Origin of the sequence: Mycolicibacterium litorale (assembly GCF_010731695.1) — a bacterium.
GTDB classification, from domain to species: Bacteria; Actinomycetota; Actinomycetes; order Mycobacteriales; family Mycobacteriaceae; genus Mycobacterium; species Mycobacterium litorale.
The window spans coordinates 1-115,343 of record NZ_AP022586.1; the positions used below are offsets into that span (position 1 = coordinate 1).

Sequence of the window (115,343 nt, forward strand, 5' to 3'; positions counted from 1 at the left end):
CAGACCGTTCATGCCTCATCCACCTGGTATCTCGGAAACACGCCGACGGGCTTGGGCAACGCGGTGCCCGGAGCGAGCCGCGTCGAAACGGCGGCGAAGGTGCGCTGATCGGCGGGCTGGCCGAGCAGGTCGAGCAATGTGGCGGTCGAATCCGGCATCACCGGCTGGGTGAGCAGCGCGGCGATGCGCACGGTCTCGAGCGTCGTAGAGGACGGTACGGAACCGCACCTCGTCGGCCGGCGCATCCGACTTGCGCAACACCCACGGCTCCTGGGCGGTGAAGTACCGGTTGGCCGCGCCGAGCACCGACCAGATCGCCTCGAGCGCCAGGTGCATGGCCTGCTCGTCGAAGTGGCCGCGGACCCGCTCGAGCAGCGCGTCGGCGGCCTCGAGCAGCCCGCGGTCCTCGGCGGTGAAGTCGCCCGGTTCCGGCACGGCGCCCCCGAGGTTCTTGGCGACCATCGACAGCGAGCGCTGCGCCAGGTTGCCCAGTTCGTTGGCCAGGTCGGCGTTGATGCGGCCGATGATGGCGTCCTCGCTGTAGCTGCCGTCCTGGCCGAACGGCACCTCGCGCAGGAAGAAGTAGCGCACCTGATCCAGGCCGAACGTGTCGACGAGGTTGACCGGATCCACGACGTTGCCGATCGACTTGCTCATCTTCTCGCCGCGGTTGAGCAGCCAGCCGTGCGCGAAGATCCGCCGCGGCAGCTCGATGCCCGCCGACATCAGGAAGGCCGGCCAGTAGACGGTGTGGAACCGGATGATGTCCTTGCCGATCATGTGCAGATCGGCCGGCCAGAACCGCTGGAACGCCTCCGAGGAGGTGTCGGGGAAGCCGACGCCGGTGAGGTAGTTGGTCAGCGCGTCGACCCACACGTACATGACGTGGTCGGGGTGGCCACCGGACACCCCAGTCGAACGTGGTGCGGGAGATCGACAGATCGCGCAGCCCGCCGGAGACGAAGCTGACGACCTCGTTGCGGCGCACGTCGGGGGCGATGAACTCGGGTGTGCCTCGTAGTGCGCGAGCAGGCGGTCGGTGTAGGCCGACAGCTTGAAGAAATAGGTCTGCTCCTCGGTCCACGTCACCGGCGCGCCGGTCTCGGTGGCGATGCGCACCCCGTCCTCACGCAGCGCGGTCTCGTTCTCGGTGAAGAACCGTTCGTCGCGCACCGAGTACCAGCCGGAGTAGGCGTCCAAATAGATGTCGCCGGATTCGTTCATCCGCTGCCAGATGGCCTTGATGCTTCGTAGTGGTCGGCATCGGAGGTCCGGATGAACCGGTCGAACGAGATGCCGAGCTTCTCCTGCAGCCGCTGGAACACATCGGAGTTGCGGGTGGCGAGTTCGGCGGCGGAGATGCCCAGTGCCGCTGCCGTCTCGGCCATCTTCTGACCGTGGACGTCGGTGCCGGTGAGGTAGCGCACGTCGAAGCCGTCGAGCCGTTTGAACCGGGCGATGGCGTCGGTGGCGATGTACTCGTAGGCGTGGCCGACGTGCGGATCGCCGTTGGGGTAGGCGATCGCGGTGGTGATGTAGAACGGCGTGCTCATCGGCACTCACCTTATGGTGTGGTGCGTGAGTCGCTCGAACCGTCCGGCCCCGCCGGCTCCTGAGCCGTTGGCGCCGCTGATCGATGCGCACACCCACCTCGACGCCTGGGGTGCGCGACGCCGACGACGTACGGGCGGCGCTGGACCGGGCGGGCGCGGTCGGGGTGCGCGCGGTCGTGACGATCGCCGACGATCTGGCGGCCGCGCGCTGGGCCACGCAGGCCGCCGAGTGGGACGACCGGGTGTATGCGGCGGTCGCGCTGCACCCCACCCGCGCCGACGCGCTGACCGACGACGCCCGCGCCGAACTCGAGCGCCTGGCCGCCCATCCGCGGGTGGTGGCCGTCGGCGAGACCGGGATGGACCTGTACTGGCCCGGCAAGCTCGACGGCTGCGCCGAACCCGACGCGCAGCGCGAGGCGTTCGCGTGGCACATCGACCTGGCCAAGCGGACCGGCAAGCCGCTGATGATCCACAATCGCGACGCCGACGCGGCCGTTCTCGACGTCCTGGCCGCCGAGGGCGCTCCGGACACCGTGATCTTCCACTGCTTCTCGTCGGATGCACAGATGGCGCGCACGTGCATCGAGGCGGGTTGGCTGCTGAGCCTGGCCGGAACGGTCAGCTTCAAGAACGCCCACGCCCTGCGGGAGGCGGCGCGGTTGATCCCGGGCGAACTGCTGCTGGTGGAGACGGACGCACCATTCCTCACCCCGCACCCGTACCGGGAGCGCCCAACGAGCCGTATTGCCTGCCGTACACGGTGCGCGCGCTGGCCGAGGTCCGTGGCCGCCCCGCCGAGGAGCTGGCGCAGCAAACCGCCGACAACGCCATCCGCGCATACTGGCTGTGTAAGAGTTGATCTCAGTAAAGGTATTCGTTACCGTCTTGTGATCGTAAGCGGACTTAGCCGCCCTTTTTGAAACGTTTGTACCAATAATCAGGGACTCGACAACTCTTGACTGCTCTGAACAGACTGCACGAGGCGCGCTCGCCCATGCTGCGCATCGTGGTGGCCGCACTGCTGGTCGCGGTCGCCTTCGCGGGCGGATATGCCGTCACCGCCCAGAAGACCGTCACCCTCTCGGTGGACGGTACGGAGACGACGGTCTCGACGATGAAGTCGCGCGTCATCGACGTCGTCGAGGAGAACGGCTTCGAGGTGGGGGAGCGCGACGATCTCTTCCCGGCCGGCGACACCGACGTGCGGTCCACCGACACGATCGTGCTTCGGCGCAGCCGTCCGCTGGACATCTCGCTCGACGGTCAGCACACCCGGCAGGTGTGGACGACGGCGTCGACCGTCGACGAGGCGCTCGCGCAGCTGCAGATGACCGACACGGCCCCGGCCGCGGCATCGCGCGGCAGCCGCGTGCCGCTGGGCGGTATGTCGCTTCCGTCGTCACCCCAAGACCGTTCAGCTCGACGACGGCGGGGTCGTCCGGACGGTGCGTCTGGCGGCGCCGAACGTGGCCGCGCTGCTCGAGGCCGCGGGCGCTCCGCTGCAACAGCGGGACCGTGTCGTGCCCGCCGCGTCGTCGCCGGTCGTCGATGGGATGCAGATCCAGGTAACACGCGTGCGCATCGAGAAGTTCACCGAGCGCGTGCCGCTGCAGCCGGCCGACACGCGCATCGAAGACGTCAACATGAACATGAGCCGCCAGATCGTCGAAGACGCGGGAACACCCGGCGTTCAGGACGTAACCTTTGCTGTTTCAAAGGTAAACGGCGTGGAAACCGGCAGGCTGCCAGTAGCTAATGTCATCGTTTCACCTGCAAGGAACGCCGTCCTGAGGGTCGGTGCGAAGCCCGGCACGGAGGTGCCACCGGTGCGCGCCGGAGCGGCCTGGGATGCGCTGGCGCAGTGTGAAGCCGGAGGTAATTGGGCCATCAATACCGGTAATGGTTACTTCGGTGGGGTTCAGTTTGATCAAAACACCTGGGAGCGCAACGGTGGTCTGAGGTATGCTCCGAGGGCAGATCTGGCAACAAGAGAAGAACAGATCGCGATTGCTGAGGTCACGCGGGCGAGGCAAGGCTGGGGAGCCTGGCCCACGTGCAGTGGAAGAGTGGGGGCGTCGTGACGATTCGACTACTCGGGCGGACCGAGATCCGGCGCCTGGCGAAGGACATCGACTTTCGCCCGCGCAAGTCATTCGGGCAAAACTTTGTCCACGATGCCAACACCGTGCGCAGGATCGTCTCCGCCTCCGGTGTGCACCGGCACGACCACGTCCTGAAGTGGGACCGGGCCTCGGCTCGCTGACGCTGGCGCTGCTCGACCGCGGTGCGCACGTGACGGCGGTGGAGATCGATCCGCTCCTGGCGCAACAGCTTCCGACCACGATCGCCGATCACTCGCACAGTGAGATCAACCGTCTGACCGTCCTCAACCAGGACATCCTGACGCTGATGCCGTCGGATCTGGAGGCTCAGCCCACCGCGCTGGTCGCCAACCTGCCGTACAACGTCGCGGTACCCGCACTGCTCCACCTGCTCGCGGAGTTCCCGACGATCCGTTCGGTCATGGTGATGGTCCAGGCCGAGGTGGCCGAGCGGCTCGCCGCCGACCCGGGCGGCAAGGACTACGGCGTGCCGAGCGCCAAGGTGCGGTTCTACGGCAACGTCCGCCGCTACGGCATGGTGTCGCCGACGGTCTTCTGGCCCATCCCGCGGGTGTACTCCGGGCTGGTCCGCATCGACCGGTACGAGACGTCGCCGTGGCCGACGGACGCGGAGTTCCGCGCGCAGGTCTTCGATCTGATCGACATCGCCTTCGCGCAGCGCCGCAAGACGTCGCGCAACGCGTTCGCCGAATGGGCCGGGTCCGGCAACGAGTCCGCCCGCCGACTGCTGGCTGCCAGCATCGACCCGTCGCGGCGCGGTGAGACGCTCGCCATCGCCGATTTCGTCCGGTTGCTGCAGCGTTCCGGCGAAGCCGAGAGCAGGTCCGCGTCAATAGCTGACCGGCCCGGACGTGCCATGGGTTTGCGCTGCCGACGTGCGGCGATAGTGTCGAGCGGTGCGTAACGGCAACACCGCCTCCGAGTGGGTTCCCACCGGCTCGGTCACCGTGCGGGTGCCCGGGAAGGTGAACCTCTTCCTCGGGGTCGGTGATCTGCGTGACGACGGCTATCACGACCTGACGACGGTCTTTCATGCCGTCTCGCTGCTCGACGAGGTCACCGTCTCGACCGCCGACACGCTGTCGGTTGAGCTGGCCGGCGAGGGCATGGAGTCGCTGCCCACCGACCGGCGCAACATCGCCTGGCGGGCGGCCGAGCTGATGGCCGACCACGTCGGCAGGGCGCCCGACGTGGCGATCTCCATCGAGAAGTCGATCCCTGTGGCCGGCGGGATGGCAGGCGGCAGCGCCGACGCCGCCGCCGTGCTGGTCGCGATGAACCATCTGTGGGAGCTCAGGGTGCCCCGGCGTGATCTGCACGCGATGGCCGCCGAGTTGGGCAGTGACGTGCCGTTCGCGCTGCACGGCGGCACGGCGCTGGGCACCGGCCGCGGTGAGGAGCTCGCGACGGTGCTCGCCCGAAGCACGTTCCACTGGGTGCTGGCGTTCGCGCGCAAGGGCCTGTCGACGCCGAAGGTGTTCGGAGAACTCGACCGGCTGCGCGCCACCGCCGACGGCAAGCGGGCCGCACCCGGCCGGCTGGGTGACCGGAGCCGATCCTGGCCGCGCTGGCGTCCGGCGACGCCGCCACACTCGCGCCGCTGCTCGGTAACGATCTGCAGGCGGCCGCGCTGAGTCTGTATCCGGAACTGCGCCGCACGCTGCGGGCGGGCCTGGACGCCGGCGCCCTCGCGGCGATCGTGTCCGGGTCCGGTCCGACGTGCGCCTTCCTGTGCGCCTCGTCGCCCGCCGCGATCGACGTCGGCGCCACGCTCGCCGGTGCCGGGGTGTGCCGGACCGTGCGGGTGGCCAGCGGGCCGGTGCAGGGCGCCCGGGTGGTGCCCGCGCCGTCCTCGTCGGTGTGACGGGGTCTTTGCGGTCTTTTTGCGTCGGAAAGGTGTGACGCACGCCTCAATCCGCGCCATGGTTTGGCAGTTACTTAAGGGTCTCTTAAGATGGTCGGCGGTGAAAGCTAGCGGTCGAGCGCCGGACGCGTGTCCTTTCCCGCCGGCGTCGCCGGCGGGTGCCGATGTGGACGCCCCATCACCGTTTCGATACCCAACTGCTCCTCAATCGTGTACGCGTGCCTACTCGGCAACGCTCGTAGACAGGCGGAGCATGAGAAGCCGGGCAGTGGCGCCGGTCCCCAGGAGGATGTCGTGAGCAGGTTCACCGAGAAGATGTACCGCAACGCGCGCACCGTGAGCACCGGCATGGTGACCGGCGAGCCGCACGAGCCCGTCCGCCACACGTGGGGTGAGGTGCACGAGCGTGCCCGCCGGATCGCCGGTGGGCTCGCAGCGGCCGGTATCGGCCTGGGTGACGCGGTGGGCGTGCTCGAGGGCCTGCCGGTCGAGATCGCCCCGACCGCGCAGGGCGTCTGGATGCGCGGCGCGAGCCTGACGATGCTGCACCAGCCCACTCCGCGCACCGACCTCGCCATGTGGGCCGAGGACACGCTGACGGTGATCGGGATGATCGAGGCCAAGGCCGTGATCGTGTCCGAACCCTTCACCGTCGCGATCCCGGTGCTGGAGGAGAAGGGTCTGCTGGTGCTGACCGTGGCCGATCTGCTGGCCGCGGAGCCGATCGACCCGGTCGAGGTCGGCGAGGACGATCTGGCGCTGATGCAGCTGACCTCCGGGTCGACCGGTTCGCCCAAGGCCGTGCAGATCACCCACCGCAACATCCACTCGAACGCCGAGGCGATGTTCATCGGCGCCGAGTACGACGTCACCAAAGACGTCATGGTCAGCTGGCTGCCGTGCTTCCACGACATGGGCATGGTCGGCTTCCTCACCATCCCGATGTACTTCGGCGCGGAGCTGGTCAAGGTCACGCCGATGGACTTCCTGCGCGACACCCTGCTGTGGGCGCGGCTCATCGACAAGTACAAGGGCACGATGACGGCCGCGCCGAACTTCGCCTACGCGCTGCTGGCCAAGCGGCTGCGCAGGCAGGCCACGCCCGGCGAGTTCGACCTGTCGACGCTGCGCTTCGCGCTGTCGGGTGCCGAGCCGGTCGAGCCCGCCGACGTCGAGGACCTGATCGACGCCGGCGCGCCGTTCGGCCTGAAGCCCGAGGCCATCCTGCCCGCCTACGGCATGGCCGAGACCACGCTGGCGGTGTCGTTCTCCAAGTGCGGTGCGGGTCTGGTGGTCGACGAGGTCGACGCCGATCTGCTGGCCGCGCTGCGCCGCGCCGTGCCCGCCACGAAGGGCAACACCAAGCGGCTGGCCACGCTGGGCCCGCTGCTCGAGGGTCTCGAGGCCCGCATCATCGACGAGCAGGGCAACGTGATGCCCGCCCGCGGCGTCGGCGTCATCGAGCTGCGGGGCGAGCCGCTGACCCCCGGCTACATCACGATGGGCGGATTCGTCCCGGCCCAGGACGAGCACGGCTGGTACGACACCGGTGACCTCGGCTACCTGACCGAAGAGGGCCACGTGGTGGTGTGCGGCCGCGTCAAGGACGTGATCATCATGGCCGGGCGCAACATCTACCCGACCGACATCGAGCGGGCCGCGGGGCGCGTCGAAGGGGTGCGGCCCGGCTGCGCGGTCGCGGTGCGCCTGGACGCCGGGCACTCGCGGGAGACCTTCGCCGTCGCCGTCGAGTCGAACGCCTGGCAGGACCCGAACGAGGTGCACCGCATCGAGCGGCAGGTCGCCCACGAGGTGGTCGCCGAGGTCGACGTGCGGCCCCGCAACGTCGTGGTGCTCGGTCCGGGCACCATCCCGAAGACGCCGTCGGGCAAGTTGCGCCGCGCCAACTCGGTCTCGTTGGTCACCTAGTTCCGCGAGTGCGTGTCTGCTTCGTGACACGCCACTGAACACCGACCGTGCGCGCACGCTCGCGCGACCGCCGGCGTGCGTAATGCGTTGGCCCGATGTCGGTCGCCACGGCTACCGTCGTGAACATGACACCGGCCATCGAAGCGATCGACCTGGTGAAGCGGTTCGGCGAGCAGACAGCGGTGGACGGGGTGAGCTTCACCGTGCCTGCGGGTACGGTCCTCGGCCTGCTCGGCCCCAACGGTGCGGGCAAGACCACCACCGTGCGGATGATGACCACGCTGACCGAACCGACCAGCGGCACCGCCCGCGTCGCGGGCTTCGACGTCCGCCGCGAACCCGACCAGGTGCGTCGCAACATGGGGCTCACCGGGCAGGTCGCCACCGTCGATGAACTGCTCACCGGCCGCGAGAACATTCGGATGATCGGCGGGCTCTACGGCATCCGCCGCAAGGAACTCGAGCGGTTGGGTACCGAACTGCTGGAGCGGTTCTCGCTCGCCGAGGCCGGCGACCGGGTGGTCAAGTCCTACAGCGGCGGCATGCGGCGGCGCCTGGACCTCGCGGTGAGCCTGCTGGCGGCGCCTCCGGTGCTGTTCCTCGACGAACCGACCACGGGTCTCGACCCGCGCAGCCGCACCGAGCTGTGGGACGTGCTGCGCGACCTCGTCGCCGGGGGCACGACGCTGCTGCTCACCACGCAGTATCTCGAGGAGGCCGATCAGCTGGCCGACAACATCGTGGTGATCGACAAGGGCCGCATCATCGCGCAGGGTTCACCGCTGGAGCTCAAACGTCAGGCCGGTAACGCCAGCCTGGTGGTGACGGTGGCCGACGAGAGCGACCTCGCGGCCGCACAGGCACTGCTGGCGAAGACCGGTGCGGAGGTGTTCGTCGACACGGGCGCCCGCCGGCTCACTGCCTCCGCCGACGGGCTGGCCGACATGGTTCGCGTGGCCGGCTGGCTGCGCGACAGCGACATCGAGGTCGACGACATCGGGTTGTCGCGCCCCTCCCTCGACGATGTGTTCCTGACGCTGACCGGCCACCGCACCGAGGACGAGGAGGTCGGCGCATGACCGCCGTCGAAGCCAGGACGCAGGACCAGTCCCGGCGCCCGGCCACACACCGGACCAACCTCGCGCAGCAGTCGTGGATCATGGTGAAACGCAACATGATCCACACCAAGCGCATGCCGGAGATGCTGAGCGACGTGACCGCTCAGCCGATCATGTTCGTACTGCTGTTCGCCTTCGTGTTCGGCGCGTCGATCACCAACACCGGCGGGGCGTCCTATCGGGAGTTCCTGCTACCCGGCATCCAGGCGCAGACCATCGTGTTCTCCGCGTTCGTGGTGGCGTCCGGCATCACCGCCGACGTCGAGAAGGGCATCATCGACCGGTTCCGATCGCTGCCGATCTCGCGGTCCTCGGTGCTCATCGGGCGCAGCATCGCCAGCGTGATCCACTCCTCGCTGGGTGTGGTCGTGATGGCGCTGACCGGCCTGGCGATCGGGTGGCGGATCCGCGGCAGCGTGGGCGAGGCGGTGCTGGCCTTCGCGCTGCTGCTGCTGTTCGGGTTCGGGATGATCTGGTTCGGCATCCTGATCGGCTCGCTGATGCGCACGGTCGAGGCGGTCAACGGCGTCATGTTCACTGCGCTGTTCCCGATGACGTTCCTGGCCAACACGTTCGTGCCGACCGAACCGATGCCGCACTGGCTGCGGGTGATCGCCGAGTGGAACCCGGTGTCCTCGCTGGCGCAGGCGATGCGGGAACTGTGGGGCAACGGCGGCCCGGCCGCCCCGGACGCCCAGCTGCCGCTGCATCACCCGGTGCTCGCGACCGTGCTGTGGTCGCTGGCGTTGACGGCGGTCTTCGCGCCGTTCGCACTGCGCGCGTACGCCAAGCGCACCGGGGGCTGATCCGCGCGCACAGCTGAGTATGTATGGCTATACTCAGCGCTATGGCTGCACCCAAGATCCCCGCACGCCTCGCCGACCACCCGACGGTGCGCGCGGCGCTGGCCCGGGAGACGCGCAGACCCGGCGTCATCGACGCCGGCTGGTTGCGTGAGCTCTGCCTACAGGCCGGGGCCGACGACGTGGCGTTCGCCGCCGTCGACAATCCTGACCTCGCCTCCGAACGCGAGCACGTCGAGGCAGCGTTACCGGGCGCGCGGAGCTTCATCTCGCTGGTGGTGCGGATGAACCGCGACAACGTCCGCTCGACCGCGCGCAGCGTCGCGAACCAGGAGTTCCACCGCAGCGGCGAGATCATCAACGAGGCCGCGCACCGCATCACCCGCGCGCTGCAGGACGCCGGTCACCGCGCGCTCAACCCGTCGGCGACGTTCCCGATGGAGATGGACCGGTACCCGGGCCGCATCTGGGTGGTGGCCCACAAACCCGTCGCGGTGGCCGCGGGCCTGGGCGTGATGGGGATCCATCGCAATGTCATCCACCCGAAGTTCGGCAACTTCATCCTGCTGGCGACCGTGATGGTCGACGCCGAGATCAGCGAATACGGTGCGCCACTGGATTATTCGCCGTGCCTGGAGTGCAAGCTGTGTGTCGCGGCGTGCCCGGTCGGAGCGATCGGCAAGGACGGTGAGTTCGACTTCGTCGCCTGCTCGGTGCACAACTACCGCGAGTTCATGGGCGGGTTCACCGACTGGGCGCAGACGATCGCCGACAGCGCCGACGCCGGCGACTTCCGCTCCCGCGTCAGCGATTCGGAGAACGCGTCGATGTGGCAGAGCCTGTCGTTCAAGGCGAACTACAAAGCCGCCTATTGCCTCGCGGTGTGTCCGGCCGGCGAAGACGTCATCGAGCCGTATCTGGAGGACCGCAAGGGCTTCATGGATCTGGTGCTCAAACCGTTGCAGGAGAAGAAGGAAGCGCTCTACGTGCTACCGAACTCGGCGGCGAAGGCCTACGCCGAGCGGCGCTTCCCGCACAAACCGGTCAAGGTCGTCGACAGCGGGATCCGCGGCCGCACCGGCTAGCCGTCCCAGACGACGAATCCGTCGTCGCGCAGCCGCGCACCCGGCGCCACCGGATGCGGTGTCACCCTGCCGTCGTGCATGAGGTGGCTGACGTCGGCGCGAAACCGCAGCACCGCGACGTCGGCGACCAGGCGGCGGTGGCACCGCCACCACACGCTCACTGCACATGACGAGCACTGTGCGCGAGGCGCTTTCGCCGAGCACCTCGCCGAGTGCGGCGTCGAACTCCTCGGTTCTGGTGTGGGCGGCGTAGGCGGCGAACTGCTCGACCTGCCACCACGGGTCCTCACGTGGCGCGTCGGGCGGCAGCCGTCGCCGCCCACCGAGGCGCTCCTCCCAGCGGTAGGCGATGCCGCCGGCAGGTAACCACGACGACATGGCGTCGCGCGACATGTCGGGATGGGCGCGGCTGCCGGGGAAGCGCCGGATGTCGACGAGCGACGTCACGCCCGCACCTCGCAGCAGCGCGGCCAACTCGTCACCCGAGAGCCGGCCGTGCCCCGCGGTCAGCAGCGTCACCGTCAGGCCCAGGCGTGCACGATGTTCTGCGCGGGTTCCAGGCCCTGGGCGATCAGCATCTCGGTCGCGTCGGCGGCCTGTTCGCAGATCGTGGGCACCTCGGGCCGTTCGGTGGCGTTGAACGTCTCGAGCACGTACGTCGCCGGATCCTTGCGCCCCGGCGGGCGGCCGACTCCCACGCGTACCCGCTGGAAGTCCTTGGTGCCCAATGCCGCCGCGACGGACTTCAGCCCGTTGTGGCCGGCGACGCCGCCGCCGGCCTTCAACCGGATGCGGCCGAAGTCGATGTCGAGTTCGTCGTGGACGACGATAACGTCGGCGGGCGCCACGGAGTAGAACTTCGCGAGCGGACCGACGTTGCGGCCCGACTCGTTCATGTACGTCCGCGGTTTGGCCACCACGACGGACCTGCCCGCCAGGCGACCGGTCACGATCTCGGCACCCGATTTCCGGTGCACCTTGAATCCTGAACCGATCCGCCCGGCCAGCAGGTCGGCGACCATGAAGCCGAGGTTGTGGCGGGTCTTGGCGTAGTTGGGCCCGGGGTTGCCCAGGCCCACCACCAGCAACGGCTCGGCCATGTCGTGTTACTCGGCCGATTCCTCGGCGGCCGGCTCGGCCTCGGCTTCGGCGACCTCGGCGGCCTGCTCCTCGAGCGACGCGCCGCCACCCTCGGACTCGAGCTCTTCCTCGGTCGGCGCCGCGACGACGTTGACCACGAGCAGCTCGGGATCGGAGATCAGCGTGACGCCGGCGGGCAGCTCGATCTGGCCGGCGGTGATCTGCGTGCCCGCATCAACGCCCTCGACCGAGATGGTGAGCGATTCGGGGATCGACATCGCGTCGGATTCGATCTCGACGGTGTTGGCCTCCTGCGTCACCAGCGCGCCCGGCGTGGCGTCACCCTCGACGAGGACGTTGACCTCGACGGTGACCTTCTCGCCGCGGCGCACGACGATGAGGTCGACGTGCTGGATGTTGCGGCGGATCGGGTGGATCTCGAGCTGCTTGGGCAGCGCGAGCGCCTCGGTGCCCTCGATGTCGAGCGTGAGAACCGCGTTGGTGCCGAAGTTGCGCAGGACGGCCGCCAGCTCTCGGGCGGGGAGCTCGAGGTGCTGCGGGTCGGTGCCGTGGCCGTAGAGGACGGCGGGCACCTTGCCCTCACGACGGGCGCGGCGGGAGGCGCCCTGCCGGTCTCGGTGCGGACTCGGACGCTCAGGTTGTTCGGGGTGTGGGCCTTGGTCTTGGCCATGGTGTTGCTCCTATGCCGGTGATGGACACGGCAGGGGTGAGCAACAGCCAGAAGAAGCGTGTTCCCGTCGATAACGGTGGCCGGGCCACCCTCGCCGTGATGCGGCGTCGAGGTTACCGCACGCGGGCGGTCCCGCGGAAATCGCTAGAGCGGGAACTTCGTGTCGGTGAGCTGCTCGGACAGTTCCCACAGCGCCGTCGCGGTCTCGCTGTCCCTGGCGCGACGGGTGCGCCACACCGGGCCGGTCGGGCCGCGCATCGCGAACTTCGGGCCGACGAAGGTGTCGCCCGGCAGATCCTGCGCCACCGCGTACAGCGTCTGGCGGGCCCCGAAGTCGGCGTCGGTGGCGAAGTACTGCCCGCCGACGGCCATCACCGCGTCGCCGAGCCGCCGGCCCGACTGGCCCTGCAGGTTGGTGTGCGAATACCCCGGGTGCGCGGCCACGGCCCGCAGCGGCGACCCTGCGCGGGTCATCCGCTTCTGCAGTTCGCTGGTGAACAGCAGGTTGGCCAGCTTCGACTGCCCGTAGGCCAGCCACGCCGAGTAGGGCCGGGCCTTCCAGTTCAGGTCGTCGAGGCTGACGCGCCCGAAGACGTGCATGAACGACGACACCGTCACCACGCGGTCGGTGATCTTGGGCAGCAGCAGGTTGGTCAGCGCGAAGTGGCCGAGGTGGTTAGTGCCGATCTGGCTCTCGAACCCGTCGACGGTCCGCGCGTAGGGCACCGCCATGATCCCGGCGTTGTTGACCAGCACGTCGACCTTGTCGGTGGCCGCGGCGAACTCCCGCACCGACGCGAGGTCCTGCAGATCGAGCTTGCGCACGGTGACGTTGCCGGTCATGCCCGCCGCCGCCTCGTCGCCCTTGGCGGTGTTGCGGACCGCGAGGACGACGTCGGCGCCGACGCGGGCCAGCTCACGGGCGGTGACGAGGCCGAGTCCGCTGTTGGCGCCGGTGACGATCACCCAGCGGCCGGCGAAGGAGGGGAGGTCGGCGGCGGTCCAGTCACTCATGGCTGCCACTCTAGGCAGCTACTTCTTCGGCGCGACGGTGAACCCCGCGAGGATGGCCTCGATGTCCTTGCCGTACTTCTGCGCCTCGTCGGCGAAACTGGTCACCGTCAGCTGGACGAGGTAGCGCTGGTTGGCCGGCGGTGCGCCGGTCGCGATGACGATGCGGTTGTAGGTCTGCATCCGCTGGCCGTTGAGGTCGTAGGTGCCCTCGACCATGGCCGACGGCATGCCGCGCCAGTTGTCCTGGGAGGCGTTGAGTTCCTTGAAGTTCTCCGAGAGCCGGGCGTCGTCGTCGCCGTGTTTGATCGCCTCGGCGGGGTCGAACTGGCCGGTCAGCTCGAACACCATCAGCATCGCGATCGGGTAGGTGTCGCCCTTGGCGATGACGCGGGTGCCGGGTTCGAACTGGGTGCCGGGGTAGGGCTGCCAGCCCGGCGGGGTGGGGATCGTGACGGTGAGGTCGGGCAGTTTCTCCGGTGCGACGGTGCGGCCGCTGACGCCCGCGCCCTCGAGGTACTGCGCGATCGGCACCGGGTCTCGGTGGGGCCTCCGAGGACGGCGGCGCGCTGCTCGACGTGCTCCAGACCGATTGATAGTCAGGGGTTTCCGCGCCGCACCCACTCGTGGCGAGGACCAGCAGCGCGACAGCCGCCGCGACGCGGCGACCCGTCACAGGATCTCGCGCACCGTGTCGATCGGCCGGGCCAGCCGGGTGCCCTTGTCCGTCACCACGAACGGTCGCTCGATGAGGATGGGGTGCTCGGCGAGCGCGTCGAGCAGTTCGTCGTCGGTCGCGTCGGCGAGATTCAGCTCGGCGTAAAGGGATTCGCGTTTGCGGACCGCGGCGCGTACTTCGATGCCGGCCGCCTCGATCATCGCGGCGATCTCGGCGCGCGACGGCGGCGTCTTGAGATACTGCACGATTTCGGGTTCGACACCGTTGTCGCGCAACAGATCCAGCGTCTTGCGCGACGTCGAGCAGCGCGGGTTGTGGTAGATCGTCGCGCTTGTGGTGTCTGGCGCCACTTACGCCGACCCGTCGAAAAGGCTTGTCACCGAGCCGTTGTCAAACACCGCGCGGATGGTGTTGGCCAGCAGCGGGGCGATCGACAGCACGGTCAGCTGCGGGAACCGCTTGTCCTCGCCGATCGGCAGCGTGTTGGTGACGATCACCTCGCGGGCGCCGGACTCGGCGAGCCGCTCGCGCGCGGGGTCCGACAGCACGCCGTGCGTCGCGGCGATGATCACGTCACCGGCGCCGTCCTGCTTGAGCAGCTTGACCGCACCGGCGATGGTGCCGCCGGTGTCGATCATGTCGTCGGTCAGCACGCAGGTCTTGCCCTTGACGTCACCGACGACGCGATTGGACACCACCTGGTTGGGCACCAGCGGGTCGCGGGTCTTGTGGATGAAGGCCAGCGGGACGCCGCCCAGTGAGTCGGCCCACTTCTCGGCCACGCGCACCCGGCCGGAGTCGGGGGAGACGACCACCATGTCGTGGTCGGAGTAGTTCTCGGCGATGTAGCCGGTGAGCAGCTTCTGGGCGCGCATGTGGTCGACCGGGCCGTCGAAGAAGCCCTGGATCTGATCGGTGTGCAGGTCGACGGTCAAGATGCGGTTGGCGCCCGCGGTCTTGAGCAGATCGGCAACCAGGCGGGCGGAGATGGGTTCGCGGCCGCGGTGCTTCTTGTCCTGCCGGGCGTACGGGTAGAACGGCAAGATCGCGGTGATGCGCTTGGCGCTGCCGCGCTTGAGCGCGTCGATCATCAGCAGCTGTTCCATCAGCCAGGTGTTCAGCGGCGCCGGATGGGACTGCAGGACGAAGGCGTCGCACCCGCGTACGGATTCGTCGAATCGCACGAAGATCTCACCGTTGGCGAAGTCGCGCGCGGTCTGCGCGGTCACCGGGGTGTCGAGCTCCTTGGCGACTTGCTCCGCCAATTCCGGGTGCGCGCGGCCCGAGAAGAGCATCAGATTTTTGCGGTTATCGGTCCACTCGGTGCCCACTGTGCGCCTCGCCGGTCGGGGATCGTGTCGGCCTCATCGTACGTAGCGTTTCTGTGTGACCGTGCCCGGGTTGCCGGATCGCAAACGGAAGTGGTCGCTGTCACTGCCCCTGGGCGTCGTCGAGCTGACCCGGCGCCGTCGCCGCCGCTTCGCCCAGGGCGCGGCTCGCCGCGCGCGCCGCCGCCGAGCCGGGCCGTTTGCGGGCCACCCAGCCCTCGATGTTGCGCTGCGGGCCGGCCGAGACGGCCAGCGCACCCGGCGGCACGTCGTCGCGCACCACGGTCCCGGCGCCGGTGTAGGCGCCGTCCCCGACGGTCACGGGCGCGACGAACATGGTGTCCGAGCCGGTGCGCACGTGCGATCCGATCGTGGTGCGGCTCTTGTTCTCGCCGTCGTAGTTCACGAACACGCTCGATGCGCCGATATTGCTGTGCTCGCCGATGTCGGCGTCGCCGACGTAGGTCAGGTGCGGCACCTTGGTGCCCGCGCCGAGGGTGGCGTTCTTCGTCTCGACGAACGCGCCGAGCTTGCCGTCGGCGCCCAGGGCGGTGCCCGGACGCAGGTAGGTGAACGGGCCGACGGTGGCGCCGTCGCCGATGACCGACTCCGAGCCGTGCGTGCGCACCACCGAGGCGCCGTCGCCGACGGTGACGTCGGCGAGTGTGGTGTCCGGTCCGACGTCGCAACGGCCGCCGATGACGGTGCGGCCGAGCAGCTGGGTGCCGGGGCGCAGCACGGTGTCGCGGCCGATGGTGACGTCGACGTCGATCCACGTCGACCCTGGGTCGATCACGGTGACACCGGCGCGCTGGTGGGCGGTGACGATGCGCCGGTTGAGTTCGGCGCCGAGCGCGGCTAGCTGGACGCGGTCGTTGACGCCGGCGACCAGGGCGCTGTCGTCGACGTGCCTGGCCCGAACGCTCAGACCGTCCTGCCGGAAGATCGCGATGACGTCGGTCAGGTACAGCTCGTGCTGGGCGTTGTCGGACCGCAGCCGGCGCAGCGCGGACCGCAGCGCGGTGATGTCGAAGGCGTAAACACCGGCGTTGACCTCGCGGATCGCCAGCTGGCTCGGGCTCGCGTCGGCCTGTTCGACGATGCGGGTGACCTCGTTGTCCTGGGTGCGCAGGATGCGCCCGTAACCGGTCGGATCGGCCACGGTGGTGGTCAGCACGGTGGCCGCGGCCGAGCCGTGGGTGGTCAGCAGGTCGGCCATGGTGTCGGCGTCGAGCAGCGGCACGTCGCCCGCGGTCACCACCACGACACCGGAGAAGTCCTCGGGCAGCGCGGCGAGCCCGCATTCTGCGGCGTGGCCGGTGCCCAGCTGCTGGTCCTGGATCGCGATGTCGACGGGGCGGCCGAGTTCGGCGGCCAGCGCGTCGACGGCGGGGGCGATGCGCTCACGGTCGTGGCCGAGCACCACCACGAGGTGCTGCGGGGCGACCTTCGCCACGGTGTGCAGCGCGTGCGCCAGCATGCTGCGGCCGCCGAGGGTGTGCAGCACCTTCGGGATGTCCGAACGCATCCGCGTCCCGGCGCCTGCGGCCAGTACGAGGACCGCGGTGTCGGTGGGTGTGGTCATATTGCTCCGTCGCCAGGACTCGAACCTGAACTATCTGAACCAAAATCAGAGGTGCTGCCGATTACACCACGACGGATCGATTACCTCGTGACTGTAGTCGAAGCCGATACGCTCCAAGAATGGCAGCGCCCGACAAGGAAGTGCGTCCACCTCGCGCCAGAATGACCGGCAGCGAGCGGCGCCAGCAGCTCGTCGAGATCGCCAAGTCGTTGTTCGCCCAGCGCGGCTACGAGGGCACCTCGATCGAGGAGATCGCGCAGCGCGCCAACGTCTCCAAACCGGTGGTCTACGAGCACTTCGGCGGCAAGGAAGGCCTGTACGCGGTCGTCGTGGACCGGGAGATGTCGGCGTTGCTCGACGGCATCACCTCGTCGCTGACCAACAACCGCTCACGGGTGCGGGTGGAGCGGGTCGCGCTCGCGCTGCTGACCTATGTCGAGGAGCGCACCGACGGCTTCCGGATCCTCATCCGCGATTCGCCGGCGGCGATCACCTCGGGCACCTATTCAACGTTGCTCAACGATGCGGTCAATCAGGTCAGCTCGATCCTGGCCGGGGACTTCTCCCGCCGGGGGCTCGACCCGGAGCTGGCGCCGCTCTACGCGCAGGCGCTGGTCGGTTCGGTGTCGATGACCGCGCAGTGGTGGCTCGACACCCGTGTGCCCAAGAAAGAGGTCGTCGCCGCGCACCTGGTGAATCTGATGTGGAACGGGCTGACCCACCTCGAGGCCGACCCCCGCCTGCAGGACGAGGAGTAGCGCGCCGGCGCCTAGGATGGGGTCATCATGACCGTAGCGGGGCTTCACCATGTCCAAACCCCGATTGCGGGGCTCGTCGCACTGGCACTGCGCGATCCGTGCCTGGCCGACCTCGCCCGCCGCGCCGCCGAAAAACCGGCCGAGCTGGCGATGGTCGGACCCGCCAGCGCCCGGCTTCTCGTCACCGCCGCGCTCGCCCAGGCCGGCCCGCTTCTCGTGGTCGCCGCCACCGGCCGGGAGGCCGACGATCTGACCACGGAGCTGCGCGGCGTGTTCGGCGACGCCGCGGCGCTGTTCCCGTCTTGGGAGACGCTTCCGCACGAACGGCTCTCGCCCGGCGTCGACACCGTCGGCGCGCGCATGATGCTGCTGCGGCGGCTGGCCCATCCCGACGACGCCCGTCTCGGCCCGCCGCTGCGGGTGGTGGTCACCACCGCCCGCTCGCTGGTCCAGCCGATGGCGCAACGGCCGTCCGACGTGAAGAACACTGAGCCGGTGACGCTGACCGTGGGGACCGACGCCGAGTTCGAAGGGGTCATCAAGCGCCTGGTCGATCTGGCGTACACGCGCTGCGACATGGTGTCCAAGCGCGGTGAGTTCGCGGTCCGCGGCGGCATCCTCGACGTCTTCCCGCCGACCGCCGAGCATCCGGTGCGCATCGAGTTCTGGGGCGACGAGGTCTCCGAGATGCGGATGTTCGCCGTCGCCGATCAGCGCTCGATCCCGGAGATCGAGGTGGACACCGTGATCGCGGTGCCCTGCCGCGAGCTGCTGATGACCGAGGACGTGAGACGTCGCGCTGCTGTGCTTTCTGCAGAGCACCCGACGCACGAGAACACCGTGCCGGGCAGCGTGCCGGACATGCTGGCGAAGCTTGCCGAAGGCATCCCGGTCGACGGCATGGAGGCGCTGCTGCCGCTGCTTAAGTCATCCGGTGGCCCGGACGACCTGGCGATGCTGGCCGACCACCTGCCCGCCGGGGCGCCGATCCTGGTGTGCGATCCGGAGAAGGTGCGCACCCGCGCCGCCGATCTGATCAAGACGGGCCGGGAGTTCCTCGAGGCGTCGTGGTCGACCGCGGCGGTCGGCGGCGATGCGCCGATCGATCTCGAGGCGCTGGGCGCCTCGGGCTTCCTCGGGTTCGAGGAGGTGCGCACCGGCGCGCGGGCGGGTGGCCACCCGTGGTGGACGCTGAGCCAGCTGTCCACCGAGTCGGCGATCGAACTCGACATCCGGTCGGCGCCATCGGCGCGCGGCCAGCAGTCGTCGGTCGAGGAGATCTTCGCGATGCTGCGCGCCCACGTGGCGACCGGCGGGTACGCCGCCGTCGTGACACCCGGCGCGGGCACCGCGCAGCGCGTCGTCGAGCAGCTCGGCGACAACGACACTCCCGCAACGATGCTCGAGCCGGGCGAGGAGCCGCGGGCCGGTGTCGTCGGGGTGCTCAAGGGTCCGCTGCACGACGGTGTGGTGTTGCCGGGCGCCTCGCTGGTGATCGTCACCGAGGCCGATCTGACCGGAAGCCGCGTCGCCGCCACCGAGGGCAAGCGGCTGGCGGCCAAGCGTCGCAACGTCGTTGATCCGCTGGCGCTGACCGCGGGCGATCTGGTGGTGCACGACCAGCACGGCATCGGCCGGTTCGTGGAGATGACCGAACGCGTCGTCGGCGGGGCGCGCCGCGAGTACCTGGTGCTGGAATACGCCTCGTCGAAGCGGGGCGGCGGCAGCGACCGGCTGTACGTGCCGATGGACTCTCTCGACCAGTTGTCCCGGTACGTCGGCGGTGAGGCGCCGTCGCTGTCGAAGCTCGGCGGCAGCGACTGGGCGAACACGAAGACCAAGGCACGCCGGGCGGTCCGCGAGATCGCCAGTGAGCTGGTGGCGCTGTACGCCAAGCGCCAAGCGGCGCCGGGGCACGCGTTCAGCCCGGACACCCCGTGGCAGAACGAGATGGAGGACGCGTTCGGGTTCACCGAGACCGTCGACCAGCTCACGGCCATCCAAGAGGTCAAGGCCGACATGGAGAAGCCGGTCCCGATGGACCGGGTGATCTGCGGTGACGTCGGGTACGGCAAGACCGAGATCGCGGTGCGCGCGGCGTTCAAGGCGGTGCAGGACGGTAAGCAGGTCGCGGTGCTGGTGCCGACGACGCTGCTGGCCGATCAGCACCTGCAGACGTTCACCGCCCGGATGGCCGGCTTCCCGGTCACCGTGAAGGGCCTGTCGCGGTTCACCGATCCGGCCGAATCGCGGGCGACCATCGAAGGGATGAAGGACGGTTCGGTCGACATCGTGATCGGCACGCACCGCCTGCTGCAGACCGGGGTGGTGTGGAAGGACCTCGGGCTGATCATCGTCGACGAGGAGCAGCGCTTCGGCGTCGAGCACAAAGAGCACATCAAGTCGATGCGCACCCACGTCGACGTGCTCACGATGAGCGCGACCCCCATTCCCCGCACGCTGGAGATGAGCCTGGCCGGCATCCGCGAGATGTCGACGATCCTGACGCCTCCCGAGGAGCGCTATCCGGTGCTGACCTACGTCGGCCCGCAGGACGACAAGCAGATCGCCGCCGCGCTGCGCCGCGAACTGCTGCGCGACGGGCAGGCGTTCTACATCCACAACCGGGTCCGCACGATCGACCAGGCCGCCGCGCGGATCGCCGCGCTGGTGCCGGAGGCGCGGGTCGTCGTCGCGCACGGCCAGATGCCCGAGGAGATGCTCGAGAAGACGGTCGAGGGCTTCTGGAACCGTGAGTACGACATCCTCGTCTGCACCACGATCGTCGAGACGGGGCTGGACATCTCGAACGCCAACACGCTGATCGTGGAGCGCGCCGACACGTTCGGCCTGTCGCAGCTGCACCAGCTGCGTGGCCGGGTCGGGCGGTCGCGGGAGCGGGGTTACGCGTACTTCCTGTATCCGCCGGAGGTGCCGTTGACCGAGACGGCGTACGACCGGCTGGCGACGATCGCCCAGAACAACGAACTCGGTGCGGGTATGGCGGTCGCGATGAAGGACCTCGAAATCCGCGGTGCAGGAAACGTGCTCGGCGCCGAGCAGTCCGGCCACGTGGCGGGGGTGGGGTTCGATCTCTACGTACGGCTGGTCGGCGAGGCCGTCGAGGCCTACCGCGCGGCGGCCGACGGGAAAACCGTTGCCACGCCCGAGGAAACGAAGGACGTGCGGATCGACCTGCCGGTCGACGCGAACCTGCCCCCGGACTACATCGGCAGCGACCGGTTGCGTCTGGAGGCATACCGCCGGCTGGCGTCCGCGCCGGACGACGCGGGGGTGGACGCGGTCATCGACGAGCTCGTCGACCGGTACGGGCCGCTGCCCGAACCGGCCGAGCGCCTGGTGGCGGTGGCCCGGCTGCGGCTGCTGTGCCGTCAGTACGGCATCACCGACGTCAGCTCCGTGTCGGCGTCGACGGTGAAGCTCTCGCCGATGGAGCTGCCCGACTCCGCGCAGTTGCGGCTCAAGCGGATGTACCCGGGCGGCAGTTACCGGGCGACGACCGGCACCGTGTCGGTGCCGATCCCGCGGGCCGCCGACAGCGTGGGCTCACCGCGGATCCGCGACGCCGAGCTGGTCGCGATGGTGGCCGGTCTGGTGCTGGCGCTCAACGGAAAACCACAGGCGGAGATCGACATGACGAAGTACGGGGGAGCACGGTCATGACGGTCGTCCTGGTCGATCCCCGCCGCCCGTCGCTGGTGCCCGTCGAGGCGATCGGCATGCTCACCGGTGACGTGCAGTACACCGAGGAGATGCCGATCAAGGTGCCGTGGTCGCTGCCGGCGGCCCGGCCCGCCTATGACGGGGAGGACGCGCCGGTGCTGCTGTCCTCGGATCCGGACCACCCCGCGGTGCGGGCGCGTCTGGCCGCCGGTGACCGGCTGATCTCGGCACCCCAGCCGCAGCCCGGCGAACGCCTGGTCGACGCGGTGGCGATGATGGACAAGCTGCGGACGTCGGGGCCGTGGGAGAGCGAGCAGACCCACGATTCGCTGCGCCGGTACCTGCTGGAGGAGACCTACGAACTGTTCGACGCGGTGCGTGGCGGCAACGCCGACGAGCTGCGCGAGGAGCTCGGAGATGTGTTGCTGCAGGTGCTGTTCCACGCCCGCATCGCCGAGGATGCCTCGCAGCACGCGTTCACCATCGACGACGTCGCCGATTCACTGATCCGGAAGCTGGGCAACCGGGTGCCGGCTGTGCTCGCCGGGCAGACGATCTCACTCGACGAGCAGTTGGCGCAGTGGGAGGAACGCAAGCTGCTGGAGAAGTCCCGCGACTCCTCGATGGACGACGTGCCGACCGGTCAGCCGGCACTGGCGCTGGCGCAGAAGGTGCTGGCGCGGGTCACCACGGCGGGGCTGCCTGCCGATCTGATCCCCGCGGCACTGACGACGGTCACCGTGTCGGCGGAGTTCGACGCCGAAAACTCCTTGCGCACCGCGGTTCTGGAGTTCATGGACACGGTGCGCGGTGTCGAGCAGGCGGTCGCGGCGGCGCGGCGCGGCGGAGACGTTCCCGAGGAACTCGACAGCGAACCGCTCACCCAGATCACCGAAGAGGAGTGGCGGGCGCACTGGCCGTCGGAGGTCTCGGACGAGGCCGAGGCCGAAATCCCGGCCGAGAGCGCCGAAGAACCGGCCTCCGAAGAACCAGCCGAGGACCCGAGGTAGCTGTACACCTGGGGCTCAGCCGACCAGGGTGTCCCCGAGGAAGCGATCCGCACCGGTCACACCGGGCAGCATGAAGAAGAAGCCGCCGCCCACCGGCAGGATGTACTCCTCGAGCGGTTCGCCCTTGAGTCGTCGCTGCACGGCGAGGAAGCCCTTCTCGAGGCTGCGCTGGTATGACACGAAGGCCAGCCCCTGGTCGAGCCGACCCGCGCCGTCGAACCCCCGCGAGTACGAAAAGCCGCGCCGCAGAATGAGATTCTGTTCGGACTCGGCGGTGCGGGGGTTGGCCAGCCGGATGTGCGCGTTGAGCTTGATGCGCTTGCCGTCCGGGTCTTCGGCGTAGTTGGGATCGTCGAACTCGTCCGTCATCCCGATCGGCGCGCCGCTGACCTTGCGCCGCCCGAAGATCGCCTCCTGCTCGGCGAGCTGTGTGCGGTCCCAGAATTCGACGAACATCCGGATGATGCGCACCGCCTGATACGAGCCGCCGACGGCCCATTCCGGCTCGCCGTCGCCGGGCCCCACCCACACGTGGCCATCCATCAGCGCGTCGTCGTCGACGTTCAGGTTCGACGTTCCGTCCTTGAACCCCAGCAGGTTTCGCGGGGTCGCCGCCTCGGAGACCGGACCGGCTCCGATACCGCGGGCGTACCCGTCCACCATCCACCGCAGCACCAGGTGGCTGCGGGTGCGGCGCATCAGCTGCCGCAGCGCGAACTGCATGGTGTCGATGTGATCGGCCTCCAGGATGATCGACAGGTCACCGTGCGACAGCTTGGGATCGAGCCGGTCATTGGCCAGGAACGGCATCGTCTCCAGTTCGCGGGGCTTGCGGTCGGCCAGCCCGAACCGGTCGTCGAACAGCGAGGCGCCCACGCCGACGACGATCGACAGGTTGTCCGGCGGCGGCTTCTCACCGAGGATCCCGGAGTCGACCGGCGGATAGGCGGGATCGCGCACCTCGGGCGGTCTGCCCGCCATCAGACCGCGGATCTCGTCGGTCAGCTCGGCCAGCGTCGCCGCGAGTCCGGCCCGGTCCTTCGACAGGACGTTGAAGGAGGCAATCAAGCCCTGCTCCGGAATGGGCACCGCGAAGATCCCGGTCTGATGCGCGCCCTCGAACGGCACGAACCGCGACGCGGCCACCGGTGTCGGCGAGGAATCCGAACAACCGGACAACGTGGCGCCGACGCCGACCGCCGCACCGGCGCCCAAGGCGCCGGTGACGAACGATCGGCGCGAGACACCTGTCCGCCGCGAACCTCGGGTCACGTCAGCTTCAGCACTCCCGACACCTGGGACAGGTTCTCCGACAGGCCGGCCAGCTGCGCCTTCATCTTGTCGATCGTCGCGGGATCGACGGTCACCTCGGGGCAGCGCGGCGACGGGTACGGGTCGTTCTCGGTGCAGAACAGGACGAAGCCGTCACCGCGGCGCAGTGGCGCGAGGCTGGCGAAGATCTCGGAGAACCCGGCCTCGATCTCACCCAGCAGCGCGGGATCGGCCTTCACCAGCGCCGGCGACAGGCGGTTGACCGCGGCCTGCGACCCCTCCAGGTTGGCCTGGAAGTCCCACAGGTCGGTCTTGGAGTAGCGGTCCTCCTCGCCGGTGATCTTGCCTTCGGAGACCTCTTCGATGAGCTCAGCGGCACCGGTCGACACGTCGACGGGCTTCACCTCGACGGACTGCATCTGCTTCTGCAGCGTTGCGATGTCGGCGTCGAGCTGGTCGGCGAACTGCGCGCCGCCCTCGGTGGTGTTCTGCGAGAACAACAGGTACTCGAGGCGGTGCCACCCGGTGAACGCCGGGTCGTCGACGCCGGCGAAGTCGTCGACGCGGGCGTCGACCTTGCCGTCGATCTCCTCGACGAGACCGGCCAGCGGCTCGATGCGCTCCCACGGCAACCGCGACGGTGCGTACGCCTCCTGGGCGGCCTGCAGGTTGTTGGCGCGCACCGCGTCGGTCAGGGTCTTGACGGCTCCGACGAGCTCATTGGTCTGCTCGACGGCATACGCCTTGTAATCGGCGGCGGCCTTCTCGGCTTCGGGGCTGGGCGTCGCGGCGGCCTCGGCGGAGGTCGTGGTCGCGGAGGTTTCGGCCTCGCCGCCACTGCCGCTGTCGCTCGAACATCCGGCCAGCACCAAAGCCAGTGCAACGACCGGTATCTGCCAGGCGATTTGCCGTCCCATCGGACCTCCTTGATCGGAGCCGAACTCTACCCTGCACTGTCCCCGCGAGGGTAGGCATACCTAAAGAATCGGGCTCGCAGCTCCGGCGTCGCGGGCGCACTCCTGGCGGATCTATACCCTGGAGGCCCGGCTCGTCGTGGGGAAGCGAGGCGTCGCAGCACCGTCGCCACAGCCTGTGAATGGGCCGGTTACGTACCGTCGCATGGGAGTATGAAAGCGACGACAGTCGGTTGAGGGAGTGCGTTGTCTGACGAGGGGAGCGTGTCGACCCGGACGTCGGCCCCGGAAAACGCATCCGGCACCGCCGGCCGGAGCGACGCGATTTCGGGCCGGATGAAAGGTCGCTTCATGATGGCGGCCGCCGTCATCGTCGCCACGCTCCTGGTACTGGCCTCGAGTTGCTCCTGGCAGCTGGGCACCCCCATTCCCGAGGGCGTGCCGCCGCCGTCCGGCGATCCCGTCCCCGCCGTCGACACCTACGCCAAGGGCCGTCCCGCGGATGCGCTGCACGAATGGGCCGCAGAGCGGGCGCCGCGGCTCGGTATCCCGGTGACCGCGCTGGAGGCGTACGCCTATGCCGCCCGCGTCGCCGAGGTGGAGAACCCGGACTGCCACCTGTCCTGGACGACGATGGCCGGGATCGGCATGGTGGAGAGCCACCACGGCAACTACCGGGGCGCGATGGTCGCCGCCAACGGCGAGGTCACCCCGCCGATCCGCGGTATGCGGCTGGACGGTTCGAGCGGAAACCTCGAGATCCGCGACACCGACGCCGGGGCGCTCGACGGTGACGACGAACTGGACCGCGCGATGGGGCCCATGCAGTTCATCCCGGAGACGTGGCGGCTGTACGGCGTGGACGCCAACGGTGACGGCAAGGCCCATCCGGACAACATCGACGACGCGGCGCTGTCGGCGGCCGGATACCTCTGCTACACCGGCAAGGATCTGTCCACACCGCGTGGCTGGATGAACGCGCTGCGTGCCTACAACTACTCCGAGCAGTACGCCCGCACCGTGCGTGACTGGGCGACCGCGTACGCCGAGGGCCGCCGCCTGTAACTCCTGGTGGCGCCCCGGGCAGCCGCAGCATCTAGGCTGATGGGCGCACTACGAGACCATCCGAGACAACCAGCGAGCACCCTCAAGGAGACGCCAGTGCCCATCATCGAGCAGGTCGGAGCCCGCGAGATCCTCGACTCCCGCGGCAACCCGACGGTCGAGGTCGAGTTGGCGCTGACCGACGGCACGTTCGCCCGGGCCGCGGTGCCCTCGGGCGCGTCGACCGGTGAGCACGAGGCCGTCGAACTGCGCGACGGTGGTTCCCGCTACGGCGGCAAGGGCGTCGACAAGGCCGTGCAGGCCGTGCTCGATGAGATCGCGCCCGCGGTGATCGGGATGAGCGCCGACGATCAGCGGCTGATCGACCAGGCCCTGCTCGACCTCGACGGCACCCCGGACAAGTCGCGGCTGGGTGCCAACGCGATCCTCGGGGTGTCGCTGGCAGTGTCGAAGGCCGCGGCCGAGTCGGCCGGTCTGCCGCTGTTCCGCTACCTCGGCGGCCCGAACGCCCACATCCTGCCGGTGCCGATGATGAACATCCTCAACGGCGGCGCGCACGCGGACACCGGCGTCGACGTCCAGGAGTTCATGGTCGCCCCGATCGGTGCGCCGTCGTTCAAGGAGGCGCTGCGCTGGGGCGCCGAGGTGTACCACTCGCTCAAGTCGGTGCTCAAGAAGCAGGGCCTGGCCACCGGCCTGGGTGACGAGGGCGGCTTCGCACCGGACGTGGCGGGCACCAAGGCCGCGCTGGACCTGATCTCGACGGCCATCGAGGGCGCCGGATTCTCGCTCGGCACCGATGTGACGCTGGCGCTCGACGTCGCGGCCACCGAGTTCTACACCGACGGCACGGGCTACAGCTTCGAGAAGGAGACCCGCACCGCTGAGCAGATGGCCGAGTTCTACGCCGGCCTGCTCGACGCCTATCCGCTGGTGTCGATCGAGGATCCGCTGTCCGAGGACGACTGGGACGGCTGGGTGGCGCTGACGACGCGAATCGGCGACCGGGTGCAGCTCGTCGGCGACGATCTGTTCGTCACCAACCCCGAGCGGCTCGAAGAGGGCATCGAACGCGGCGCCGCGAATGCGCTGCTGGTCAAGGTCAATCAGATCGGCACGCTCACCGAGACGCTCGACGCCGTCGCGCTGGCCCACAGCAGCGGGTACCGCACGATGATGAGCCACCGCAGCGGTGAGACCGAGGACACCACGATCGCCGACCTCGCCGTCGCCGTCGGCAGCGGCCAGATCAAGACCGGGGCGCCCGCCCGCAGCGAGCGCGTCGCGAAGTACAACCAGCTGCTGCGCATCGAGGAGACCCTCGGCGACGCCGCCCGGTATGCCGGTGACCTGGCCTTTCCGCGGTTTGCCCTGGAGACCAAATAGCTCGTGCCCGAATCGAAGCGGCCCGATCCGAAGCGTCGGTCCCCGGCCTCCCGGCCGGGTAAACCCGGCGGCGCGAATCGGGGCCGCCCGAAGGGTACGTCCACACCTCGGCGCGAGCCCCGCGCCATCGAGGCCCGGCCGGCGTCGGAACAGCAGGAGACCGAATCGGTCGGCCACGCGATCGTGCGCCGGGCCGAACGGCTGGCCGAGGAGCAGTCCGAGCAGCGGTTCGGGTCGGCGGCGCGGCGCGCGGCGATTTTGGCCGCGGTGGTGTGCGTGCTGACGTTGACGATCGCCGGGCCGGTGCGGACGTACTTCTCGCAGCGCACCGAGATGAAGCAGCTCAAAGCCACCGAGGAGCAGTTGCGTGAGCAGATCGCCGAACTCGAGCAGCAGAAGGTGAAGCTGGCCGACCCCGTGTTCATCGCCGCGCAGGCACGTGAGCGGCTCGGTTTCGTGATGCCCGGGGACATCCCGTTCCAGGTGCAGCTGCCCCCGGGTGCGGTGGCGCCCGGTGCCGGCCCGACACCTCAGGAGCAGATCACCCCGTCCGGGCAGCCCTGGTACACCTCGCTGTGGCACACCATCGCCGACGAACCGCACGGGGCCACGCCCGCCGTCCCGCCGGAGGCGCCACCGGGGTCGCCGCCGCCGCCCGCTCCGCCCCCGCCGCCCGGTGGTTGAGCGCAGCGATCTGGACGCCGTCGCGCGGCAGTTGGGCCGCGAGCCGCGTGGTGTCCTGGAGATCGCCTACCGCTGCCCCAACGGTGAGCCCGGCGTCGTCAAGACCGCGCCGCGGCTGCCCGACGGCACCCCGTTTCCGACGCTGTACTACCTCACGCATCCGGCGCTGACCGCGGCGGCGAGCCGGCTGGAATCCGAGGGTCTGATGCGGGACATGACCCAAAGACTCTCGCAGGACAGCGAATTGGCTGATGCCTACCGGCGGGCGCACGAGTCGTATCTGGCCGAGCGCGATGCGATCGAACCGCTGGGGACCACGTTCACCGGCGGCGGGATGCCGGATCGGGTGAAGTGTCTGCACGTGCTGATCGCCCATGCGCTGGCGAAGGGGCCGGGCGTGAATCCGTTCGGTGACGAGGCGTTGGCGATCCTGGCTGCCGAACCGGGTATGCGGGGGATTCTGGACGAGGCGAAGTGGAGCGCGAATTGACGGCCGGCGCGGAGCGAAGTGGAGCGCGAATTGACTAGGGTGGCAGCGGTCGACTGCGGGACCAACTCGATCCGGTTGTTGATCGCCGACGAGGCCGACGGCAGGCTGACCGATGTGCACCGCGAGATGCGCATCGTGCGGCTGGGCCAGGGTGTCGACGCCACCGGTGAGTTCGCGCCGGATGCGCTGGCGCGCACCAGGGCCGCGCTCACCGATTACGCGGAGTTGATGCGCGTCCACGAGGTGGCGAAGGTGCGGATGGTGGCGACGTCGGCCGCCCGCGACGTCGCCAACCGCGACGCGTTCTTCCAGATGACCGCCGAGGTGCTGGGCGGTGTGGTCGAGGGGGCGGTTGCCGAGGTCATCAGCGGCACCGAGGAGGCCTCGTTGTCGTTCCGCGGGGCGGTCGGCGACCTCGATCCGGCGGACGGGCCGTTCGTGGTGGTCGATCTGGGCGGCGGGTCGACGGAAGTCGTGGTGGGGTCGGGCCGCCCCGAAGACGGCGTCGATGCGAGTTTCTCGGCCGACATCGGCTGCGTGCGGTTGACCGAGCGGTGCCTGCATTCGGATCCGCCGACCGCCGACGAGGTCGCCGCGGCGCGGGAGGTCATCCGCGGCGCGCTCGACGAGGCGCTGCGCCACGTCCCGGTGCAGGGTGTGCGCACCTGGGTCGGTGTGGCGGGCACGATGACGACGCTGGCGGCACTGGCGCACCGGATGACGACGTACGACTCCGACGCGATCCACCTGTCGCGCACTGGCTTTCGCGCATTGCTGGACGTGTGTGAGGAGCTCATCGCGATGACGCGCCAGCAGCGGGCGGTGCTGGGGCCGATGCACGAGGGCCGCGTCGACGTCATCGGTGGCGGCGCGATCATCGTCGAGGAGTTGGCGCGCGAACTGCGGGACCGGGCCGGCATCGACGAACTGGTGGTCAGCGAGCACGACATCCTCGACGGGATCGCCCTGTCGATCGCCTAGATCGCGACGATCGGCAGCGCGGCTCCCGCCGTCGCCGAGAGGCGTTGCCGGGCAAGGGCGGGCCATGCCTGCACCGCACAGAACGGTGCGCACTGGTCCTGATCGCTGCGGGTGCCCACGTGCACGCAGCACTGCACGAGTCGTTCCTCGATCATCGTCGACATGTCCATGAACGGTTTGACGGTGATGCGGACGACGCGTTCGCCGAGCAGTCGGCGGACCTTGCGCCGGCGTCCCGGCAGCGCGGACGAGGCCAGCGTCAGCAGCGTGGACATGCCGAGATCGCATGTCTGGCAGATGATCTGCCAGATGTCGCCGATCTGCGGATGTGACAGCGAGGACTGTTCGGACAGCAGGCCGAGCAGCGATTCCTGCACGGCCACCCGCAGCTGCCTGGGGATCTCGGAGTCGGCGATGCGGTTGGACACCAGGCCGAGTTTCTCCTTGAGGTTCTCGTGCCCGATGAGCGCGACCAGGGAGCGCCACTGATCGCTGTCGTCGCGGATGAGATAGCCGACCGAGCAGCAGTGCGGATGCGAACACGGCAGCGCGGTCAGGTCGCGCCACGTGACCGCACCGCCGGTCTGCGGCCCGAGCCGGTCGAGCACCCCGGTGTGGGTGAGCCGGTGCAGCGGGTCGATGTCACCGGATCTGCCGGACCCGAACTGCGGCTGGATGGTCAGGCCGCCGACGTACGGGGTGTCCAGCGCGAGCCGGACCATCTGGCCGATCTCGTCGTCGTTGACGCCCAGCGCCGTGGTCATGACGAGGGTGGTGAAGATCTCTCGTTCCGACAGGCGTTGCAGCGCCGCGGCTTTGATGCGGCGCAGATCGCCGCCGCGGTGGTGCCGCTGCGCCGCCTCGGACAGGCCGTCGTACTGCAGGTAGACCTCGACTCGCTCCCGGTGGGCGGTCAGCAGGTCAAGCAGCGCGTCGTCGGTGGCGATGCGGACGCCGTTGGTGTTGACCAGGATCCGGGTGATCGGCCGGTCGCGCAGCCCTGCCAGCAGGTCGGTCAGCCGGGGATGCAGGGTCGGCTCGCCGCCGCTGAGCATGACCACGTCGAGGCGGCCGTTCTCACGGCGCAGGCGCTGGTCGACGTTGGCGAGGATGTCCGTGACGGGCACCACGTTGCGCAGTTCGGGTGAGGAGTCGGTGAAGCAGGTGGGGCAGCGCAGGTTGCAGGTGTCGGAGATGTCCTGCAGCAGGATGCAGGTGTGCTGGGTCTGCATCTCGGGCAGGCCGCGCAGGTACGCCTGGGGGACCGGATCGAAGTTGCCCGCGACGTCGGGAATGTGGGTCTTCGTCGGGGCCGTCCATTCCTCGAGGTAGGACAGGATCTCGGGAACCTCGTCGTAGAGCGTGCGCACCAGACCGTGGGTGCGGCAGCCGCGTTCCAGCCAGATGTGGCCGTCGCGTTCGACGAGGCGGCCGCTGAGCCGTTCGACCTCGGCCAGCGGCCGCTCGGGTGCCTCGTCGTGGCAGCGGGGGCAGTAGGCGGTGACATAGCGGTGCAGCCGGTCACCGCGCAGGCCCATCCCGGCCGTCATAGGTTGTACAGCGCTGGGTTGATGCCGGTGCAGAAGCCGACGGTGACCAGTGACGTCAGGGCCCAGCCGACCATCAGGCCGAGGCCGATGCCCTTGGCCTGCGGGTTGCGCACCGCGAGCAGGGCGGCGCCGCCGCCGAAGGCGATGAGCGCCAACATGACCGCGGCCGCCCCGAGGATGACGTTCGCCGAATCCGTGGAGTTGCCGGCGATGATGAAGGCCAGGAACCCGAGCAGCGAGTTGAGCGCGATGTAGACGGGTGCGCCGACGAACACCATGCCGATCGAGATCTTCTTCGGGGGCTGCGGCGGTGGATAGCCGTAGCCGCCGTGGTACGGCGGACCTGGCGGAGTGGTCATGCGCGCGCTTCCTGCTGGTGGGCTGCCGAGCGATAGTAACCACGTCGGTGGCCGTACCACAGTCGAATACCGATGAGGAGCAGTGACGGCAGCAGGAACCATTGCGGCCGAGTGAGATCGAGCCACACGGTTTCGTTCGCCCGGGTGAACTCGACGAGGAAGCGGAAGGCGGCGTAGGCGGCGATGTAGAGCACGAAGAGCTCGCCGGGGCGGTGGATCCGGTCGCGCAACCACAGCAGGACCGCGAAAGCGGCGAGCTGGAAAGCGATTTCGTAGAGGAACGAGGGGTGCATGGCCTGTCCGCTGAGGCAGCCGGCACAGTCCGGTGTGGTGGCCGGCGCGTGGACACCCCAGGGCAGCGAGGTCGGGCGGCCGGGTGCTTCGGTCAGGTGGCAGCCGATGCGGCCGACCGCGATGCCCAGCGCGACGGCGGGCGCGAACAGGTCGCCGGTTTTACCGCGGTAGCCGCCGATCCGTTTGGCGACAAGGACTCCGAGATACGCGCCGAGGAGGCCGCCGAGGATGCTGCGGGAACCGAACTCCCACGCTTCGGCGATGCTGGGGTTCGCGGTCGGGTCGAGGTGGCGCGCCCAGCCGGAGAGCCGCATGCCGATGGCCCCGCCGACGAGGGCGCCGGCCGCGGCGACGACCGACTGCTCGTTGACCGCACCCCGGCGACGGGCCTCGGCGACGAAGACGACGAGTGCCGCGAGGACCCCGAGGCCGACGAACACGCCGTGCACCGGCACCGCGACGGGGCCGAGGTGCCACTCGGGGGTCATCGGCGGAATGTAGCCGCCGGCTCACTCGGTGTGCAATGCCCTAGACGCCACTAGGACGCCACTAGGACGCCACTAGGACGCCAAGGACAGACCCGCGGCGAGCGCGAAGCCCAGCACCGCTGCCAGGCCCGCCAATTCGCGGGCCTTCTCGGTGGCCTCCGGGATCATCGAGCCGACGAGCATGACCAGCAGCGCCCCGGCGGCGAATCCGTCGATGCCGCCCTGCAACGGTGCGCCGGCGATCTCCTGCAGTTGGAACCCGCCCACGGTGGCGGCCGCGCAGAGCAGGGCGATGGCGGTCCAGCCCAGCAGGATGCCCCGGGTCCGGTGTCCTGCGCCGCGCAGATCGCTGGCCGAGCCGATGGCCTCGGGAAGGTTGGAGACGAAGATCGCGGTGAGCAGTGCGGGGCTGACGGCGCCGCCCCCGGCGATGCCGATGCCGAGCACGGCTTGTTCGGGAATGCCGTCGAGGAGGGCGCCCAGCAGCAGGGGAAACCCCGTCGCCTGTTTCTTGGCGCTGCCGAGCCGGTCGACCAGGCGGTCGGCGACGTAGAAGGTCACCGCGCCGACGGCCAGGCCCAGCGACACCGAGAGGGCGCCGCCGACGCGAAAGCCCTCCTCGGCGAGTTCGAACGAGATGCTGGCGACCAGCGCTCCGGCGCCGAAGCCCAGCACCAGCCCGATGAGGCGGCGGTTCCATCTGCGTGCGACGCCCGCCAGGGCGCCGATGATCAGTGAGGAGGCGGCGACCAGCCCCCACAGGAGCGCGCTGCTCACCGGCTATGCGCCGGATTTGGCGCGTGACCTCGCGCGGGCCCGTGATCGAGGTTTGGTCGGATCGTGTTGAGCCGCAAGGGTCAACGCGAGAATGACCATCACGGCGCCGAGCGCGAAGTGCAGCCAGTTGTCGGCACGGTTGAGCGGGAAGAGGTCGGCGATGCCGCTGTGCCCCGACGCGGCCCGGTAGATCCACATGCCGAGGAGGATGACACCACCGGCCAGCAGATAGGCGCGCGATGCGGCGTAGGTGCGCGCGCAGAACATGCCTGCCGCACCGAGGACGAGGTGCAGGGTGTTGTGCAGGCCCGAGACGGCGAACACGCCGAACAGGAGTGCGTCGGAGTCGTGGCCCGCCCATCGGAGGGCGTCGTGGTCTGTGGTGACGCCCGGCAGGAAGCCGAGCGCGCCGAGGAGGAGGTAGCCGGCACCGACGAACAGCGCCGCACCCTGGACAGCCATCAACGTAGGTCTCTTCACCATCGCTCGCCTCCCATTGACCTGCACAGATGCAATACCCGGGCGGATCCCCGTTCAATCGGGAGCCGCCCGGGTATCGGGTCGTGATCAGCGGGTGGCGGGCGGCGTCCGTCCGGGGGCGTGGACGGTGTCGCGACGACTGAGCGCGACGCCGAGACCGATCATGCCGATGGCCAGCACGAGGTGCAGCCAGTTGTCGGCGTCGTTGACCGGCACGAAGTTCGCGCTGCTGTCGTGATCGATCAGCATGCCGTAGATGAACAGCAGCAGATAGATGACACCGCCGCCGATCAGGTAGGTGCGCGCGCCATTCCACGTGCGGCCCATCAGGATGCCGGCGACGCCGAACAGCAGGTGCACGAGGTTGTGCAGGATCGACACGTTGAAGATGCCGAGCAGCGCTGCCTCGGAATGGTGGCTGGCGAACGTCATCGTGTCGTAGTTCGTCGTGATCCCCGGGATGAACCCGAGAATGCCGACGAGGAGGAACACAACACCGACCGCGGCCGCCGCCTTCTGCAGCGAGGTCGGATACCTCCCCATTGCTCCGCCGGTTCGCGCCGGTTCGTTGTATGCCATGGTCACTCCTTTTCCTGGATGGACGTCGGCACACGTACCCGGGTGCGGCCGGTGCAAACGCGCGCTTATACACCGGTCGAACTCGTCGCAGGTCAGAGGCGGTTAATCAGGCTCCTCGTCCTCGCCGGCGTGGTCTGTGAGGTAGCGCTGCGGGTGGAAGTAGTTATTGGTCCGGGGTTGGCCGGCGTCGTGGCGGGCTGGTGGAATCCACTCGGTGCGGCCGTTGCCGGGCCGCTTGGTGGTCCATCCGGTTTTCTCGATCAAGAGGTTGGCGGGTTGGCAGGCCTGGGTGAGATCGTCGATGTCGGTGCGGCCGCCGTGGCAGAAGTCGTGGGTGTGGTGGACTTCGCACCAGTAGAACGGCACCGTGCACTGGGGATGGGTGCAACCCCGGTCGCGGGCGAACAACGCCAACCTCTGAGCGGTGGTGGCGTTGCGCCGTGCCCGGCCGAGGTAGAGGACTTCTTCGGTGTGGTCGTCGAACACCGCCAGATAGTGGCGGGAGCGCGCCGCCATCCGGATGAGGTCGCGGATGGGTAGGCGGTTGCCGCCGCCGGTGGCCGCCCAGCCGGCGGCGCGTTCCAACTCGTTGACGGTGGTGGTGGCGACGATGGTGGCGGGCACGCCGGCGACCTGCCCAAGCCCGCCCGATTCGACGGTGTCTTTGAGGACCCGATTGACCGCGTCGTGGTGTCGTTGGTCGGCGGTGCGGTCATCGGGGCCGACGTGGTCGGGCGGCAGATTCGCGCCCGGGGCACCGTGTTTGGCCAGTGCCCCGCGAGTGTGCGCAAACTGCTGTCATGTCAGCGGTGTGTCGGGTGCAGACACGCACGCTCGCGCAACAAGGGGAGGTAGCTGAGGCGCCCGCGTCAGCCGCCCGAGCGCAACACCGGATGCAGCTTGTCGATCACCGACGGGTCCTCGATGGTCGACGGCAGCGGTTCGTCGCGCCCCTCGGCGATTCCGCGCATCGTCTTACGCAGGATCTTGCCCGAGCGGGTCTTCGGCAGCGCCGGGACCACGTCGACCTGTTTCAAAGCCGCTACGGCACCGATGTTGTCGCGCACCGCCGCCACCAGCTCTGCCTCCAGCCCCTCGGCGTCGGCGCCGGTCTTGAGGACCACGAATCCGCGCGGCACCTGACCCTTGATCTCGTCGGCCACCCCGATGACCGCACATTCGGCCACGGCCGGATGCCCGGCGAGCACCGCCTCGATGGAACCCGTCGACAACCGGTGGCCGGCCACGTTGATCACGTCGTCGGTGCGGCCCATCACGAACAGGTAGCCGTCCTCGTCGATGTAGCCGCCGTCCCCGGTCAGGTAGTAGCCGGGGAACGCCCGCAGATAGGCGGCGACGTAGCGGTCGTCGTCGCCCCACAGCGTCGGCAGGGTGCCGGGCGGCAGCGGCAACTTGACGCAGATCGCGCCCTCCTCGTTCGGGGCGCATTCCGATCCGTCCGAGCGCAGGATCCGGACGTCGTAGCCCGGCATCGGCACCGTCGCCGAACCGGGTTTGACGGGCATCGGTTCCACACCCATCGGGTCGGCGGCGATCGCCCAGCCCGTCTCGGTCTGCCACCAGTGGTCGATCACCGGAATGCCGAGCTTCTCCGATGCCCACTCGTAGGTACCGGGGTCGAGGCGTTCACCTGCCTGGAAGAGGTATTCGAGCTTCGACAGGTCGTACCGGCTGAGCTCGCGGCCCTGAGGATCCTCTTTCTTGATGGCGCGGATCGCCGTCGGCGCGGTGAACAGCGCCTTGACGCCGTGCTCGGCGGCTACCCGCCAGAACGCGCCCGCATCGGGCGTGCCGACCGGTTTGCCTTCGTAGATAACGGTTGTCGCGCCGAGGAACAGCGGCGCGTACACGATGTAGGAGTGGCCGACCACCCAGCCGACATCCGAGGCGGCCCAGTAGACGACGCCGGGTTGGGTGTCGTAGATGTGGCGCATGCTCCACAGCAGGGCGACCGCGTGACCGCCGTTGTCGCGGACGATGCCCTTCGGCTTGCCGGTGGTGCCCGAGGTGTACAGAACATAGAGCGGGTCGGTGGCGGCCACCGGCACCGGGTCGACGGGTTCGGCGCTTGCCACCAGGTCGGCCCAGTCGTGGTCGCGGCCCTCGGTGAGCTCGCAGCGGCGGTGTTCGCGCTGCAGGATCACGCATGCGGCGGGGTGGTGCTGGGCCATGTCGAGGGCGGCATCGAGCATCGGTTTGTACTCGACGGTGCGGGTCGGTTCGACGCCGCATGACGCGGACACCACTGCAGTCGGGCGGGCGTCGTCGATACGGGCGGCCAGTTCGTGCGCGGCGAATCCACCGAACACCACGGAGTGCACCGCGCCGAGGCGTGCGCACGCCAGCATTGCGATCAGCGCTTCGGGCACCATCGGCAGGTAGATGACGACGCGGTCGCCCTTCTCGACGCCGAGGCCCCGCAGCGCGCCGGCGAATCGTGCGGTCTGGTCGAGCAGTTCGCGGTAGGTGTAGGTGCGTTTGGCGCCGGTCACGGGGGAGTCGTAGATCAGCGCGGCCTGGTCGCCGCGGCCGTCGTCGACGTGGCGGTCCAGGGCATTCGCGCAGGTGTTGAGTTCCCCGTCCGGGAACCAGCGGTAGAACGGCGGGTTGGTGTCGTCGAGGATGCGGGTGGGTTCGCGGGTCCAGGTGACGGCCCGGGCGGCGTCCGCCCAGAACTTCTCGGGGTCGTCGATACTGGCCCTGAACAGGTCTCGATAGCCGCTCATACCGGCAGGCTATACCCGGGGCCGAAGGCTACTGCTGGAATCGGTACCCCATCCCGGCTTCGGTGAGGAGGTGCACGGGCCGGGACGGATCGTCTTCGAGTTTCCGGCGTAGCTGGGCGAGATAGACGCGGAGATAGTGCGTCTCTTTCGCGTACGCCGGACCCCACACTTCTCTGAGTAGCTCCTCGCGGCCGACGAGTTTGCCGCGGTGACGGACCAGCATCTCGAGCATCCCCCATTCGGTGGGGGTGAGGTGGACCTCCGCACCGTTCTTGATCACCCGCTTCGCCGCCAGGTCGACGGTGAACGACTCGGTCACGACGACAGGTTCGTCCTCGTCGGCCGTCGCCGTGGCCCGGCGCACCGCGGCCCGCAGCCGGGCCAGGAACTCGTCCATGCCAAAGGGTTTGGTGACGTAGTCGTCGGCGCCGGCGTCGAGCGCCTCGACCTTGTCGGCCGAGTCGGTGCGGGCGGACAACACGATGACGGGCGCGGTCAGCCAGCCGCGCAGGCCGGCGAGCACCTCGATCCCCGACATGTCGGGAAGGCCGAGATCCAGCACGACCACGTCCGGTTTGTGGTCGGCCGCCGAACGCAGCGCGTCGGCGCCGGTGGCGGCGGTGGTCACCTCGTAGCCGCGCACCGACAGGTTGATTCGCAGCGCCCGCTGGATCTGTGGTTCGTCGTCGATGACGAGCACGCGCGTCACGCGGACACCTCCTGCGGTGCGGCGAGGTCGATTTCGACCGTCAGGCCGCCGCCGGGGGTGTCGCCTGCGGTGACCGTGCCGCCCATCGCCTCGACGAATCCACGTGCCACCGACAATCCGAGCCCCACGCCGGTGGTGGTGTCGTGGTCACCCAGCCGTTGGAACGCACCGAACACCTCGTCCTGCGCGCCGGGCGGGATACCGGGTCCCGTGTCGGCGACGGCGATCAGCACCCGGTCACCCACGCGTCCGGCGGTGACGCGCACCGGGCCGTCGGGTGCGTACCGCAGGGCGTTGTCGATGAGGTTCGCCAGCACGCGTTCGAGCAGGCCACTGTCGGCGGCCACCACGCAGCTGTCGACGTCGACCTCCACGCGGTCCAGCTTGTCGCGACCGGATCCGGTTGTGCCGCGGCTGATCCCGAGCAGAGCGCGCTGCACGGTCTCCTCGAGGTAGACCGGGCGCAGTTGCGGGTGCACGACGCCGGCGGCCAGGCGTGAGGAGTCGAGCAGGTTGGCGACCAGGGCGGTCAGCTGGTCGACCGACTCCTCGACGGTGGCCAGCAGTTCGGCCCGGTCCTCGGGGGAGAAGTCCACTTCGTCGGTGCGCAGGCTGGACACCGCGGCCTTCGCTCCGGCCAGCGGGGTGCGCAGGTCGTGGCTGACGGCGGAGAGCAGCGAGCGGCGCAATTCGTCGGCGCGGGTGATCGCTTCGGCGCGCCCGGCCTCCTCGGTGAGTTCGCGCTGCCGAACCAGGCCTGCGGCCTGCGCGGCGACCGCCGACAGCACGCGGCGATCATGCGCGGCCAGCTTGCGTCCGGCCAGCAGCAGCCAGAATTCGTCGTCGCCGACCTCGACCGCGGTATCCGCAGTCGCGATGTCGGCGCACGGATCGGTACCCACACACGCGACGATCCCAGAGTTCTCCCGTAGCAGGCTGACCGCGCGCTGCGCGTAGGTCTCACGGACCCGCTCCAGGAGCACGGTGAGGTCGGCGTCGCGGAGCACGGAACCGGCGAACAGGGTGAGCAATTCGGCCTCCCGCGAGGCCTGACGCGCTTCGCGGCGCCGGTTGGACGCGCTGTCGACGAGGGCGGCGACGGCCACGGCGACGGCCAGCAGCACCACGATGGTCAGTGCACTGTCGGGCTCGGCCATCGTGAACGTGCGGCGCGGGCTGATGAGGAAGTAGTTGAGCAGCAGACCGGAGAGCACGGCGGACAGCGCCGCGGGTGCCACACCGCCGAGCAGTGCGACGAGCAGGACGCCGACGAAGAACAACGCGCTCTCGCCGGCGACGCCGAGCAACGGGTCGAGCAGCAGCACGGTCACCGCGCAGATCGTGGCCGGGATGACAAAGGCGGCCAGCCAGGAGGTCGCATGCCGGAAGCGGGGCTTCGCCGTCGAACCTCGGTGCGCCTCTTCGTGGGTGACCATGTGGACGTCGATTTTCCCGGACCGCTGGACCACTGTGGCGCCGATGCCCTCGTCGAAGATGCGGGCCCATCGGGAGCGGCGAGAGGTGCCGATCACCAGTTGGGTGGCGTTGCGCTCGCGGGCGAAATCCAGCAGGGCCGTGGGGACGTCGTCGCCGGTGACGGTGTGCACCGTCGCGCCGAGGCCGGCAGCCACCTCACGGACCTTGTCCATGTCGGGCGCAGAGACGCCGGTCAGCCCGTCGCCACGCACGACGTGCACGACCATCAGTTCGGCACTGGACTTCGACGCGATGCGTGACGCCCGGCGCACCAGCGTCTCGGATTCGGGGCCGCCGGTGACCGCGACGACGACGCGCTCGCGAGCCTCCCACGTGTCGGTGATGCGGTTGTCGGCGCGGTATTTCGCCAGCGCGGCGTCGACCTGGTCGGCCAGCCACAGCAGTGCGAGTTCGCGCAGCGCGGTGAGGTTGCCGCGCCGGAAGTAGTTGCTCAATGCGGCGTCGATGCGTTCGGGGGCGTAGACGTTGCCGTGAGAGAGTCTGCGGCGCAATGCCTCCGGGGTGATGTCGACGAGCTCGATCTGATCGGCGGAGCGGACCACCTCGTCGGGCACCTTCTCGAGTTGTTCGATGCCGGTGATCTGGGTGACGACGTCGTTGAGGCTCTCGAGGTGCTGCACGTTGACCGTCGTGATCACGGTGATGCCTGCGGCCAGTAATTCTTCGACGTCCTGCCAGCGTTTGGCGTTGCGGCTGCCCGGGATGTTGGTGTGTGCCAGTTCGTCGACGAGGGCGACCTCGGGGCGGCGGGCGAGGACGGCGTCGACGTCGAGTTCGGGGAACTGGCCGCCGCGGTAGCTGAGGTAGCGGGGTGGGACCACCTCGATGCCGTCGAGCAGTTCGGCGGTTTTCGCGCGGCCGTGGGTCTCGACGACGGCGGCGACGAGGTCGGTGCCGCGCGCCAGCCGCCGGTGCGCTTCGCCGAGCATGGCGTAGGTCTTGCCGACGCCGGGAGCGGCGCCGAGGTAGATGCGCAGCTCCCCGCGTTTCGGACCGTTGGCAGCCGTCACGTGTTCATCATCCACCGGGGGTTCGCATTGGCCGGAGGGTCCCAGCGTTTGTCCAGCTTGGTCGGAGGTCGCGTCGACAAGATCGGGGACATGATTCACTTTCGCCGTTCGCAGACCAAACCGCGCCACACCGTGTGCCACCGGGCGTTGCGGGGGACGCCGCTGCACGTGCCCGCCGAGTTGTTGACGACCGCTGCGGTGGCGGACTGGGTGCGGCGGCGCGGGTTGGGCGTCGATGTGTCGAGCGCGTCGGAGTTGTCGTTGGCGCTGGACGCGGGGTTACCGGCGGCTCGGGTGGCGGCGCAATGCGGTGATGTCGAGACCGTCGAGGCGGCGGTCGCCGCTGGGGTGGGGCGGTTCGTGATCGGCGGGTGGTCGGAGGTGATGCTGCTGGCGGGGCAACCGTCGGCGGCGCATCGGGTGGTGGTCGACGTGACCGCGGGGACGGGTGAGCGGTTGGCGGCGTCGGTGATGTCGTTGGGGCGGCTGGACGTTGTGGGATTGCGGTGCAGCGTGTCTGGCGACGCCGAGGCGGGGGAGGCGGTGCGCAGGATGATCGAGCAGATGGCGCGGTTGCGCCGTCTGCACGGGGCGATCCTGACGCGAGTGTGCCTGGCGGGGTACGGGCGCGGTGACGTCGATCCGCAGGAGTTGCGGCGAGGGGTGCTCGGGTTGCAGCTGGCGGCGGAGGAGGCGTGCGCTGCGCTGCGGTATCCGCGGCCGGCGCTGGTGCTGTCGCTGCATGCGGCGGCGTTGGTGGGCTCGTAGGTTTTTGGCCCCGTGCCGCCGCCCGTGCCGGCGCCCAGATCTACACCAGGGTCGTGAATCCAGCGGGTCGACGACCCTCACGTAGATCTCGACGTGTCCGGGCTCAGTCGATGACGGCGGTGGCTTCGACTTCGATGAGCATGTCGGGTTCGGCGAGGGTGGCGACGCCGATGCCGGTCAGCGGGGGCAGTGCGGTGATGCCGAGCGTGGCGGATGCGCGGGCGACGCCGTCGACGAAGGCGGGCATCTTGTCGGGGGTCCAGTCGACGAGGTAGACGGTCAGCTTGGCGACGTCGTCGAAGGTGGCGCCCGCCGCGGCGAGGGCGGTGCCCATGTTGAGGTAGCACTGTTCGACCTGGGCGGCGAAATCGTTCTCGCCGACCTTGGCGCCGTTCGCGTCCCGGGCGACCTGGCCGGCGATGAAGACGAGCTTGGACCCGGTGGCCACGGAGACCTGCCGGTAGAGGTCGACGGTCGGTAGGCCTTCGGGGTTGATCAGGGTGATCGGCATGTGGTCAACGTACGGCGCGATGCCGACGGGCCGCGGGAAGCCATGCAATAAGGTCTGACCTGCATGGCCCCCATAGCCCAATTGGCAGAGGCAGCGGACTTAAAATCCTCTGAATTGGACGTTTGTCGTGTTTGACGCAGACGGTAGCGGTTGAAGATATTGCCCGGAACTGCGAGTTTGGAGTTGGCAGCGTTGGTGAGTGCCGAGGTGAAACGGAACCACTGCGGTATGTACTGCGGTATCTAGCCTTCGGTCGTCAGGCTTCGTGCCGCGCACAGTGAACCCCTCCGACCCCTGACACTGGGTGCAGCGCCCGGCGAGCGGATCGAAGTGTCTCGATAGAACCTGCTGAGACTGCCGGGCGGCGCGCCGGGAGCTCTGTTGATTTGGAGCGGTCGCCGGCTTCGTGGGCCTTTAGCGGCCGTTGGGTGATTGGTGCAGCTGCAGGCTGTCGCTGACTCCCAGGATTTTGATTGTCTTTCTGGCGCGCGACAACGCCACGTACAGATCGTTGATGCTGGCATGCTCATTGACGTTCGCGATGATGACGTGATCGTATTCCAGCCCCTTCACCAAGAGGGTGCGGGAGATGATGCGCCTTCGTTCGCGTCTCCCAGCGTGCCTGAGCACTTCACGGATCTTCGCAAGCTCTTCGAGCAGCACCCCGGGGTCATCTCCATGAGCTATGGCTCCACGGATCGATGCCTGAATGTCGTACCACGCTTCGTGTGAATGCAGTCGTAGCACTGGTGATGTGGGAACGACGCTCATTGCAGCCGCCAGAGTCCCTAGGGTTGGGTTCGATACGATCGAATCGAAGGCGCGGATAGCAGGTTCGGCGCCGGCTCTACCGCCAGCACCGCCCTTGAGCAGATCGCCCGCGGACTTCCCGTTCGCGTAGCGTTTGCGCAGGGTCTGTGTGTCGAGGACGCCGTGGTTGCAGTGGCATGATTTGGTCAGATCGAATAGCCAGAGCGGGTAATCGATTGGGCTCATCGTCGCTAGGTTTTCTAGGCGCTGCGCCATGTACTTCCCGGCCATTTCCTCCATCACGGTAAATATCCCTCGAAGGTCTCCTGCGATCGTTCGCGCAGTGTTGGCACGGGGAGCGATGATGAGCACGGTCTCGTTCGCGGGGCGGGTCGCCAAGGCTGCTTCCGTAACGCCCGTGGGGTCGTCAGAGATGTTCTGAAACGTCACACCCTCCGGTAGAGCAACGTTGGTCCACCTCACAACGTGGCCGGGGACCATGCGTGGACGAATCTCCAACAACCATTTGCCAAGCGCCTCGTTGTGGCCGGACCATCTGTGGGGCTTGATCGTCGTAGGGTGTGATGGGAATTGTGTCTGTACGGTCGGCCAGTCGGCGAGGCGTTCATTGAAGCCGAAGATGGCCTGCAATGGGTCGCCAAGTACTCCGGCTGCTGGGATAGCTGCACGAAGAGCCAATACGAACGCGTGCTGCGTCTCGCTGCAGTCCTGATACTCGTCTACCAGCAGATGAGTGAACGATGCACGCAGCACTGCATGGATGTGTCTGCTCTGTGCGACTTTGATGGCTGCGCTGACGTAATACTGGGCCTGGGCTGGGACCATCAATTTGGGGACCCGCAGGCCACCCAACTGAGGGTAGGCCCGTGCGAGGCGGAACGCGAAGGAGGCGATGGTCGAGACCTGCACTCCCTTGGTGATGCCGAATCTCTTGAGGCGTGCATTGATGGCATGCACGCCTGCGTTGGTGTGGGTTAACACTAAAGCGCGACCGCCACAATCAATGATGTGCTTGGTTGTCGCAGCCAACAGATGGGTCTTCCCAGCGCCTGCCGGCATTTCGACGGAGGCTGGCAGACTCATCGCGAATGATGCTGCATCCGTCGCCAATTCAGTTGATACCTCTTCAGGCATGGGCAGGTCCGGATACGGCACCTGGGTGGGTACCTGGCTGCCTCTCCCGTGTCTCCGACTGTGCATGGTCGTCATCGAGGGGTTGGGTGAGCGCCTGACCGGCGAGCGACTCTGCGTAGATCGCAGCGCGGAGTTGGTCGATTGTTGCCTTGAACTTGCCCGTCTGCAAAGAAGGGGTTTCAAGGATGAAGGTGCCTAGGCGTTGGCCCTTGTCGACGCGCTTGAACCAGCTTTTGGACTTCGACACTAGAGCGATCGCTGACCGGCAGGCGTCCAGGTCGATGCCTGCGGCTGTCCAGGTGTTTATATCCAGAAGCTCGACACCTTGAGGTGTAACGGAATTGACAACGGCGTACGTGCGCAGGTTGTCGCTAAACGACTGCTTCGCGGCATCTGCGTCCTCGGCGACCTCGAGTGCCGCAGCGATGTAGCCGTTGAGGCCCGTCTCATCGAGTTGCGCGCAGACGGCTGATTCGATGCACGCGCCGTCGGGCCACTGCACCACCACTCCGCCGAGTGTTTGCACGTCAGACACTAACGCGTTCGCGTTTGAATCGTCGCTATCGATGAACAGCACGACTTCATATCCGACACTGAGGAACTCCTTCGCCCACTTGCATGAACCGGTTCCGCCGTTGCCCTCCAACGCCACGACCCCTAGGGCGGCCGAGGGGACGGCCTGTTCCAGGCGGTCGTCCCACTTCTGCAGGAGTCGAAGTACGACCCCGTACTCGGTCTTGCCTTCATTGATCACGATCCGCCGTGACAGAAACGCTTCAGGGCTGGTCTTGAGCAACGGCCGCAAACTGGGGGGATCGCCAAGTGATCGAACGTAAGTGGTCCCAGCCGCTGTCGCGCGAACCATCGCCAGGTCGTCCGGTTCGAGATGGCGCAACGCGGTCGGCGAATGGGTGGTGATGAAGACCTGCGAAAACGCGTCTTTGTTTTTTAAATAAGAAAGTAGATGAACCAGGCGGTGTGGTTCTAGGCCGTATTCCACCTCGTCGACCAGCAGAGTGGCGGAGCCTCCGTTGGCGAGTTGTTGGGTCGCAGCACCCGTTAGCCGGCGGGTACCCAGTCCGAAATTGGTGAGTGGTACGTCCCCCTCGAACAGAGCAAGGTTGCCACGCGTATTGGACAGCGATACATCAAGTCCAGGCTTCAAATCATCGAACCTGGCGGTCCCGATGGTGTGCACTGCTTCCTGTACCTCACGTGCAAGAACTTTAAGGTCATCTGTGACGGCAGCCGAGGCTGCGTCCCGCGCAGCCCGGTTTGCAGCAGTCAAGGTCGCCTTGGTGTTGCCGCGCTTAGAAGTGAGCTTCCCCAGCGACGATGACGACGACCAACGAAGGTGCGCGTCGATACGGTCGTCGATGCGGTACGCAGTTATCCGAGCGCGTTGCGCCGAGCGCACCGGATGCGGATCATCCTCTTGGACGTCTGGCCCGCCCAATGGCGGACGGTAGGACTGCCACACTGGCTCAAGATCAGCCTCGACGAGCAGTTCCACGATCACGCACCGTTCGGACTCGCTGGTCGGGTCGTGCGACCACTCACCCGCGTCGTCGATCCCAGAGAGGAAGGTGCCAAAAGTGTCCATCGTGATGAGCTGGTCTGGCAGATCGGCCACCGCCACCCGGATCCGAATGGGCTCATCGACCTTCGCGCCGTAGAAGTCCGTGTCGACGAACGTCATACCCGCCCGGTCGTGAAGTGTTCGCTCGATAGCCGTCAGGAGCGTCGTCTTGGTTGAGTCGCCGGGGCCAATGAGAGCGAGGAAACTACGCTCTTTAGGTAGTCGCCACGACGCAAACTTGATACCGCGGAAATTTTGAATATCGACGCGTCGAATTCTCATGCGCGACCCCTCCACCCCTTGGACCGAGTCCAAACTAATCGCTTCGGCAAACGGGTTGCGCTATATAGAAGCAAGACACGCCGCATGAGACGGGAAACGATACGGCTCGACCGGCGGTTTTGAGACGGGATGGGGCGCCCCGATAAAGTCTCGCATCTCTAGAAATGAGACAGCGGGCGTTGCGGATGGTAGGTGAATCCACGTCAAACTTGACGAGTGAGTTTTCAAGACGATCCGGTCGAATACGAGCGCCGACTAAAGGCGAAACTGCAGTCAGACATCCATTCGCAGCACCTTGGGCGTTCGCCGGTTTGTACCAAGTCACTCATGCGATGATCCAGCACTCGGTGCTGGACAAAGTTCGAGAGTTCTACTGCCCGAACTGCGTTCTGGGGTGACGGTCGCGACTCAAGAACAGCAGCGGTACGAGCAGCAAGTGTTGTCGCTGGCGCCAAAGAGGAAGTTTCGAGCGTCACTGCTCTGGCTTGTTCAAAGCGACGCCATCACAAAAATCAGGCCGACCGCCTTGACCACATCTACGCGCACCGACACTCGCTCACCCACGAACTCGTCAAATACCTGATCGATCCGGACCTCGATCCTGGGGTCGAGTTGTTTGTCGGCGCGATAGCCACGCTGAAGCGCTGCATCGCTTTTGGATCAACATAGAACTCAGCGTGGGGGATCTTCCTCGCGATGGGTCGCACGTCGAAGTCGACGATATCGATGCCGAGGAAGCCATTCCTGCGTCGTTGATGGCGTTGCAGCAGTGCATAGACGCCTACCTCGACGGTCTTCCATCGACCGGCCCAGCCGACTCCACAACGCAAGATCACCACCCCGAATGACGCTCGCGATCCTCGCGCGCATACACCGCTGGTTGAGGCTGCGAGCTTCTGTTTGCAGAGGCGCCGTGACGCTCCTCCTGGCAGATCCCGGCGTGGACCCATCCCCCGCGCGAACCGGCGGCCGGGCTGTCCGTAGCCCGTGTAAGTGATCTGTTGTCGAGCAGCTCCGCGGCTCTCACTTCTTTTCGTCCGTCGAAAAGAGACTTCGAGTACCGGCGCAGGGGTCGTATTCATTCGGGGTGAATACGCCTTCACGCTGGTCGGCATGTAGCGCCGGGTATTGCTCTGTTCGCTTTTCACCTCTCCTGGACCAGCACGTGAGGTGCGTCCTTAATGCCTCCTGGGTTGGTCTGACCGGGTCGCGGGTTTGTTGCTTTGGTGGGCCACCAGCTGGCTTCGCGTAGGAGTGTGGCGATGGCGGGCACGGTGAGGGTGCGCACGAGGAAGGTGTCGAGCAGCAGCCCGAAGCCGATGATGAGGCCGGCTTGGATCATGATGGCGACTGAGCCGACCATGAGGCCGAACATGCTGGCGGCGAATATGAGGCCAGCGGAGGTGATGACGGCTCCGGTGTTTGCCACGGTGCGCAGGACGCCGACGCGGATGTTGGTTCCGGATTCTTCGCGGAGCCGTGAGACGAGCAGCATGTTGTAGTCGGCGCCGACGGCGACGAGGATGATGAACGCCAGCAGCGGTACGGGCCAGGCGATTTCGTGGCCCAGTCCCCATTGGAAGACTACGACGCCGATGCCGAGTGATGCGAGGTAGTTGAGCACGACGGTGCCTAGTAGGTAGAGCGGTGCTAGGAGTGCGCGCAGTAGTAGGACCAGGATGACGCCGACGATGATGATGGTGGCGATGGCTAGTTGTGCGAAGTCGGCCCAGAGGAGTCGTTGGATATCGGAGTTGACGGCGGGGAAGCCGGCTACGGACACGGTGGCGTCGGCGAGTGACGTGTTGGGTCGTGCGGTGTTGGCGGTGTCGGTGATGCGGCTGGCGAGGTCCATGGCTTCAACGCTGTATGGGTCGTGGCTGCTTTCGATCATGAACCGCGCTGTTTTGCCGTCCGGTGAGAGGAATTGTTCGGCGACGTCGGTGAATTGCCGGTTCTCGAATGCGTTGGCGGGCAGGTAGAAACCGCTCGAGGAGTCGGAGTCGGCCGCTGCGCGCGAGGAGTTCTGTAGTTGGGTGGCGATCTGGCTCATGCCGGACAGCATTTCGATGTTGCTGTCGGCGAGGGTGCGGACGCCGGTGGCGAGTGCTTGGGCGCCGGAGGCCAGCTGTCCGATTCCGTCCTGCAATCGGCGGAGATTTGTGGTCAGGTCGGCGGGGTCACCCAGGGCTCCGAATGCCTTGTCCAGTGAGGCGACTGCGTTCTGGACGTTGGCGAGGGTGCCACCAACGGTGGCATTGGTGGCGGGATCGTAGCGGTCCCCGAGGTCGGCGATTTGGTTGAAGAATCCGTTGTCGCGCAGAGTGACCAGGATCTGGACCTGGTTGCGGATTTGGGCGCATTGTGGGGTGGTGGCGCACCAGGGTGAGGTGTTGAGGGCGCCGACGAGTGGGTCGAGTTGAGTGATTGCGTTTTGGGCTTGGTTGGCCAGCGGTCGTAGTCCTGGGCCGGATTGGATGGCTTGGTCGACGGCGGGGGCAGTGGCGGAAAGTTGTTGCAGCAGCGGCCGGAATTGGTTGACCTGAGTTCCTGCGGATTGGGCTTGGGTGAGGATTCCGGCTAGTGGTGTGAAGGCGGTGCGCACGGTGCTGTCGAGTTGGGCGAGGCCGTCGGCGAGCTGGTCGGCGCCGTCGGTGAGTTTGGTGAGGTCGTCCTTGCGGGAGTTGCCCTCGGCGACGGCGCCGGCCATTTTGTCGCCGATCTGGCCGTTCTGCCAGGCCAGTTCTGCTTGGTCGAGGCGCTCTCCGGTGGGGCGGGTGACTCCGGAAACCTTGGTGACGCCGGGGATCTGGGAGACGCGGGAGGCCATCTCGTCAAGATCGGCCAGTCCTTTGCCGGTCCGCATGTCGGTCGGATTTTCCACGACGAGGAATTCGCTGATGACGACGTCTTTGCGGAAGTGGCGGTCCAGCAGGTGGTAGCCCAGGTTGCTGGCCGTGGTGTCTGGTTGGCCCTTGCGGTCGTCGTAGCTGATTTTGATGGTTGCTGCCGCTGCCGACAGGGCGAGCAAGATGACCAGGCTGACGATGAGTAGTGGCACGGGACGGCGGACCACGGCGACGGCGACGCTGTTCCAGTAGCGGCGGGTGCGATCGGGTTTGGGTTCACCGATGCCGCGTTTGGCGGCTAGCGACAGCACCGGTGGCAGCAGGGTTACGGTGGCCAGAAATCCGAACAGTACGGCGATGGCACACGCGGGGCCAAGGGCGGCGAAGACGCTGAGCCGCGCGAAGACCATGGCCAGGAACGCGAGTGCGACGGTGGCGGCGGAGGCGAGGATGACGCGCCCGATGCTGGCGGTGGCGTGGATGACGGCCTGATCGGCGGGTACTTGGGCGCGGCGCTGTTCGTGGTATCGGCTGATCAGAAATACGGTGTAGTCGGTTCCCGCGCCGAGCAGGATCGCAGTCATGAAGGCGACGGTGAACTGGGAGACGGGCATGCCCATCTCGCCGAGGGCGGACAGCACGCCGCGCCCGACTGCCAGGCTCAACCCGATTACTAGCAGCGGTAACAGCGCGGTGAACACCGACCGGTAGACGATCAGCAGGATCAGGGCGATCACGCCCGCGGTAGCGATTGAGATCAGCAGCAGGTCGTGCTCGGCGGATGCGATCATGTCGCTGAAGGTTGCCGGTGGTCCCGTCACTTGCACAGTCGTGGTCGAGCCGGTGAAGACCTCGGCGGCGATGTTGCGCACCGCGTTTACCGATTCGGCGGCCGTGGGGTCTCCGAGGGTGCCGGTGACACCTACGGGCAGGTACCAAGCTTTGCGGTCGGCGCTGACTGCCTGGGCTTCGGTAATCGGATCGGACAGTAGGTCCTGCACCAGCAGGACGTGGTTGCCTTCGCCCTGCAACCGGCGCACGAGTTCGCCGTAGCGCTGCCGTGCAGTCGGAGTCAAGCCATTGGGGTCTTCCATGGCGACGAACACCATGGTTTTTGAGCCTTCTTCGCCGAAAGCGGCGCTCATGCGGTCAACCGTCTGCAAGGACGGCGCATCGCGAGGGATGAGGTCCACCGACTGTTGGCGCACCACGGTTTCTAGCTGGGGGAACAGCAACGCGAGGACGACCGCGGCGCCTAGCCATACCCCGATGACCAGCGCTTTGTGTCGGAGGGTGAATCGGGCTAGCGCTGCCAACCGTTCGCTGTACTCGCGGGTTTCGGCCGGGTTGGGGGATCCGTTGTCCCGCTGGCCACGGCGCGTGGCCTGGCCTGGGGAATCTGCAGTGCCGTCGGTCACTGGGCCTCCACTAGTAGCGAATCGTAGCGATACTATCGGTATCGCTACGCTACCGCATGTAGTGCAAGTGGTGGCGGGGCCGTCGTCGCCAGGCCGCGCAAAGCGCGCGGCTGGCGAAGGGGCCGGCGACCGCTATCGAGTCGGGACCGGGCCGACGGTCGCAGTGGGCAGAGGAATGATCGAACACTCAGTGGGTTTCTGGAAGCCAGGGCTGACGCTGTAAGTCGACGACACTGGCCTTGGATGCCGTTCAGGGTCTTGCTGTTGCTGTTCTCGGACGTTGGTCGTCGGGCGCACGCACGGCCACATCGCGTAGCGGGGCCGCTAGCTCTAGGTTTGCGCTTCGGTTGTGGCCGACTGGCCCGTGTTCTGCAGCAGCACGTAATTGCCTAGGCTGCCCAGGAAACCTGCGCAGTGCTGAACGAGTTCATCTGTGGTGAATTCCAGTTCTCCGTCGAGTCGGCGGCGCAAGACTTCGAATAGCCCTCCCACGCCCAAGGTCGAAGCCAAATGGGCAACCCCCACGGCAGAGTCGGCGATGTCGAGGTGAAGTCTGGCTTCGCGCAAGACAAGGTCGGTGAAACCTGCCATTAGTTCGCTGCGTAGCTCTCGGAGCAGCGGCTCGGTTGCAGATTCCACGAACAGGATCCGACCCAGCCGCGGGTCGTTGTCGATCATGCCGACCAGCCTGCGGATTGGCGCGTACGCCAATACCTCCGGTGGCTCGCCGGCATCGGGGATCGCGTCGACTATCACCTCCTGGAAGGTGGCATAGAGCTGCTGGTAGACAGCCCGCAGGAGTGCGTCTCGGTCGGAGAAGTGCTGGTAGAAGTACCGTGACGTGACACCCGATTCAGCGCAGACGGCAGTCACAGTGGCGGCGGCAACGCCGCGCGTGCCGATCAACTCCGTTGCGGCCTCGATGAGACGGGTGCGCCGGTTCCGGTGACGCTCCTCGGCGGACATTCCGCTATACACCCGCGCCGAAACCACGTGGATAGCTTGCCATCTAATTCTGACAAGGCTTAGAGTCAGATTGACAGCGCGTCCTTGGCGAATGGGAGAACAACATGAGCGACGATTCGTCCACACGGCCCACCGCACGGGTCGTCCCGAAGCCCCGCCGTGTTCGATTCGATATGCCTGCTGGGACCAGTCGGCAGCACTTCGTTGATGGCGACTTGGTGATGAGCCACTTTGTGTCCACCTTGTCGGCCACGTTCCCCGAAGGCGAAGACTTCTTTATCCGGTCAGTCCGCGAGTACCGGGACCACATCAGCGACGCTGACCTCAAGGAGGCGGTCAAGGGGTTTATCGCACAAGAGGCCACCCACCGACACCAGCATCGGCTGCTCAACGATCGGCTTCAAGCAATGGGCTATCCCACCGAGGGGATCGATCGGCATGTCAAGAAGCTGGTTGGCCGACTTGAGAAGCGTTTTTCTCCCAAGATGCGCCTGGCTGTGACGGCCGCCCTCGAGCACTACACGGCGACATTCGCCGAGATCATTCTCACCAGCGACGAAGCTCAAGAACTGATCGGCGACACCGAAGTGCGGCCTATTCTGCTCTGGCACGCACTGGAAGAATGCGAGCATAAGGCCGTTGCTTTCGATGTCTACGAGACGGTCGGTGGAAGCGAACGCACCAGGGTCTGGGGGATGCGGATCGCCAGCCTCCTCTTGTTCAGCGAGTTGGTCATCCAGACCACCCGCTCTCTGGCTGGTGACCGTTCCGCCTACAACCCGGTGCGCTTGCTGCGCAGCCTTCGAGCCTTCCGTCATAACCCGCTATTCAGCCCAGCAGCAATTGCGCGCTTTCGCTCCTACACCCGCGCCGGATTTCATCCCGACGACTGGGACAGCGCAGAAATCCTCGAACGCTGGACCAAGGAACTCTTCGACGCCGATGGTGGCCAGCAAGTGCGTAGTGGCGTCTAGCTCGACCAGAGCCCGGCACAGTTCAAAGTCGGCCTTAACCGAAGAACACTTCATGGGCTCCGCTTCGCGCGCTGTGAAGTCAAGATCGGTTCTGACTACTGGCCGATCGATGGTGCTCGACCAACGTCGCGACCTACAGGAGGTTCCGGCCGAGGAACTCGGTGACGGCGCAGCCGAAGGCGTCGTTGTCGTCGCCGGCGATCATGTGTCCGGTGCCGGATACGTCGACGGTCTCGGCGTGGGGAACCAGTTGCTTGAACTCGTCGACGGTGGCTTGGGAGACCACGTCGGACAAGAGGCCCCTTACGAGAAGTGTTGGGGCATTGACCCGTCGGGCTCCGTCGATCAGCAGGTGGCTGATTGCGTCGAATTGCTCCGTTCCCGTGGTCGATTCGTCGCGGAGAAAGTCGAAGTTGGAGTGAATGAATGCCGGGTCCCACCGCCAGATCCAGCGGCCGTCGTGACGCTGCCGTAGCACCTTGCGCAGGCCGTCGACGTTGGCCGGGCGCGAGCGATGGGGGTTGTACGCGGCGATCACCTCTGCGGCGTCAGAGAGGGTGCTAAAGCCATCGGGATGTGCGGCCATGAACGTCACCACGCGACGGGCGCCCTGGAATTCAAGTCGCGGGGTGACGTCGACCAGGACGACCGCCGCCCACGACGCCCCGGATGTCAACAGATGCGTGCCGAGCACGGTCATGCCCCCAAGGGATGCACCTACGACCGCAGGGGCGGTATAGGCGCTGAAGTGCTCGCGCACGGCGAGAAGATCGGTCGCGAGTCGCTCGATGTCGTACCTGCCGGCTGGGTCCCAGTCGCTGTCGCCGTGACCGCGGGTGTCGTAGGCGACGACTGTGTATCCGCATGCGTGGAGGCGACGCGCTGAAGTGCTCCACGCGTGCCGGTTCTGGCCGCCGCCGTGCAGGAGCAGCACGACGGGACGGGCGTCATCGTGGCCGTAGCAGTCCGCAGCCAGGGCGATCCCGTCCTGGGTTCGGACCCGATGCTGCACGGCGGAGGTCATGACACCTTCCTGGCGAGATCGTCGTCCGCCCGAAGCGTGGGCCCGGCAGCAAGCGCCTTCATAGTGCGTTGCCCGCGGCGTTCACGATCGTGACCGTGCCCTGGGCTACGCAGACGGCTTTGTCGCCGTTGCTAATGTCGATGCGCGCCACTCCACTGCGCTTGCCCAGCGACACGATGTCGGTGACGGCGACACACACACCGGTGGACACGGGTCGCAGCAGGTTTAGCTTGAATTCGGTGGTGGCGACCCATGATCCGGCCGGAATGACGGGGTAGAACACGACTCCGAGACAGTGGTCGACCATCGCCGATAGACATCCGCCGTGCAGGGTGCCGAAGGGTGTGAGCAGTTCGGCACGGGTTTCCATCTCTGCCACCAGCCGACCGGCGGCGAGTTCGGTGTGCCGAAAGCTCAGAAACCTCGACAGTCCACCTGCTGTGTTCGGCGATCTGAGCAGCTGGTCGGCGATCTGCTCATCGAAGTGCGCGAATGTCACTGCCACCACCATGCCCCTTTCTCCTGTCCGGTCATGGGTCGATCACCGTTCGAGCCCGCGAATCGTTTGAGCATGTCGCCGAATGCGCCGAGGTCGCCGTGCGCGGCGGAGTGCTCGATATCGACGGCGATGAAGAACCTGGCCGCGCGGTGATGCACACGACGCGTCGTCGAGGAGGGGCACGGGCTAGACCGGTGTGGTCCAAGTGATGGGCAGCGATGTGTAGCCGCGGATCGGTCCGGACCGCAGCCGCCGCGCCGATTCAAGATCGACCTCCCAGTCGGGCACCTTGTCCAACAGAGCATCCAGAGCGATGCGGGCCTCCATCCGCGCCAGTGCCGCGCCCAGACAGAAGTGGATGCCGCGACCGAAGGCGACCTGGTGCTCACTGGTGCGCTCGATGTCGAACACGTCAGGATCGGGGAAGGCGCGCTCGTCGCGGTTGGCCGACCCGAACAGCAGCAGCACCTTCTCACCTTGACGCATGGTCGTGTCGTGCAGTGTGACGTCGCGGGTCAGGGTTCGTGAAAGTCCCTGTGCCGGTGAGTCGTAGCGCAGCAACTCCTCAACTGCCGGCCCCAATAGTGTTCGATCGGCGGCCAGGCGTCGGCGGGTCTGCCGATGCTGGGCCAGCACGACCGCGGAGTTCCCCAGCAGATTGGTGGTGGTCTCGTAGCCCGCGACGAGCAGCAGCGCGCAGAAGCCGAGGACTTCCTCGTCGGTCAGTCTGATCCCGTCGACTGTGGCGTTCGCCAACGCCGACATCATGTCCTCGCGGGGGGTTTGGCGGCGGTCGGCGAGGAAGTCGGTGAAGTAGGCGTAGATCGAGGTGGCGGCGGTCAGTGCGTCGGTGGTTTGTCCGTGGTTGACGTCGACCTGGACCAGTTGGCTCGACCACAATCGGAACTGATCACGATCGGTGGCGGGAATGCCCAGTAGATCGGCGATCACCGCGGCGGGCAGGATCGCGGCGAAGTCGGTCACGAAGTCCGCCGAACCAGAGCCCTCGTCGAGGCGCTCGAACAACTCCGCGGCCATCTGTGTGATGGCGCCCTGCAGCCCGGCCACCCGCCGGGGAGTGAACGCCCGGCTCACCAGGGCACGCAACTGGTCGTGGCGCGGAGGGTCCATCACGATCATCATCGGCAGGAACGAGCCGATGAAGTCCGATCCCGGTGGGGTGGGGAAGATGCCGTCCACCGAGGAGTACGTGCCGTGATCCAGTGCTGCGGCCTGGACGTCGGCGTGCCGGCTCAACACCCAGGTATGGGATTCCTCGGCGCGGTACACCGGAGCCGTGTCACGCAACGACCGATACGTCGGATAGGGGTCGTTGAGAATCGAGGCGTCGAACGGGTCGTAACGAATTTGCACCGAGACCACCAAGACCTCCGACCACCAAAGTAACGACGGTTTAGACTCGCAGTCTAAACCGGCCGAACGGGACAGGGGGGCAATGCGCAAGATTCCACGTCAGATCTCTGACCGGCTTCCCGCCGCGGCGGACTTGTTCGCCGAGAAGGGGCTCAACGACTCCAAGATCGAAGACGTCGCCGCGGTGACCGGTGTGCCGAAAGCGACGCTGTACTACTACTTCGCCGGTAAAGAGGACATCCTTGCTTTCCTGCTCGAAGACCTCCTCAAGGACATCTTCGATGCTGTGACCGCGATCGTGCACACCGGCGGCACCGGTGCCGAACGCCTCGAACTCGTGATCCGCGCACAACTGCGGGCAATGGCGCAGCGGCCAGCGGTATGCCGTGCACTCATCGGCGAATTGGGACGAGCGGCCCGCATGCCGGCTATCGCCGAGATGATCAATACCGCCTACCAACAACCCGTCGAAACCCTGCTCATCGAAGGGGCCCGCGACGGATCCCTCGTCGCTCAGCCCGATGCGCGATCGACGTCGATTGCGCTGTTCGGCGCGGTCACCATCAATGCACTCATGTACCTGGTCACCGATAACCACCTCGACGAGACGGTGGTCGCCAGCACCCTCAGCGCCGTCATGTTCGACGGGCTGCGCCCGCGCACAGGAGACCAGTCATGAGCACCTACGGCCTGTCGGTTCTCGGCGCGGATCTGAAGTCACTGGCCCAGACCGCCCAGGCCGCTGATGCGGCCGGGTTCGACGCCGTATGGGCCTCGGAGTTCTATTCTCGGTCCGGATCGATCTCCATGGCCGCGATGGCCAACAGCACCCAGAACTGTCGGATCGGTTCCTCCATTCTCTACGGCGTCGGCCGAAGCCCCCTGGTGCTGGCCACCGAGGCGCGCGACCTCGACGAACTCTCCAACGGACGACTGGTACTCGGCATCGGCAACGGCACCAAACGGATGATGGGCGACTGGCACGGCGTGCCCGACACCTCCGCACCCGCCCTGCGGATGGAAGAACTCGTGATGCTGCTGCGCCGGATATGGAACCTGCATGAAGGCCCGATCCATCACGAGGGCCGTTTCTACAGAATGAATCTCACCCCGACCGGCGACGTGGGACCCTCCAGCAGGCCGATCCCGATCGTCACTGCCGGTGTCCGGCCCCGGATGTGCGAGGCGGCCGGGCGGGTGGCCGACGGCCTAGCCGGACATCCGCTGTTCACAACCACCTACGTCGAAGAGGTCGTCCGGCCCGCTATCGCCAGGGGCGCCGCGCACACCGGCCGCGACCCCAATGACGTGGAAATCATTTCCATGGTGATGTGCGCCATCCACGACGACGCCGAGGTCGCCAGGCGCGAACTGGCGCAGCAGATTGCGTTCTACTCCTCGGTCAAATCCTACGAGACGGTACTCGATGTGAACGGCTTCGCCAGCGAAGGCCGAGCCATCCGGCAAGCATTCGCCCAGCGCGATTTCCCGGCGATGTTCGCCGCTGTGTCCGAGGAGATGATCGACGCCATGGGTGTCGCCGGGACGGCGCACGAGGTCCGTGAACAATTGAGACGGTACAACGGCGTCCTCGACCACATCATGCTGTATTCACCATCGGTCGGCATCACTGCCGAACGCGTGCAACAAAACCTCGACAGCATCATCCGGGAATGCTCGCCCGCCTCGATGTCGCCAGGGCGGTCCTGTCCACGTTCAACCTGATCCACGTATTGCCGCCCAAGTCGACCCGTCGCAGTGTCCGCGGCCGGATTAGTGGGTCTGCCGCGCCGACCCCGCCGATGATTGCCTGACGCTGTTGACGATGTTGGCGTCGTCGGTGTCGGGGAGGTCATGGCGGACCACGCGTACCCGTCCTTGAGGTAGACAGGCCATGTAGCCGTGGCGCATGCCATAGAGCTCCCACGCTGTCTGTTCAGCGTCGGGATCGACATCGATGCGATGTCCGCGCGAGAAGCTCAGGTGTAGCCCTCCATCGTCGCTGGACCAGGCCTGGGTGCACAGTGCGCCGGCGAGGTTCAGCAGCGGGCGTTCGTGGGTCGCGATCCTGAGGGGGTCAATACGCACCGCCTCGATGGGGTAGGTGCCGACGGCAGGAAGCGTCAATAGTAGGGGGCAGGAGATGACGATTTCGTTGTAATCATCGAAATCCAGAACCAGGCCGCCGTGCAGCGAGAGGCGTTGTACGACAAGGTTTTCGATCCATTGGGTGTACATGGCAGTCTCTTTTCGACGCATCGTTGAGCCGTATCCCCAAAGAGTACGCCAAGTATCGCTGCGATACCAGCAGTATCGTTACCGGTAGACGGCTGGCCTAGCAGCGCTGGTCACGACGCGCCTGGTGGCTCGGTCAATGCGGTCGCGGGTGTCGGCGGCTGTCGCGCGGTGGCCGCTGAAGGCCACGAGGTTGGCCAGCCAGATGTCGGAGATGATCCCAGCCACGTGCAGATCGGTAGGAGTGGGCTCGCCGCCCCTGAGCGTGCGGGCCAGCAGGATCTGGATCTCATCGGCCGCGCGGTCGAGTTCCGCGGCGGCGCGGGTATCTGCGACTGCGAAGGCCCGTGTCATGGCCGTCGTCAGCCATGGGTCGCGCTGCCAGCGGTCATGCAGATGTGCGGTGAGCCGTTCGAGCCGTTCCAGCGGTGTGCCCTCACCACTCGCCCAGTCCCCGGCCGAGTCGAGTCGACGGAACTCGCGCGTCAGCGCTGCCACCAGCAAGTGGGTTTTCGCCGGGAAATAGCGGTAAAGCGTGCCGACGGCGATGCCGACCCGCTCGGCAACTGTCCGCATCTGAACCGCCTCGTAACCACCCGCCGCGGCCACGACCAAAGCTGCATCAAGAATGGTCTCCCGGCGCCGTGCGGACGCGCGTGAACGCGACGCGTTAGCGGCTCGCTTCTCTGCAGCGACCGAGTTCGCTTCCGAAGGCGGGGTTTTCCCGTGGCTGCGCGCCTGAGGGACAGTCATGACGGCTCCGGGTCGAGGCCGCCGCGGCGCGAGAACTGCTCCAGAAGATCGCCGAAAGCGCTGACATCGCCGTGTGCGGCGAAGTGCTCAGGGCTGACGACAATGAACACTGCACTGGCGGTGAAGCGGGCGATCCCACCCTCACCCGTGCCTGTCGCCGTGACATGCAGCGCCCGCCCTTCACGAGAGACGATGTGGGCAGTAATCCGGTGGGTCTGATGCAGCGGCACCGGCCGCAAATATTCGACCGTCAGGGTGCGGGTCACCGCCGGGGTTCCGGCGATCCACAACGTGAAGCCCAGGACGTCATCACATGCCGCGGCCACTGCCCCGCCATGGGCCAGGCCCGGGGCCCCGATATGGCGCTCATCGAACGTCACATCGGTGTACACCGCGTCGCCGCTACGATGCACCACCAACCGCAGTCCGTGGGGGTTGTCCGGGCCGCAACCCATGCATGTCGTGGTGTGCGAGGGCAGCCGCTCGGGCGGCAACAGGCTTTCGGGCACCGTCACCCTCCAATACGATCGGTTTCGCTGCGCTACCGTTAGTACCACACTGCTAGACTGCCGTGACAGCATCGCGTGAAGATCGACCGCCGAGGTGAACGAGTGAGCGACAGTCAGGCAGTGCCCGTCCCTGACGACGACGTGGACCCTCGGCTCATCCGGTCACGCACCCGGCTGCTGGATGCTGCGGCAACGCTACTGAGCACCGGTGGGGTGGAAGCGGTCACTATCGATGCCGTCACCAAAGCATCCAAAGTGGCCCGAACCACGCTGTACCGCCACTTCCACAGTTCGTCGCATTTACTGGCAGCCACGTTCGAACGCCTACTTCCACAAGTGACCACTCCGGCACCGACCAGCGGACCCCTCCGTGAGCAGCTGATCGAATTGCTCAGCCGCCAAGCCGCCCTTTTCAACGACGCACCGCTGCATGTCACGACACTCGCGTGGCTCTCATTGGGGCCCACCGGCTCCAATGCCCAAGCGGAAGACCGCCACACATCCGGGGCGCTACGGACCCGAGTTGTCGATCAATATCGTCAACCATTTGACGCCGTACTCACCAGCCCAAAAGCTCAAGCCGAACTCAACGACTTCGACCAGGAACTGGCGCTTTGCCAACTCGTCGGACCACTCGCCTTCGCCCGAATGACCGGGCTTCGCACTATCACTCACAATGACTGCGCGAACATCGTCGATGACTTTCTCGCCGCCCACCGCAACACCGACAGCGACGCCATAAAATCGAACATCGCCACCAAGAAGACGGGCCGCCCGGCGCGCTCAGCTCGCTAGGCACAACGAAATCACAATGTCGAGCCGGCTGGTCTTCGGGCCCTTTTCGCCTCTCGCAAATCGCGTCGGTGATGGCATCGAAGGACCATTCGTCGCCATCATCGGCGAGGCCGTACGCTGGTTTCCGTTCCACAGCGAGGTGCGGAGACTCGCAGCAGGGTAGTGAGCTACCCGAAGTGCAGGTCACCCGCGGTTCGGCGTCTCAGACGCTTGAGGGCGCGCAACTGCTTGAACCCGTTTCTCGATTGCTTGACTTGTGGCGAGGAGGATTGACAAAGAACAACTTTGACGAGAGCAGGCGAATCGTGGCCTCGGCGGCATGGAGTGGTTACGACATCGCTGTTGCGAGTTAGCTCCGCCTTCGATGCGGCATTGATCTGCCGCGTTCGGTGACGTAATCGGTCCAGTCGCGGGCGGCGAGTTTGGCCCAGGCGGCTGCGTTCTTGGTGGTGATCGCGAGCAGTTCGGCCAGCACGGGTGCGGGCATGTCGCTGGCGAGCTGGAAGAGGGCGGCTTTGCGATGTTCGTAGGGTTTCACCCCGACCGCGACGAGCTGGGTGCGGATGTTCTCGGTGGACAGGTGGGTGCCGGGAAGTCGGCCGGGGAACAGCCAGCCCGTATGGGATGGGGTGTAGCGGCTTTCGCATTGCTGCTCCAGATGCTCGCGGATGAGGTCGTCGAGTAGGGGAGGCATTTGGATGGGGATGGCGGCGAAGACGACATGCACGGCGTGATCGTCGGAGATCGAGATTTGGCTTGATCGCAGGGCGACGATGCGCGAAAGAGGTTGGGCGAACAACAATGTGAGCAGTCCCGCGATGCGGGTTTTGCGGCGGATTGTGTCGTCGTGCAGCAGCCGCCCGACGGCGGCCCACCGCTGGGAATCCGAGACGGTTACCGAGGGAGGTGACCGTGGCGGATCGGTGACCCTCAGTGTGGTGTTGATGCGGGATTGGCGTAGCCAGACGAGGAAGGCGTACTCGGCAGTGAGCGGCCTCCGGTGGAGCGCCTGGTAGCGCTCCAGCATCTCCTGTGTCGCTGTCGCCGGAGTGGCGTCGTGGGTGTGCAGAAACGCCATGAACTGAATCGCCACGCGGACGCGACGACGGCAGGCATCGGTCATCGATCTCGTCAGCCGGTTCTCGTGGGAGGCCTTGCGCATCTGGCGCAGTACATGCCAATGCGCGAATCGGCGAACGATGGCGGCGTCTTCGGCCGGAAGCTCGGCTACAACGTCCTCGATCCAGGGCAGCATCCGTTCGACGCGGATGTCGATCGGGCCCAGAACGCCGACCGCGACCAGGAGGCTGCGCAAGTAATCGTGGGCTCGGTCCGAGGGAAGATCGCTGAAGGTGTCGTGGCTGATTTCACGCGTTCCGCAGGCCATGTCGCGAAGGAGCTGCGGGCCGGTACCGGGCTTCTTTCGCAGCCACCAGAGCACCGTCTGTGGGCGGTCGGCGTTGATCAGTTCGTCGAACACGGGCCGTAGTCGGTGATGAATCGTGCCGCTGATCGGGTCGGTGAGCAGCTCGGTGAGGCGCTCGCGTAGGAAGCAGCGGGCGCATCGGTAGAACCCGTAGGGGTGTTCTTCGCGGCCGCATTCGCTGCAGGTGAAGATCGATGCGACACCGGCGCAGGAGGCGCACACGATGGCATCGTCGAGCTGCCACGCCAGTGGCCGCACGGTCTCACACCGCGGGCATTTCTCGGGGTGATAGTGCCGTCTGCGACGGCATGCGACACAGATGCGACGCCCGTGCGTCAGTGGGGTTAGCCGGATGGTGCTTGCACACTCCCAGCAGGCCCGCTGAGTCACTGGTTGTCGTGGGGGCGGCGGATGGTGGCGCGGATGGGTCGCAGGTCGCCGATGCCGGGTCCGCTGTCGTTGACCGCGGGCGCCTCACGGACTTGTTCGGCGACGAGCTCGAGCAGGTCGTTGGGCGTGCACGACAAGATGTCGCAGAGGGCGGCGAGCAGGTCGAGATTGATGCGCTGCGGGGGCTTGGTCGCGATCCGGTGCACCATCTGTCGGGAGATCTCCACGCCACGCTCGTGCAGCGGTGCGACAAGGTCGGTGGTGGCGAACATTCCGTTCTGGGCCATCAGCTGACGCAGGTTCCACCGCAGCACGGTCCTAGTGCTCATCTCCGCCTTCACCTGTCGTCGTGGATGATCCGTAGACGCGGCGCAGCGCCGCCTGCAGTGTTTTGGTCTTGAAGTCGTCGGACACCGAGGTATAGATCGCGGTGGTCGAGGCATACGAGTGCCCCACCTGTTCGGTGACGAACCGCTCCGGATAACCGAACTCGATCAGATGGGTGACATAGGAGTGCCGCAGGCAGTGCAAGGTGAGCTCGGCAGGCAGTCCCGCTTGCACCCGTGCGACGGCGAATCGCCTATCCATGGTCTTGGTCGCCACGCGCCGTCGACGCTCGGTCAGCCAGAGCTCTTGACGGTTCCCGGGGCTGAGGAGTGGGCGGCCGTGGTCGACCCATTGGCGCAGTCCGTCGATCACCCAGTCGAACTCCGGAACGGCGAGCACGGTGCGACGCCTGGGAGAGCTGCCGCGACGTGATTTGGCGTAGCGAACGTGGACGGCGCCGAACGTGCCCCAGGCCGGCATCCGCGAGTTCGGACGCAGGTCGGCGAGATCGAGATAGCACAGCTCGCGGCGGCGTAAACCGAAGGCGTAGGCCGTCTTGATCATCTGTGCGTCGCGCAGCGCCGCGAACGCGCCTTTGTTCCTGGACCGAGCGAGAACATCGACGCGATCATCGAGGAAATCGAACAATGTTTCCAGTTCGTCGTAGGTGAACGGGCGACGCGCGGGCTTGCCCTCGTAGTCGACCAGATGCGCGGCGGTGTTGTAGTCGTGACAGACCTGCGATGGGATCCGTCCGAACCTGTTCTCGCATTGCGCGATCCAACCGTAGCGGCTATCGAGTAGGTAGTCGCAGAACATCCGCAACGACATGTGATAGCCGCGAATGGTCGACGGTGCTTTGCGTTCCGGGCCCGACATCAAAGCGGCCGTGAAGTCTTCGACATCGCCGGCAGTCCAGTCCCACGGAGGCGCCCCGGCGAACTCTGCGAACCGCCGCACCAACGCCAGCCGCGGCTCGATCGTGGCCTCAGCAGCGAGTAGCCGAGACGCCTGTTGACGACCCCACCCAGACAGCATCGCTTCGAAGACTGCGCTGGCCTCGTCCAGGTGAACCACGCCCGAGGCAAGAACCAAGTGCGCCGACCCCGGAACGCTCACAAGAGAACCTCCATCTATCGTCAACTTAGAGTTGTCAATGACAACCGCAAGTTACCACACCTGCGAGCGAAATCCGTCTACCAGGAGGAACACGAAAGTGGTTCAATGAAGCGCATCCGGCGCTGGTCCCATGCGCCAGATATACGCGTCAACTTCAGGTTGATTCGCGACCTTCGGGCCCTGAGTGCAAGAGGTGTGTGGTCTGTGGTGGGGCGACGGAAGGGGGTCATGGGGCAGGGAGCTGGGTGGGCGGTGCGCGGTGGTGAGGGACGCTGGCTGTGGGCGTGGTGAGGTGAGTGGCGGTAGACAGATGCGGTGAAGGCGAAAAAAATTGGTGAGAGGCGAATGTGGCTGCGGTGGTGGCCCGCTCGCCGGTGAACCTTCTACTGTCGGCGACCATGACAGCAGCAACGTCCAAGGTGGAAGCCCGGCGCCGGGCACGCGAAGTGACCCGACGCGCCAACGAGGAACGCGCCGCGCGGGATAAGGCGAACATCGATGACGCCGCGGACTTTCTCGTCGCGGTCGGCAAGGTCGCCGAAGTCGAAAGTTGGAAGAGGGAGCGCCTGGCCCAGCTGCGCGCGCAGGTCGACGCAGAAGCGGCCAAGCGGGTGGCTGGCCATCGGGCCAAGGCCGGCGCGGCGGTCGCACGTATGCAGGGCCGTGGTGAGACGCTGACGACCATCGCCGCACGGACCGACGTCGGAATCGGGATCGTCCGCACCATGGCACGGCATGCTCCGAAATCCGAGAAGCGGACTGCCGGGAATGGTTCGCATGCACTAGGTCTGGAGGCATTGTCCGGCCCGACCGCTCAGGGGGTTGACCCCCACGCTGACCAGCCTCCGGCGGATGCAGCCTCGGCGTGACGCACTGCGCAACGGTGCAACGAGGCCGGTGGTGCACCACGATGTGCACGGCCGGGGTGCGTGGGTCGGCGGGTGCGTGGGCCATCATGGAGGTGCGCCGTTACGCCGGTCGGCCCGCTGACGCACACGCCGGTCGCGCCCCTGGTGCTGCGAACCGGCCTGTGCGTCCGACTACACCAGGTCTGCCCAGCGCGGTGGGGAGCGCTCGACGTGGCAGGGGCTGCGCAGCGGTAAAGGGGCACCCGGGAGCAGGGTTACGGCACCGGTGGAGCGGGCCGCGGTGGCCGTGCTGAATGTCAGTGCCGGCGGATAGGTTCAACGGCCATGAGAAGCGCGGGACAGCTTGTTGTTGATCAGCGTGTGCACGCTGCCGAGATCACGCGCTTTCACAGCCATGTCGTCTGCGGCCCAACGGCTTCGGATTGCAACATCTGGACCGGCGCGATCGGCGCCGATGGCTACGGTCAGCTCTACCTGACCCGCGAGCGTTCAGGATTGTGCGTTCGCCCGCACCGCTACGCGTTGGCGATCGTGTCCGGTGTAGTGGCCGCTGGGGTGCTCGGGCTTCACGAATGCGACAACCGTGTGCGTCAAGATCTCGGCGGCAACAAAACCCCATCAGCACGTCGGTCCGGCCCGCAGGGTGACAACATTGAGCGGATGGCGCGGATGCGTCGCGGCGGCGGCCGATATGCGTTGCGACGCCTCGACGGTCGCGGTATTCGACGGGAACGGTCGGCGACGCTGCGGGAGGCGGTGCGCCATGGTGGGGACGCGGCGCTGCTCGGTGATCAGGCCACGCTGTGGTGACATACGTCAGGGCCCCCCTGGAGCCGGTGCGCGTGGGAGCGGGTGCGGCGAGCTGGATGGTCTGGCGCGCGGTGTCGCAGTGCCGAGCTGGAAGGGTGTGCGGCGGTGGTGTCGCGCGCGGGCGCTTAGCCGCGCTGCACGAGTACCGCGTCGCGCGACGTCGCACCGTGTTGGCGTCGAACAACACGAGCAGAGCAGAAACTCGGGCGGTGCGGGCCCGGCAGATGCGGTGCCGCCCGATCGTTTCGCCGTGCCGTGGCCGTTGAGATCGACGCGCGGCGTGTTGCTCAAGCGCGCAAGCTTGAAGAACTGACCGACGCGGGGGGCAGAAAGCCTGAGGTAAGCAAGAGTGGCCTTGCCGCGCTGCACGGTGCCGGCGAGGAGGTCGGGGTGCGATCGCATTGTTCTGCGCGCTGGTAGCACCTGCCGCCGTGTCCTCCTCATCGCCCTGGATCGGATGTGCCACGCCGTGCTATTCGGGGATGCTGGGCGGTTCGCTTCGAGTGGCGAGGACACAGGTCACCGGATTTCAGGGCCCTTTCCGGCCTCAGTGGATGGACCGGTTGTTTCGCAAGGCCCGGCTGGACAGTGGCTGCCTGGCCTCGTAACCTAATCGTGACCTACGTATCTAGTACGTACTTGCCCACTTCGCCGAAGGTTTTCGCTGTTGTGACTTCATCTGTGCTTGCGGTCCTGCCGCGCGCGTTGGGCAGGCGGCTCGTCTGCATTTTGGTTGCTTTCGGCGTTGTTGCTGCGCTTTTGGCAACCGATGTGCGCGCTGATCCGGCGGCTGATGCGCTTGCCGAACTGACTGAATTGTCGCGTCTGGCTGAGCAGACCACCGAGCAGATTCACACGGCGCAGATCGACCTTGACGAGAAGCTCGCAGCGCAGCAGGTTGCGGAGAAGGGGGCGGTTTCGGATCGCATGGCCGCGGATGCAGCGGCGGCCGATCTGGTGAGGTATCAGGCTGCAGTCGATAGGTTGGCCGCGGCTGCCTACATGGGTGGGCGCACGGATACCTTGGCGGCGGCGTTGACGGCGACGTCTCCTCAGGATTTGATCGATCAGCTGGCAGTCCAGAAGGCGGTTGCGTCGGAGCTGACTGTGCAGATGGCTGCGTTCCGGTCGGCCAGTGCGCGCGCCGCCGCAGCTGCAGACCAGTCGGCGAAGTCGGCAGCGCAAGCACGGATCGCGTCCGACGAGGCCGCCGCGGTGCGAACGGACCTTGATGCCAAACACCGTCGAATGCAGGAGCAGATTCGTGCCGTGCAGGCCCGCTACGAGGCTCTGACACCTGACCAGCGGGCCATCTTGGCCGATCCCGGGCCGCCGCCCCCACCGCTGCCGCCGTCCCCGTCGGCGAACGATTCAAGCATTGTGGCCATGCCGGGCCCGGCCGGCGGCGGATCCTTTGGCAGCGGAACTGCGGTCGTGCAAGCTGCCCTGACACGGGTGGGATCACCGTATTCGTGGGGCGCCACCGGCCCGGATGCGTTCGATTGCTCAGGGCTGATCAAGTGGGCGTTCCTGCAGAACGGGAAGTCGTTGCCCCGGTCCAGTCAAGCGCTCGCGCAGGGCGGGCAGCCGGTGGCTGTTTCCGATATGCAACCCGGTGACATCGTGACCTTCTACGGCGACGTTTCCCATGCGGGGATTTACATCGGTGACGGGATGATGGTTCACGCGTCCACGTTCGGAACGCCGGTGAAGGTTGCGCCGATCTCGTCGGCACCAATTCACAACGTCCGGCGGTACTAGGCCGCCGCCGCGGCGCTGCGTCAATCGGAGAAGAAGTGGCTGGTGATTTCGGTCCACTCGCGGATCTCGTCGATGGTGTGAGCGACGTGCAGCGTCGAGTCGGGGATCAGCTCAGCGAGGCGCTCGGCGGTGGAGATGGGATGCAAGGGGTCGGTGTCCCAGGCCAGCACCAACGTGGGCTGGCGGATGGAGGTCAGCCGATTGGGGTCGGGTAGATCGGAGGAGCCGACTCCGCGCAGCGCGGCGGAGACCACATCGTCGTCGACGCCGGGTTGAAACTTGCCTTGCGGGTAGTTGGCGAAGATCGGCAGTGGGGGAGCGTCGGCCCATTGTTGTCGCCACGCGGTTGGTCCAATGGAGTCGATGAGGTCAGCGGTGTCGAAGTACCACTGGCGCAGTTGATCGGGCCCTGTTTCCCAGGCGACGGGAGGGATCACCAGTGCCAGCCGCCTGAATCGGCGAGGAGCGTTGAGGGCGGCGTGCAGTGCTGCAGCGGCTCCGAGCGAGGATCCGGCGAAATCGATGGGTTCATCGAGGCCGGCCGCGTCCAGGACGCGCAGCAGATCGTTGGCTGCTTGCTCGAAGCGATAGTCCTCGGGTTCTGGGCGGCCCCGTGATGCGCCGTGTCCGCGTTGGTCGTAGGTGATTAGACGGCGGCGGTCGGCGATAGCGTCGACGTCGAAGATGCCCAGGCCGCGCACGATCTGCCGGCTCATGAGCACGCCGTGCCCATAGCCGACTGGCACCGTGTTGGGTGGGCCGCTGAGCTGGTAGGCGATGGTGGCGCCATCGGTGATGAGAAGGTGGTCATCCGGCAATGCGGCTCCTCAGATGCGTTGGTGCGGTATTCCGTGGGGTTTCGGGTGCCAGCCGTCTATTCGACAGCGGTGAGGACGTTCACCGTGGCACCGTTGTCGGTTGAGGTGTAGATGGCGGTATCAGTGGCGATGTAGACCTGACCGTTGCCCGCGGCGAGCAGGGCCTGGGGTTTGTTGTTGAGCGAGTGGCCCGGCTGCCAGGTCTGCCCGTCGTCGGCGCTGGTGTACAGCCGTCCTTCGAGGTCGGCGCCGAGCAGGGGACCGCGGTCGGGCCAGCTGATGAACAGCAGTGCCGGCGCACCGGTGACTGCGCTGAACGTCCTCGCCCCGTCGGTGCTTCGGAGCAGCCCTTGGCGTGCTGTCGCGAGGATCTCATCCGGGGCATCCGGTGATATTGCGAGGTCGACGGCGGGGACTTCTGCGCGCTGCTGCCAGGACCGCTGATCAAAACTAACCATCACGGTGCCGGATTGACTGTCGTGACCGTAGACCCGTCCGTGGCGGTACTCGAGTGCGTGGAAGTCGGCGCTACCGTGCAATGACAGAGGTTCCCAGGACTGGCCGGCGTCGCTGCTTTTGATCAGGCCGAGGTGCGGGGGCTGTTGGCGATCGGCGGGGTCCGGGTGGCCGCTGGCCAGGAATTCGTCGGGGCCGGCGACGGTGAAGCCCATGAAGTCCTGCGAGAGTTCACCGACTCGTTGGGGCGCCTGATCTTGCTCAACGGTGTAGAGGCCGTAATGAGTTGCGACGTAGAGCTTGTCGTCAGATGGGTTGATGCCGAGGCCGTGGATGTGCACCATGCCCGGCACGACGGCGGGTGGCGGGCTTTCGGGGGCGTTCGACGAACAGGCCGTGACCAGAGCCCCGGTCAGGGCGATGGCGAAAAGGTTGCGGATCAGCACACGGACACCTTCCGGTCACGAGATCTACGTAGTTCAATAGTAGGTGGGCGGTGCGTGGCTACCGCGTGAGGTGGCTGCGCCTCGGGTGCGCCGACCGGGTGAAGGACCGGGGGAGGTGTCTTCATCAAATCTTCATCGGATCGCGAACCGACCCATACTCGGCATGCTGAGGCTGGGGTCCGGCGGCGCAAGGCTTGCCGTGTGGACGCATGGTGTCACGAAGATGTTTGAGGAAGGATGTGCGATGCAGCACAAGCGTTTTGGATTCGGGTTTGCGGCGCTTGCGGCGTCGGCCCTGGTTATCAGTGGCTGTTCGAATGCAACGAACGAGTCTCAGTCATCGGCGTCGAGCACCACCTCAGCGGCAGCGTCGGCGTCGGCTTCGCCTAGTGCTGCGAGCAGTGACGCTGCGCATAACGATGCTGATGCGGCGTTCGCGCAGGGCATGATCCCTCATCATCAGCAGGCGATCGAGATGAGCGACATGCTGCTCGGCAAGCAGGGAGTTGATCCTGAAGTAGTGTCACTCGCCAACGAGATCAAGAACGCTCAGGGTCCTGAGATCGAACAGATGCAGGGCTGGCTGCGGGACTGGGGAGTGTCCTCGTCGACAACGGCCCCCAGCACTGCCGCAATGCCCGGTCATGACATGCCTGGCCATCAAATGCCCAGCGGAGACATGGGTGATATGCCGGGTATGAGCGGCGGGGGTATGGGCATGATGTCGGAAGCCGATATGGCTGCACTGCAGAATGCGCAGGGCGCTGAGGCTAGCCGACTCTTTTTGACGCAGATGATCGAGCATCACAAGGGCGCGATCATGATGGCGCAGCAGGAGGTTGACAACGGCCAGTTCCCGGCGGCAGTCGAGATGGCGCGCAACATCGTGTCTTCTCAGCAAGCGGAGATCGACACGATGCAGGGAATGTTGGACAAGTAGCGCGGAGGGGCACTCGTCAGGGACGCGCTGAGTCAGCCGTCGCAGGGTGGTGCTGGCTGCGTATCGGGGTGATGGGCAGGGCGATGGTGAATGTTGCGCCGGCGCCGGGTCCAGCACTGGCTACCGAGATGGATCCGCCGTGGGCTTCGATGAGCGCTTTGGCGATGGCGAGCCCGATACCGGCGCCGCCGTGCTCGCGGTCGCGGGCGGTGTCTGCCCGGTAGAACCGTTCGAACACTCGGGTGACGTGCTCGGCGGCGATCCCTTCTCCGGTGTCGGCGACAGCGATTTTTACCTGGTCGCCGTCACGAAGACAGTGAAGGTGTACCGACCCGCCGGGCGGTGTGTGCCGTAGCGCATTCTCCAGCAGGTTCCCCAACACTTGAGACAGTCGTTGTTCGTCGGCCCACAGCGGCGGTAGCGGTTGCGGGAGGTGTACGTGCAGTCCGACCCCCTTGGTGTCATAGCGTTCTTGTGCTGCTGCGACGCACTGGCGGGTTAGGCGGTCCACGTCGAGGGAGGCGTAGGACATAGACATCGCACTTTCCTCGGCCTTCGCCAGCGCGGCGACGTCATCGGAGAATCGCACCAGCCGACGGGTTTGGTCGCGCAGCATGGCTGCTGTCTGGGGTGTCAAGGAGCGCACGCCGTCTTCGAGTGCCTCGATGTAGGCCTCGAGTACTGCCACGGGTGTGCGGATCTCGTGCGCGAGGTCTCCGAACAGTTGCTGGCGTGTCGAATCGACGGCTTGAAGCCGGGAGGCCATTTGGTTGAATGCGGTTGCGAGGGCGTCGAAGTCATCGCCGAGGCGCGGCGGTGACACGCGGATGTCGTAGTTCCCTTCAGCGACATCGGTGGCCGCGGCGGCGACTTCGGTGATGGACCGTTGGAGGCGTCGACTGACGTAGAAGCTGACCGCGAGGGCGGCCAGTGCTGACACCGCTAGGGCGCCTCCGATGGAGATCACCGTTGCGTAGCCGTAGGCCTCTTCGGCGTGGACTTCTTCCAGGGAGTCCATCGGGACACCGGCACGGTGGAGGTGTTCGCGGAACAGCGGTGGGCCGACCACGGCAGCGACCACCGCGGTCGTCGCCGCTCCGGCCGCCAGCACGATGGCTTGGGCCGCCAGGAGTCGCAGGCCGATACCGGGACGGCCCGGCCGTCGACGCCGGCGAGGGGTCGACGTAGGTGGGGGAGTCACTGTCCGGTTCCCATCCGGTATCCGACACCTCGAACCGTGGCGATGTAGCGGGGGCGTGCGGCGTCGTCGCCGAGTTTGCGTCGCAAGTGTCCGATGTGGACGTCGACGAGGTGTTCGTTGCCGACCCAGGGTTCGTCGCGGATTATTTCGAGAAGTTGTCGGCGGCTCAGCACGATTCCTGGCCGCGCGGACAGGGCTTCGAGAATGTCGAATTCCGTGCGGGTCAACAGGATTAGTTCGTCGTCGATATGTACCTCACGGGCGGCGACGTTGATGCTCAGTCCGCCGAAGCGGCGCGGCGGGGCTGTCTCTCGTTCGGCGGGTGCGGCGGCTGTTTGCAGGATGCGGGGTCGCCGCAGCATGGCGCGGATGCGCGCGACCAGCTCGCGGGGACTGAAGGGTTTAGTGATGTAGTCGTCGGCGCCGACGGTGAGGCCGAGCACGGTATCCAGTTCGGTGTCACGGGCGGTGAGCATGACGACGTAGGCGTCGGAGAAGGTCCGCAATTGCCGGCAGACCTCGAGTCCGTCGATGCCGGGTAGGCCGAGGTCAAGGATGACGACATCGGGATCCAGGTCGCGTGCGACGGCGATTGCGTCGACACCGTTGCCGGCGACGACGGCTTCGAACTGCTCGCGTTCGAGATAGCTGGCCACCACTTCGGCCAGGGGGAGTTCGTCGTCGACGACCAGCGCGCGGTATCCCTTCGCGCTCTCAGGCGCGCCCAGGTGGTGGTGCTGCATGTCCATATGGTGCCTGCTGGTGCGCCCGTAACCAGGTATGGCTGACCGGGCGGCTCGATCTTCAGCAGATCTTCACACGACTCATACCGTTTTCCTCCTGCGGTGGGGTGAGGCTCACTGTGAGGAGGGCCTGACATGCGTTGGCTGATGGACGTGTGCCCGAACAGTCTCGGGTGGCAAGCGTGGCTGATCCTGTGTGCCGTGGTCGTGGTGCTGTGGGCGGCTGCGATCGCCGGCGCGACGGCGCTATTTAACGCCTCTCGCTGGCCGCGTCGTTCGGGGCGGCCTGACGTGCCCGAGGAGGCCGATTCGCAGGGGCCGCACCGCGGCGCACTGACCGGTCCACCTGCGCGGCATCGCGGCGACGTCAATATTCGATCAAGCGGGTGACGTAGGGCGTCATGCCGGAGGTGCGCACGGGCGAGATCTTGACGACCGACCCGGTGTAGGGGGCTTCGATCATCATGCCGTCGCCCAGATACATCGCTTCGTGCTGGCTGGCGTTGGGGCCGTAAAAGATGAGGTCACCGCGTCGCATCTGTGACGAGGGGATCTTGCGGCCTGCGTTGTATTGCGACCCGGAGTAGTGGTCGAGTTTGATGCCGACGCCGGCGAAGGCATACAGCATCAGGCCCGAACAGTCGAAACCCACGGTGTTGGCGCCCTGGTCGATGCCTCGTGACGGGCCGTTGGCGTTGCCGCCGCCCCAGGAGTAAGGCACGCCCAGTTGTGACATGGCGCGGCGAATCACGAACTCTGAGGCCTGGCGGCCGTAGAGGCGGGGGATGCGTCCGTTGGTGATGCCGGGATCTGCGGCGGCGGTGACTGGAGACAGAATGCCGAGTTTGGTGAGGAACTTGCGGCCCATGTCGGCCGTCAGCTGCGCCGAGGTCGCCATGATCTTGAGGACGGCATTGATGATGGCCACCGGGTCGCCGGCCACGTTAGCGCTGGGCACCATCGGCAGCGTGGTGTCCCACAGGCCCCCCTCGGTGGCGCCCCCCGGCGACGTGGTGCCGCGGTCCCAGGGAGCGCCGGATACCGGCACAGTGCCGGGTTGCGCCGCACTGGGCGCGGCGGCTGTCGCCGCCACCGGTCGGGCAGCTTCCAGTCGAGCTTGAGCGGAGTCGCGTTCGGTAGCGAGCCGTTCGACCTCGCGTCGCTGTGCGGTAAACGTCTGCTGGGCGTCCCGGAGTGCGGCTACCGCGTCGTCTTGCCGGCGTTGGGCGTCTGCGGCGGCGCTCTCGGCGCGCGCCCGCGCTGCCGTCGCAGCAGAAAGCTTGTTGGCCTGATCGGTCTGCCGACGCAAGAGGTCGTCGTGGACCCGCTGGAAGCTGATGGTGAGGGTCTGCTGGGTCGAGGCCCCGGCCAGGATCTCCTCGGGACTTTGTGCCAGCGGCAACGCACCCGACGGCCCGTTCATATAGGTCGACGCGGCGAAGCGGTCAAAACGGTGTTGTGCGGCCTCGATCGCGTGTTGGCTGGCGGTAAGGGCTTGGTCGCTGGCAACAACGTCGCGTCGGGCCTGCGCGAGGGTGTCGCGAGTGGCCGCGATTTCGACCAGGGCACGGTTGACGCCCTCTTGCTTGATCTGGATGTCGCTACCGACGTCGGCCATCCGCTGGTTCGCTTCGGCGACCGCCGCAACCAATGAGGGAACGTCGTCGCGGTCGGGGCTGCCGTCATGCCCGGCAACAGCGGTACCCGGGGCGCTGAGCACCAGTGCCGGCATTAATGCGAAGAGACTCAGAAAAGAAGTGAGGCGCCGCATCGAATCTCCTCAGCTGGGGTGAGCGTTGTCGAGCCGCGCATCGAAGCCGAACGGCACCCGCGGCGCTCCTACTACCGAGCTAAGTACGTAGCACGATAGTACGTAGACGGAACGTGCATCACTTTGGTATCAGGAGGAACGTCTGTCACAGTCTCAGGTCGGTTACGACTGTGCGCCACGGGCGCTAGTTTCACGCGCCGCGGCCGGTAGTGCAGATGCTGGCCCTATGCGGTCGAGGTGAGGCGTATCGCGGCTTTTCCCAGCTCGGCGGCTACATTGGGGGCTGAAGAGCTCGGGGCGCGAGGAGGCCAGCTCGTCGCGGAGAGCGGGAGAGGCGCAAATGGAACAGCGAGGATTCGGCGACCTCGAAGCGGTGGTCATGGATTGCGTGTGGGATTACGCCGAGCCTGTCACGGTGCGTGAGGTTTTCGACGAGATCTCTCAACGGCGGCAGATTGCGTACACCACCGTGATGTCGACGATGGACAACCTGTACCGCAAGCGCTGGTTGCAACGTCAGCGCGATGGGAAAGCGTACGTGTATCAGGCGTCCATGAGCCGCGAGGAGCGTTCCGCGCGTTTGATGAAGGCCGCGTTCGACGCCGGCGGGGATACAGATGCGGTGCTGGCGTTCTTTGTTGAGCAGATGAACGCCGAGCAGTCCGCTCAATTGAAGGCGGCTCTGCGCAAGGGGCGTCGGTGATGACCGCCGCGCTGTGGCTGCTCCTCTACGGCAGCGCGCTGGCCTGGTGGGCGCCACCGGTCCTGAGGCGGATGACCCGTCACGGCATCAGCCCCCATATGGGAGTGGCCGCCTGGCTGGCCACCGTCGCCGCGACGCTGACGGCGTGGCTCGTCGCGCTGATCATGGTCATCGGCGCAACGACGGACAGTATTCGTACGGGCGCGGTCGTGACGCTGTGCCTGGAGCTGTTTGGCTTCTCCGAGCACACCCCCATGGCCGGACGAATCGGTTCCGTTGTTCTCATCGCGGTAGGAACCCTGACGTCAGGGTTCGTCGTAATGCGGATCGGTCGCTGCTTGTCGCGGCTGCGGGCGCGAAGTCACGAGCACGCGCGTGCCGCGCGGATCGTCGGCCGACCCACCGACCATCCCAATGTGGTGGTCGTGGAGGCCGACCGGCCTGCTGCCTACTGCGTGGTCGGACGCCCGAACGCCATCATCGTCACCTCCGCGGCGATGAAGTCGTTGAACCGATCACAGCTCAAAGCGGTTCTGGCGCATGAAAACGCGCACATCTCAGGGCGCCACCACCACATCCTCATGGCGCTCCGCGCTTTGGGGGGCACACTGCCGCGGCTTCCGCTTTTCGCGACGGCCCCTCATCGTGTGGGTGAACTGCTGGAGATGTGCGCTGACGACACCGCCGTGCGCCGCGTCGGCACGCATCCGCTGTTGGCTGGATTATCTGCTCTGGCCGGAGAACACCCGCCTGCACGGGAAGGCCTCGCCGCGGCGGGAACAGCGGTCATCGCGCGAGCGCAGCGCCTGCTCACCCCCACACGCCGGCACGTGCGATGGCGCCACCGCATCTGCCTGGCAGCCGCGATCACCGCCATGCTCGCCACACCCGCCCTCATCCAGGTGCTCTGCCACCACTAGCGCCTCAACGCCCGCCGCACGTTCCGCAGGTGGAGCCAATGCGCGTAGGCCGCCAGCAAAGGAAACACTGCTTGGCGCGCGGGCCGATAGAGCGCAAATTATCTACGTAGTAAAACCGTAGATGATCTGCGGTACAAGCAGCGCAACGATCTGTTGTATCTCCTTCGCGGAACCTCCAAAAGGGCGTTTTCGCAAGGGCATCGGGCGAAGTCGATCGTGCGACGGAACGGCCGGATGGCTCGGCGCAACGGCGGTCGCGCTCTGATCACAACCCGGCATCGGCTAGGGGGCCGAGCCTGAATTCGCCGATCCGCTGCTACAGTCGGCAACATCGTGAAGTACTTCGACGCGAACTCTGGGCAACGCCGCCGCGCCATCGTCGCGGCGTTGATCGCGTTCTGGACCGTCATCGTCGGAGCCGAGTGGGCACTGCCCGGCGTGAATGCGGCACCTACGCACGGACCGCACACCCTGGCCGCCAGTGCGGTCGGCGCGCCGATGTCTGTCGAGCTCGACCACCCCCACCTCTCCCAACCCGACGCCGAGTGCACGCCCGACACCCTGGCCGAAGCGATCCTGCCGCGGGGAACGGTCTCCCTGATCGCGCTCGCGTTGGGCCTCGTCGTGGCTGTACTTCCGCTGCTGTGGTGCCAGGCGGCGAAGGCGCCTATCCGCGGTCCACCACGGAACGCCCGCGCCCTGCGCACCGGCCGCGACGTGCTCGCCCACCTGTGTATCGCGCGCCGCTGATCGGCTAGCGTCAGGCCCCGTCGTCTTCGACGGTGGCCGGTGACCGCTACCTGCCGTCAGTCGCCGTGCTTCGTCGCGGCCTCACAGAAGCGACATTCATCGATGAATCCTGCCCTGCCAATCCGCCATGCACGCACTTCCCACACCCGATCGGCACAGCCACAACGCGGCCGCAACGAGCGGCCGGCCACCATGGTCGGCCAGACCCCTGTCTTGAGAATCGGCGCACCGTTCACGTCAGAAGAGCGGGGCTTTTGGGCCAAACTCGAAGGCTTCAACCCGGGAGGAATGAAAGACCGACCCGCGCTACACATGGTCGAACGCGCCCGCTCCCGCGGGGCACTTACCCCCGGCGCCCGCATCGTTGAATCCACCAGCGGGACGCTGGGATTGGGTCTCGCACTAGCCGGAACGGTCTACGGGCACCCCGTCACCTTGGTCACCGACCCCGGGATGGAGCCGATCATTCAGAATATGCTCGCCGCATTCGGCGCCGACATCGAATTGGTCACTGAACCGCACCCACAGGGAGGCTGGCAGCAGGCTCGCCGTGACCGCGTGCAGAAGATCTTGGCCACCGACCCGCGCGCGTGGCATCCCGATCAATACAGCAACCCCGATAACGTCGAGGCCTACCGCGGGCTCGCGTTGGAACTGAACGAACAACTCGGCGCCGTTGATGTCCTGGTGTGCTCGGTGGGCACCGGAGGCCACTCGGCCGGCGTCGCACGCGTCCTCCGAGAATTTAACCCGCAGCTGCGGCTGATCGGCGTCGACACGGTGGGCTCGACGATCTTCGGCCAGCCCGCGGCTTCTCGGCTCATGCGAGGCCTGGGATCGAGCATCTATCCCGGCAACGTCGACTACCAAGCGTTCAACGAAGTGCATTGGGTTGCCCCCGCGGAGTCGGTGTGGGCATGCCGCACCCTGGCGGCCACCCACTACGCCAGTGGCGGCTGGAGCGTCGGTGCGGTCGCCCTAGTTGCAGGCTGGGTCGCACGCAATAGCCCTGCCGGAGCCACTGTCGCAGCGATCTTCCCGGACGGCCCGCAACGCTACTTCGACACCATCTACAACGACGACTACTGCCGCGCCCACGGCCTGCTCGACGCAGCGCCCCCGAGGCATCCCGCCACCATTGAGGACCCGATGACCCAGACAGTCACGGCGTGGACGCGATGCACCACCGTTGTCGACCCCACCGAGGTGCAGTCACGATGACCCTGCTGTCAGCCTTCCGCAGCTTTGGTTGGCCCAGCCGGATGCTGATGATCAACCAATTCGGCATCAACCTGGGCTTTTACATGCTCATGCCTTACCTGGCCGGCTACCTCGCCGGCCCGTTGGGGCTGGCCGCGTGGGCCATCGGCCTGGTGCTGGGTGTACGTAACTTCTCCCAGCAAGGCATGTTTCTCATCGGCGGCACTCTGGCAGACCGGCTGGGCTACAAACCGCTCATCGTCTGCGGATGTGTCCTCCGGACAGCAGGATTCGGCCTGCTCGTCTTCGCTGAATCGCTGCCGGCGGTTCTGATCGCCTCGGCAGCAACCGGCTTCGCCGGCGCCCTGTTCAATCCTGCGGTGCGCGCCTATCTGGCGGCCGACGCGGGCCCACGGCGCGTGGAAGCCTTCGCGGTGTTCAACGTGTTCTATCAGGCGGGCATTCTGGCCGGACCCCTTGTCGGGCTGGCCTTGATGTTCGTCGATTTCCGAATGACAGCTGCCGCCGCAGCGGTCGTGTTCGCAGCGCTGACCGTGGCCCAACTCTTAGCATTGCCCCACCGCGCCGCGGGGACACCTGATGAGAAGACATCGGTGCTGCAGGACTGGCGAACAGTAGCGGCCAACCGCTCCTTTCTGCTCTTCGCGGCGGCCATGATCGGGTCGTATGTTTTGTCATTCCAGGTCTATCTGGCATTGCCGCTTCAGGCGCGAGACCTGTTTCCGCGCAACGATTCCGTTGTCACCGCCATGATCTTCGTGGTCTCGGGTCTGGTTGCTGTCCTCGGCCAGATGCGGATCACACGATGGTTCGCCCACCGCTGGGGCGCCGGCCGCTCCCTGGTGATCGGCATGCTGATCCTCGCGGCGTCGTTTTTGCCGCTGATCGTGCTGCCCGATGACACCAGGGCAGGCAGAGTCGCCGCCGCGACCGCGCTACTCGTCGCCACGGCGGTGCTGGCGGTCGGGTCGGCGGCCGTCTTCCCGTTCGAGATGGACACCGTCGTCTCATTGGCCAACAACCGTCTCATCGGAACGCACTACGGCTTCTACAACACCATCGTCGGAGTCGGCATTCTTGTTGGCAATCTGGCCACCGGCTCGCTGATGCAGGCCGCCCGAGATCTCGGGCAACCCTGGCTGCTGTGGGTTCTGCTGTCGGCAATCGGGCTGGCCTCCGCAGCGGCCTTGTTCCGGCTGGACCGACGGGGCCGACTTCAACCCGAACAGCTGACATCCTCTGGCGCGCAAACCCCCCGCTGAACACCCGAAGACGCGAACATGCCCGACACCCCATATCGCCATCTACGTAGTAGCTACGTAGATGGCGATATGCTGGTTCCAGCATCCGCGCGGACACCTTCACGCCGTGAATGGCCCACGCTGGCAAGGAGACTGCCACGACCATCGAGCCGCACCCCGCTTCGGGCAGCGTTGCCTCTCCGGCGATAGCTGCTGGGCGCATTCGCGTTCTGCTGGTTGAACCTCGGCGCATCTACGCCGACATGTTGGCCGGCACCCTGCGCGCCGAAGAGTTCGCCGTCGACGTCGCACGCTCAGATGCTGCAGCGCTCACCGCGGTGCGCGACGATGACCCCGACGTGGTGGTGGTGTGCCTGGGATCATCCGCGCACGGCGCCGTCGTCCTTGACCGTGTTCGCCAGGCCGCCCATTGCGGCGTCGTCGCGCTCGCCGACACAGAGATGGCGCCACTGATATCGCGCGTCGGAGTGGTTCCCATCGGCTCCCGCGACATACTCAACACGCGAATACGGCAGACACTCAGGCATTCTCACCAACGCAGCGAGGACGGCGGCGCCCAGCGACGCCACGTCGACGATCTGGTGATCGACGTGGGGGTCCGGCGGGTCTATCAGCGCGGCAACGTCATATCGCTGACTCGAACGGAGTTCGCGATCCTTCGGGTTTTGTCCGATGATCCAGGGGAGCCCGTGACGTGCCGACGACTTCAGGAAGTCCTTTGGGGGGCGACGCAGCCCGGCGGGCGGTCGGCACTGGGCGTGCACATCGGCAATCTACGTCGCAAGCTCGGTGACGCCCCGTCTTGTCCGCGCTATGTCCGGACGGTCCGCGGCATCGGCTACTGTCTGGCCGGCTGAACCGTTACCCGGTGCGGACAAGGCTTTTGGCGGGAGGAAGCTGTTGGCGGAAGCGTTCGGGGTCAGGTCTCGATAATCCGTATGACGTAGGGTGTCATCCCGGCGGTACGCACCGGTGAAATCTTGATGGGAACGCCGGTTTGTTGCGCCTCGATCATTTTTCCGCCGCCGAGGTAGATCGCTTCGTGTTGGCTTCCGCCGGGCCCCCAGAACAGGAGGTCACCGCGTTTAGCTTGCGCGGGAGGTACCTTGCGGCCAGCGTTGTACTGGTCGCCGGACCATCGCGGCAACAGTACTCCGACGCCGGCGAAGGCGAATCGTGTCAGTCCTGAGCAGTCGAAACCGACGGTGCCTGCGCCTTGGTCGACACCGCGACTAGGGCCGGTGAGGCTGCCCCCTCCCCAGGAGTAGGGAACGCCGATCTGCGTTCCTGCCCTGCGGATAACGTATTCGATCGCCTGGGCACCGTAGAGACGGTTGCCGCGGACGCTCGTTTGGGGGCTTGCCGCGGGACTGACGAGTCCGAGACTGCCCAGGAAGCTACGCCCCAAATCCATCGCAGTCTGGGTGGCAACGGCCGTCGCCTGCAAGGACGCGTTGGCGATGGCAACCGGATCGCCGGGCGCTCCCGCACTGGGGATCTTGGGCAGGAGTGGATCCCACGGACCGCCTGTCGGCTCGGCGGAGGCTGCTGGGGTGCACGCCAAAAGTACCGTCGCGACGACGGCAACGATCACCCCAGTCAGGCGAAAGCCGGACGCAGATACGCGGCCTTCCTCCGGGCGGGCGCATCGGGCCATCGGTTCCATATGGCGTTCTTTCTTTCGGCTGTCGGAGCGCCGGTGATTGGTTTCGCCAAAAAAGGCGAAGCAGAGCGTTCCGTACTGTGCAGCAACGATGTACGTAGCGAATACGTAGATCAGCCTAACTCACATATGCCTCATCAGTAACACCCGCAACATAATTACAGTGCTGGAATTTCGGCGGCTGGAATTGCTAATGGCTTTTGCGAATGGGTGTTTGACAGTGTCGGTCGTCGATGCCGGGACTACGAAATAGTCGGTGGTCCGGACATGTGAAAACGCCGTTACCTGAGGACGGCAAACCAAAGGTGTCGTAGCGGAAAGGGCTGCGCTACCTGTGCTGCGTGGGCCCCACGGCGCGCGATGCTCGGGTGACGCTCGGCAGTTCGCAACCCGGTTCGGTGGATGCGAGACGTCCTGCTGACACGCGTAACTGGTGCCACGAGGTGACTGGGAGGCGGCGGTTGTGAGTCTCCGCTTCTGCTCTGTGTTTCAGAGGTTGGCGTTGCCGGCTTTCCACTGATCCCAAGGGATGTTCCAGTCACCTAAACCGTCTGTCCCCGACAGCGTGGGGCCGGTGGTGTTGATGACCTCAACGATGTCGCCGCGTCGGGTGTTGTCGTAGAACCAACGGGCGTTGGCCGGATTGACGTTGAGGCATCCGTGGCTGACATTGGCGATGCCTTGGCTGCCCACCGACCACGGTGCAGAGTGCACGTAGATCCCGCTGTAGGACATCTGGGTCGCCCACTCCACCTCGGTGCGGTATCCGTCAGGAGAGTTGACCGGGACTCCGTAGGTGGACGAATCCATCACCAGAAACGAGTAACGATCTCCGATGATGTAGGCGCCGTTATCGGTCGGGGTCTTGGCTTTACCCATGGAGATGGGCATGGTCTTGACGATCTGACCATTGCGCCGCACAGTCATCGTTTTGGTGGCGTCATCGGCGGTGGCGATGACCTCGTCACCGATGGTGAACCGGGTAGTGACGTCATCCTGACCGAACAGCCCGTCACCGAAGTTGACGCCGTAGGCGTTGACCGCCACCTCTACTGTTGTTCCCGGTTTCCAGTATTCGGCTGGGCGCCAACGTACTTCGCGATTATTGAGCCAGTAGAAGGCTCCCTCGACCGGGGGGGTGGTGGTCACGTTGATCGCTTGCTGCGCCGCAATCCGGTCGGTGATGTTTTCATCGAAGCGGATCGCGATGGGTTGGCCCACGCCAACCGTCTCGCCGTCGTTGGGCAGGACGTAGGGCATCGTTAAGTTGTCGGGCGAGTGGGTTTCGAAGGTCGCTGTCGTAGTGGTCGCGCCGCCCAGTCCAAGGGCCTGGGCATGAAGGGTGTACTGCTTGTTGTAGCCCAGCGGCTCGGCAGACGACCAGGACACGCCATCGGGGCTGAGCTGTCCGTCGACGAGATCGCCGGCTTCGTTGGTCAACGAGACTTGGCCGAGAACGCCGTCACCGGCGGACACGGTAACAGGGGAGTCCACCGCGACACCGATCGCTCCGTCGGTCACCGACGCCTGCAATTTGGGCACTAGCAGGTCGGCGAACGGGGTGCCTTTATCAGTGATGACCTCGGGCTGGGGCGCGGCGGCCGGCGACGAGCTGCACGCGGCCGCGATCAGCAGCACCGCCATCGCCACGACGGCCGTCCGCAGCCACTGCGCCGTCCTGCGAAACGGTGGGAGGCAAGTCGCCTGCGGCATCAGTGTGGTCTCCGTATCCGAATGTTGACATCGCTGATGAGCGGGCACTGCGTGCGCCGCGACAGCCGTTCGCGGGCGGCGGTGCACCGTTCACGGATATGGTTCAAGTGTGCTGATGCGTCATTTGGCTTTCTTAGTCCTTCGATGAAGATTCAGTAAAGACGCAGACTTGCGCACTGGTCTGCCCGACATGGCATCCGGCTAGCTCTGGCAGGCGCCGAACGGGCTGCCGATCCTTTGTTCGTCGATCGTCGGACCGTGGCGCGCAATAGGCCACGTAGAAGGCTATGGGTCTAGTACGCGTTCTGGGCTGATCGGGAACGCTTGAGGCAATCACGGTCCGGGAGCGCTAGACGCTGGTCCCTCTCAGCCCTGCTCCGGTGTCGGTCTCGTCGCGGTGGGGTCCTTCGTCGCGGTGGTGGACTTGAGGCTGCACCCTCCGGCGGGGGTGAAGGGGTGTATCAGCTGCCGCCCGTACGCGGTGGGGTAGTCGGGGTGTGCGGCCATGCCGAGCTGGGTGGAGTCGAATCGGCGGGTGGGGTTATAGGAGTAGGTGCGCATGAGGTGGTCCCAGACCAGGGTGAACAGCCCGAAGTTGACGTCGCCGATGCCGGCCCACTTGAGGTGATGGAAGCGGTGGCCTTCGTTGAGAGCCAAGACGTGCTTGGCGGGGCCCACGCGGTAGTCGGCGTTGGAGTGCTGCAGCAGCAGCTGGATCGCCACCGCGAGGGCGAGCAGGGAGGCGACGTTGACGGGCAGACCGATCAGGATGAGCGGTGCCACACCAGCGGCCATCTCAACGGTTTGGTGCAGCGGGTGTTTCATCAGGCCGTTGAGGCCGTAGAAGCGGGTGATGCTGTGGTGCACGGCGTGGAAACGCCACAACACGCCGATCTTGTGGCTGGCCACATGGACCACGGTGATGCCGAGGTCGGCGATCATGATCGCGGCGAGGACCTGCAGCGGCAATGCCCAGGTGCGCGGCCACAGCTGCGGGGCCGGGACGACCGCCGCCAGTAGTGGAATGGCAGCCACGCTGGCCAGGATCAGCGTCTCGTTGACTGCGACGTGGATGCGGTCGCGCCTGCTGTCTGCCTGATCATGATTCCATTCGGGGTCATACGGAATGACACGTTCGACCAGCAACGCGGTGGCAATCGCGACGGCCATCACGGCCAGCAGCCAGTATTTCGGGGCGCCGGCGGCGGTTAACGCCACACCGGCGCCGTTGAGGCCGAGCAACATGACCGGCACGTAGCCGTATCGGGCCACCGCCTGTGCCGCGGTGACCGCCGTCAATGGCGGGGACTTCGTGCTCACCACCTGATCGTCGCGGCTACTGGCGTGGCAGAGCTTGAATGATCCGGCTACACGGCGGTGTCGAGGTCCCAGGACACGTGCCGGCTCAACGCCGAGGGCGCCAGCCCGAACATCTCCCGCGTGGTACGGGTCAGATGGGCGCTGTCGGAAAACCCCGCATTATGTGCGGCGCCGGTCAGGTCATCGCCGGCGTGCGCGCAAATGATGGCGAGCCGCAGCCGTAACCACAGCACGTAGCGGCGCAGCGGAATGCCAACCTGTTCGGTGAACAGATGGGTCAATCGGCTCGCAGACACACCGACCTGGGCCGCGAGTTCGGTACCTCCGACTGGGCCCGCGGCCACAAGGTCGGGGAGCACCCGCAACACCTCGTCGACGGCGCGATGGCGGGTCGTTGCTTCATCAGCTGCCATGGCGGGTGCGAGGTGTTCGATCAGCTCGTCGACCACGACGGCCAACGGACGTCGGCGGGTGAACGTCAACACCGGAGCAACAGTCCAGCCGGACCGAAGCGCGCGCAAGTGCGCCGAGCGCCCTGGGGCAGACTCCGGTTCCAAGAACACCACGGTGCCCTCCGGCGCGCCGACTTCGACCCGGTGTGGCGCATCGGCGGGCACGACCACCTTGGTGCCGCGATGCTGGTTGCCGTGCTCGTCACGCATCGTGAAAGGTGTTGTTGCGGTGACAATCTGGACGGCATGGTGGGCGTGTAGGTCGGTGGTGCCAATCGATCCGGTGAACGCCAACACCCCAGGTCGCAGCAGTGCCGTCCCGCCCCAGTGCGGTTCACCGGTGATACCACCGCCATCCCGCATCATCGCCACGAATCGATGCTACGGCCTTCCAATAATCGACTTACCGCGGCGCCAGCAACGGGGAACATCGAAGCAGGCGTGGCCAGCCATCCGCCGCCACGGGTAACGCAGGATATGCGCCATTGGCCAGTCACCCACCGCCGCGCCTAGCTCGGGCGCCCTTGTACCGTATACCCCTCAGGGGTACCTTCGTTGTATCACCCGGGGCGGGTAGCCCGACGACTGGAAGGCGTATCGCTGGTGACCGTACAAGAAAGATTTCGGCAGCTCGTCCAAAGCCAGACCGCACGGTCGATCGCCAAATGCATCGCTTTGTGCGCGGTGGGTCGTGTCACTAGTGGGCGCCGCTCAGGCAAGGCCAGCGAGGGAAAGTCCTGCTGCGGCTGACAGCACCGCGACAGGCTGCCCCCGAGCGGCTTGCCGCCGGAGCGTCAGGCCCCTCACTGCTGCCGCCGTCCTTCGTGCCTAGTCTTCATGGACCCGAGTGTCCCGGTCCGATGTTCTGCGAAGGAAGTTCTCGATCGCCGGGCCGAAAGCGTGTGCCATGTCCTCAGCGTCGACGAATTGGCGGGACATCGAAACTTCGGCGAGGACCCCTCGTGGAAGGACATCGGCGAGGCTGTGGGCCAAGCACTCGGGGTGACGGATGTCGTCGCCAGCGATGACGAGCGTCGCAGTGTCGATGCGCCGGAGGTCCTCGACCGTTGCAAAGGCGCGGTCATGACCGATTGACGCCGCGGCCGCCGCACTGTGGGCGTCAGCGCGCGGAATAGCCTCAGCGACCAGGTTGGCGATCAGCGGCTGAAGATCAGGAATGAACAATTCCCAGGCGGCCTGCAGACCGCGGGAACGGGCACGCTCGGCGAAACGATCCATCAGATCGGTGTCTGCGGCTTTGTCCGCATCGTCCTCTATCGCTTCAGCACTGATGACCACCGCCGACCGGGCGATACGGGGGTGCTGGAGGCACGTCCGCAAAACGATGGTGCCGCCCAATCCGGCGCCGACAAGGTGGGCGCAGGTGTCATCGAGCGCGTGAACGATCGCAATGACGTCGCTGACGTACTGATCCCATCGGTGCAACGTCGGGTCGGGACAACGGGATGCTCCGTACCCTCGAATGTCGGGCAACGCAACGCGATACCGGCCAGCGAGCCGGTCAGCAAGCGGTCGCATGCTGTAGTGATCCGGACCCCCACCATGAAGCATGACGATCAGTTCGCCGCGGCCGACGACCTCCCCCATGAGGGGCCAGCCATCATCTCCGACGTGCAACGCGCGCACCACCAACTGATCCCTCCCGTCGTTCCGGGATAGCGCTACGCGCGTCGACACCACACCAATAACCCCGGAAAGTAACCCTTGAAGCATACCCCCAAGGGGTATATGCTCTCTTACGCATACCCGGTAGGGGTATCGACACCCGTCGAGGATAGGAGATCGGTGATGAGCACGAGCACGTACGCCGTCACAGGGATGACTTGCGGACATTGCGAGCTCTCGGTGCGCGAAGAGGTCAGCGAGGTCGCCGGAGTTGAAGACGTCGAAGTTAGCGCCAAAACCGGCACCCTGATCGTGACGTCGAGCCGTCCCGTCGACGACGCGCAGATCCTCAACGCCGTCGACGAGGCCGGCTACTCGGCGGTGCGTGTCGCATGAACGCCGCGGGACGATTGACAGCGTTTGGCGCCGGACTGGCAGTGGCGTTCACGGCTGCATACGTCACCGCCGCAGCGGTCGTCCCTGATACCGCGGCGACATCTCCGCAGGCCCAAACTTCCGATGCTGCAGCGGAAAACAGCGCGCCGCCGACCGAGCAGGCGTCATCAGCCGTTCCCTTCGCCGACCCGCCGGGGTTGTCGTTGGCCGAAGACGGATACGTCCTGAGCCCGGTGCGGTCCCCCAGCGCACCCAACGATCGGGGAACGATGAGCTTCACCATCGTCGACCCGGGCGGCACGCCGCTGCTGGACTACGCGACCGTGCACGACAAGCAACTGCACCTCATCGTGGTCCGTTCCGACGGCCAGCACTTCGCCCATGTACACCCAAGGCTGGACGCGGCCACCGGCACGTGGTCAACGCCGTGGACGTGGAACGCCGCCGGCACCTACCGCGTGTTCGCCGACTTCCAACCCGCAGGGGCGGGCAGCGCCAAACTCACCCTCACCCGAACCGTGCAGGTGGCCGGCGCGTTCGTCCCGGCGGTGGCGAGTGCCACACGCACCGTGGATGACATCGCCGGATACACCGTGAAACTGGACGGTGCACTCACCGCGGGCGTCTCCCACGAACTCACCGCGACAGTCACGCGCGACGGCCGGCCGGTGACGACCTTGCAGCCCTACCTGGGGGCTTACGGCCATCTCGTCGCCTTGCGTGAGGGAGATCTGGCGTATCTACATGTGCACCCTGAGGGGGCCGAGCCGGTACCGGGCGGCACCGGTGGGCCTGCGGTGTCGTTCGCGGCAACCGCACCCACTGCCGGGCGCTACCTGCTCTACCTCGACTTCAAAGTCCAGGACACCGTGCACACCGCCAGCTTCGTCGTCGACGCCGCACCCGGTGGCACCAACGAGCCCGCGCCAGAGCCATCGCGTGACGCCGGCCATGCCGGCGGGCACTGAGCTATCCCGTCCGAATCAGAAACTGAAAGGCAGTGGCTCCATGACGACATCGACACCGGTGTCTGGCCCGAGTGTGGAACTCCGCATCGGGGGAATGACCTGCGCCTCCTGCGCCAACCGCATCGAGCGCAAGCTCAACAAGCTCGACGGCGTGGCCGCGACAGTCAATTACGCGACGGAAAAGGCCACCGTCACGGTGCCTGACGGATACGATCCGGCGCTGCTGATCGCCGAGGTGGAGAAGACGGGCTACACCGCCGCGCTCCCGACACCGCGCACGCCGATGCCCTCCGACGCATCCGGTGACACCCCGCACGCCGCGGACACCGCCGACCCCGAACTGGCCTCGCTGCGGCACCGCCTGAGGGCCTCGGCCGTCCTGACGGTGCCGGTCGTCGCGATGGCGATGATCCCGGCGCTGCAGTTCACGTACTGGCAGTGGGCGTCGCTCACGCTGGCGGCCCCCGTCGTCGTGTGGGCAGCATGGCCATTCCACCGGGCCGCCTGGGCCAACCTGCGACACGGCACCGCGACCATGGATACGCTCATTTCGCTGGGCACCGTCTCTGCGTTCCTGTGGTCGCTGTATGCGCTGTTTCTGGGCAGCGCCGGCACGCCGGGTATGAAGCATCCCTTCGCGTTCACCCTGGCACCGTCGCATGGCGCCGCCAACATCTACCTCGAAGTCGCCGCCGGCGTAACCACGTTCATCCTGGCCGGACGCTACTTCGAGAAGCGGTCCAAACGGCAGGCCGGAGCGGCACTACGAGCCCTACTCGACCTAGGCGCCAAAGACGTATCCGTCCTGCGCGACGGGACGGAAACCAAGATCGCCATCGAAGAACTCGTGGTTGGCGACGAGTTCATAGTCCGTCCGGGGGAGAAGATCGCCACCGACGGCGTGGTGGTGTCCGGTTCCTCGGCTGTCGACGCCTCGATGCTGACCGGCGAAGCGGTACCCGTGGAAGTCGCTACCGGCGACACCGTGGTCGGTGCCACCGTCAACGCCGGCGGCCGGCTGGTGGTGCAGGCCACTCGCGTCGGCTCGGACACCCAGCTCGCGCAGATGGCCCAGCTAGTCGAACGCGCCCAAACCGGCAAGGCCGAAGTTCAACGCCTGGCCGATCGCATTTCCGGCGTCTTCGTACCGATCGTCATCGCTATCGCCGTGATCACCCTCGGCGCCTGGCTGGGCGCGGGATTCTCAGTCGCCGCCGCGTTCACCGCAGCGGTCGCGGTCCTCGTCATCGCCTGCCCCTGCGCCCTCGGGCTGGCCACGCCCACCGCCCTGCTGGTGGGCACCGGCCGCGGCGCACAAATCGGCGTGCTGATCAAAGGTCCCGAGGTGCTCGAATCCACCCGCAAGGTCGACACCGTGGTGCTGGACAAGACCGGAACCGTCACCACCGGCAAAATGACGCTGGTCGATGTCATTACAGCGCCGGAAACCGAACGCGCGGAGCTGCTTCGACTGGCCGGCGCCCTGGAGAACGCCTCCGAGCACCCCATCGCCCAAGCCGTCGCCGCCGCGGCGGCCGAGGAACTCCACGCCTTGCCCGTTCCGGAGGACTTCGCGAATGTCGAAGGTAAAGGCGTCCACGGCGTCGTGGATGGACACGCCGTCATCGTCGGGCGCGAATCACTGCTGGCCGACTGGGCGCAACACCTCAGCCCGGATCTGTCCCACGCCAAGGCCCGCGCGCAAGCCCAGGGAAAGACCGTGGTAGCGGTCGGGTGGGACGGGCAGGCGCGCGGTGTACTCGTCATCGCTGACACCGTGAAACCGACAAGCGCACAGGCAATCTCGCAGATGCGTGACATCGGGCTGACCCCCGTGTTGCTCACCGGCGACAACGAAGCCGTCGCTCGACAGATCGCCGCCGAAGTCGGCATCGACGACGTCATCGCCGAAGTCATGCCCGAAGGCAAGGTTGACGTCATCGCACGCCTCCAAGCCGAAGGCAAGACGGTCGCCATGATCGGCGACGGAGTCAACGACGCGCCCGCCCTCGCCCAAGCCGACCTCGGTCTGGCGATGGGCACCGGCACCGACGTCGCCATCGAGGCCTCCGACATCACCCTGGTGCGCGGTGACCTGCGCAGCGCCGTTGACGCGATCAGGCTGTCCCGCGAAACACTGTCGACGATCAAAACCAACCTGTTCTGGGCGTTCGCCTACAACGTCGCAGCGATCCCCGTCGCAGCACTGGGCATGCTCAATCCGATGCTGGCCGGAGCCGCAATGGCATTCTCCAGCGTCTTCGTGGTGGGCAACAGCCTGCGCCTGCGCCGCTTCAAAACCACTTCCGCCGACACCACCAGTTAAATCACCGCCACCTGTGAGGAGAACCCATGTCCGAGAATCAGAACCGCACGTCAGCCTGCTGCTGCAGCGGCGCAGCCGACAAAATCGATACCTCACCCATCGACCCTACGGCGAGGAACCTGCTTCACCTCGGATCGCAGAACGAGACCACCTGCCCCGTGATGCCCGGCACTCCGGTGAACAAGACGATCGCCGAAGCAGCGGGACTATTCCGTGACTATCGCGGTCGGCGTTACTGGTTCTGCTGCAAGGGATGCGGACCACGCTTCGACCGCGACCCCGACAAGTATGCCTCCGCCGCATGACCGCGACCCTCGTCGCGCACTCCTCGCCGGGCACCCAAAGTTAGTCACCACCACGCACAAGGAAAGCGTCATGACCCACGCCGACAACACCAGGCACTGCCCCTCAACAGGCACCACCCACCACGGCTACATCACCGATAAAGACAAATACCTCAAGCGGTTGAAGCGCATCGAAGGCCAAGCCCGCGGCATCAGCAGAATGATCGAAGAGGAGCGGTACTGCATCGACATCCTGACCCAAACAGACGCGCTCACCAAAGCCCTCCAAGGCGTCGCGCTGGCACTGCTTGACGACCATCTTCGCCACTGCGTCCGTGACGCCGCCGCCACCGGCGGACCGGCCGCTGACGCCAAACTCACAGAAGCCTCTGAAGCCATCGCCCGCTTGGTGCGTTCCTAACACCCACATCATCAATGCGCGTCGACTGAAACGCGAAGTCCCCTAAGGAAAGAACATGACAAACCGCGATGACCACGGCGTAGCAACATCCCACCCTGGCGGGCACGCCCAGCACCAATTCCCCAGCGCACACCCTGACACCCACCCACACGGCGAACACCACGGCCATGACAATCACACCGGCCACACTGGCCATAGCGGCCACGGCGGTGACCACGTGGCCCAATTCCGCAAGCTCTTCTGGATCAACCTGATCATCGCCATACCGGTCGTCGCGTTCTCAACCATGTTCGCGATGCTGCTCGGTTACGACGTCCCCGACTTCCCCGGCGCACGCTGGATCGCGCCCCTGCTCGGGACAGTGATGTACGTCGTCGGTGGCCGCCCCTTCCTCACCGGTGCGCTGAACGAGATCCGTTCCCGCAAACCAGGAATGATGCTCCTGATCGGACTGGCGATCACCGTCGCCTTTTTCGCGTCCTGGGGCGCGAGCTTGGGCCTGCTCCACCACGAGCTGGAATTCTGGTGGGAACTCGCCCTTCTCATCGTCATCATGCTGCTCGGCCACTGGGTAGAAATGCGCTCGCTGGCCCAGACCACCTCAGCGCTGGACTCACTGGCCGCACTACTTCCCGACGAAGCCGAGAAGATCGACGGCGACCGCACCGTCACCGTCTCGCCGACCGACCTGCACGTCGGCGATGTCGTTGTAGTCCGACCCGGCGGCAGCATCCCTGCCGACGGCAAGATCGTCGACGGACGCGCCGACATGGACGAGTCCATGGTGACCGGCGAATCCCGGCCCGTTACCCGCGGCGTCGGGGATCCCGTCACAGCCGGCACCGTCGCCACCGATTCCGGGCTTCGGGTCGAGATCACCGCCACCGGCGACGACACCGCCCTAGCAGGCATCCAACGCCTAGTCACCGAAGCGCAGAATTCGTCCTCGCGTGCCCAGCGCCTTGCCGACAAGGCCGCCGGCTGGCTGTTCTGGTTCGCCCTGATCACCGCCGCGATCACCGCAGCGGCATGGACAATCGTCGGCAATCCCGATGCCTCGGTGGTACGAGCGATCACCGTGCTGGTCATCGCCTGCCCTCATGCGCTGGGCCTGGCGATACCACTGGTCGTGTCCATCGCCACCGAACGCGCCGCCAGAGGCGGCGTCTTGATCAAAGACCGGCTGGCCCTGGAAGGTATGCGCACTGTCGACGCCGTGCTGTTCGACAAGACCGGCACCCTGACGAAAGGCGAACCCACCGTCACCGCCGTCGAGGCGACCGGAGACGACGACGGCGACACCGTGCTCGCGCTCGCCGCCGCCGCCGAGACCGACAGTGAACACCCCCTGGCGCGGGCCATCGTGAAAGCCGCCGAGGATAGGGGATTAACGGTGCCGCGCGCCAGCGGCTTCTCGTCCTCTCCTGCCGTCGGTGTGACTGCGACGGTCGACGGGCACGAAATCCGAGTGGGCGGCCCCCGACTTCTCGAAGAAGTCGGCGCCCAGGAGGTCCCCGCGGCCACCGCGTGGCGCGGCGAAGGCGCCATCATTCTGCACGTCATCAGCGACGGAGAGGTGCTCGGCGGCCTGCGCTTGGCCGACGAGATCCGCCCCGAATCCCGCGAAGCCGTCGATGCGCTTCACAAGCTTGGCGTGCAAGTCGTCATGATCACCGGCGACGCCGAAGCCGTCGCCAATAGTGTCGGCCACGAACTGGGCATCGACCGGGTGTTCGCGGGGGTGCGCCCCGAAGACAAGGCGTCGAAAGTTGCTGCCCTGCAAGACGAGGGCAAGAAGGTTGCCATGGTCGGCGATGGAGTCAACGATGCCCCCGCCTTGGCGCAGGCCGATGTCGGCATCGCCATCGGTGCCGGCACTGACGTCGCCATCGCTTCCGCCGGTGTCATCCTGGCCAGTTCCGACCCCCGCTCGGTGCTGTCGGTCATCGAGCTGTCTCGCGCCAGCTACCGCAAGATGAAACAGAATCTCTGGTGGGGCGCCGGGTACAACCTCATCTCTGTGCCCCTGGCTGCTGGTGTGCTGGCGCCCATCGGCATCGTGCTGCCCATGTCGGTCGGCGCCATCTTCATGTCACTGTCAACGATCGTCGTCGCGCTCAACGCGCAACTTCTGCGCCGCCTCGATTTGACGCCCGAGGCGAGCACCCGCGCCGTTCTCAACCGTTAGGGGACGGCCCACCATGTGGAGCAGCCGGCGGCCATGTGAATTCGAATCGCCGCTCCCAACCATGTGGGGCTTCGCACGAAGAAAGCAAATGCAGTCGCCGGTCGAATTCTCAATTATCCGTCGACCGCCGGTACCTTCGGATGCGCCGTAGACGGCGTGTAGCTGAGCGACAAGCCACCCAATCGGAGCCGGGGAAGCGGAGGTAGGAGCACCAGTGACCGACCTCGCCACTGTCGAAAATTCGATTCGACGACGGTCGTTCGGCACCCTGTCGACGCTCGATAGCAGCGGCAACCCCCACGCGACGGCCGTCACGTACGCAGCGGCCGGTGAAGGCACAAACCTGACGTTGTACATCACGACCCGTACTACGAACGTCAAGGTTAAAAACATTCGACGACGACCACAGGTAGCCTTCGTCATTCCCGTGCCGCACCGCTTTCTCCCCATGATGCCGCCGGCAGCTGTGCAGTTTGCGGGGTCGGCCGAAATACTGAACCACGAAAACGCCGACGCGCGAGGGGCATTCCATGCGGACTGGTTTCTCCGTCGCATTCTCGCCGCCGAGGAGCGCATCGTCGCTCAGCGTGCTGAGCTGTGCTTCATCGCGGTCCGGCCGAGGCGATGGTTATCCACCTACGGCATCGGGATGTCGGCCCTCGACATCCTGCGTCATCCGGGTCAGGCCATCGGGCGGGCAGACCTGACGGGCGGAAACTAGCCGTCAGGCCGTGGATTGGCCACACATGCGTAGGTCAATGCACATGGTCGTGGTCTTGGTGGTCGTCTAGCGGCGTTGCTGCAGGAAGCGGCTCGCTGGTGGGCGTTTGCGTAGACGGCTCAGACGAACCTCCAGAGCCAGGGGCGGGCGCAGGAGCTTCGACTGGGCGGACGGCAGGCGGGGGAGACGTCGGCTCCGGGTCGTGATTGTGATGGTCGTCGACGTGTTCTGCACTGGTTCCGTGGTCATCGGAGGCGGGCTCCCCAGCGGGCGCTGCAGGGGATGGTTCAGGATGGCTGTGATGGTCGTCAGTCTGCTCTGCACCAGATCCGTGGTGATGAGCCCCTGCTTCCGCGCCGGCTGGGGCGTGGTGGCCGTGCCGTAGACCAGAGGCAGCGCCCACCGTGGACGCCAACGTGACGATCCCAATCGCGCCCAGGAGCACCATGGCACTGCCGACGGCGGGCACCGGTTCTCCTTGAAGGCCGCGGTGCCAGACCCAGCCAGCGCCCATGACGACATAGATCTGAAGCAGCAACGCGCATAGGTCCGCGGCTTGGATCAGTTCGGCTTGACCGGCGTGGGGCCCGAGCGGCGCTCCCGCGGTTCTCGACACGGACCAAAGCGCAATAACGGCAAGGTTGACCATGATGCCAAGAGCTAGCACCGGGGTGGTGGTACGGGTGAGTACTAGCCGCGCCCACAACAGTTGGAACAGCGCGATTGCCGTAAAAAACAGGCCCGCTGGCATCCATTCCTGCCAGTGCGTGGGAACGACGGCGAAGTGGATGACAGAAGCGCCTAGTGAGGCGAGCGCGGCAAGCCGAGCCGCTAACCGGCTGTCGGTCTTCTTCGCTGTCCTAGGCGCCACCGAACAAGGATGACAGCGCCACCCTAGACACCGGCTGCACGAGGCCACATCTCAACCCGACCGAGATTCATTCGTCATCAACTACTGCCGTCCTACGTAGATGGATCGATGCGACCCTTCGTCTGCGAGTCTCAACCACCGCCGTTTGGCGATAACCAACACCGGCTTCTCTTGAGACCTCGCCGATGCGGCAGTAGCGCACGCCGCTGTTCGCGTCCGGAACTGGCTCAGATTGTCGACGGGACTACGCGCGTCACCGGGCGGGGCGCCGAAGGACAGAGGTCACATCTGCCTCATGGCGTTGCGCTGCTTGAGCTGTTCGCGCACCACATCCTCGATACGGCCATCGGGTAGCGACAACACATAGCGCCGCATGACATCCAGCGCAAACTCCTCAATGTCGGCGTAGCTGGCACCGGCAAGCTTGTCGGCGAGGGTGCGCGGCGCCATACCGAGGTTCCCGCCGAGCCGCATACGCAGCTGCTCGAGAAAAGTCGTGGCCTGTATGCGAGACGGGGGATGCAGTGCTAACCGCACCTGAAAGCGGCGCCATGCCGCGCGGTCGAGCAGTTCGCCATGGTTGGTCGCGCAGACGGCGACGACGTGGGAGGGCAAGCGATCGATCTGTAGGAGCAGCGTCGAAACGACGCGCTTGATCTCGCCGGTTTCGTGCGCGTCGGAGCGCTCCTTGGCGATGGTGTCGAACTCGTCGAAAAAGAGCACGCAGCGCCGAGTCCTTGCGAACTCGAAAACGTGATCGATTCGACTCGTTGTCTCTCCAAGAAAGCTAGATACAACTCCCTCGTAACGCACGGCGTAGAACGGCACCATCAACTCCGCTGCCAACACTTCAGCAAGCGAGGTTTTACCGTTACCAGGCGGACCTTCCAAAAGGATGCGGTTACGCGGTTCCAGGCCGTGGCTGCGGAGAAGCTCGCTACGGTGATGCTCCTCGATGATCTCGTTCACCGCCGCCGTGACGGCAGGCGCCAGATGCACCTCTGACAATCGCCGTTTAGGCACAATTTCGGTGACCAGATCAGCGACCTGGCGGGCGGTGTCATCACGGGCGAGCAGGCTGCGAGCACCGGCAGTGGTGATCAATTCGGACAGACGATCAGCCACAAGATGGTGCTGATTGTTGCGCTCCTCGGCGATGATCGCCTCCACCAGCATGCGAAAGCGGGCGACGTCGCCACGCTGCTGCGCCTCGACCAGATCAATCACCAGGTCAGACCTCGCCATGGCCCCCTCCTTGCACAATGCCGCTCGCTCGATCATTGCAGATGCGCGCACCACCGCGGGTTCAGCGCCGCACAATGTGGTGCTCTCTAGCAGCGCCAACAGCCTCCAGATAGCTGTCCGAGGATTCCTTGCCCGCTCGGCCACCGGCCGCGCGCTGGCTGGCCCACAAGCTGCCCGGAGGTGTCTCTGGAAGCGCAGTGGTGTGCCGCTAGCGATGGTCGGCGCTGGTTGACTAGCTGATTGGTGTGGACGCGACACCCGTTCCAATCGGCGGGCTGATCATCGCGTCCTAGAGGGCGGCGACTAATGCGGGGTCGGTCCGGCGTCGAAGGCGGCCACGTCCAGGGAAGGCCGGTTACTGTCAGCCCAACCGGAAACAAGTCCTTGACCGGAGGTATCGACGTGGCAGTGCGAGGCGAGCGAATCCTGGCAGCAGCGCTGGCAGCAGCGGGAAGGCGGCGATTCCGGAACCGGATCGCCGGGCAAGCCGCCCGCTACTGGTCTGCGCCCACAGGATCGGCCTGGGAAGCGAATTCACACTGGCGCAACGGAATCGGCGATCAAGCCTGGCTGGAGGTTGGTGACGACCACTGGAAGATCTATGAAACCTTCGCCCGAGCCCTTAATTCGCCCAGCCCGAACACGGTGATGGAGTGGGGCGCCGGCGGCGGGGCAAACGCCGTGGCTTTCGCCCCCCATGCGCAGCGCTTCATCGCCGCCGACATCTCCCAAGAAAACCTCGACGAATGCGTCCGACAAGTCCGCGCAACGTGCACGACACCCGTCGAGACACGGCGCATCGACCTCGCCTGCCCCGAACAAGCCACCGTCGGATTGGCGGGCAGCTGCGATGTCTTCCTGTGTCTATACGTGATCGAGCTAACGACGGGCGCGAACGCGGTACGGGCCATCCTTAAAATCGCCCGCACCGTGTTGGCCCCCGGAGGCACGGCGCTGGTCCAAATCAAGTACCACACCAGCGATCGTCGGACCCGCGGCTTCGCCGGGACAGCCTACGACCGAAATTTCGCATCGACCACCACCTTCACCATCGAAGAGTTTTGGAACCTGGCGGCAGAGTGCGGCCTCACCCCACGGCTAATCACCTTGGTGCCGGAAAACCGTCTCGACAGCCGCTACGCCTACTACGCCCTCACAATTCCAGCCGCCGTGCAACCCGCGCCGCCTGACGAGCGCCTGCTCGACGTCAAGTACACAGAGTTCGCCGCCACGTTCAACGCTGACGTCGCCGACGCAGAGAGGCGCGCGGCGCGCGGCAACTACATAAGCCGCCGTGAGGTCGAAACAACCGTCGACGACTGACGGTTAATCGGCTTGCCGCTGACTGGTGTAGTAACCGACTCTCCCTGCGTAGATGGCGCGGTGGCATCGTAGGCAGTTCGGAGATTCCGAGCAGCCAGCCCTAGTTGCTCGCGAATGTGGCTGTGGTGGTGGACGATAGCGCGCGGCCCGGCCTACGTTTGCGTCTATGAGCGGAAGTGAGAAGTTGCGGGCGCGCAAGCGTGCGGTGGAAGCGCAGCGCAGGGCGAACGAGAAACGCGCGAACCTTGAACGTGCCAACGTAGACGATGCCGCCTCGGTTCGTGTGCTGCTCCAGCGGCTGCGCGCCGTTGACGCTTGGGAGACTGTGCGCCTCGATCAAGTGAATGAAAACGTGCGCATGGACGCAGCCCGCAAGCGTGTGAGTCACTTCGTCAACCTGCAAACGGTTACCGGGCGGATGAGGGAACGCGGTCAGACGATCGCGTCGATCGCTACTCTCGCGGAGGTCGAGGTTCGCGACCTCCAAAATGTCCTTCGCAGAGCGCGTGCTGACGCGGGCGGCACGCAGCGTGCAACGGAGTCTCGAAACGCCGCGGCTCTAAGCGCAAACGGCGCAAGTTTGGGGAGCCATAGCGCAGTTGGCGTTGACCATCATCAACCGATCGCAGCGGACAACTACCCGACATCCGATCCGAATCGGTGCGTCCGTTGCGATGCGGTCATGCTGGATCCCGAAGTCACTTCCCGGCGGGGGCGTCCGCGTCGCTATTGCTCTGACACGTGCCGCAGAGACGCCTCGGCGGCGCGTACAGCAGCACAGCGGCACGGAGAACCGATTCGCATCGTCGAGGTTCCTCGTGCTGCCGTCCGAAGTGCATCGAGTACGCAACAACACGGTGCCACCGCTCCGGTAATTCGTTCCGCATGCGACGCGGTAGAATTCGCGCTCCAAAACGCGGACGCCATGAAGATACTATTGTCGAGTGTGGCTGAGCGGGCACGGCGTAAAGAGTTGGACCGCAGCACATTTGAGGCCGCCCGAGAACTCGGCAAAGTGGTCTATCCAAATAGGAGTTAACGCGTACCCTGGCTCGGCGCTACCCCGTCAGATGCGAAGCATGTCGTGTTCCGCCTTCACTTGATGGGGCATGGCTGGCCATGCAAACAGGCGGCGGCATCAATCCCAGCGTGACTGATCCTGACATATGAGAGTTCGGTTGGAATCAAACGTTCTGGACATGACGCGGCTGGCAGTGTCCTGTTTGCTTGAAAGTGCAGATCAGCCCACTGAACTGGGACTATACGCTGAACGAATGTGTGCTCAGCTGTGGCGAAGTGTCTGTGCCAAGCGGTAGTTTATGAAGTCATGGAGCGTCTAGATCTGCAGCCGGCCACCGCGTGGGGCGGAATTGCGGCAGCTGGCGTGGCCGGTTCAGACGCCGCGTCTGTTGAACCGGCTGGTCCAATCGCTAGCGGCAGGCTGTCCATCATCGACGCCGCAGCCGGCCTCGCAGACTTCACTTCTATCGCTGCCCAGCAGGGTCACGCGGCGGGGCTTCTTCTGCGGGTTGAAGCATTGAGCACTGCAGCAGCCGCAGCAGTTAATTCCCTTGTTGTCGTTGATGAACTGAACGCGACACAGCTTCGATCCGTGGTGGAGTGACTGTGAGCAAGCTGGCGTTCTACCTCGCGGTCGTTAGCACCGTGGTTGCCATCATGTCACTCGCTGTGAGTCTCAATATCTTCCCACGTGGGCAGTCTGAAAACGCGATAAGGCCGTCGACCTCGTCCACGTCTGCTGCGGAGCCCTCAGAAAAGCACGACGCAGCAATTGAGGCGTGTGTTGGCCTGAGGAACTTCAAGAGCGGTGTTGGGATTGCGCGTGGCGCCTTCATCGATCGCGTCGACCGGGCCAATGACTGGGAGTCATCAGAAAGCCTGGGGGTGCAGGGCTACTACTTCAGCGCGGTGGGTGCGGAGTTGAACTATATGGCCACCCGGCTAGGTCCAGGCGCACCACGAGAAATTGTTGATGCCCTCGCTGATGTCCGGCGGTCGATCGTGGCTGTGGTCGACGCAGATTTGCGCCGTGAACCCGCCTCCATTTCCAACGACATGGTTGATCAGTACTCGAGTGCCCTGCGGGCCGCTGAAAGTGCCTGCGAAGCAACGGGGGTCGGCTAATGACCGCTTCACCACCCGCTCGTAGCTATTCACGCTTCATCGTGGCGCCCGATGTATGGCCGGTCACCCGCGAGCAATCTGAAGGACGGGCTGCTGCTCAACGTCGTCTGGCGATGGCGACTGCGGCTGCAGCAGATGCTCACCGGGTCGCCTTGCATGGCTTGCAGGTTGTCGGGGTGGCGCATTCAAATGGTTTCGAAGCAATGCACGCTGCCTACAGGCGTATTCAGGTTCGGGCCGACGATAAGGCCGACGCGGATAAGGCTGCCGCTGATCTGATGCAGAGTGTTGCGGCGATCCAGAAGAGTGCTGAGCTGATGATTGACACGATTGATGCTGAGGCACATCAACAACTGGTACACGTGCCGAGCAGAAGTCCCACCGCTATCAACATCATCACCAGTGCTGCTGCGCGGGCGCGAGGAATCGCAGTAGGGGCAGCCGATGAGATCCGCGCTCTAACTGTGCAATTCGTCCAGGGATTTACGCCTCTGCCGGAGGGACCCCCGAATGGCGATCCGTTTAGTACCGGCGATGACGATCGGTCGACCGATAAGCGATCCGACGAATCGCCTGAGCGTCCACCCGAGGCAGCAGTGGAGACCGGTGATACGCAGCCTCGTCTTTCGGTGCCAGACCCGTCTGATGCCGAATCCAGGTCTGGTAACACTGCGCCGCGGGTCAGCACCGGGCCTACCCCTGGTTCTTCATCGCTGTCACCGCACCCCCCGGCGCAGAGCGCCAGTCCTGCGTCCGTAGCCGCGGTTGGTGACATCGGAAGCAGTGGGGTAGGCCTCGCCGGACCAGGACGTTCCTCATCCATCGGCTCGTTGGCCGCGTTCGGAAGTTCAGCATCTCCGCTATCGGGATCGGGCACTGGAGGAATGTCGCAGTCGGGTTTGGTACGACCGGCAGTATCTGCATCGCCGTCTCCTGCTGTCGCGCTGCAAGGGGTCATGCCTGCAAGTGGTCTTGCGCCGCTGTCATCGGTCACCGGCGCTCAGACGACCAGCTTCCCTGCTGTCGTAGCCACTGCGACGCCGGCGCAGCCGGCGGCATCTCCGAGTGGAATCTGGCATCCGTTAATAGGAGCGACCACGGGTGCCGTGCCAGCGTCTATTGCCGGGCCGCAGGTAGTGTCGAGTACTAATCCCTATCCAGCGGTTTCAGCACCCTTGCTGCCCCCGGGGCCGCTGGGTCCGCCGCCTTCAGTTCCGGCCGCAATTCCACCGGCCGCCGGTGCTGTCCCATTGATTGGCGGCGCTCACACCTCAATGGCGCCTGCCGGCGCATCGGTCGCGACGGCAGCGTTGACAACTCCCGCCGCGACGCTGCCGTCCCGGGTAGCGGCCGCGGCGGCCCGGGACTTGGAACGGCGGCGCAACGAGTCGAGTGATCTACAGACGGTTAAATGGTTGGCGTGGGAACTGTTGTACGCCACCGAATCCTGCCGAACCTTCGCACTGTGGGCCGTCGGCCTGATGTATTCAGCGGCTGGCGATCGGCATGTTGTGGCGCTGACACATCACGGTGCGGGTTACGTCCCCGCGGGGATTGTGGTCCCTAAGGGCGTGCGGATGCTCTGGTCTGACCAAGCTATTGGAGAGGGCTTTCGTAGCCGATGGATCGGAAATCTCGATCCGGCTGCGACACTGATCGCCTTCGCAGAAGTCAAGGCCGCGGAGCCGGCTGGCTGGCGCTTAGCCGCTGCAGCGACCACCTGGTCGGACGTAACAGCGCTCATGACTGCCGCGCAACGCTGGGGCACTGAATGGGCCACCTGCTCCGGTATGTCCATGCCCGCCTCAATCGGAAAACGTGACGCTATCGCCAACGCGAATACTCCGCACCGATTGGAGCGGGAGTACCCCGACCTTTTCGAGCGTGTAGCGCAACTTCGTGCCAGAGGGCTTACCCAGCGAGCCGCCAAACTGGTCACGGAAGCAATCGTTTCCGACGCGCGCCTTGCGATCGTCGCCGACGGTGGCCCCCGAATTCCGCCGAACTTCGACTCGGTGTGGCCGGCTGCAGCTGACGGCAGAGTAGACGCTTCGGATCGCGCCCGTTTCGCCGAAGCGGTTCAGCAGCAATGGTTCAGCATCGGAATGGTGCAGCCGGGTTGGGAAGATGAACGCACTGACACCGTCTGTGCAGAGTACAGGGGGCAATGGCTTATTTGCCGGGCGCTTGAGGTGGTCCTGGGGTGGATAGCTGACGACAACTGCGGGGCAATGCAGGCGGACCTGCCGCTGGAAGACATGATCTACGCCGCAGCACATGCCTACCTCGACAGTCGGGGAACCGGCTGGATCACTGCAATTTTCGACGCTGCAGGCGGTTCATCCTGATAATGGATTCGCTCCCTCAGGAGGTAGATGGTGAAGCTTGGCGCGCCGAGCTCGCGCGGCAGCATACGTATCTGGCGAACGTCGTCGATCAAGCATGTGCCTGGACGCGCGAGTTCCACGTGCAAACTGGGGTTGAGCTGTGCGGCAACTACACCTCACTAAAGAGTTATCCCCTGCTGGACTACGCGAACAGGCTGAGACAGCTCAGCTCAGCACTAAAAAGAGTGTGCGCAATTGCTTCGCTACAGCCTCCGCCGCCGACCTGGGACCGCACGACCCTGCATGCGCCCCCGGCTATAGCGGTGCCCGGGCGAGACCCAGATTGGCGACGGGCCGATTACTCGGAAGGCGGTCGGTACCTGCTGATGCTTCAGCCCACTTCGCCACCCGGATACCCGGCTACCGCTCGTGAACAGTGGAGCGCTGCCCTTCGCCTTGCGAGCCCAAGCATCATCGAACGCGAAATCGGTGTGCCGCAACTAGTTGCCTACGGTTGGATGGCTCGATCGGAGTTCGACAAAGCATATCGAGTGGTGCACAGAGCGTTTCTCGACAGTGCGGCCGCCACGTTTGGTCGTGCGTGGGCTACCGGATCTTCCGAGGATGGAACTCGTTCAATGACCGTGCTGGTGAGTTGGATGAAGGCACTGACCGACCATGGGTGCTCCTTGGGTGATTGTGATTCCGTGCTTCGCGACATCGAGGTCGTAGACCCGCAAGCTGTCGCGGATTGCAGAGCAGTCCAGGAAGTTTGGTGCCCTCCCACGCCCTGACCTGCTCCGCCGGCTGATACAAGACCGACGCAAATGCCAGAGTGGCGCCTGCGGCAGTCTTTGGCCTCACGGTGCTTCACTGCTCTCGGGCATGTAACCGGTGACCTCATACTCTTGGACCAATCGTGAAGATCATTGCAATGCAGGACCTCCTAGAGAACTTCGACGAAGTGCTCTTGAGCGTCGAACGAGGGGATTCATTCGAAATCCGGGCGGAGGATGGTCACGCCATCGCCCTGCTGCTGCCGATTCAGGATGAGCTCTAGGACCCAGCCACCCCACCGAGGCGAGCTGCCACATGTCGACGCTTCGCCGGTGTTGACGCATCATCAGACCGGATGAAACGGTATGCGATCAACTATCTGGGCACCTGTTTTCCTGCACCACAGCGCACGGTCAAGACGCTGCCGCCGTGCGACCCTCGCCAGCCTTCGCGTCGGCATTCAAAACTTTCTGCTGACTCCGGTCGAAGTTCGCGTTCTCGCTGATCTGCGTAAGCGAGAGACGCGAGGGTTGCGAGGCTCGCTGAGCCACAACATCTTTGTACGGCGGATAGATTGTCCACAGCAGTACGTTCCTGCGGTTGCGCGCGCCATCATCTTCGATCACCCATCCGAGGTTGCGTAGAGCGGGTGCGTGCCTACGCAGCAGCCCAGAAACGTCGCGACCGTTCTTCGGCCAGTCCCTCGGTCGTTGCCAGTCGTCGTTGACCGGTGTGAGCAGCATCAGCAAATCACTGCCGGATTGACCAACAGCAGGTTCTAATGTCCGCGAGCGAAGCTGTTCGATAAACGGGTCGACGGACAAACTGTCCTCAGACAACTGATTGGCGCGCGACATGTACCGGCGTACGCCATTAGTCGACAAGATCTCGTCCACGGCCGCCAGCGTGCGACAGAAGTCCGCCATCCTGGGCGAGTCCTCAACTGTGATGGTCTCCAACCGATGGTGAACGGAGGCAGCCAAGTCAAGTAGTCCGCCAAAAATACCTGGTAGAGCTGTTTCCCACCGCTGTCGCATCTCGGCCTCTGACTGTCGCATTCTGGGGTCGATGCGTCGCAGCTCGACGATCGCTAGCCGCTCTGCCAGATCGGGTCGGATGGCGCCGACGTCGATTCCGTTGATAATCACGCATCGACGAAACTTGATGACAGCCAGATCGGCATCGGTATATAGAGACCGTTTCACCATGGCGTCGCCTGTCGCAGCGCGGCATAACGAGTCCGACAGCCACGGCGGGATGGCCGACAGGTTGTCCAGAGCAACGACCCACGATCCAGAAGCGGCAACCGCCCATGAGTCCGCGTCCCGCGGCGCCTGACGAAAGGGGGCGGGCGAAGGATCGATGAGTTCGACCAAGCTCCGTGTCGATGTCGTTTTAGCGCTACCTTGCTCGCCAAACAGGGCTAGTACCGGATGCGGGACGTCGCACTGAACCAAAGCAGCTACTAGGAACGCGAGAAGAACTGGGCGGTCCTCAACGGCGACATTGACGAACTCCCAGAGCTTCGTCACATCCCCGCGGGGGCTTGGTGCCGGCATCGCCCCCGTCAGCTTCGTATTTCGGAGGAACCGCACCGGCGCAGTGGGAGCCATCGACCACCTTCCGTCGCAGACTTTGATTACTTGACCGTTTGGATCTCCAGTGTCGATGTAGATCGTCCCGTGGTGGTCGGCAACGCGTAGGTTCAACTTGTCGGGTGCCTGCGTGGCCGCCAGACCTTCCAAAATCAGTGTGGCGTCGGTAAGTGCTTGGCCCCCGGCGACCGCACCGGTCTCGGTGAAGTAGCGAGCGGCGAGATCTGCCCGTAGGCCAGCCCTCCCACCACGCAGGAGTATCGCGAGGTGGGGTCGACTGCGTTCGGCGCCAAATGGTTCGCCGTCCTTGGAGACTCCGAGAACATAGCGTTCCCGGGCCATATCGACTAAGCGTGCCGCGACTGACTTCTTGTCCCCCTCCCCCCTGCCGCTCAAGGGATTTCCTGCCCGTGGTGCTGTCGATTATCGGCATGCTGCGCTATTCTCATGAGGAACTTCCGTGTGGCGTGATCGGGTGGTTCGAACGAAGGCCTCGGCTAGTCCCCGAGGTCTTTTTCGTGCGCAGGCACTAAGCGGCGTCGCCGCCTCCGCGGCGGGTTGCGCTCTCTCGCTCCGATATCCAGCGCAATACCTCGGCCCTCCGATAAACGACTCGGCGTCCCAAGGTGAAACTCGCCGGGCCAATATTCGAATGCCGCCAGTACCTCAGCGTCCCCATCGGAACTCCAGTGATGTCCGAAACTTCCTTCGCTCCTAGCAAATCCATCAAATTACTCCTCAGCTATGGTCGGTTCGCCTGAGCCAACAGTGACTGGTGACTTGACGGTCTGTCCACGACCACAGCCACATTCGCTTGAAGAAAAGCCTTTCAATGACTCGGGGGTCGTGACGTCTTCGGCGGGCTCATGGTCCGGCCTCCGGACAACGAAGCGGATGAGGGGAGCGGAGTACTGCGGTACTTTCAGCGTATGACGACTCGAAACGAGCGAGCGGGAATTGACGACCGCTGGCACAAACGAGTCAAGGCGCCGGACGGCGCGATGCGCACTGAGCGGTCTGCGGTATATGGCAAGGTGTCGCGATGGCGTGTCAGGTGGGTTGACGCCAGTGGAGCCGAGCGCACCAAGAGTTTCCAGCGTAAGCCGGATGCGCAGGCCTACCTAAATGGGCTGACCGCCGATGTGCAGCGCGGCGAGTATGTCGATCCGCGGAAGAGTGCGGAGACTTTCGGATCGGTGGCCGAGCAGTGGTTCGCCACCAAACAGCACCGCAAGCCGAAAACCGTTGCCGGATATCGCTCGTTGCTCGACACTGTGGTGCTGCCGAAGTGGGAAAGTGTTCAGCTGAAAAGAATTAATTATGAATCATATTCAACGTGGCTAGGGGCGCTGTCAGTCGACGGCGGGCAACGCGGAACCGGCCTGTCGGCAAGTCGGATCACCCAAGCTCATCAGCTGGTAGGCGCTGTCCTGAAGTACGCCCAACGGACTGGCAAGGTGGCGAAGAACGTCGCGTTCGAGATCAAGCGGGACGAAGATCTTCCCGAGCAAGGCGAGCGTGAGCGGCGCTATCTGACCCATGCCGAGCTGCTAATGCTGGCGAAGGCTGCTGATCGGTTCGAGACGCTGACGCTCGTTCTCGGGTACTGCGGACTGAGGTTCGGCGAAGCCGTTGCGTTGCGCCGCCGGCATGTGGGGGATCGGATGCTGACGGTGCGCTCGTCCGCAACAGCCGTCACCGGTAAGGGCATCGTGGAGTCAACGACTAAGACGAAGCGGGATCGTCACGTGCCTGTGCCCGAACCGGTTTGGAAAAAGCTCAAGGCCGAGCTGCCCGCCGACCCCAACGCGCTGGTCTTTCCCAGCCGAAAGGGCGGGTTCCTTCCACTTGGCGAATACCGCTGGGCGTTCGACAACGCGTGTGCTGATATCGGCATCGACGGGCTGGTACCGCACGGGCTGAGACACACCACGGCGTCACTGGCGATCAGTGCAGGCGCTAACGTCAAGGTCGTGCAGAGACTGCTTGGGCACGCGACCGCCGCGATGACGCTCGACCGCTACGGCCATCTTCTCAACGACGATTTGAGCGGTGTGGCGGACGCCCTGGGGAAGGCTATCGACAGCACTGCGGTGTTACTGCGGTATTCAGAGCATCGTGACGAGGCGGAAAGGGCCTAAATTAGGCTCTGAACTGCAACGCCCCCATAGCCCAATTGGCAGAGGCAGCGGACTTAAAATCCGCCAAGTGTCGGTTCGAGTCCGACTGGGGGCACCGCAGTTTCTGCAGGAAGGCGCGATTGCGGCTCGAACATTCGAACAGTCGTTGAAAGCTCCCTGCGTCAGCACCGCGTGAGCGTGGAATTTCGACCGATACCTAGACTCCGAGAATGCGCGTGCCTCGCCGAATCGCAGAGTTCAACAAGCGAGTCACCAATCCGGCGGCTCGCGCGATCACACCGTGGCTTCCGAACCTCGGGACGCTCGAGCATGTCGGGCGGAAGTCGGGTAAGCGATATCGGACGCCTCTTGTGGTGTTCAAGACCCATGATGGCTACGCCATTCTTATCGGCTACGGCCTGCAGACGGACTGGTTAAAGAACGTGCTGGCCGGCGGACCGACGGTGTTACGCAAGTGTGGACGAGCTGTCACGCTCGGCGACCCACGGGTGGTGAGCAAGGCCGAAGCCGCGGCCCTCGTCATACCGCGTTCTCGCCTCCTCTACCGAGCGTTTCCCTATAACGAGGCAGCCGTGCTGCTAACGAATGTGGGCTCGGCGGGTTGACCTCGGTACCGCACCGGACTGAGAGCCGAAGAAGCGGCTCATCTTTGCCCAGTGTCGGTTCGAGTCCGACTGGGGAGCTGCAGGGGCCGGGCTGATAACGCCGACCGACGCGCGTAGCCAACTTGCGCTCTTACTCCGGAGCAGGAGAAGCCATTAGGGGGCCGTGCGCGCGTAGGCATCGAACGCCGCCCCGTAGCTGTGCCGATAGCGGGTTCTTTGAATAGCGGCGCGACGACACAGTAGGCGGTCAGGGCGACCGCAACCGCGAGCTGGTCGACCACCGCAGCATCGCCAGTCGAGCTGCACGTCGTCCACTCACCCCCTTGACTGTGCGCTGGGTCACAGTAATATGACCAGTGGTCATAAGCGACGTGGAGGCTGGATGCCGACGGTGACATGGGCCCGACTCGATGGCGAGCGCCGGGCAGCGGTGGTGGCAGCCGCGGAAGCGGAGTTCGCCGCGCACGGCTTCTCGCACGGCAGCCTCAACGTCATCGCTCGGCGCGCGGGCGTCGCCAAGGGCAGCCTCTTCCAGTACTTCGCCGACAAACGCGACCTGTACGCGTTCATCACCGACGTGGCGAGTCAGCGCGTGCGCTCGTACATGGAGACGCAGATCCGCGAACTCGACCCGAGCAGGCCGTTCTTCCCCTTCCTCGTCGACCTCCTCGACGCATGGGTCGCCTACTTCGCCGAACACCCCAGAGAGCGATCACTGCACGCCGCAGCGAGTTTCGAGGTCGAGACCGACGCGCGGGTCAGTGTGCGCGCCGTTGTTCACCGCCACTACCTCGAAGTGCTGCGGCCACTGGTTCGCGACGCGGCTGCCCGCGGCGATCTGCGGTACGACGCAGACACCGACACCCTGCTCTCGCTGCTGCTGATGATCCTGCCCCACCTCGCACTGGCGCCCTACGTGCGCGGCCTCGACCCGATCCTCGGGCTCGAAGAACTGTCGCCCGAACAGCCGGCCTTGGCTGTGCGCCGATACGTCGCCGTGCTGGCGGCGGCCTTTCAACCCGTCCCGGTGCAGCCCTCACCGGAAACGTCCGCCCAGGAGGTAACACCATGACCAGGACACGCTCTGACTCGCTCGCCGCCGGCGGGCTGAATTGGGACAGCATGCCGCTGAAGCTCTTCGCCGGCGGCAACGCCAAGTTCTGGGACCCCGCCGACATCGATTTCTCCCGAGACCGCGCTGACTGGGAATCGCTGTCGAACCTGGAGCGGGACTGGGCCACTCGCCTGTGCGCCCAGTTCATCGCCGGTGAGGAAGCGGTCACCCAGGACATCCAGCCGTTCATGGCCGCGATGCGCGCCGAGGGCCGACTCGGTGACGAGATGTACCTGACGCAGTTCGCCTTCGAGGAGGCGAAACACACCCAGGTGTTCCGCATGTGGCTCGACGCCGTCGGCATGACCGACGACCTGCAGGGCTACCTCGACGATCTGCCGTCCTACCGACAGATGTTCTACGAGGAACTGCCGGCATCGCTGGACGCCCTGGTCGCCGACCCGTCGCCGGCGGCCCAGGTGCGCGCCTCGGCGACGTACAATCACGTCATCGAAGGCATGATGGCGTTGACGGGATACTATGCCTGGCATCGGATTTGCGTAGACCGCAAAGTGTTGCCGGGTATGCAGGAGCTGGTCCGCCGCATCGGTGACGACGAGCGTCGGCACATGGCGTGGGGCACCTTCACCTGCCGACGGCACGTCGCGGCCGACGACGCGAACTGGGACGTGTTCGAGAACCGGATGAACGAGCTCATCCCTCTCGCGCTCAGCAACACCGACGATTCGTTCGCGCTGTACGACGAAATTCCTTTCGGCTTCGCGAAGGAGGAGTTCCAGCAGTACGCCGCCGACAAGGGCATGCGCCGGTTCGGCACCATCAGCAGCGCTCGCGGCCGCGCCCTGGCAGAGATCGACGTCGACTACTCACCGTTGCAGTTGGAGGACACCTTCGCCGCCGAGGACAGTCGAGTGCTGGCCACGTCCGCCTGACCTCACGCTCGCCGAGCCAGTCGAGCAATTCTCACTGGATACGGCGGCTGACGATACATACTGGGCCCACTGGATGGTCAATGTCAGCGGCAGAACTTTCGCCGTCTGCGGTCGCCAAACGGGTGGCGTGTGAACAGGTTTGACGGCAAGGGTGTCCTGGTGACCGGGGCGGCGTCGGGGATCGGCCAGGCCACGGTGCAGCGGCTCCTGGACGAAGGAGCCTACGTGGTGGGCGTGGACCTCGCCAAGGCCGATCGCGAGGCCGATCGCACCGCCGAGCGATACGTCTACCGCTCCGCCGACATCGTGGACGGTCAGGCCGTCGATGACGCGGTGGTCGCCGTCGTGTCCGGGGCGGGGCGTCTCGACGGTGTGGTGCACTCCGCGGGGGTGGCCGGTGGCGGACCCATCCACCTGTTGCCTGACGACGAATGGGACCGCGTGGTCGACATCAACCTGAAGGGCACCTTCGTCGTCAATCGCGCCGCGCTGGGCCAGATGATGCAGCAGGACCGCGTCGACGGCGAGCGCGGCGCCATCGTCAACCTGTCGAGCATCGAGGGGCTGGAGGGCACTGCCGGCGGAAGCTCCTACAACGCATCGAAGGGCGGCGTCGTGCTCTTGACCAAGAATGCCGCAATCGGATACGGGCCGAGCGGGATTCGGGTCAACGCCATCTGTCCCGGCTTCATCGAGACACCGCTGTTCGACTCTGTCGTGGGCATGCCCGGCATGGAGGAACCGCGCGAGGGCCTACGCCACGAGCACAAGCTGCGACGGTTCGGCCGGGCGGCCGAGGTGGCCGCCGTCGCCGCCTTCCTCCTCTCCGCTGACGCGAGCTTCGTCAGCGGACAGGCGATCGCGGTGGACGGCGGCTACCTGGCCGGACGCGATCACCAGGTCACCGAGTTGCTCGGTCTGGGCGGCCCCTAGCGCGCAGCGCCGCCCAAACCTGCGCGACGACGCCCGCGGCCCGGCTAGCGTGTGACTGCCCACCCGGGGCCAGAGGGGAGACACCTATGCGTATCGGTCGACCACGACACGGTCTGACCGTCGCCGTCGCGGCGGTCCTGCTCGGACTGCTCGGCGTGGCGACGCTCGCGGCGCCGCACGCCCAGGCTGAGGGCGAAACCTACGTCATAGCCACCGACACCACCTTCGCCCCATTCGAATTCCAGGACAACGAAGGTAAGTTCGTCGGCATCGACATGGACCTGATCCGGGCCATCGCCGAAGACCAGAAGTTCACCGTCGACATCAAGCCGCTGGGATTCGACGCCGCGCTGCAGGCCGTGCAGGCCAATCAGGTCGACGGCGTCATCGCCGGCATGTCGATCACCGACGAACGCAAGCAGGTCTTCGACTTCTCGGAGCCGTACTTCGAGTCCGGCATCCAGATGGCCGTGCTCGAGAACAACGAGGACATCAAGTCCTACGAGGACCTCCGCGGGAAGCGGGTGTCGGTCAAGAACGGCACCCAGGGTGCGGATTTCGCGAACTCGATCAAGGGCAAGTACGGCTTCGAGGTGGTGTCGTTCGCCGACTCGTCGACGATGTTCGATGAGGTCAAGACCGGAAACTCGGTCGCCGTCTTCGAGGACTACCCGGTGCTCCTGTACGGCATCGCCCAGGGCAACGGCTTCAAGACCGTCACGCCGAAGGAAGACCCCACCGGCTACGGGTTCGCGGTGAACAAGGGCCAGAACGCCGAACTGCTCCAGAAGTTCAACACCGGGTTGAACAACCTCAAGCAGTCGGGGCGCTACGACGAGATCATCGACACCTACCTCGGCGAGGGCGCGACGGCCACCGACGACTCGTTCTTCGGGCTGATCAAGAGCACACTCCCGTTGCTTCTCGAGGGCCTGAAGATGACGGTGATCCTCACCGTCGTGTCCATCGCGATCGCACTGGTGCTCGGCACCATCTTCGGACTGCTCCGCGTGTCACGCTTGATCTGGCTACGAGCCATCGGCACCACGTTCGTTGACATCTTCCGCGGCACACCGCTTCTGGTGCAGGCCTTCTTCATCTACTTCGGCATCCCGTCGGCGCTCGGGTTCCAGATGTCGGCGCTGACCGCAGGCATCATCACGCTGTCACTCAATGCCGGCGCCTACATGACCGAGATCGTCCGCGGTGGAATCCTGTCGGTGGACAAGGGACAGATGGAAGCGGCGCGGAGCCTCGGTATCGGCTACCTGCCGACCATGCGCAAGGTGATTCTCCCGCAGGCGATCCGCACGATGATCCCCTCCTACATCAATCAGTTCGTGATCACGCTCAAGGACACCTCGATCCTGTCGGTCATCGGCATCGCCGAACTCACCCAGACCGGCCGGATCATCATCGCCGGCAACTACAAGTCGTTCGAGATGTGGCTGATCATCGGCATCGTCTACTTCATCGTGATCATGGCGTTGACGAAGCTGTCCGACCAGGTCGAGAAGAGGATCGTGAAATGAGCCAGCTGATACCGGAAGCGGCTGCTACCGAACCCCAGGACAAGGTCAAGATCCGCACCGAAGGGCTCAAGAAGTCGTTCGGCGACCTCGTCGTCCTCGACGGCATCGACGTCACGATCAAGCACGGTGAGGTCGTCTGTGTGATCGGGCCGTCGGGCTCGGGCAAGTCGACGTTCCTGCGGTGCCTGAACAAGCTCGAGGACATCACGGGCGGCACGGTGATCGTGGACGACTTCGACGTCTCCGATCCCAAGGTGAACCTCGACGAGGTGCGTCAGCACATCGGCATGGTGTTCCAGCACTTCAATCTCTTCCCGCATATGACGGTCATCGAAAACGTCACGCTGGCACCACTTCTCACCAAGAAGATGGACAAGGCGGCAGCCGAGAAAAGAGCTCTCGAACTGCTGGATCAGGTGGGTCTGGCGGAGAAGGCGCACGTCAAGCCGGCGACGCTGTCGGGCGGCCAGAAACAGCGCGTCGCCATCGCCCGAGCGCTCGCGATGAACCCGTCGATCATGCTGTTCGACGAGGCCACCAGCGCGCTGGATCCCGAGATGGTCGGGGACGTCCTCAAGGTGCTGCGCGAACTGGCCTCCGGCGGTATGACCATGGTGGTGGTCACCCACGAGATGGGGTTCGCCCGCGAGGTCGCCTCCCGGGTGCTGTTCATGGCCGACGGCAAGATCGTGGAGGACGACTCACCGGCCGAGGTGTTCGACAACCCCAAACACCCTCGCCTGCAGGAGTTCTTGTCCAAAGTCCTGTAGATCGAAGCACTCGTCTACCGTGGCCGGTATGGCTTCTCGACGCGTGGCCGTGATCGGGGCCGGGATTTCCGGGGCGGCTTGCGCGAAGGCGCTGCGCGAGCGGGATGTCGCCGTCGACATCTTCGAACGCGGTCGCGCCCCGGGCGGCCGGCTGGCATCACCGATGGTGCAGGGCCGGCGCGTCGATCTGGGCGCTGCGTACTTCACCGTCAAGGACGAGGCCTTCGCCGCGGTGGTCGACGACTGGGTGAGCCGGCGACTCGTCCACCCCTGGACCGACACCTTCGAGGTGCTGTCACCCGGCGGGCGCGACGTCACGACGGGGCCCGTCCGCTTCGCGACGACCGGCGGATTGCGCTCTCTGGCAAGGGGTGTCCTGCCTGATGACGTCCGTTTTGACACCCCTGTCGAATCGGTCGACACCCTGAACCACGATGCGGTGGTACTGGCGATGCCCGATCCGCAGGCCGCCCGCCTGGCTCCCGGAGCATGCGACTGGGTCGACTACGAACCCGTGATCGCCGTCGCCGCCGGGTGGGCCCGTCGCTGCTGGACCATGCAAAACGCCGCCTTCGTCAACGATGACCCCGATGTCTCGTTCGTCGCCGACGACGGCGCCCGGCGCGGAGACGGTGCCGCCGTGCTGGTCGCGCACACCACCGCGTCGCGCGCCCGCGCCCACCTCGACACGCCCGACGATGCCGTGGCGCCGGTCATGGCCGCCGTCCGCCGGCTGCTCGACATCACGACCGAACCGTCATGGGTCCACGTGCATCGCTGGACGTTCGCCAAGCCGTCTGGCACGCACGGCGACGCCGAGTTCGGCTTGGTCACCGGACAGCGGCCACTGGGCATCTGCGGTGACGCGTGGTGCCCGACGGGTGCGCCGCGTGTCGAATCGGCGTGGCTGTCGGGTGGGCGTCTGGCCGCTGCGATCGCCGAGACGCTGTCCTGACTACCGCGCGGCGCGCTGCGCCGACGCCTCCTGCTGACCGGCCGTCATCACCCACCTGATCCCGCTGACCAGCACGCGCCCGGACAGCCGCACTGCCGTGGCCTCCAGGGGTGGGAGATAGGGGAGCAGCAGTGGCTTTCGCGCCCATGCCGGCAGCATCGCCACCGAGGTGGCGGCCAGCACGCCGTAGGGGGCGCGTGCGGGAAGGGGCAGCGGCGGCGTCAACAGCAGGAACCGGGCGGCGTCGCGTGCGGCCGCGGTACTGCGCAACTCCGGCCGGTAAGCCTCGATCCGCTCCCGCAACTCACCCTCGGTGCGCGGCGGGTTCACCACTCCGATTGCGGTTGCCACGCGCGCGGTGTCGGCGACATACCCATCGCGGCCGACCTGGTCGAGGGGATGCGCCCCGTAGAGCTGATGGGCGAGCAGGAAGCTGTCGATCTCGGCGATGTGCACCCACTCGAGCAGGTGCGGATCACCCGCCTCGTAGGGAGTCCCGTCGGGCGCGACGCCGCGCACCCGTCGGTGGATCCCGCGCACCTTGTCGACGGCGCGTTGCGCGTCGGCCGCGGGCCCGAACGTCGTCACGGCCAGGAACGTGCTGGTGCGCTGCAGACGTCCCCAGGGGTCCCCGCGGTAATCGGAGTGCTCGGCGACACCGGCCATGGCCAGCGGATGCAGCGACTGCAGGAGCAGCGCACGCAGCCCGCCGACGAACATCGACGCGTCGGCGTGCACACGGCGGATGGGGCGGTCCTCGGCGAACCACCGCGGGCCAGGCGTCCCATGGATCCGGGCGCGGTTGTCCGGCCCGTCGGGTCCGGCCACAAGGCCGAACAGAGCGCGGCCCAGACCGTCCCTGACCGCGCCCAGTTCCCGCGTCAACACCATGACTACGACGGTACGTGTCCACTACGGCCTGATGAGGATCCCGTCGTCCGACGCCGGCTTCGGCAGCTTCGTCGGGTCGGCGACGAGCGATTACCGTCCCTTGGTGTCGTTCAACGCGACGCGCTCGACGCGTTCTAGCTCGCGACGATGAACGACAGGATCGCGAGCACCACCAGGATCAAACCCACGAGCACCAGGAAGGCGCCCATCGACGCCCGCCGCTGCCCCTTGTCGGCGTCGGAGCGGGTCGCGTCCTTGACCGACGTCTTCATCGACGCGAACAGATTCGACCAGGCGATGCGCGACACGCCCCGACGGGTCGCCGTCGCATCACGCATGGGCTGCTCCGGCACCGTCCCCACCCCGGCGCCGTAGAAGACCAACCCGACCAGTACGGCCACAGCGGCCAGTACGAGCAAGACCACACCCAGTCCCGCCATCGCGAGCCTCCTTGAAACCGTTTCGTGTCGCATACCCACTACGGCAGCGGGTCGAACTCACCGGCTGCAGCGAAAGGCGTCAGCCGGCGGACACCCCACGGGTCTCGGGCGGGGGCTCGGGCAGATCCCACGACGAGTACGTGTACCGCTCATCGTGGCGGTCCGAGGCGCCGAGCATGAACGCCCGGTGGTAACGACCAGCGCGGGCTATCGACGCCAGCCAGGTCGCGACCGTGCTGATGCGATTGCTGACGCCGGTGAGAAACGCGATGTGCAGCAGCCCCCACGCCAACCACCCGGGATACCCGGACACCCGGACGGGCCCGACCTGCAGCAGCGCGTGGCCGTGGCTGATGTACGCCGCTGATCCCAGATCGCGGTAGCGGTAGGGGCGTCGCGCCCGTCCCGCGAGATCGCGGCGGACGCAGGACGCCGCATGGAGTCCGCCCTGCATCGCGTTCTCGGCGACCCCGGGCAGCTGGTCACGGCCGGCGAGGTCGCCGATGACGAAGATCTCGGGATGCCCGGCGACGGTGAGGTCCGGCTCCACCGCGATGCGTCCGGCCCGATCGGATTCCGCGCCGAGGACCTTCGCGACGTGGCGGGCGAACGGGACGGCCTCGACCCCGGCGGTCCAGAGCACGGTCCTCGTCTCGAAATGCTCCTCGGGGCCGCCCTTCTTGGGCGTGACGGTGACACCGTCACGGCGCACGTCGGTCACGTGCACGCCGAAGTGCAACTCGACGCCGAGGTCGCGCAGCGTCTCGTTGGCCTTCATCGCCAACTTCGGCGCGAAGCTCTTCAACACGCTGTCACCGCCGTCGAACAGCAGCACCCTGGCATCTTCCGGCCTGATGCTGTGGAACTCCTTGGCCAGCGTCCGGGTGGCCACCTCGCGGATCTGGCCGGCCAGTTCCACGCCGGTGGGTCCGCCGCCGGCCACCGCGAACGTCAACCAGCTCGTGCGCTCGGGCCCCGGCGGCAGTGTCTCGGCGATCTCGAACGCGGTGAACAGCCGCTGCCGGATGTCGAGCGCGTCGTCGAGGGTCTTCATCCCCGGCGCCCACTGCGCGAAGTGCTCGTTGCCGAGATACGACTGGCGCATTCCGGCGGCGATGATCAGGACGTCGTACTCGACGGTGAAGGTGGTCTCGTCGGGACGCATCGCGGTGACCGTGCGGGCGTCCGGATCCAGCTCGACGGCTTCGCCGAGCAGCGTCCTGACGTTGCGATGCCGCGCGAACTCTTCGCGCAGCGGACGGCTGATGTGTCCGATGCTCAGCTTCCCGGTCGCGCACTGATAGAGCAGCGGCTGGAACAGATGGCCGGCGGCGCGGTCGAGCACGGTCACGTCCACGTCGACGCCGGCCAGCCGCCGTGCGCAGAACAACCCGCCGAACCCGCCGCCGATGATCAGTACCCGAAGCCTCTGGTCACTCATCATCCGGAGGCTATGCCCTCAACGCGCCGCCGTGAAGCGGCACGAGCGGCAACCAACGGCGCCGGGCAAACCCGAAACCGTCCTCTGCGGCCCCCGAACTGTGCCACCATCCGTCTCGGCGACAGCCATGAAACGGGGGAGTGGCAATGGAACGCATTCCGATGTGGCTCGGAATCGGCGCGGTCACCGCCGGCGTCTCGGCGGCCGCGCTCGCCGGCGCCGGCGCAGCGAGCGCGGACACCGAGGACGGTGCCGGTCCGTCCCCCGCCACCACCTCCGAACAATCGACGGCCCCGACGTCCGACTCCGCAGAGACCGCTGAGCAGGATACCGATCCCGAACCCGAGGTCGACGAGGACGAGCAGGACGAAGGGGAGCCGGAAGACAGCGAAGAACCGGTCGAGCAGGAACCGGTCGACGAAGATCCGGACGAGAGCGAAGACCCGGTCGAGCGCGACTCTGTCGACGACACTGTCGACGACGCCATCGACGACACCATCGACGAGCCCGAAGAACAACAACCACAACAAGAACCGGAGCCCCTGCCCCTTCCCGCGGACGACTCCGAGGAACCGGCACCACCGACCGACACCACCCTTGACGACGGTCCGGTCATCAACGCCGCGACGATCACCCGGGAGCCCGGCGAACCCGGTCCGGTCGCACGCGAATTCACCGCGCCGCCGGTCTCGTTCCCCGCACCCGGGACGCCGCTGCCGTCGCCGTTCCCGTTCCTCGATCAGCTCCCGCCGGTCGCCAAGGCGTTCGGCTCCCTGGCCTTCGACGTCCTCGGCGCGGCCATCAAGATCTTCACCGGACCGCCGCAACTCCCACCGGGCAGCACCGTGACCGTGCGCACGTCGACCCTCGAGATCGCCGACGGCCGCCGCGTCACCGCCGACTGGTACTTCCCCGCCGGCGACGAACCGCCCGAGCGGATGATCTACCTGCAGCACGGTTTCCTCGCTATCGGCCCCATGTACAGCTACACCGCCGCCTATCTGGCCGAGCGCACCAACAGCGTGGTCGTCGCCCCAACGCTGACCTCGAATCCGTTTGCGGCGGGCGGGATGTGGCTCGGCGGTGACCCGATGTACCAGGCGGTCGCGAACCTGTTCACCGGCGACCGCGAGGCGCTCAACGCCAGCGCGGTGGCCAGTGGCTACACCGATCGCTACGGTGCCACCGCCACCCTGCCCGACGATTTCGTCCTGGTGGGCCACTCCCTCGGCGGCGGCTTCGTGGCCGGCGTCGCCGGCCACTACGCCCGGGCCGTCAGGCTGGGTGGCGAGCCGAATCATCTGGCCGGCGTCATCTCACTCGACGGCGTGCCACCGCGCAACGACATCGTCGGCGATTCACTCGAGGCGCTGGACGCCTCCGGCACCTACGTGCCGTTCCTCGAACTGCACGCCCCGACCAACTACCTGAACTCGACGAGCAACATCACCCAGGCCCTGGACGCGGGGCGTGCCGGCAAGTTCCACGGCGTCGTCCTCAACGGCGGCGTGCACATGGACTCGATGCTCGGCGGCAACCCGATCATTCAGCTCGCCGCCTACGTGGTCGCCGGCTTCCCGAAGCCCCAGAACCCGCCTGCGGCACAGCTTCTCATGGCCGGCTGGATCAACGACATGTTCGCCGACCGGATCGACGCGGACACCGGGACGTGCGCGGGCACCGACTGCACCGGCACCTACGGGCCGCCCGGATCCAGGGTCGAGATCCCCACCGGCAAGGGCCGCGCGACCGCCACCGTGCTCGGCACCCCGGTCGCCACCTTGCGGAACATCGTCCCGGCGTCGCTGTGGCGACCGACGCGAACCGTGCTGCTGCCGGTCGCCTGAGACGCTCAGAGCTGCGAGCGTCCGCCGTCGACGGGAAGTTCGGCGCCGGTCGTGTACGTAGCGTCGAAGGCGAGGAAGGCGACCGCCCTGGCGACTTCCATCGACTCGCCGTACCGCAGCATCGGGTTGTCCGCGGTCAACTGCGCTCTGGTCTGCTCGGCCACGTCGGGTGGCAGCGACGCCTCCAAGATCCCTGTGTCGATCGGCCCCGGACTGACCGCGTTGACGCGGACCCCCTGCGGGACCAGTTCGCGGGCCAGTGTGCGGGTCATCGACCGCAGTGCGGCCTTGGTCGCCGAATAGGCGCTGGTCAGCGCCATCCCCATCTCGTCGACGATCGAGGTGGTCAGCACGATGCCGCCGCCGGCTTTCACCAGCGGGGCGAGCCGCTGCACCGTGAAGTACGGGCCCTTGGCGTTCACGCTGAACACCTCGTCGTACATCTGCTCGGTCATCTCCTCCAACGGTGCGAACAGGCTGATCCCGGCGTTGGCGAACAGCGCGTCGACAGCACCGAATTCGGTTGAGACACGGTCCGCGAGCGCCGCGATGTCCGACAGTGACGCGGCGTCGCTGCGGACGGTGACCGCGCTCGGCCCGAGGTGCTCCCCGGCCGAGTCGAGCGTGGCCTGGGTGCGCCCGGTGATCAGGACACGCGCGCCTTCGTCGACGAACAGCTTCGCGGTCACCAGACCCAGCCCGCTGCTGCCGCCGGTGATCACCACCTTCTTGCCGTCATATCTGCTCATGGTTTCGAGTCAAGGTCGCGCGGGCGGCGGTGTCCAAGACCTGTCCTGCAGGTCGTCATGCCGCGCAGGCATGACGAGTACGCTGACGGGGTGTCCGAAGCTCCTGTCGCGCCCGACCTCGGTGCGGACCTGGACCTACGGCTGGTGCGCTATTTCACGGTCGTCGCCGAACACCTCAACTTCGGTCGCGCGGCGGCCGCTCTGCACGTCGCCCAGCCGGCACTGAGCCGCCAGATCCAGCGCTTGGAGCGGGATCTGGGGGTGCGTCTGTTCGACCGGACCCCGCAGGGCAGTCGACTCACCGAGGCGGGCCGGGCCTTCCTCCCGAAGGCGCGGGCCCTGCTGCACGACGCGCGCCGCGCCGCGCTCATCGCACGTGCCGCCGGGACGCCGGCGGCGGTGGCGATCGGCTTCGCCGACGACCTCGTCATCACCCCCGCGGTGCGCGAACTGCGCCGCCGCCACCCCGAGGCGCGTGTGGAGACGCGCCACCTCGGGTGGGCCGAAGGCCGCGACGCGCTCCTCGAACATCGGGTCGACGCGCTTGTCACCCGGATGCCGTTCCCCTTCGACTCCCAGGGTCTGTGCGTCACGGTGCTCTACGACGAGCCGCGCGTGCTGGTGATCCCGTCCTCGCACCGGCTCGCCGGCCGCGAGTGGGTCGTCACCGACGACTTCGCCGAGGACGACATCGTGCCGTGCCCGATCACC

General features: G+C 66.2%; 100 protein-coding genes, 2 tRNA genes and 9 pseudogenes (1 of these 111 running past the window's edge). 56 read left to right on the forward strand and 55 right to left on the reverse strand.

Going from position 1 to position 115,343, the window contains the following annotated elements; all coding sequences use genetic code 11:
* Window positions 1-15 precede the first annotated feature (15 nt).
* Window positions 16-1,553 (reverse strand): annotated as a pseudogene (metG, locus tag G6N30_RS00005) (methionine--tRNA ligase).
* Window positions 1,554-1,566: 13 nt separating this feature from the next.
* Between metG and G6N30_RS00010 the strand changes: the two are divergent.
* From G6N30_RS00010 to G6N30_RS00045, 8 genes and pseudogenes are all read left to right on the forward strand, one after another.
* Window positions 1,567-2,415: pseudogene (locus G6N30_RS00010) on the forward strand (TatD family hydrolase).
* Window positions 2,416-2,511: 96 nt separating this feature from the next.
* Window positions 2,512-3,637: pseudogene (locus G6N30_RS00015) on the forward strand (transglycosylase family protein).
* A pseudogene (gene rsmA / locus G6N30_RS00020) lies at window positions 3,634-4,583 on the forward strand (16S rRNA (adenine(1518)-N(6)/adenine(1519)-N(6))-dimethyltransferase RsmA). The pseudogenes G6N30_RS00015 and rsmA overlap by 4 nt, the downstream one beginning before the upstream one ends.
* Window positions 4,576-5,543, forward strand: a pseudogene (locus G6N30_RS00025) (4-(cytidine 5'-diphospho)-2-C-methyl-D-erythritol kinase). The pseudogenes rsmA and G6N30_RS00025 overlap by 8 nt, the downstream one beginning before the upstream one ends.
* Window positions 5,544-5,837: 294 nt before the next feature.
* Window positions 5,838-7,472 (forward strand): fatty acyl-AMP ligase, encoded by a 1,635-nt coding sequence (locus G6N30_RS00030; RefSeq protein WP_134055780.1) that lies wholly within the window; start codon window positions 5,838-5,840, stop codon window positions 7,470-7,472.
* Window positions 7,473-7,597: 125 nt separating this feature from the next.
* Window positions 7,598-8,551, forward strand: a complete 954-nt coding sequence (locus G6N30_RS00035) for an efflux ABC transporter ATPase subunit, DrrA-related (RefSeq protein WP_134055778.1) — start codon at window positions 7,598-7,600, stop codon at window positions 8,549-8,551.
* Window positions 8,548-9,396: an ABC transporter permease gene (locus tag G6N30_RS00040; RefSeq protein WP_134055776.1), complete on the forward strand. Its 849-nt coding sequence runs from the start codon at window positions 8,548-8,550 to the stop codon at window positions 9,394-9,396. The genes G6N30_RS00035 and G6N30_RS00040 overlap by 4 nt, the downstream gene beginning before the upstream one ends.
* A 41-nt stretch (window positions 9,397-9,437) precedes the next feature.
* Window positions 9,438-10,478: an epoxyqueuosine reductase gene (locus G6N30_RS00045; RefSeq protein ID WP_134055774.1), complete on the forward strand. Its 1,041-nt coding sequence runs from the start codon at window positions 9,438-9,440 to the stop codon at window positions 10,476-10,478.
* Here the strand turns inward: G6N30_RS00045 and G6N30_RS00050 are convergent.
* The 9 genes and pseudogenes from G6N30_RS00050 to G6N30_RS00090 all read right to left on the reverse strand — a co-directional run bounded on the left by G6N30_RS00050 (window position 10,475) and on the right by G6N30_RS00090 (window position 16,928).
* Window positions 10,475-10,997: pseudogene (locus G6N30_RS00050) on the reverse strand (DUF488 domain-containing protein). The gene G6N30_RS00045 and the pseudogene G6N30_RS00050 sit on opposite strands and share 4 nt — an antisense overlap.
* A gap of 2 nt (window positions 10,998-10,999) precedes the next feature.
* Entirely contained in the window at window positions 11,000-11,578 is a 579-nt protein-coding gene (pth, locus tag G6N30_RS00055; RefSeq protein ID WP_134055772.1) for an aminoacyl-tRNA hydrolase, read from the reverse strand.
* 6 nt (window positions 11,579-11,584) lie between these two features.
* A pseudogene (locus tag G6N30_RS00060) lies at window positions 11,585-12,249 on the reverse strand (50S ribosomal protein L25/general stress protein Ctc).
* A gap of 144 nt (window positions 12,250-12,393) precedes the next feature.
* On the reverse strand, window positions 12,394-13,263 hold the full coding sequence (locus G6N30_RS00065) for an oxidoreductase (RefSeq protein ID WP_134055768.1): 870 nt from the start codon (window positions 13,261-13,263) through the stop codon (window positions 12,394-12,396).
* 18 nt (window positions 13,264-13,281) lie between these two features.
* Window positions 13,282-13,936: pseudogene (locus G6N30_RS00070) on the reverse strand (LpqN/LpqT family lipoprotein).
* Window positions 13,933-14,289, reverse strand: coding sequence for an arsenate reductase (glutaredoxin) (gene arsC, locus G6N30_RS00075; RefSeq protein ID WP_134055764.1), 357 nt, complete (start codon window positions 14,287-14,289; stop codon window positions 13,933-13,935). The pseudogene G6N30_RS00070 and the gene arsC overlap by 4 nt, the downstream one beginning before the upstream one ends.
* Window positions 14,290-15,270, reverse strand: a complete 981-nt coding sequence (locus tag G6N30_RS00080; RefSeq protein WP_134055762.1) for a ribose-phosphate diphosphokinase — start codon at window positions 15,268-15,270, stop codon at window positions 14,290-14,292.
* Between the two features lie 100 nt (window positions 15,271-15,370).
* Complete coding sequence (gene glmU / locus G6N30_RS00085) at window positions 15,371-16,852, reverse strand: bifunctional UDP-N-acetylglucosamine diphosphorylase/glucosamine-1-phosphate N-acetyltransferase GlmU (protein ID WP_134055760.1); 1,482 nt, start codon at window positions 16,850-16,852, stop codon at window positions 15,371-15,373.
* A 4-nt stretch (window positions 16,853-16,856) separates the two neighbouring features.
* Window positions 16,857-16,928 (reverse strand) — tRNA-Gln (locus G6N30_RS00090).
* Window positions 16,929-16,971: 43 nt separating this feature from the next.
* On the opposite strand from G6N30_RS00090, the gene G6N30_RS00095 reads away from it, so the two are divergent.
* Genes G6N30_RS00095 through G6N30_RS00105 form a run of 3 tightly spaced genes read left to right on the forward strand, consistent with a single transcriptional unit; the run spans window position 16,972 to window position 22,304 of the window.
* Window positions 16,972-17,610, forward strand: a complete 639-nt coding sequence (locus G6N30_RS00095) for a TetR/AcrR family transcriptional regulator (RefSeq protein ID WP_082695742.1) — start codon at window positions 16,972-16,974, stop codon at window positions 17,608-17,610.
* 27 nt (window positions 17,611-17,637) lie between these two features.
* Window positions 17,638-21,294 carry a transcription-repair coupling factor gene (gene mfd, locus G6N30_RS00100; protein WP_134055758.1) on the forward strand — a complete coding sequence of 1,219 codons (3,657 nt, stop codon included), beginning with the start codon at window positions 17,638-17,640 and terminating at the stop codon, window positions 21,292-21,294.
* Window positions 21,291-22,304 (forward strand): nucleoside triphosphate pyrophosphohydrolase, encoded by a 1,014-nt coding sequence (locus tag G6N30_RS00105; RefSeq protein ID WP_134055756.1) that lies wholly within the window; start codon window positions 21,291-21,293, stop codon window positions 22,302-22,304. The genes mfd and G6N30_RS00105 overlap by 4 nt, the downstream gene beginning before the upstream one ends.
* A gap of 15 nt (window positions 22,305-22,319) precedes the next feature.
* Here the strand turns inward: G6N30_RS00105 and G6N30_RS00110 are convergent, their stop codons facing one another.
* Both G6N30_RS00110 and G6N30_RS00115 read right to left on the reverse strand, forming a co-directional pair.
* On the reverse strand, window positions 22,320-23,576 hold the full coding sequence (locus G6N30_RS00110; RefSeq protein ID WP_134055754.1) for a Dyp-type peroxidase: 1,257 nt from the start codon (window positions 23,574-23,576) through the stop codon (window positions 22,320-22,322).
* Entirely contained in the window at window positions 23,573-24,493 is a 921-nt protein-coding gene (locus G6N30_RS00115; RefSeq protein ID WP_134055752.1) for an EfeM/EfeO family lipoprotein, read from the reverse strand. Before G6N30_RS00115 ends, G6N30_RS00110 begins: the two co-directional genes overlap by 4 nt.
* A gap of 348 nt (window positions 24,494-24,841) precedes the next feature.
* Between G6N30_RS00115 and G6N30_RS00120 the strand changes: the two genes are divergently transcribed.
* From G6N30_RS00120 to G6N30_RS00140, 5 genes are all read left to right on the forward strand, one after another.
* Entirely contained in the window at window positions 24,842-25,555 is a 714-nt protein-coding gene (locus tag G6N30_RS00120) for a lytic transglycosylase domain-containing protein (protein WP_407664682.1), read from the forward strand.
* A gap of 96 nt (window positions 25,556-25,651) precedes the next feature.
* Complete coding sequence (gene eno, locus G6N30_RS00125) at window positions 25,652-26,941, forward strand: phosphopyruvate hydratase (protein ID WP_134055750.1); 1,290 nt, start codon at window positions 25,652-25,654, stop codon at window positions 26,939-26,941.
* A 3-nt stretch (window positions 26,942-26,944) separates the two neighbouring features.
* Complete coding sequence (locus G6N30_RS00130) at window positions 26,945-27,625, forward strand: FtsB family cell division protein (protein ID WP_134055749.1); 681 nt, start codon at window positions 26,945-26,947, stop codon at window positions 27,623-27,625.
* Window positions 27,618-28,115, forward strand: coding sequence for a DUF501 domain-containing protein (locus G6N30_RS00135; protein ID WP_134055747.1), 498 nt, complete (start codon window positions 27,618-27,620; stop codon window positions 28,113-28,115). The genes G6N30_RS00130 and G6N30_RS00135 overlap by 8 nt, the downstream gene beginning before the upstream one ends.
* Before the next feature lie 30 nt (window positions 28,116-28,145).
* Entirely contained in the window at window positions 28,146-29,096 is a 951-nt protein-coding gene (locus G6N30_RS00140; RefSeq protein WP_134055745.1) for a Ppx/GppA phosphatase family protein, read from the forward strand.
* Here G6N30_RS00140 and G6N30_RS00145 read toward each other — a convergent pair.
* The 10 genes and pseudogenes from G6N30_RS00145 to G6N30_RS00190 form a co-directional block, all read right to left on the reverse strand.
* Window positions 29,093-30,646 (reverse strand): radical SAM protein, encoded by a 1,554-nt coding sequence (locus G6N30_RS00145; RefSeq protein ID WP_134055743.1) that lies wholly within the window; start codon window positions 30,644-30,646, stop codon window positions 29,093-29,095. The genes G6N30_RS00140 and G6N30_RS00145 overlap by 4 nt on opposite strands.
* Window positions 30,643-31,005, reverse strand: coding sequence for a hypothetical protein (locus G6N30_RS00150; RefSeq protein ID WP_134055741.1), 363 nt, complete (start codon window positions 31,003-31,005; stop codon window positions 30,643-30,645). The genes G6N30_RS00145 and G6N30_RS00150 overlap by 4 nt, the downstream gene beginning before the upstream one ends.
* Window positions 31,002-31,787, reverse strand: a complete 786-nt coding sequence (locus G6N30_RS00155) for a prolipoprotein diacylglyceryl transferase (RefSeq protein WP_134055739.1) — start codon at window positions 31,785-31,787, stop codon at window positions 31,002-31,004. Before G6N30_RS00155 ends, G6N30_RS00150 begins: the two co-directional genes overlap by 4 nt.
* A gap of 72 nt (window positions 31,788-31,859) precedes the next feature.
* Entirely contained in the window at window positions 31,860-32,564 is a 705-nt protein-coding gene (locus tag G6N30_RS00160) for a ZIP family metal transporter (protein WP_134055737.1), read from the reverse strand.
* A 3-nt stretch (window positions 32,565-32,567) separates the two neighbouring features.
* Window positions 32,568-33,047 carry a DUF4383 domain-containing protein gene (locus G6N30_RS00165; RefSeq protein ID WP_134055735.1) on the reverse strand — a complete coding sequence of 160 codons (480 nt, stop codon included), beginning with the start codon at window positions 33,045-33,047 and terminating at the stop codon, window positions 32,568-32,570.
* Between the two features lie 84 nt (window positions 33,048-33,131).
* Window positions 33,132-33,623, reverse strand: a complete 492-nt coding sequence (locus G6N30_RS00170) for a DUF4383 domain-containing protein (RefSeq protein ID WP_407664683.1) — start codon at window positions 33,621-33,623, stop codon at window positions 33,132-33,134.
* Window positions 33,624-33,725: 102 nt separating this feature from the next.
* Window positions 33,726-34,391 (reverse strand): annotated as a pseudogene (locus G6N30_RS00175) (DUF222 domain-containing protein); the annotation flags it as partial.
* Window positions 34,392-34,492: 101 nt separating this feature from the next.
* A complete protein-coding gene (locus G6N30_RS00180; RefSeq protein WP_134055731.1) occupies window positions 34,493-36,370 on the reverse strand; it encodes a propionyl-CoA synthetase in 1,878 nt (625 codons plus the stop codon).
* A gap of 28 nt (window positions 36,371-36,398) precedes the next feature.
* Window positions 36,399-37,079 carry a response regulator gene (locus G6N30_RS00185; protein ID WP_134055729.1) on the reverse strand — a complete coding sequence of 227 codons (681 nt, stop codon included), beginning with the start codon at window positions 37,077-37,079 and terminating at the stop codon, window positions 36,399-36,401.
* The gene (locus tag G6N30_RS00190) at window positions 37,076-39,586 is read right to left on the reverse strand and encodes an ATP-binding protein (protein ID WP_134055728.1); all 2,511 of its coding nucleotides are present in this window, start codon (window positions 39,584-39,586) and stop codon (window positions 37,076-37,078) included. The genes G6N30_RS00185 and G6N30_RS00190 overlap by 4 nt, the downstream gene beginning before the upstream one ends.
* A gap of 90 nt (window positions 39,587-39,676) precedes the next feature.
* Between G6N30_RS00190 and G6N30_RS00195 the strand changes: the two genes are divergently transcribed.
* Complete coding sequence (locus G6N30_RS00195) at window positions 39,677-40,354, forward strand: type III PLP-dependent enzyme domain-containing protein (protein ID WP_134055726.1); 678 nt, start codon at window positions 39,677-39,679, stop codon at window positions 40,352-40,354.
* Between the two features lie 103 nt (window positions 40,355-40,457).
* Here G6N30_RS00195 and G6N30_RS00200 read toward each other — a convergent pair whose 3' ends face one another.
* From G6N30_RS00200 to G6N30_RS00220, 5 genes are all read right to left on the reverse strand, one after another.
* On the reverse strand, window positions 40,458-40,865 hold the full coding sequence (locus G6N30_RS00200; protein WP_134055724.1) for a RidA family protein: 408 nt from the start codon (window positions 40,863-40,865) through the stop codon (window positions 40,458-40,460).
* Between the two features lie 414 nt (window positions 40,866-41,279).
* Window positions 41,280-42,791 (reverse strand): UvrD-helicase domain-containing protein, encoded by a 1,512-nt coding sequence (locus G6N30_RS00205; protein WP_163687297.1) that lies wholly within the window; start codon window positions 42,789-42,791, stop codon window positions 41,280-41,282.
* On the reverse strand, window positions 42,763-44,631 hold the full coding sequence (locus G6N30_RS00210; protein ID WP_134055722.1) for an ATP-dependent nuclease: 1,869 nt from the start codon (window positions 44,629-44,631) through the stop codon (window positions 42,763-42,765). The genes G6N30_RS00205 and G6N30_RS00210 overlap by 29 nt, the downstream gene beginning before the upstream one ends.
* A gap of 1,144 nt (window positions 44,632-45,775) precedes the next feature.
* Entirely contained in the window at window positions 45,776-48,898 is a 3,123-nt protein-coding gene (locus G6N30_RS00215) for an MMPL/RND family transporter (protein ID WP_011856887.1), read from the reverse strand.
* A gap of 330 nt (window positions 48,899-49,228) precedes the next feature.
* Window positions 49,229-49,864 (reverse strand): TetR/AcrR family transcriptional regulator, encoded by a 636-nt coding sequence (locus tag G6N30_RS00220; protein WP_011856886.1) that lies wholly within the window; start codon window positions 49,862-49,864, stop codon window positions 49,229-49,231.
* Between the two features lie 104 nt (window positions 49,865-49,968).
* On the opposite strand from G6N30_RS00220, the gene G6N30_RS00225 reads away from it, so the two are divergent.
* Window positions 49,969-50,838 carry a metal-dependent hydrolase gene (locus G6N30_RS00225; protein ID WP_011856885.1) on the forward strand — a complete coding sequence of 290 codons (870 nt, stop codon included), beginning with the start codon at window positions 49,969-49,971 and terminating at the stop codon, window positions 50,836-50,838.
* 133 nt (window positions 50,839-50,971) lie between these two features.
* Here G6N30_RS00225 and G6N30_RS00230 read toward each other — a convergent pair whose 3' ends face one another.
* From G6N30_RS00230 to G6N30_RS00240, 3 genes are all read right to left on the reverse strand, one after another.
* Window positions 50,972-51,862 (reverse strand): alpha/beta fold hydrolase, encoded by an 891-nt coding sequence (locus G6N30_RS00230; protein WP_011856884.1) that lies wholly within the window; start codon window positions 51,860-51,862, stop codon window positions 50,972-50,974.
* A 58-nt stretch (window positions 51,863-51,920) separates the two neighbouring features.
* The gene (locus G6N30_RS00235) at window positions 51,921-52,373 is read right to left on the reverse strand and encodes a PaaI family thioesterase (RefSeq protein WP_011856883.1); all 453 of its coding nucleotides are present in this window, start codon (window positions 52,371-52,373) and stop codon (window positions 51,921-51,923) included.
* Window positions 52,374-52,547: 174 nt separating this feature from the next.
* Window positions 52,548-53,744 carry a cytochrome P450 gene (locus G6N30_RS00240; RefSeq protein WP_011856882.1) on the reverse strand — a complete coding sequence of 399 codons (1,197 nt, stop codon included), beginning with the start codon at window positions 53,742-53,744 and terminating at the stop codon, window positions 52,548-52,550.
* A gap of 73 nt (window positions 53,745-53,817) precedes the next feature.
* Here G6N30_RS00240 and G6N30_RS00245 point away from each other — a divergent pair, with 73 nt between their 5' ends.
* Together G6N30_RS00245 and G6N30_RS00250 are read left to right on the forward strand one after the other, a co-directional pair.
* Entirely contained in the window at window positions 53,818-54,414 is a 597-nt protein-coding gene (locus G6N30_RS00245; protein WP_011856881.1) for a TetR/AcrR family transcriptional regulator, read from the forward strand.
* Window positions 54,411-55,460, forward strand: a complete 1,050-nt coding sequence (locus tag G6N30_RS00250; RefSeq protein WP_011856880.1) for an LLM class flavin-dependent oxidoreductase — start codon at window positions 54,411-54,413, stop codon at window positions 55,458-55,460. Before G6N30_RS00245 ends, G6N30_RS00250 begins: the two co-directional genes overlap by 4 nt.
* A 48-nt stretch (window positions 55,461-55,508) precedes the next feature.
* Here G6N30_RS00250 and G6N30_RS00255 read toward each other — a convergent pair whose 3' ends face one another.
* The 3 genes from G6N30_RS00255 to G6N30_RS00265 form a co-directional block, all read right to left on the reverse strand.
* A complete protein-coding gene (locus tag G6N30_RS00255; RefSeq protein ID WP_024449209.1) occupies window positions 55,509-55,973 on the reverse strand; it encodes a DUF6188 family protein in 465 nt (154 codons plus the stop codon).
* 78 nt (window positions 55,974-56,051) lie between these two features.
* Entirely contained in the window at window positions 56,052-56,723 is a 672-nt protein-coding gene (locus G6N30_RS00260; RefSeq protein ID WP_011856878.1) for a TetR family transcriptional regulator, read from the reverse strand.
* Entirely contained in the window at window positions 56,720-57,232 is a 513-nt protein-coding gene (locus tag G6N30_RS00265) for a PaaI family thioesterase (protein WP_011856877.1), read from the reverse strand. The genes G6N30_RS00260 and G6N30_RS00265 overlap by 4 nt, the downstream gene beginning before the upstream one ends.
* A gap of 102 nt (window positions 57,233-57,334) precedes the next feature.
* Between G6N30_RS00265 and G6N30_RS00270 the strand changes: the two genes are divergently transcribed.
* A complete protein-coding gene (locus G6N30_RS00270; RefSeq protein ID WP_011856876.1) occupies window positions 57,335-58,027 on the forward strand; it encodes a TetR/AcrR family transcriptional regulator in 693 nt (230 codons plus the stop codon).
* Window positions 58,028-58,376: 349 nt separating this feature from the next.
* Here the strand turns inward: G6N30_RS00270 and G6N30_RS00275 are convergent, their stop codons facing one another.
* The 3 genes from G6N30_RS00275 to G6N30_RS00285 form a co-directional block, all read right to left on the reverse strand.
* Entirely contained in the window at window positions 58,377-59,711 is a 1,335-nt protein-coding gene (locus G6N30_RS00275) for a hypothetical protein (protein ID WP_011856875.1), read from the reverse strand.
* A 128-nt stretch (window positions 59,712-59,839) separates the two neighbouring features.
* Entirely contained in the window at window positions 59,840-60,172 is a 333-nt protein-coding gene (locus G6N30_RS00280; protein ID WP_024449211.1) for a helix-turn-helix domain-containing protein, read from the reverse strand.
* The gene (locus G6N30_RS00285; RefSeq protein WP_046363131.1) at window positions 60,162-61,289 is read right to left on the reverse strand and encodes a tyrosine-type recombinase/integrase; all 1,128 of its coding nucleotides are present in this window, start codon (window positions 61,287-61,289) and stop codon (window positions 60,162-60,164) included. Before G6N30_RS00285 ends, G6N30_RS00280 begins: the two co-directional genes overlap by 11 nt.
* Before the next feature lie 398 nt (window positions 61,290-61,687).
* Here G6N30_RS00285 and G6N30_RS00290 point away from each other — a divergent pair, with 398 nt between their 5' ends.
* The 3 genes from G6N30_RS00290 (at window position 61,688) to ripC (ending at window position 64,729) form a co-directional block, all read left to right on the forward strand.
* A complete protein-coding gene (locus tag G6N30_RS00290; protein ID WP_059090347.1) occupies window positions 61,688-62,158 on the forward strand; it encodes a hypothetical protein in 471 nt (156 codons plus the stop codon).
* A gap of 324 nt (window positions 62,159-62,482) precedes the next feature.
* Complete coding sequence (locus G6N30_RS00295) at window positions 62,483-62,968, forward strand: hypothetical protein (RefSeq protein ID WP_231743417.1); 486 nt, start codon at window positions 62,483-62,485, stop codon at window positions 62,966-62,968.
* A gap of 669 nt (window positions 62,969-63,637) precedes the next feature.
* Window positions 63,638-64,729 carry a peptidoglycan hydrolase RipC gene (ripC, locus tag G6N30_RS00300; protein ID WP_134057451.1) on the forward strand — a complete coding sequence of 364 codons (1,092 nt, stop codon included), beginning with the start codon at window positions 63,638-63,640 and terminating at the stop codon, window positions 64,727-64,729.
* A 20-nt stretch (window positions 64,730-64,749) separates the two neighbouring features.
* Here the strand turns inward: ripC and G6N30_RS00305 are convergent, their stop codons facing one another.
* Window positions 64,750-65,547, reverse strand: coding sequence for an alpha/beta fold hydrolase (locus G6N30_RS00305; RefSeq protein WP_059090328.1), 798 nt, complete (start codon window positions 65,545-65,547; stop codon window positions 64,750-64,752).
* 56 nt (window positions 65,548-65,603) lie between these two features.
* Window positions 65,604-66,449, reverse strand: a complete 846-nt coding sequence (locus G6N30_RS00310) for a F510_1955 family glycosylhydrolase (RefSeq protein ID WP_059090329.1) — start codon at window positions 66,447-66,449, stop codon at window positions 65,604-65,606.
* A gap of 244 nt (window positions 66,450-66,693) precedes the next feature.
* Between G6N30_RS00310 and G6N30_RS00315 the strand changes: the two genes are divergently transcribed.
* Window positions 66,694-67,389, forward strand: a complete 696-nt coding sequence (locus tag G6N30_RS00315) for a DUF305 domain-containing protein (protein WP_059090349.1) — start codon at window positions 66,694-66,696, stop codon at window positions 67,387-67,389.
* 16 nt (window positions 67,390-67,405) lie between these two features.
* On the opposite strand, the gene G6N30_RS00320 is transcribed toward G6N30_RS00315, so the two are convergent.
* Window positions 67,406-68,590: a sensor histidine kinase gene (locus G6N30_RS00320; RefSeq protein ID WP_059090330.1), complete on the reverse strand. Its 1,185-nt coding sequence runs from the start codon at window positions 68,588-68,590 to the stop codon at window positions 67,406-67,408.
* Window positions 68,587-69,333 carry a response regulator gene (locus G6N30_RS00325; RefSeq protein WP_059090331.1) on the reverse strand — a complete coding sequence of 249 codons (747 nt, stop codon included), beginning with the start codon at window positions 69,331-69,333 and terminating at the stop codon, window positions 68,587-68,589. Before G6N30_RS00325 ends, G6N30_RS00320 begins: the two co-directional genes overlap by 4 nt.
* A gap of 135 nt (window positions 69,334-69,468) precedes the next feature.
* Here G6N30_RS00325 and G6N30_RS00330 point away from each other — a divergent pair, with 135 nt between their 5' ends.
* Window positions 69,469-69,723: a hypothetical protein gene (locus G6N30_RS00330; RefSeq protein WP_234880203.1), complete on the forward strand. Its 255-nt coding sequence runs from the start codon at window positions 69,469-69,471 to the stop codon at window positions 69,721-69,723.
* Here G6N30_RS00330 and ripA read toward each other — a convergent pair.
* Window positions 69,701-71,104 (reverse strand): NlpC/P60 family peptidoglycan endopeptidase RipA, encoded by a 1,404-nt coding sequence (ripA, locus tag G6N30_RS00335; protein WP_073683293.1) that lies wholly within the window; start codon window positions 71,102-71,104, stop codon window positions 69,701-69,703. The two genes, G6N30_RS00330 and ripA, sit on opposite strands and share 23 nt — an antisense overlap.
* Before the next feature lie 340 nt (window positions 71,105-71,444).
* On the opposite strand from ripA, the gene G6N30_RS00340 reads away from it, so the two are divergent.
* The 6 genes from G6N30_RS00340 (at window position 71,445) to G6N30_RS00365 (ending at window position 76,817) form a co-directional block, all read left to right on the forward strand.
* A complete protein-coding gene (locus G6N30_RS00340) occupies window positions 71,445-71,807 on the forward strand; it encodes a BlaI/MecI/CopY family transcriptional regulator (protein WP_024444607.1) in 363 nt (120 codons plus the stop codon).
* Window positions 71,807-72,727, forward strand: a complete 921-nt coding sequence (locus G6N30_RS00345) for a M56 family metallopeptidase (RefSeq protein WP_073683292.1) — start codon at window positions 71,807-71,809, stop codon at window positions 72,725-72,727. The genes G6N30_RS00340 and G6N30_RS00345 overlap by 1 nt, the downstream gene beginning before the upstream one ends.
* Before the next feature lie 333 nt (window positions 72,728-73,060).
* On the forward strand, window positions 73,061-73,477 hold the full coding sequence (gene lpqS / locus G6N30_RS00350; RefSeq protein WP_073683291.1) for a putative copper homeostasis (lipo)protein LpqS: 417 nt from the start codon (window positions 73,061-73,063) through the stop codon (window positions 73,475-73,477).
* Between the two features lie 102 nt (window positions 73,478-73,579).
* Complete coding sequence (locus G6N30_RS00355; protein WP_073683290.1) at window positions 73,580-74,698, forward strand: PLP-dependent cysteine synthase family protein; 1,119 nt, start codon at window positions 73,580-73,582, stop codon at window positions 74,696-74,698.
* Window positions 74,695-75,960: an MDR family MFS transporter gene (locus G6N30_RS00360; RefSeq protein WP_011856854.1), complete on the forward strand. Its 1,266-nt coding sequence runs from the start codon at window positions 74,695-74,697 to the stop codon at window positions 75,958-75,960. Before G6N30_RS00355 ends, G6N30_RS00360 begins: the two co-directional genes overlap by 4 nt.
* Before the next feature lie 110 nt (window positions 75,961-76,070).
* The gene (locus G6N30_RS00365; RefSeq protein WP_172835605.1) at window positions 76,071-76,817 is read left to right on the forward strand and encodes a winged helix-turn-helix transcriptional regulator; all 747 of its coding nucleotides are present in this window, start codon (window positions 76,071-76,073) and stop codon (window positions 76,815-76,817) included.
* Window positions 76,818-76,879: 62 nt separating this feature from the next.
* On the opposite strand, the gene ripB is transcribed toward G6N30_RS00365, so the two are convergent.
* The 5 genes from ripB to G6N30_RS00390 form a co-directional block, all read right to left on the reverse strand.
* Window positions 76,880-77,626 (reverse strand): NlpC/P60 family peptidoglycan endopeptidase RipB, encoded by a 747-nt coding sequence (gene ripB, locus G6N30_RS00370; protein WP_073683288.1) that lies wholly within the window; start codon window positions 77,624-77,626, stop codon window positions 76,880-76,882.
* 486 nt (window positions 77,627-78,112) lie between these two features.
* Window positions 78,113-79,336 (reverse strand): L,D-transpeptidase, encoded by a 1,224-nt coding sequence (locus G6N30_RS00375; protein WP_134055720.1) that lies wholly within the window; start codon window positions 79,334-79,336, stop codon window positions 78,113-78,115.
* Between the two features lie 366 nt (window positions 79,337-79,702).
* A complete protein-coding gene (locus G6N30_RS00380) occupies window positions 79,703-80,656 on the reverse strand; it encodes a sterol desaturase family protein (protein ID WP_134055718.1) in 954 nt (317 codons plus the stop codon).
* 47 nt (window positions 80,657-80,703) lie between these two features.
* Entirely contained in the window at window positions 80,704-81,474 is a 771-nt protein-coding gene (locus tag G6N30_RS00385) for a helix-turn-helix domain-containing protein (protein WP_059090352.1), read from the reverse strand.
* A gap of 462 nt (window positions 81,475-81,936) precedes the next feature.
* Window positions 81,937-82,761: an alpha/beta fold hydrolase gene (locus tag G6N30_RS00390; protein ID WP_059090353.1), complete on the reverse strand. Its 825-nt coding sequence runs from the start codon at window positions 82,759-82,761 to the stop codon at window positions 81,937-81,939.
* Between the two features lie 156 nt (window positions 82,762-82,917).
* Here G6N30_RS00390 and G6N30_RS00395 point away from each other — a divergent pair, with 156 nt between their 5' ends.
* The 7 genes from G6N30_RS00395 to G6N30_RS00425 all read left to right on the forward strand — a co-directional run bounded on the left by G6N30_RS00395 (window position 82,918) and on the right by G6N30_RS00425 (window position 90,038).
* Window positions 82,918-83,130 carry a heavy-metal-associated domain-containing protein gene (locus tag G6N30_RS00395; protein WP_011856847.1) on the forward strand — a complete coding sequence of 71 codons (213 nt, stop codon included), beginning with the start codon at window positions 82,918-82,920 and terminating at the stop codon, window positions 83,128-83,130.
* The gene (locus G6N30_RS00400; RefSeq protein WP_059090337.1) at window positions 83,127-84,098 is read left to right on the forward strand and encodes a DUF8832 domain-containing protein; all 972 of its coding nucleotides are present in this window, start codon (window positions 83,127-83,129) and stop codon (window positions 84,096-84,098) included. Before G6N30_RS00395 ends, G6N30_RS00400 begins: the two co-directional genes overlap by 4 nt.
* Window positions 84,099-84,138: 40 nt before the next feature.
* Window positions 84,139-86,424, forward strand: coding sequence for a heavy metal translocating P-type ATPase (locus tag G6N30_RS00405; RefSeq protein WP_059090338.1), 2,286 nt, complete (start codon window positions 84,139-84,141; stop codon window positions 86,422-86,424).
* A gap of 26 nt (window positions 86,425-86,450) precedes the next feature.
* Complete coding sequence (locus tag G6N30_RS00410) at window positions 86,451-86,729, forward strand: YHS domain-containing protein (protein WP_073681638.1); 279 nt, start codon at window positions 86,451-86,453, stop codon at window positions 86,727-86,729.
* A 70-nt stretch (window positions 86,730-86,799) separates the two neighbouring features.
* A complete protein-coding gene (locus G6N30_RS00415; RefSeq protein WP_011856766.1) occupies window positions 86,800-87,129 on the forward strand; it encodes a metal-sensitive transcriptional regulator in 330 nt (109 codons plus the stop codon).
* A gap of 55 nt (window positions 87,130-87,184) precedes the next feature.
* Window positions 87,185-89,317: a heavy metal translocating P-type ATPase gene (locus G6N30_RS00420; RefSeq protein WP_134055712.1), complete on the forward strand. Its 2,133-nt coding sequence runs from the start codon at window positions 87,185-87,187 to the stop codon at window positions 89,315-89,317.
* A gap of 214 nt (window positions 89,318-89,531) precedes the next feature.
* On the forward strand, window positions 89,532-90,038 hold the full coding sequence (locus tag G6N30_RS00425) for a pyridoxamine 5'-phosphate oxidase family protein (RefSeq protein ID WP_134055710.1): 507 nt from the start codon (window positions 89,532-89,534) through the stop codon (window positions 90,036-90,038).
* Between the two features lie 34 nt (window positions 90,039-90,072).
* On the opposite strand, the gene G6N30_RS27070 is transcribed toward G6N30_RS00425, so the two are convergent.
* Window positions 90,073-90,957 (reverse strand): hypothetical protein, encoded by an 885-nt coding sequence (locus G6N30_RS27070; protein ID WP_134055708.1) that lies wholly within the window; start codon window positions 90,955-90,957, stop codon window positions 90,073-90,075.
* A gap of 234 nt (window positions 90,958-91,191) precedes the next feature.
* Entirely contained in the window at window positions 91,192-92,154 is a 963-nt protein-coding gene (locus G6N30_RS00430) for an AAA family ATPase (protein ID WP_064280684.1), read from the reverse strand.
* 402 nt (window positions 92,155-92,556) lie between these two features.
* Here G6N30_RS00430 and G6N30_RS00435 point away from each other — a divergent pair, with 402 nt between their 5' ends.
* The 4 genes from G6N30_RS00435 to G6N30_RS00450 all read left to right on the forward strand — a co-directional run bounded on the left by G6N30_RS00435 (window position 92,557) and on the right by G6N30_RS00450 (window position 95,622).
* Complete coding sequence (locus tag G6N30_RS00435) at window positions 92,557-93,477, forward strand: class I SAM-dependent methyltransferase (protein WP_234880202.1); 921 nt, start codon at window positions 92,557-92,559, stop codon at window positions 93,475-93,477.
* A 166-nt stretch (window positions 93,478-93,643) separates the two neighbouring features.
* A complete protein-coding gene (locus tag G6N30_RS00440; RefSeq protein ID WP_134055706.1) occupies window positions 93,644-94,516 on the forward strand; it encodes a hypothetical protein in 873 nt (290 codons plus the stop codon).
* A gap of 288 nt (window positions 94,517-94,804) precedes the next feature.
* Window positions 94,805-95,101 carry a hypothetical protein gene (locus G6N30_RS00445; RefSeq protein ID WP_011856758.1) on the forward strand — a complete coding sequence of 99 codons (297 nt, stop codon included), beginning with the start codon at window positions 94,805-94,807 and terminating at the stop codon, window positions 95,099-95,101.
* 2 nt (window positions 95,102-95,103) lie between these two features.
* Window positions 95,104-95,622: a hypothetical protein gene (locus G6N30_RS00450; RefSeq protein ID WP_232100374.1), complete on the forward strand. Its 519-nt coding sequence runs from the start codon at window positions 95,104-95,106 to the stop codon at window positions 95,620-95,622.
* A 185-nt stretch (window positions 95,623-95,807) separates the two neighbouring features.
* Here the strand turns inward: G6N30_RS00450 and G6N30_RS27075 are convergent, their stop codons facing one another.
* The gene (locus tag G6N30_RS27075) at window positions 95,808-95,984 is read right to left on the reverse strand and encodes a hypothetical protein (RefSeq protein ID WP_234880201.1); all 177 of its coding nucleotides are present in this window, start codon (window positions 95,982-95,984) and stop codon (window positions 95,808-95,810) included.
* A gap of 1,053 nt (window positions 95,985-97,037) precedes the next feature.
* Between G6N30_RS27075 and G6N30_RS27080 the strand changes: the two genes are divergently transcribed.
* Window positions 97,038-97,970, forward strand: coding sequence for an EspK C-terminal domain-containing protein (locus tag G6N30_RS27080; RefSeq protein ID WP_234788706.1), 933 nt, complete (start codon window positions 97,038-97,040; stop codon window positions 97,968-97,970).
* An 898-nt stretch (window positions 97,971-98,868) separates the two neighbouring features.
* On the forward strand, window positions 98,869-99,009 hold the full coding sequence (locus tag G6N30_RS00460) for a hypothetical protein (RefSeq protein ID WP_156448508.1): 141 nt from the start codon (window positions 98,869-98,871) through the stop codon (window positions 99,007-99,009).
* A 130-nt stretch (window positions 99,010-99,139) separates the two neighbouring features.
* On the opposite strand, the gene G6N30_RS00465 is transcribed toward G6N30_RS00460, so the two are convergent.
* Window positions 99,140-100,663: an AICE element replication initiation protein gene (locus G6N30_RS00465; RefSeq protein WP_234880200.1), complete on the reverse strand. Its 1,524-nt coding sequence runs from the start codon at window positions 100,661-100,663 to the stop codon at window positions 99,140-99,142.
* 187 nt (window positions 100,664-100,850) lie between these two features.
* The gene (locus tag G6N30_RS00470) at window positions 100,851-101,048 is read right to left on the reverse strand and encodes a helix-turn-helix transcriptional regulator (RefSeq protein ID WP_011856752.1); all 198 of its coding nucleotides are present in this window, start codon (window positions 101,046-101,048) and stop codon (window positions 100,851-100,853) included.
* A 202-nt stretch (window positions 101,049-101,250) separates the two neighbouring features.
* On the opposite strand from G6N30_RS00470, the gene G6N30_RS00475 reads away from it, so the two are divergent.
* The 9 genes from G6N30_RS00475 (at window position 101,251) to G6N30_RS00515 (ending at window position 109,264) form a co-directional block, all read left to right on the forward strand.
* Window positions 101,251-102,462, forward strand: coding sequence for a tyrosine-type recombinase/integrase (locus tag G6N30_RS00475; RefSeq protein ID WP_134055702.1), 1,212 nt, complete (start codon window positions 101,251-101,253; stop codon window positions 102,460-102,462).
* A gap of 20 nt (window positions 102,463-102,482) precedes the next feature.
* A tRNA-Leu gene (locus G6N30_RS00480) sits at window positions 102,483-102,556 on the forward strand.
* A gap of 115 nt (window positions 102,557-102,671) precedes the next feature.
* Window positions 102,672-103,067 (forward strand): nitroreductase family deazaflavin-dependent oxidoreductase, encoded by a 396-nt coding sequence (locus G6N30_RS00485; RefSeq protein WP_134055700.1) that lies wholly within the window; start codon window positions 102,672-102,674, stop codon window positions 103,065-103,067.
* Between the two features lie 382 nt (window positions 103,068-103,449).
* Window positions 103,450-104,139: a TetR/AcrR family transcriptional regulator gene (locus G6N30_RS00490; protein WP_134055698.1), complete on the forward strand. Its 690-nt coding sequence runs from the start codon at window positions 103,450-103,452 to the stop codon at window positions 104,137-104,139.
* On the forward strand, window positions 104,136-105,074 hold the full coding sequence (locus tag G6N30_RS00495) for a R2-like ligand-binding oxidase (protein WP_134055696.1): 939 nt from the start codon (window positions 104,136-104,138) through the stop codon (window positions 105,072-105,074). Before G6N30_RS00490 ends, G6N30_RS00495 begins: the two co-directional genes overlap by 4 nt.
* Before the next feature lie 129 nt (window positions 105,075-105,203).
* On the forward strand, window positions 105,204-106,007 hold the full coding sequence (locus G6N30_RS00500) for an SDR family NAD(P)-dependent oxidoreductase (protein ID WP_134055694.1): 804 nt from the start codon (window positions 105,204-105,206) through the stop codon (window positions 106,005-106,007).
* An 86-nt stretch (window positions 106,008-106,093) separates the two neighbouring features.
* Window positions 106,094-107,539 (forward strand): amino acid ABC transporter substrate-binding protein/permease, encoded by a 1,446-nt coding sequence (locus G6N30_RS00505; RefSeq protein ID WP_134055692.1) that lies wholly within the window; start codon window positions 106,094-106,096, stop codon window positions 107,537-107,539.
* Complete coding sequence (locus G6N30_RS00510; protein WP_134055690.1) at window positions 107,536-108,309, forward strand: amino acid ABC transporter ATP-binding protein; 774 nt, start codon at window positions 107,536-107,538, stop codon at window positions 108,307-108,309. The genes G6N30_RS00505 and G6N30_RS00510 overlap by 4 nt, the downstream gene beginning before the upstream one ends.
* Before the next feature lie 28 nt (window positions 108,310-108,337).
* Window positions 108,338-109,264, forward strand: coding sequence for an NAD(P)/FAD-dependent oxidoreductase (locus G6N30_RS00515; RefSeq protein WP_134055688.1), 927 nt, complete (start codon window positions 108,338-108,340; stop codon window positions 109,262-109,264).
* On the opposite strand, the gene G6N30_RS00520 is transcribed toward G6N30_RS00515, so the two are convergent.
* From G6N30_RS00520 to G6N30_RS00530, 3 genes are all read right to left on the reverse strand, one after another.
* Entirely contained in the window at window positions 109,265-110,155 is an 891-nt protein-coding gene (locus G6N30_RS00520) for an oxygenase MpaB family protein (RefSeq protein ID WP_179965527.1), read from the reverse strand.
* A 134-nt stretch (window positions 110,156-110,289) separates the two neighbouring features.
* On the reverse strand, window positions 110,290-110,595 hold the full coding sequence (locus G6N30_RS00525; protein ID WP_134055686.1) for a hypothetical protein: 306 nt from the start codon (window positions 110,593-110,595) through the stop codon (window positions 110,290-110,292).
* 79 nt (window positions 110,596-110,674) lie between these two features.
* Window positions 110,675-112,036, reverse strand: a complete 1,362-nt coding sequence (locus G6N30_RS00530) for an NAD(P)/FAD-dependent oxidoreductase (protein ID WP_134055684.1) — start codon at window positions 112,034-112,036, stop codon at window positions 110,675-110,677.
* A 146-nt stretch (window positions 112,037-112,182) separates the two neighbouring features.
* Between G6N30_RS00530 and G6N30_RS00535 the strand changes: the two genes are divergently transcribed.
* On the forward strand, window positions 112,183-113,883 hold the full coding sequence (locus G6N30_RS00535) for an ICP22 family protein (protein ID WP_134055682.1): 1,701 nt from the start codon (window positions 112,183-112,185) through the stop codon (window positions 113,881-113,883).
* Between the two features lie 5 nt (window positions 113,884-113,888).
* Here G6N30_RS00535 and G6N30_RS00540 read toward each other — a convergent pair whose 3' ends face one another.
* Complete coding sequence (locus G6N30_RS00540) at window positions 113,889-114,632, reverse strand: SDR family oxidoreductase (RefSeq protein ID WP_134055680.1); 744 nt, start codon at window positions 114,630-114,632, stop codon at window positions 113,889-113,891.
* Window positions 114,633-114,722: 90 nt separating this feature from the next.
* On the opposite strand from G6N30_RS00540, the gene G6N30_RS00545 reads away from it, so the two are divergent.
* On the forward strand, window positions 114,723-115,343 hold the 5' portion of the coding sequence (locus tag G6N30_RS00545) for a LysR family transcriptional regulator (protein WP_234880199.1). It continues 291 nt past the right edge of the window; the window shows 621 of its 912 coding nt (coding positions 1-621); its start codon is at window positions 114,723-114,725; its stop codon lies off the right edge, out of view.

Coding starts and splice junctions, on each gene's coding strand:
- G6N30_RS00295 (WP_231743417.1), top strand. CDS start 62,483: ATGAGAAGCGCGGGACAGCTTGTTGTTGATCAGCGTGTGCACGCTGCC.
- G6N30_RS00470 (WP_011856752.1), bottom strand. CDS start 101,048: ATGGATTTGCTAGGAGCGAAGGAAGTTTCGGACATCACTGGAGTTCCG.
- G6N30_RS00525 (WP_134055686.1), bottom strand. CDS start 110,595: ATGGCGGGACTGGGTGTGGTCTTGCTCGTACTGGCCGCTGTGGCCGTA.
- G6N30_RS00485 (WP_134055700.1), top strand. CDS start 102,672: ATGCGCGTGCCTCGCCGAATCGCAGAGTTCAACAAGCGAGTCACCAAT.
- G6N30_RS00365 (WP_172835605.1), top strand. CDS start 76,071: ATGGCCCACGCTGGCAAGGAGACTGCCACGACCATCGAGCCGCACCCC.
- G6N30_RS00290 (WP_059090347.1), top strand. CDS start 61,688: ATGACAGCAGCAACGTCCAAGGTGGAAGCCCGGCGCCGGGCACGCGAA.
- G6N30_RS00355 (WP_073683290.1), top strand. CDS start 73,580: ATGAATCCTGCCCTGCCAATCCGCCATGCACGCACTTCCCACACCCGA.
- G6N30_RS00210 (WP_134055722.1), bottom strand. CDS start 44,631: ATGAGAATTCGACGCGTCGATATTCAAAATTTCCGCGGTATCAAGTTT.
- G6N30_RS00170 (WP_407664683.1), bottom strand. CDS start 33,623: ATGGCATACAACGAACCGGCGCGAACCGGCGGAGCAATGGGGAGGTAT.
- G6N30_RS00250 (WP_011856880.1), top strand. CDS start 54,411: ATGAGCACCTACGGCCTGTCGGTTCTCGGCGCGGATCTGAAGTCACTG.
- glmU (WP_134055760.1), bottom strand. CDS start 16,852: ATGACCACACCCACCGACACCGCGGTCCTCGTACTGGCCGCAGGCGCC.
- G6N30_RS00465 (WP_234880200.1), bottom strand. CDS start 100,663: ATGGCCCGGGAACGCTATGTTCTCGGAGTCTCCAAGGACGGCGAACCA.
- G6N30_RS00490 (WP_134055698.1), top strand. CDS start 103,450: ATGCCGACGGTGACATGGGCCCGACTCGATGGCGAGCGCCGGGCAGCG.
- G6N30_RS00155 (WP_134055739.1), bottom strand. CDS start 31,787: ATGACCCCCGAGTGGCACCTCGGCCCCGTCGCGGTGCCGGTGCACGGC.
- G6N30_RS00445 (WP_011856758.1), top strand. CDS start 94,805: ATGGAGCGTCTAGATCTGCAGCCGGCCACCGCGTGGGGCGGAATTGCG.
- G6N30_RS00405 (WP_059090338.1), top strand. CDS start 84,139: ATGACGACATCGACACCGGTGTCTGGCCCGAGTGTGGAACTCCGCATC.
- G6N30_RS00520 (WP_179965527.1), bottom strand. CDS start 110,155: ATGGTGTTGACGCGGGAACTGGGCGCGGTCAGGGACGGTCTGGGCCGC.
- G6N30_RS00415 (WP_011856766.1), top strand. CDS start 86,800: ATGACCCACGCCGACAACACCAGGCACTGCCCCTCAACAGGCACCACC.
- G6N30_RS00430 (WP_064280684.1), bottom strand. CDS start 92,154: ATGGCGAGGTCTGACCTGGTGATTGATCTGGTCGAGGCGCAGCAGCGT.
- G6N30_RS00115 (WP_134055752.1), bottom strand. CDS start 24,493: ATGGGACGGCAAATCGCCTGGCAGATACCGGTCGTTGCACTGGCTTTG.
- G6N30_RS00145 (WP_134055743.1), bottom strand. CDS start 30,646: ATGACGGCCGGGATGGGCCTGCGCGGTGACCGGCTGCACCGCTATGTC.
- G6N30_RS00095 (WP_082695742.1), top strand. CDS start 16,972: ATGGCAGCGCCCGACAAGGAAGTGCGTCCACCTCGCGCCAGAATGACC.
- G6N30_RS00340 (WP_024444607.1), top strand. CDS start 71,445: ATGGAACAGCGAGGATTCGGCGACCTCGAAGCGGTGGTCATGGATTGC.
- G6N30_RS00035 (WP_134055778.1), top strand. CDS start 7,598: ATGACACCGGCCATCGAAGCGATCGACCTGGTGAAGCGGTTCGGCGAG.
- G6N30_RS00105 (WP_134055756.1), top strand. CDS start 21,291: ATGACGGTCGTCCTGGTCGATCCCCGCCGCCCGTCGCTGGTGCCCGTC.
- G6N30_RS00040 (WP_134055776.1), top strand. CDS start 8,548: ATGACCGCCGTCGAAGCCAGGACGCAGGACCAGTCCCGGCGCCCGGCC.
- ripB (WP_073683288.1), bottom strand. CDS start 77,626: ATGGAACCGATGGCCCGATGCGCCCGCCCGGAGGAAGGCCGCGTATCT.
- G6N30_RS00150 (WP_134055741.1), bottom strand. CDS start 31,005: ATGACCACTCCGCCAGGTCCGCCGTACCACGGCGGCTACGGCTATCCA.
- G6N30_RS00260 (WP_011856878.1), bottom strand. CDS start 56,723: ATGACTGTCCCTCAGGCGCGCAGCCACGGGAAAACCCCGCCTTCGGAA.
- G6N30_RS00255 (WP_024449209.1), bottom strand. CDS start 55,973: ATGTACACCCAATGGATCGAAAACCTTGTCGTACAACGCCTCTCGCTG.
- G6N30_RS00235 (WP_011856883.1), bottom strand. CDS start 52,373: ATGGTGGTGGCAGTGACATTCGCGCACTTCGATGAGCAGATCGCCGAC.
- G6N30_RS00535 (WP_134055682.1), top strand. CDS start 112,183: ATGGAACGCATTCCGATGTGGCTCGGAATCGGCGCGGTCACCGCCGGC.
- G6N30_RS00495 (WP_134055696.1), top strand. CDS start 104,136: ATGACCAGGACACGCTCTGACTCGCTCGCCGCCGGCGGGCTGAATTGG.
- G6N30_RS00400 (WP_059090337.1), top strand. CDS start 83,127: ATGAACGCCGCGGGACGATTGACAGCGTTTGGCGCCGGACTGGCAGTG.
- G6N30_RS00065 (WP_134055768.1), bottom strand. CDS start 13,263: ATGAGTGACTGGACCGCCGCCGACCTCCCCTCCTTCGCCGGCCGCTGG.
- G6N30_RS00330 (WP_234880203.1), top strand. CDS start 69,469: ATGCGTTGGCTGATGGACGTGTGCCCGAACAGTCTCGGGTGGCAAGCG.
- G6N30_RS00475 (WP_134055702.1), top strand. CDS start 101,251: ATGACGACTCGAAACGAGCGAGCGGGAATTGACGACCGCTGGCACAAA.
- G6N30_RS00375 (WP_134055720.1), bottom strand. CDS start 79,336: ATGCCGCAGGCGACTTGCCTCCCACCGTTTCGCAGGACGGCGCAGTGG.
- G6N30_RS00120 (WP_407664682.1), top strand. CDS start 24,842: ATGATGGCGGCCGCCGTCATCGTCGCCACGCTCCTGGTACTGGCCTCG.
- G6N30_RS00345 (WP_073683292.1), top strand. CDS start 71,807: ATGACCGCCGCGCTGTGGCTGCTCCTCTACGGCAGCGCGCTGGCCTGG.
- G6N30_RS00220 (WP_011856886.1), bottom strand. CDS start 49,864: ATGTCCGCCGAGGAGCGTCACCGGAACCGGCGCACCCGTCTCATCGAG.
- G6N30_RS00325 (WP_059090331.1), bottom strand. CDS start 69,333: ATGCAGCACCACCACCTGGGCGCGCCTGAGAGCGCGAAGGGATACCGC.
- G6N30_RS00440 (WP_134055706.1), top strand. CDS start 93,644: ATGAGCGGAAGTGAGAAGTTGCGGGCGCGCAAGCGTGCGGTGGAAGCG.
- G6N30_RS00420 (WP_134055712.1), top strand. CDS start 87,185: ATGACAAACCGCGATGACCACGGCGTAGCAACATCCCACCCTGGCGGG.
- G6N30_RS00230 (WP_011856884.1), bottom strand. CDS start 51,862: ATGACCTCCGCCGTGCAGCATCGGGTCCGAACCCAGGACGGGATCGCC.
- G6N30_RS00315 (WP_059090349.1), top strand. CDS start 66,694: ATGCAGCACAAGCGTTTTGGATTCGGGTTTGCGGCGCTTGCGGCGTCG.
- G6N30_RS00165 (WP_134055735.1), bottom strand. CDS start 33,047: ATGGTGAAGAGACCTACGTTGATGGCTGTCCAGGGTGCGGCGCTGTTC.
- G6N30_RS00180 (WP_134055731.1), bottom strand. CDS start 36,370: ATGAGCGGCTATCGAGACCTGTTCAGGGCCAGTATCGACGACCCCGAG.
- G6N30_RS00510 (WP_134055690.1), top strand. CDS start 107,536: ATGAGCCAGCTGATACCGGAAGCGGCTGCTACCGAACCCCAGGACAAG.
- G6N30_RS00540 (WP_134055680.1), bottom strand. CDS start 114,632: ATGAGCAGATATGACGGCAAGAAGGTGGTGATCACCGGCGGCAGCAGC.
- G6N30_RS00505 (WP_134055692.1), top strand. CDS start 106,094: ATGCGTATCGGTCGACCACGACACGGTCTGACCGTCGCCGTCGCGGCG.
- G6N30_RS00225 (WP_011856885.1), top strand. CDS start 49,969: ATGAGCGACGATTCGTCCACACGGCCCACCGCACGGGTCGTCCCGAAG.
- G6N30_RS00280 (WP_024449211.1), bottom strand. CDS start 60,172: ATGAGCACTAGGACCGTGCTGCGGTGGAACCTGCGTCAGCTGATGGCC.
- pth (WP_134055772.1), bottom strand. CDS start 11,578: ATGGCCGAGCCGTTGCTGGTGGTGGGCCTGGGCAACCCCGGGCCCAAC.
- G6N30_RS00515 (WP_134055688.1), top strand. CDS start 108,338: ATGGCTTCTCGACGCGTGGCCGTGATCGGGGCCGGGATTTCCGGGGCG.
- ripA (WP_073683293.1), bottom strand. CDS start 71,104: ATGCGGCGCCTCACTTCTTTTCTGAGTCTCTTCGCATTAATGCCGGCA.
- G6N30_RS00045 (WP_134055774.1), top strand. CDS start 9,438: ATGGCTGCACCCAAGATCCCCGCACGCCTCGCCGACCACCCGACGGTG.
- mfd (WP_134055758.1), top strand. CDS start 17,638: ATGACCGTAGCGGGGCTTCACCATGTCCAAACCCCGATTGCGGGGCTC.
- G6N30_RS00245 (WP_011856881.1), top strand. CDS start 53,818: ATGCGCAAGATTCCACGTCAGATCTCTGACCGGCTTCCCGCCGCGGCG.
- G6N30_RS00200 (WP_134055724.1), bottom strand. CDS start 40,865: ATGCCGATCACCCTGATCAACCCCGAAGGCCTACCGACCGTCGACCTC.
- G6N30_RS00360 (WP_011856854.1), top strand. CDS start 74,695: ATGACCCTGCTGTCAGCCTTCCGCAGCTTTGGTTGGCCCAGCCGGATG.
- G6N30_RS00395 (WP_011856847.1), top strand. CDS start 82,918: ATGAGCACGAGCACGTACGCCGTCACAGGGATGACTTGCGGACATTGC.
- G6N30_RS00530 (WP_134055684.1), bottom strand. CDS start 112,036: ATGAGTGACCAGAGGCTTCGGGTACTGATCATCGGCGGCGGGTTCGGC.
- G6N30_RS00410 (WP_073681638.1), top strand. CDS start 86,451: ATGTCCGAGAATCAGAACCGCACGTCAGCCTGCTGCTGCAGCGGCGCA.
- G6N30_RS00385 (WP_059090352.1), bottom strand. CDS start 81,474: ATGATGCGGGATGGCGGTGGTATCACCGGTGAACCGCACTGGGGCGGG.
- G6N30_RS00195 (WP_134055726.1), top strand. CDS start 39,677: ATGATTCACTTTCGCCGTTCGCAGACCAAACCGCGCCACACCGTGTGC.